The 92514-nt window shown below is 60.7% G+C and carries 84 protein-coding genes, 1 tRNA gene and 2 pseudogenes; 51 read left to right on the top strand and 36 right to left on the bottom strand.

The genetic code is table 11. From position 1 onward, the window contains the following. Nucleotides 1-121: 121 nt before the first annotated feature. Both NR164_RS25355 and NR164_RS25350 read right to left on the bottom strand, forming a co-directional pair. On the bottom strand, nt 122-928 hold the full coding sequence (locus tag NR164_RS25355; protein WP_017845844.1) for a hypothetical protein: 807 nt from the start codon (nt 926-928) through the stop codon (nt 122-124). 99 nt (nt 929-1027) lie between these two features. Further along, nucleotides 1028-1990: an alpha/beta hydrolase gene (locus tag NR164_RS25350; RefSeq protein WP_256823408.1), complete on the bottom strand. Its 963-nt coding sequence runs from the start codon at nt 1988-1990 to the stop codon at nt 1028-1030. 142 nt (nt 1991-2132) lie between these two features. Between NR164_RS25350 and aroC the strand changes: the two genes are divergently transcribed. From aroC to NR164_RS25330, 4 genes are all read left to right on the top strand, one after another. After that, entirely contained in the window at nt 2133-3224 is a 1092-nt protein-coding gene (aroC, locus tag NR164_RS25345) for a chorismate synthase (RefSeq protein WP_046382572.1), read from the top strand. Between the two features lie 52 nt (nt 3225-3276). Continuing rightward, nucleotides 3277-4440, top strand: coding sequence for an MFS transporter (locus tag NR164_RS25340; RefSeq protein WP_256823407.1), 1164 nt, complete (start codon nt 3277-3279; stop codon nt 4438-4440). Next, nucleotides 4437-4967 (top strand): acireductone dioxygenase, encoded by a 531-nt coding sequence (locus NR164_RS25335; RefSeq protein WP_017845848.1) that lies wholly within the window; start codon nt 4437-4439, stop codon nt 4965-4967. The genes NR164_RS25340 and NR164_RS25335 overlap by 4 nt, the downstream gene beginning before the upstream one ends. Nucleotides 4968-5177: 210 nt before the next feature. Further along, entirely contained in the window at nt 5178-5444 is a 267-nt protein-coding gene (locus NR164_RS25330; RefSeq protein WP_046382574.1) for a response regulator transcription factor, read from the top strand. A 55-nt stretch (nt 5445-5499) separates the two neighbouring features. Here NR164_RS25330 and NR164_RS25325 read toward each other — a convergent pair whose 3' ends face one another. Next, nucleotides 5500-5778 carry a DUF3509 domain-containing protein gene (locus NR164_RS25325; protein WP_016970113.1) on the bottom strand — a complete coding sequence of 93 codons (279 nt, stop codon included), beginning with the start codon at nt 5776-5778 and terminating at the stop codon, nt 5500-5502. A gap of 395 nt (nt 5779-6173) precedes the next feature. Here NR164_RS25325 and NR164_RS25320 point away from each other — a divergent pair, with 395 nt between their 5' ends. From NR164_RS25320 to NR164_RS25300, 5 genes are all read left to right on the top strand, one after another. Continuing rightward, nucleotides 6174-8000, top strand: a complete 1827-nt coding sequence (locus NR164_RS25320) for a long-chain-acyl-CoA synthetase (protein ID WP_256823406.1) — start codon at nt 6174-6176, stop codon at nt 7998-8000. 111 nt (nt 8001-8111) lie between these two features. Further along, nucleotides 8112-8627 (top strand): ankyrin repeat domain-containing protein, encoded by a 516-nt coding sequence (locus NR164_RS25315; RefSeq protein WP_017845853.1) that lies wholly within the window; start codon nt 8112-8114, stop codon nt 8625-8627. 41 nt (nt 8628-8668) lie between these two features. Next, on the top strand, nt 8669-9199 hold the full coding sequence (locus tag NR164_RS25310; protein WP_017845854.1) for a hypothetical protein: 531 nt from the start codon (nt 8669-8671) through the stop codon (nt 9197-9199). A 67-nt stretch (nt 9200-9266) separates the two neighbouring features. After that, complete coding sequence (locus NR164_RS25305) at nt 9267-9458, top strand: PLDc N-terminal domain-containing protein (protein ID WP_010567448.1); 192 nt, start codon at nt 9267-9269, stop codon at nt 9456-9458. Nucleotides 9459-9872: 414 nt separating this feature from the next. Beyond that, a complete protein-coding gene (locus NR164_RS25300) occupies nt 9873-11960 on the top strand; it encodes an LTA synthase family protein (RefSeq protein ID WP_046483963.1) in 2088 nt (695 codons plus the stop codon). 54 nt (nt 11961-12014) lie between these two features. Here the strand turns inward: NR164_RS25300 and NR164_RS25295 are convergent, their stop codons facing one another. Beyond that, the gene (locus NR164_RS25295) at nt 12015-12167 is read right to left on the bottom strand and encodes a DUF3309 family protein (protein ID WP_010208879.1); all 153 of its coding nucleotides are present in this window, start codon (nt 12165-12167) and stop codon (nt 12015-12017) included. A gap of 331 nt (nt 12168-12498) precedes the next feature. Between NR164_RS25295 and NR164_RS25290 the strand changes: the two genes are divergently transcribed. After that, nucleotides 12499-13314: an SDR family oxidoreductase gene (locus tag NR164_RS25290; protein WP_256823405.1), complete on the top strand. Its 816-nt coding sequence runs from the start codon at nt 12499-12501 to the stop codon at nt 13312-13314. 169 nt (nt 13315-13483) lie between these two features. Further along, nucleotides 13484-13681 carry a carbon storage regulator CsrA gene (csrA, locus tag NR164_RS25285; RefSeq protein WP_017845857.1) on the top strand — a complete coding sequence of 66 codons (198 nt, stop codon included), beginning with the start codon at nt 13484-13486 and terminating at the stop codon, nt 13679-13681. A 9-nt stretch (nt 13682-13690) separates the two neighbouring features. Here the strand turns inward: csrA and NR164_RS25280 are convergent, their stop codons facing one another. The 5 genes from NR164_RS25280 to mnmC all read right to left on the bottom strand — a co-directional run bounded on the left by NR164_RS25280 (nt 13691) and on the right by mnmC (nt 21115). Further along, nucleotides 13691-13918 (bottom strand): YheU family protein, encoded by a 228-nt coding sequence (locus NR164_RS25280; protein WP_003236706.1) that lies wholly within the window; start codon nt 13916-13918, stop codon nt 13691-13693. A 59-nt stretch (nt 13919-13977) separates the two neighbouring features. After that, entirely contained in the window at nt 13978-15162 is a 1185-nt protein-coding gene (locus tag NR164_RS25275; RefSeq protein WP_046382579.1) for an osmoprotectant NAGGN system M42 family peptidase, read from the bottom strand. A 161-nt stretch (nt 15163-15323) separates the two neighbouring features. Next, on the bottom strand, nt 15324-17069 hold the full coding sequence (ngg, locus tag NR164_RS25270; protein WP_256823404.1) for an N-acetylglutaminylglutamine synthetase: 1746 nt from the start codon (nt 17067-17069) through the stop codon (nt 15324-15326). Between the two features lie 3 nt (nt 17070-17072). Beyond that, nucleotides 17073-18845, bottom strand: coding sequence for an N-acetylglutaminylglutamine amidotransferase (locus tag NR164_RS25265; protein ID WP_046382581.1), 1773 nt, complete (start codon nt 18843-18845; stop codon nt 17073-17075). Nucleotides 18846-19129: 284 nt separating this feature from the next. Beyond that, nucleotides 19130-21115: a bifunctional tRNA (5-methylaminomethyl-2-thiouridine)(34)-methyltransferase MnmD/FAD-dependent 5-carboxymethylaminomethyl-2-thiouridine(34) oxidoreductase MnmC gene (mnmC, locus tag NR164_RS25260; protein ID WP_046382582.1), complete on the bottom strand. Its 1986-nt coding sequence runs from the start codon at nt 21113-21115 to the stop codon at nt 19130-19132. A 141-nt stretch (nt 21116-21256) separates the two neighbouring features. Between mnmC and pap the strand changes: the two genes are divergently transcribed. From pap to NR164_RS25245, 3 genes are all read left to right on the top strand, one after another. Then, a complete protein-coding gene (gene pap, locus NR164_RS25255) occupies nt 21257-22774 on the top strand; it encodes a polyphosphate:AMP phosphotransferase (protein ID WP_126589406.1) in 1518 nt (505 codons plus the stop codon). Between the two features lie 92 nt (nt 22775-22866). Continuing rightward, nucleotides 22867-24051, top strand: coding sequence for a thiolase family protein (locus NR164_RS25250; protein ID WP_046483950.1), 1185 nt, complete (start codon nt 22867-22869; stop codon nt 24049-24051). 108 nt (nt 24052-24159) lie between these two features. Beyond that, nucleotides 24160-25116 carry a DMT family transporter gene (locus NR164_RS25245; RefSeq protein WP_046382585.1) on the top strand — a complete coding sequence of 319 codons (957 nt, stop codon included), beginning with the start codon at nt 24160-24162 and terminating at the stop codon, nt 25114-25116. 505 nt (nt 25117-25621) lie between these two features. Here the strand turns inward: NR164_RS25245 and NR164_RS25240 are convergent. Further along, entirely contained in the window at nt 25622-27010 is a 1389-nt protein-coding gene (locus tag NR164_RS25240) for a class II fumarate hydratase (protein ID WP_256823403.1), read from the bottom strand. A 193-nt stretch (nt 27011-27203) separates the two neighbouring features. On the opposite strand from NR164_RS25240, the gene NR164_RS25235 reads away from it, so the two are divergent. Together NR164_RS25235 and NR164_RS25230 are read left to right on the top strand one after the other, a co-directional pair. After that, nucleotides 27204-27722 (top strand): DUF2059 domain-containing protein, encoded by a 519-nt coding sequence (locus NR164_RS25235; RefSeq protein WP_003236690.1) that lies wholly within the window; start codon nt 27204-27206, stop codon nt 27720-27722. A gap of 6 nt (nt 27723-27728) precedes the next feature. Next, nucleotides 27729-28022 carry a BolA family transcriptional regulator gene (locus NR164_RS25230; RefSeq protein WP_026139887.1) on the top strand — a complete coding sequence of 98 codons (294 nt, stop codon included), beginning with the start codon at nt 27729-27731 and terminating at the stop codon, nt 28020-28022. Between the two features lie 17 nt (nt 28023-28039). Here NR164_RS25230 and NR164_RS25225 read toward each other — a convergent pair. Beyond that, nucleotides 28040-28162, bottom strand: a pseudogene (locus NR164_RS25225) (outer membrane lipoprotein carrier protein LolA); the annotation flags it as partial. An 86-nt stretch (nt 28163-28248) separates the two neighbouring features. Between NR164_RS25225 and NR164_RS25220 the strand changes: the two are divergent. The 5 genes from NR164_RS25220 (at nt 28249) to NR164_RS25200 (ending at nt 35022) form a co-directional block, all read left to right on the top strand. Further along, complete coding sequence (locus tag NR164_RS25220) at nt 28249-29190, top strand: rhodanese-related sulfurtransferase (RefSeq protein WP_017845867.1); 942 nt, start codon at nt 28249-28251, stop codon at nt 29188-29190. 36 nt (nt 29191-29226) lie between these two features. After that, entirely contained in the window at nt 29227-29829 is a 603-nt protein-coding gene (locus NR164_RS25215) for a DsbA family protein (protein WP_169881343.1), read from the top strand. Continuing rightward, entirely contained in the window at nt 29822-31639 is a 1818-nt protein-coding gene (locus NR164_RS25210; RefSeq protein WP_046382588.1) for an ABC transporter ATP-binding protein, read from the top strand. Before NR164_RS25215 ends, NR164_RS25210 begins: the two co-directional genes overlap by 8 nt. A gap of 71 nt (nt 31640-31710) precedes the next feature. Continuing rightward, entirely contained in the window at nt 31711-34173 is a 2463-nt protein-coding gene (locus NR164_RS25205) for an EAL domain-containing protein (RefSeq protein ID WP_079444414.1), read from the top strand. A gap of 78 nt (nt 34174-34251) precedes the next feature. After that, nucleotides 34252-35022 carry a TenA family transcriptional regulator gene (locus tag NR164_RS25200; RefSeq protein WP_186352193.1) on the top strand — a complete coding sequence of 257 codons (771 nt, stop codon included), beginning with the start codon at nt 34252-34254 and terminating at the stop codon, nt 35020-35022. 21 nt (nt 35023-35043) lie between these two features. Here the strand turns inward: NR164_RS25200 and NR164_RS25195 are convergent, their stop codons facing one another. Further along, nucleotides 35044-35970, bottom strand: a complete 927-nt coding sequence (locus NR164_RS25195; RefSeq protein WP_046382591.1) for a GGDEF domain-containing protein — start codon at nt 35968-35970, stop codon at nt 35044-35046. Nucleotides 35971-36274: 304 nt separating this feature from the next. Beyond that, nucleotides 36275-37417, bottom strand: a complete 1143-nt coding sequence (lldD, locus tag NR164_RS25190; RefSeq protein ID WP_046382592.1) for an FMN-dependent L-lactate dehydrogenase LldD — start codon at nt 37415-37417, stop codon at nt 36275-36277. Between the two features lie 101 nt (nt 37418-37518). Here lldD and NR164_RS25185 point away from each other — a divergent pair, with 101 nt between their 5' ends. The 6 genes from NR164_RS25185 (at nt 37519) to NR164_RS25160 (ending at nt 42212) form a co-directional block, all read left to right on the top strand. Then, on the top strand, nt 37519-38403 hold the full coding sequence (locus NR164_RS25185) for a LysR family transcriptional regulator (protein ID WP_256823402.1): 885 nt from the start codon (nt 37519-37521) through the stop codon (nt 38401-38403). 83 nt (nt 38404-38486) lie between these two features. Next, nucleotides 38487-38562: transfer RNA gene (locus NR164_RS25180), tRNA-Asn, on the top strand. Nucleotides 38563-38724: 162 nt separating this feature from the next. Next, on the top strand, nt 38725-40047 hold the full coding sequence (locus tag NR164_RS25175; protein ID WP_169878022.1) for an integrase arm-type DNA-binding domain-containing protein: 1323 nt from the start codon (nt 38725-38727) through the stop codon (nt 40045-40047). A 346-nt stretch (nt 40048-40393) separates the two neighbouring features. After that, the gene (locus tag NR164_RS25170; protein WP_169878021.1) at nt 40394-40669 is read left to right on the top strand and encodes a hypothetical protein; all 276 of its coding nucleotides are present in this window, start codon (nt 40394-40396) and stop codon (nt 40667-40669) included. A 290-nt stretch (nt 40670-40959) separates the two neighbouring features. Continuing rightward, nucleotides 40960-41940 carry an integrase domain-containing protein gene (locus NR164_RS25165; RefSeq protein ID WP_169878020.1) on the top strand — a complete coding sequence of 327 codons (981 nt, stop codon included), beginning with the start codon at nt 40960-40962 and terminating at the stop codon, nt 41938-41940. Next, a complete protein-coding gene (locus NR164_RS25160; RefSeq protein WP_236380697.1) occupies nt 41937-42212 on the top strand; it encodes a hypothetical protein in 276 nt (91 codons plus the stop codon). Before NR164_RS25165 ends, NR164_RS25160 begins: the two co-directional genes overlap by 4 nt. 68 nt (nt 42213-42280) lie before the next feature. Here NR164_RS25160 and NR164_RS25155 read toward each other — a convergent pair whose 3' ends face one another. The 8 genes from NR164_RS25155 to NR164_RS25120 form a co-directional block, all read right to left on the bottom strand. After that, nucleotides 42281-43174 (bottom strand): LysR family transcriptional regulator, encoded by an 894-nt coding sequence (locus NR164_RS25155; protein WP_169878018.1) that lies wholly within the window; start codon nt 43172-43174, stop codon nt 42281-42283. Between the two features lie 97 nt (nt 43175-43271). Continuing rightward, complete coding sequence (locus tag NR164_RS25150) at nt 43272-44333, bottom strand: alpha/beta hydrolase (protein ID WP_169878017.1); 1062 nt, start codon at nt 44331-44333, stop codon at nt 43272-43274. A 70-nt stretch (nt 44334-44403) separates the two neighbouring features. Beyond that, complete coding sequence (locus tag NR164_RS25145) at nt 44404-45486, bottom strand: alpha/beta fold hydrolase (protein WP_256823400.1); 1083 nt, start codon at nt 45484-45486, stop codon at nt 44404-44406. 2 nt (nt 45487-45488) lie between these two features. After that, nucleotides 45489-46280 (bottom strand): carboxymuconolactone decarboxylase family protein, encoded by a 792-nt coding sequence (locus NR164_RS25140; protein ID WP_236383515.1) that lies wholly within the window; start codon nt 46278-46280, stop codon nt 45489-45491. Further along, complete coding sequence (locus tag NR164_RS25135) at nt 46277-46756, bottom strand: cupin domain-containing protein (protein WP_256823399.1); 480 nt, start codon at nt 46754-46756, stop codon at nt 46277-46279. The genes NR164_RS25140 and NR164_RS25135 overlap by 4 nt, the downstream gene beginning before the upstream one ends. A gap of 26 nt (nt 46757-46782) precedes the next feature. Next, the gene (locus tag NR164_RS25130) at nt 46783-47775 is read right to left on the bottom strand and encodes an aldo/keto reductase (protein WP_169878013.1); all 993 of its coding nucleotides are present in this window, start codon (nt 47773-47775) and stop codon (nt 46783-46785) included. Between the two features lie 58 nt (nt 47776-47833). Further along, entirely contained in the window at nt 47834-48424 is a 591-nt protein-coding gene (locus NR164_RS25125; RefSeq protein WP_236309684.1) for a flavodoxin, read from the bottom strand. 10 nt (nt 48425-48434) lie between these two features. Further along, on the bottom strand, nt 48435-49424 hold the full coding sequence (locus NR164_RS25120; protein WP_236383519.1) for an aldo/keto reductase: 990 nt from the start codon (nt 49422-49424) through the stop codon (nt 48435-48437). A 302-nt stretch (nt 49425-49726) separates the two neighbouring features. On the opposite strand from NR164_RS25120, the gene NR164_RS25115 reads away from it, so the two are divergent. Then, nucleotides 49727-50974, top strand: a complete 1248-nt coding sequence (locus NR164_RS25115; RefSeq protein ID WP_256823397.1) for a Bcr/CflA family multidrug efflux MFS transporter — start codon at nt 49727-49729, stop codon at nt 50972-50974. 582 nt (nt 50975-51556) lie between these two features. Here the strand turns inward: NR164_RS25115 and NR164_RS25110 are convergent. The 3 genes from NR164_RS25110 to NR164_RS25100 are packed head-to-tail and all read right to left on the bottom strand — an operon-like array spanning nt 51557 to nt 54171. After that, the gene (locus tag NR164_RS25110; RefSeq protein WP_046483925.1) at nt 51557-52309 is read right to left on the bottom strand and encodes an SDR family NAD(P)-dependent oxidoreductase; all 753 of its coding nucleotides are present in this window, start codon (nt 52307-52309) and stop codon (nt 51557-51559) included. A gap of 22 nt (nt 52310-52331) precedes the next feature. Next, nucleotides 52332-53117 carry a TSUP family transporter gene (locus NR164_RS25105; RefSeq protein ID WP_017845884.1) on the bottom strand — a complete coding sequence of 262 codons (786 nt, stop codon included), beginning with the start codon at nt 53115-53117 and terminating at the stop codon, nt 52332-52334. Nucleotides 53118-53145: 28 nt separating this feature from the next. Further along, nucleotides 53146-54171, bottom strand: a complete 1026-nt coding sequence (locus tag NR164_RS25100) for a TauD/TfdA family dioxygenase (protein ID WP_256823395.1) — start codon at nt 54169-54171, stop codon at nt 53146-53148. Between the two features lie 416 nt (nt 54172-54587). Between NR164_RS25100 and NR164_RS25095 the strand changes: the two genes are divergently transcribed. From NR164_RS25095 to NR164_RS25085, 3 genes are all read left to right on the top strand, one after another. Continuing rightward, nucleotides 54588-55973 carry a PLP-dependent aminotransferase family protein gene (locus tag NR164_RS25095; protein ID WP_256823394.1) on the top strand — a complete coding sequence of 462 codons (1386 nt, stop codon included), beginning with the start codon at nt 54588-54590 and terminating at the stop codon, nt 55971-55973. 296 nt (nt 55974-56269) lie between these two features. Then, complete coding sequence (locus NR164_RS25090; RefSeq protein WP_017845886.1) at nt 56270-56437, top strand: hypothetical protein; 168 nt, start codon at nt 56270-56272, stop codon at nt 56435-56437. 131 nt (nt 56438-56568) lie between these two features. Continuing rightward, nucleotides 56569-56754 (top strand): ribbon-helix-helix protein, CopG family, encoded by a 186-nt coding sequence (locus tag NR164_RS25085; RefSeq protein WP_017845887.1) that lies wholly within the window; start codon nt 56569-56571, stop codon nt 56752-56754. Nucleotides 56755-56814: 60 nt separating this feature from the next. On the opposite strand, the gene NR164_RS25080 is transcribed toward NR164_RS25085, so the two are convergent. Beyond that, on the bottom strand, nt 56815-58476 hold the full coding sequence (locus NR164_RS25080) for a SulP family inorganic anion transporter (protein ID WP_026139891.1): 1662 nt from the start codon (nt 58474-58476) through the stop codon (nt 56815-56817). A gap of 141 nt (nt 58477-58617) precedes the next feature. Between NR164_RS25080 and NR164_RS25075 the strand changes: the two genes are divergently transcribed. The 3 genes from NR164_RS25075 to NR164_RS25065 all read left to right on the top strand — a co-directional run bounded on the left by NR164_RS25075 (nt 58618) and on the right by NR164_RS25065 (nt 62141). Continuing rightward, nucleotides 58618-58848: a hypothetical protein gene (locus tag NR164_RS25075; protein WP_256823392.1), complete on the top strand. Its 231-nt coding sequence runs from the start codon at nt 58618-58620 to the stop codon at nt 58846-58848. 486 nt (nt 58849-59334) lie between these two features. Beyond that, nucleotides 59335-60579 carry a malic enzyme-like NAD(P)-binding protein gene (locus tag NR164_RS25070; protein ID WP_256823391.1) on the top strand — a complete coding sequence of 415 codons (1245 nt, stop codon included), beginning with the start codon at nt 59335-59337 and terminating at the stop codon, nt 60577-60579. A 548-nt stretch (nt 60580-61127) separates the two neighbouring features. Continuing rightward, complete coding sequence (locus tag NR164_RS25065; RefSeq protein ID WP_256823390.1) at nt 61128-62141, top strand: isocitrate dehydrogenase; 1014 nt, start codon at nt 61128-61130, stop codon at nt 62139-62141. 221 nt (nt 62142-62362) lie between these two features. Here NR164_RS25065 and NR164_RS25060 read toward each other — a convergent pair whose 3' ends face one another. Beyond that, nucleotides 62363-62593 carry a hypothetical protein gene (locus NR164_RS25060; protein ID WP_017845892.1) on the bottom strand — a complete coding sequence of 77 codons (231 nt, stop codon included), beginning with the start codon at nt 62591-62593 and terminating at the stop codon, nt 62363-62365. Between the two features lie 299 nt (nt 62594-62892). Here NR164_RS25060 and NR164_RS25055 point away from each other — a divergent pair, with 299 nt between their 5' ends. After that, nucleotides 62893-63168 carry a hypothetical protein gene (locus NR164_RS25055; protein ID WP_017845893.1) on the top strand — a complete coding sequence of 92 codons (276 nt, stop codon included), beginning with the start codon at nt 62893-62895 and terminating at the stop codon, nt 63166-63168. Between the two features lie 147 nt (nt 63169-63315). On the opposite strand, the gene arsA is transcribed toward NR164_RS25055, so the two are convergent. Beyond that, on the bottom strand, nt 63316-65076 hold the full coding sequence (gene arsA / locus NR164_RS25050; protein ID WP_108524635.1) for an arsenical pump-driving ATPase: 1761 nt from the start codon (nt 65074-65076) through the stop codon (nt 63316-63318). Between the two features lie 462 nt (nt 65077-65538). Between arsA and NR164_RS25045 the strand changes: the two genes are divergently transcribed. The 5 genes from NR164_RS25045 to NR164_RS25025 all read left to right on the top strand — a co-directional run bounded on the left by NR164_RS25045 (nt 65539) and on the right by NR164_RS25025 (nt 71443). Next, entirely contained in the window at nt 65539-66060 is a 522-nt protein-coding gene (locus NR164_RS25045; protein ID WP_017845895.1) for a fimbrial protein, read from the top strand. A 94-nt stretch (nt 66061-66154) separates the two neighbouring features. Next, nucleotides 66155-66835, top strand: a complete 681-nt coding sequence (locus NR164_RS25040) for a molecular chaperone (protein ID WP_057005953.1) — start codon at nt 66155-66157, stop codon at nt 66833-66835. A 182-nt stretch (nt 66836-67017) separates the two neighbouring features. Further along, complete coding sequence (locus NR164_RS25035; RefSeq protein ID WP_256823389.1) at nt 67018-69498, top strand: fimbria/pilus outer membrane usher protein; 2481 nt, start codon at nt 67018-67020, stop codon at nt 69496-69498. Nucleotides 69499-69511: 13 nt separating this feature from the next. Beyond that, nucleotides 69512-70477, top strand: a complete 966-nt coding sequence (locus tag NR164_RS25030) for a fimbrial protein (RefSeq protein WP_108524633.1) — start codon at nt 69512-69514, stop codon at nt 70475-70477. A 168-nt stretch (nt 70478-70645) separates the two neighbouring features. Beyond that, nucleotides 70646-71443, top strand: coding sequence for a DNA/RNA non-specific endonuclease (locus NR164_RS25025; protein ID WP_046382606.1), 798 nt, complete (start codon nt 70646-70648; stop codon nt 71441-71443). Nucleotides 71444-71467: 24 nt separating this feature from the next. Here the strand turns inward: NR164_RS25025 and dmeF are convergent, their stop codons facing one another. Together dmeF and NR164_RS25015 are read right to left on the bottom strand one after the other, a co-directional pair. Next, the gene (dmeF, locus tag NR164_RS25020; RefSeq protein ID WP_017849381.1) at nt 71468-72388 is read right to left on the bottom strand and encodes a CDF family Co(II)/Ni(II) efflux transporter DmeF; all 921 of its coding nucleotides are present in this window, start codon (nt 72386-72388) and stop codon (nt 71468-71470) included. Next, nucleotides 72385-72660: a metal/formaldehyde-sensitive transcriptional repressor gene (locus NR164_RS25015; protein ID WP_017849380.1), complete on the bottom strand. Its 276-nt coding sequence runs from the start codon at nt 72658-72660 to the stop codon at nt 72385-72387. Before NR164_RS25015 ends, dmeF begins: the two co-directional genes overlap by 4 nt. A gap of 138 nt (nt 72661-72798) precedes the next feature. Between NR164_RS25015 and NR164_RS25010 the strand changes: the two genes are divergently transcribed. Next, on the top strand, nt 72799-74010 hold the full coding sequence (locus NR164_RS25010) for a YeeE/YedE family protein (protein WP_046486823.1): 1212 nt from the start codon (nt 72799-72801) through the stop codon (nt 74008-74010). Between the two features lie 54 nt (nt 74011-74064). Here NR164_RS25010 and NR164_RS25005 read toward each other — a convergent pair whose 3' ends face one another. The 6 genes from NR164_RS25005 to NR164_RS24980 all read right to left on the bottom strand — a co-directional run bounded on the left by NR164_RS25005 (nt 74065) and on the right by NR164_RS24980 (nt 80311). Continuing rightward, on the bottom strand, nt 74065-75105 hold the full coding sequence (locus NR164_RS25005) for an alpha/beta fold hydrolase (protein ID WP_256823388.1): 1041 nt from the start codon (nt 75103-75105) through the stop codon (nt 74065-74067). Nucleotides 75106-75250: 145 nt separating this feature from the next. Then, the gene (locus tag NR164_RS25000; protein WP_057005958.1) at nt 75251-77272 is read right to left on the bottom strand and encodes an FIST N-terminal domain-containing protein; all 2022 of its coding nucleotides are present in this window, start codon (nt 77270-77272) and stop codon (nt 75251-75253) included. 341 nt (nt 77273-77613) lie between these two features. Then, a complete protein-coding gene (locus NR164_RS24995) occupies nt 77614-77970 on the bottom strand; it encodes a VOC family protein (protein WP_017849375.1) in 357 nt (118 codons plus the stop codon). Between the two features lie 75 nt (nt 77971-78045). Continuing rightward, complete coding sequence (locus NR164_RS24990; protein ID WP_104902741.1) at nt 78046-79296, bottom strand: NAD(P)/FAD-dependent oxidoreductase; 1251 nt, start codon at nt 79294-79296, stop codon at nt 78046-78048. A gap of 88 nt (nt 79297-79384) precedes the next feature. Next, entirely contained in the window at nt 79385-79834 is a 450-nt protein-coding gene (locus NR164_RS24985; protein ID WP_256823387.1) for a type II 3-dehydroquinate dehydratase, read from the bottom strand. A 54-nt stretch (nt 79835-79888) separates the two neighbouring features. After that, nucleotides 79889-80311, bottom strand: a complete 423-nt coding sequence (locus tag NR164_RS24980; protein ID WP_017849372.1) for a RidA family protein — start codon at nt 80309-80311, stop codon at nt 79889-79891. A gap of 196 nt (nt 80312-80507) precedes the next feature. Here NR164_RS24980 and NR164_RS24975 point away from each other — a divergent pair, with 196 nt between their 5' ends. The 9 genes and pseudogenes from NR164_RS24975 (at nt 80508) to NR164_RS24935 (ending at nt 90729) form a co-directional block, all read left to right on the top strand. Continuing rightward, the gene (locus tag NR164_RS24975; protein WP_256823386.1) at nt 80508-81482 is read left to right on the top strand and encodes a LysR family transcriptional regulator; all 975 of its coding nucleotides are present in this window, start codon (nt 80508-80510) and stop codon (nt 81480-81482) included. 322 nt (nt 81483-81804) lie between these two features. Next, nucleotides 81805-83322 carry an amino acid ABC transporter permease/ATP-binding protein gene (locus NR164_RS24970; RefSeq protein ID WP_256823385.1) on the top strand — a complete coding sequence of 506 codons (1518 nt, stop codon included), beginning with the start codon at nt 81805-81807 and terminating at the stop codon, nt 83320-83322. A 25-nt stretch (nt 83323-83347) separates the two neighbouring features. Next, a complete protein-coding gene (locus NR164_RS24965) occupies nt 83348-84220 on the top strand; it encodes a phytanoyl-CoA dioxygenase family protein (RefSeq protein ID WP_017849369.1) in 873 nt (290 codons plus the stop codon). 28 nt (nt 84221-84248) lie between these two features. Next, the gene (locus NR164_RS24960; RefSeq protein ID WP_079444401.1) at nt 84249-85079 is read left to right on the top strand and encodes an ABC transporter substrate-binding protein; all 831 of its coding nucleotides are present in this window, start codon (nt 84249-84251) and stop codon (nt 85077-85079) included. Nucleotides 85080-85129: 50 nt separating this feature from the next. Continuing rightward, entirely contained in the window at nt 85130-85861 is a 732-nt protein-coding gene (locus tag NR164_RS24955) for a class II aldolase and adducin N-terminal domain-containing protein (protein WP_046382614.1), read from the top strand. 9 nt (nt 85862-85870) lie between these two features. After that, the gene (locus tag NR164_RS24950) at nt 85871-86548 is read left to right on the top strand and encodes a DUF1028 domain-containing protein (RefSeq protein ID WP_057005961.1); all 678 of its coding nucleotides are present in this window, start codon (nt 85871-85873) and stop codon (nt 86546-86548) included. Continuing rightward, on the top strand, nt 86545-87696 hold the full coding sequence (argE, locus tag NR164_RS24945; protein ID WP_256823384.1) for an acetylornithine deacetylase: 1152 nt from the start codon (nt 86545-86547) through the stop codon (nt 87694-87696). Before NR164_RS24950 ends, argE begins: the two co-directional genes overlap by 4 nt. Nucleotides 87697-87734: 38 nt before the next feature. Further along, nucleotides 87735-88430 (top strand): annotated as a pseudogene (locus tag NR164_RS24940) (tRNA (adenine(22)-N(1))-methyltransferase TrmK). Nucleotides 88431-88671: 241 nt separating this feature from the next. Next, a complete protein-coding gene (locus NR164_RS24935; protein WP_232565897.1) occupies nt 88672-90729 on the top strand; it encodes a methyl-accepting chemotaxis protein in 2058 nt (685 codons plus the stop codon). Between the two features lie 24 nt (nt 90730-90753). Here the strand turns inward: NR164_RS24935 and NR164_RS24930 are convergent, their stop codons facing one another. Further along, nucleotides 90754-90900: a DUF2986 domain-containing protein gene (locus NR164_RS24930; RefSeq protein ID WP_017849362.1), complete on the bottom strand. Its 147-nt coding sequence runs from the start codon at nt 90898-90900 to the stop codon at nt 90754-90756. 134 nt (nt 90901-91034) lie between these two features. Between NR164_RS24930 and NR164_RS24925 the strand changes: the two genes are divergently transcribed. Then, complete coding sequence (locus tag NR164_RS24925; protein ID WP_256823383.1) at nt 91035-92216, top strand: PD-(D/E)XK nuclease family protein; 1182 nt, start codon at nt 91035-91037, stop codon at nt 92214-92216. The last annotated feature ends 298 nt before the right edge of the window (nt 92217-92514 follow it).

Below are 92514 nucleotides of genomic sequence, written 5' to 3'. Positions count from 1 at the left end.
TAAAGGATGTCCCCGGTCTCGTTTGTAAAGGATGTCTCCGTCTGTACACCCCGATGAGGGCGTGTCAGTCACTGAATGCATTGACTGATGCACCGCTATCGGGAGCAAGCCCGCTCCCACATCACCGATGGGTGGCAATCCAGATCAACAACCCCGCCTGAAACACGGTAAACGCCACCAGACAGGTGATGGTGAAGCGTAGCCCGCTGTCCTCACGCTTGAACTTGGTGACCTTTTCCTCTTCCTTGCGCAGCTTCACTTCCTGCTCCGTCAGGTTCTGCTCGGCCTGTTGCAGCATTTGCGCGGCTTCGAGGATTTCCACGAACTGCACTTTCTCGGTGTTCCAGCTATCGAGCACGTCGCTGACCTTGCCGGGCTGCACGTTGCCCTTCAGATGCTGCACGTCGGCGTAGGCCACATCAAAGCCCTGGATACGCAGGAAGTGATCGCGGCGCAGGCGCGTGGCTTCGTTGAGGGCGTCCTTGTTGGCCAGGTCCACCCCGTCGACGCGGTAGTGCGACCACTTCTTCTTCGCCCACGCGGCGCCCTGGGCCACCAGGAAACGGCCGATGCCACGGTTGGCCGGTTCGATTTCCAGGCTGTTGCCCGGGCCGAAATGCACACGGTGTTTAGCGTGATCGACCCAGATATCCAGGTGATTCTGCTCGCGGCGCACCCGTTGGCCCGGCAACTGGATGACCATGCGCAACAGGCTGTGATGGTGGTCGTGGCGTTCGACATAGCCAAATTGCACAAACCGCAAGGGGCGTACCCCGGTGGAGCGGTCGGTGGGCAGGGGCGCCAGGCGCAGCATTTTGAAATGTTCGGCCTGTACGTCCGCCCACGGCAGGGGCGCCGCGTCGACGACCTCGGTGTGTTCCGCCGGGGTGTCGGCGGTAGGTTCTGGTGTTGCTTCGGTGTTAGTCATGCGGCGCGATCCTGTCCTAGCCCAGCCAGTCGACAGGCTTTTTGCTGTCGACTTTCGGCTTATCGGCCGTTTTTTCCAGTACTGGAGGCAATTAGTCGGTTAACGGGGCTGAAGTCCGTCGATAAAGCCAACCAGGCGGGTTTCCAGCTCGGCGGCGAGGGGTAATCGCGGGTCGTTGTAGGACGCCAACTGTTGCTTCACCTCCTTGGGCACGATACGCATCACATGGTTCATGCCTTCGATCACCGTCAGCTCGGCATCGGGCTTGGCGTTCTTCAATTGCCGCGCATCGCCCACACCCACCTGGATATCGTTGGTGCCCTGGATGATCAGCGCGGGCATGCGCAGTCTGGCAAAGGCGGCCGACGGGTCGGCGCGAAACAGGCTGATCAGATACGGTTGCACGCTGGGTCGGAAAATCCCTTCAAGCGGGCCAGGCACATCGGTATCCACTTGGCCGGCCTTGAGGTGATCGAGGATTTCATTGCTGCGCAACTGCAGGGCCGGGGGCAGGTGACCGGCCAGTTGCTGGCGGATCACCTGGTCGACCGGGCGGGCGCTGCCCGACAGGGAAATCACCCCGGCCGGGTCGAGTTGCGGTGCCGCCAGGGCGGCCACCAGCGCGCCTTCGCTATGGCCCAGGACGATCAGCGGGCCCATGCGCTTGTCGGCCTTGAGCAGCTTGCCCCAGGCCACGGCGTCGGCCACGTAGGCGTCGAGGGTCAGGTCGCGTTCGTCGGGCGTGGCGGCCAGGCTGGCCGCCACGCCGCGCTTGTCATAGCGCACGCTGGCGATGTTATGCCGGGCCAGCACCCACGCCAGGCGCTTGAGGCTGTCGTTGCGCGCGCCGTCGGCACTGTTGCCGTTGCGGTCGGTCGGGCCGGAGCCGGCAATGATCAGCACCACCGGCACCGGTTTGTCGGACTGCGGCAGCAGCAGCGAGCCGAACAGCTCGCCGTTGCCGGTGTCGAGGCTGATGGGCCGTTGCAACACCACGGAGGACGCGGCATGCGCTACGGCAGTGAACAGGGTGAGGGTAAACAGCAAAACTCGAAGCATCATCGGGCCATTATTCAGGAGGTGCCGGTTCGACCAACGTCTACCGGTAAGGTTTCGAGGATGAACTAGTCGGTTGGCCCGCGTATACTGGTGCGCTTGGTTATCACCGCTGAGTGATTACAACTGATTTCACGGAGCGCCCTGCATGTCCGGCAATACCTTCGGCAAGCTGTTCACTGTCACCACCGCGGGCGAAAGCCATGGCCCGGCGTTGGTCGCCATTGTCGACGGCTGCCCGCCCGGCCTCGAGCTGTCCCTGGAAGACCTGCAGCGTGACCTCGACCGCCGCAAGCCCGGCACCAGCCGCCACACCACCCAGCGCCAGGAACCCGATGAAGTCGAGATCCTCTCCGGTGTGTTCGAAGGTCGCACCACCGGCTGCGCCATCGGCCTGCTGATCCGCAACACCGACCAGAAGTCCAAGGACTACTCGGCGATCAAGGACCTGTTCCGCCCGGCCCACGCCGACTACACCTACCACCACAAATACGGCGAACGCGACTACCGTGGCGGCGGCCGCAGCTCGGCCCGCGAAACCGCGATGCGCGTGGCTGCCGGTGCCATCGCCAAGAAATACCTGGCGACCCAGGGCATCGTCGTCCGTGGCTACATGAGCCAGCTGGGCCCGATCGAAATCCCGTTCAAGACTTGGGACAGCGTCGACGACAACGCCTTTTTCAGCCCGGACCCGGACAAAGTGCCGGAGCTGGAAGCCTATATGGACCAGTTGCGCCGCGACCAGGATTCGGTCGGGGCGAAAATCACCGTGGTCGCCGAGGGCGTGAAACCGGGTCTCGGCGAGCCGATCTTCGACCGTCTGGACGCTGAGCTGGCCCACGCGCTGATGAGCATCAACGCCGTCAAAGGCGTGGAAATCGGCGCCGGGTTCGCCTGCGTGTCCCAGCGCGGCACCGAGCACCGCGACGAACTGACCCCGCAGGGCTTCCTCAGCAACAATGCAGGCGGCATCCTCGGCGGTATTTCCTCCGGCCAGCCGATCGTTGCGCACCTGGCGCTCAAGGCCACGTCGAGCATCACCACCCCGGGCCGTTCGATCGATGTACACGGCAACCCGGTGGACGTGATCACCAAGGGCCGTCACGACCCGTGCGTCGGCATCCGTGCCACGCCGATCGCCGAAGCGATGATGGCGATCGTGTTGATGGACCACCTGCTGCGCAACCGTGGGCAAAACGCCGATGTGCGCGTGAGTACTCCGGTACTGGGCCAGTTGTGACGGTGTGTGGCGCGCGAGCTTGCTCGCGCCTTGCCGCAAAGCGGCCCCTTGCATGACTCCAGCACTTCCGTACTGGCGACTCTCCAGCTTCTACCTCTTCTACTTCGCCCTGCTGGGGGCCACGGCGCCGTTCCTGGCGCTGTACTTCGATCACCTGGGGTTCTCCAGCGCGCGTATCGGCGAGCTGGTGGCCATCCCCATGCTGATGCGCTGCGTGGCCCCCAATCTGTGGGGCTGGCTGGGCGACTATACCGGCCGGCGCCTGGTCATCGTGCGTGTGGGCGCACTGTGTACGCTGGTGAGTTTTGCGTTGATTTTCGTCAGCAAGACCTATGCCTGGCTGGCCCTGGTCATGGCCCTGCATGCGTTTTTCTGGCATGCGGTGCTGCCGCAGTTTGAAGTGATCACCCTGGCCCATCTGCATAAGCAGACCTCGCGCTATAGCCAGATCCGCCTGTGGGGTTCCATCGGCTTCATCCTCACGGTGGTGATCATGGGCCGCCTGTTCGACTGGCTGAGCCTGGATATCTACCCGGTGGTGGTCGTGGTGATCATGGCCGGGATCATCGGTGCCAGCCTGTGGGTGCCGAATGCGCAGCCGGCGAACCACGGCCCCCGCCTGGCGGGCGAGGGCTTCCTCAAGCAGTTGCGCAGCCCCGGCGTCCTGGCGTTTTATGCCTGCGTGGCATTGATGCAAATGAGCCATGGCCCGTATTACACCTTTCTCACCCTGCACCTGGAACACTTGGGCTACAGCCGTGGCGTGATCGGCATGCTGTGGGCCCTCGGGGTGGTGGCGGAAGTGTTGATGTTCCTGGGCATGAGCCGCATCCTCACGCGTTTCTCGGTGCGCCGGGTGCTGCTGGCGAGTTTCCTGTTGGCGGCGCTGCGCTGGTTGTTGCTGGGCGCGTTCGCGGAATTTTTCTGGGTGCTGCTGCTGGCGCAGGTGATGCACGCGGCTACCTTCGGCAGTTTTCATGCGGCGGCGATTGCCTTTGTGCAGCGCAGCTTCGGTGCGCGCCAGCAAGGTCAGGGCCAGGCGTTATACGCGGCCTTGGCCGGCACCGGCGGCGCGCTTGGCGCGCTGTACGCCGGTTACAGCTGGAACCTGTTGGGGCCGGCCCTGACCTTCAGTATCGCCAGCATCGCGGCCCTGGCCGCCGCCCTTATCATCGGTTTTCGATTGCACGAGCAGAACCAAGGAACCGTCCTATGAGTTATGTAGCCGTTTACCACGTCGCCACACCGGATACACCGAACAAAGTCCTGACCCACTTCGACGATATCGCGTCGACCCTGGCCGAGCATGGCGTGCGATTCGAGCGCTGGCAGCCCGCCGTTATTGAAAAAGGCGCAGACGACGCCACCATGATCGCGGCGTATCAGCCACGGATCGACGCCCTCGGCTACGCCTGCGTCGAGGTGCTGCATGCTCCCGGCGACCCTGCGCAGAAGGCGGCATTGCGCGATCAGTTCCTTGCCGAGCGGCGTTACAGCGAAGATGAAGCGCGCTTTTTCATCGCCGGCCAAGGCCTGTTTGCCTTGCACATTGGTGACTATGTGTACGGCGTGCGCTGTGAGAAAAATGACCTGCTGCTGATCCCGGCCGGCATGCCCCATTGGTTTGATATGGGCGAGCACCCACATTTCGTGACGCTGCGCCTGTCCCATGCGGCAGGCGGCGGGGTGCCTGAATTCAGCGGGGACGATATCGCCGCTGGTTTCCCTGGGTTGGATGACTAGGCTTAATCGACTTGAATCTTCAACCCCGACGAGTTGGAAGTTGTTGTGGGAAGAAGCTTATTTATCTGTAAGGCCTGGCTGTTTATCGCCGGCCTTACGCTTTGACGCGCTCCATTATGTAACTCTCTCCGGTCTTAATGTTTGTATCGCCTGTCAATAGGAGGAATCCGAAAGGCGATAAGCATCAGCCAACAATAAGGAGAGAAAGCGATGAGTGATCCAGAGGCGTCAGGTGCGCCGTTGAGCGTGCCCACCGATGTCAGAAAACGCTTGGCCTTGTCCGGCAAGCCCCTGACTCCGACCGAATTGGAGATCTTGCGCTGGGCCTCCGAAGGCAAGACCATCTGGGAAATCAGCCGGATTCGTGAAACGTCCCAAGCCGCAGTGAAATTCCACCTGCGTAACATCTATGGCAAGTTACAAGTCAACAATCGTGTACAAGCGATGAATGAAGCTGCCCGATTGGGCCTGTCCTGAACCCATGAAAAAGGGCCGCGACGCTGGATGGCGTCGCGGCCCTTTTTTGTGTGTCTTAGGCCGAATGGTAAGTCGGCAGGGCAAAGCGGTTCTGGCTCTGCAGCATGGAAATCTGCGGCAGTTCGCTGGCTTGTTCGGCCAGGTCGCGGCGAATGGCGCTGATCACCCAGGTGAGTTGATCGGCTGTGTGCAGTTGCTGGTAGGAGATCGAGCGCTTGACCTGCTTGCCTTCGCTGTTGCGCAGGGTCAGCAGGATACCGCCGTCCGGGCGTGGCTGAGTGGTGACGTCGTATTGGGAGAATACTGAGGCGAATTTATCTTGGATCAGGCTCATGTCTATCAGCTCCGTTGGCTCAAGTTGGCAAGCATGGAGTGATAGGTGCAGTGATTGTGCCATCTCACGTTTTTATATAAAGTCTTTAAAAATCAATAACTTGTAAAAAGTCAGGATTTTTGATTTCGTGCAAATTGCATGAATGGCCATCATGCATCCTGCATTTTGCGCTACTCGATCCGGCCGGGCGGGCGCCTCGTCACTGATAGGGACTGCCGATGTGTCGCAAAATTCCCTGTGGGTCGGTTGCGGCTTCGGGATACAAAACATTTCAAATCCCGCGTGTACAGCCGAAGAACGGCTGGCGTATTTTCCCCTGAGCATTTGGCTTCCTGCCTACAAAAAATGCCGGAGTTTCTGGCCCCGACGAAGAATAAGAAAAAGGACGTTCCTCCATGCGCCATCCGCAAAACGACATGATTACCTGGAGCATGCTGCTGCGTAAGGTGCCCGCCATCGTCCGCGCCTTGCCACGGGTGGTCCGCGGCATGCGTGCCGCGAATGTCACCGACCCCGCGCAGCCCTGTGGCCTGGGCTGGCATTTCGAGCAAGCCACCCTGCGCAACCCTGACGGCGCGGCGTTGTTGTACGGCGACAGCGTGCTCAGTTACCGCGATGCCAACCAGCGTGCGAACCGCATCGCCCACCACCTGCAGAGCCAGGGCATCCGCAAAGGCGATGTGGTGGCGCTGTTTATTGAGAATCGCCCCGAATTGCTGCTCAACGTGCTGGCCGTGGCCAAGCTGGGCGGCATCTGCGCCATGCTCAATACCTCGCAAACCCAGGCGGCGCTGGTACACAGCCTGAATCTGGTCAACCCGGTGGCGATTGTGGTGGGGGCGGAGTTGGTGGAGGCCTACACAGCGGTGCGCGATCAAGTGATGATCGCGGCCGATCGCACCTGGTTTGTCGCGGATCAACCCGGCAGCGCGGTGCCTGCCGGCTATATCGACCTGATGGCGGCCAGCGCCGAGTGCGCGCTGGACAACCCGGCCAGCTCCCGGCAGATCTTTTTCAACGACCCGTGCTTCTATATCTACACCTCCGGCACCACGGGCTTGCCCAAGGCCGGCATCATGAAACATGGCCGCTGGACCAAAACCGCGGTCAGCTTCGCCAGCATCGCCCTCGACATGGGCCCCGCCGACGTCATGTATTGCACCTTGCCGCTGTACCACGCCACCGGCCTTTGCGTGTGCTGGGGCTCGGCGATCGTCGGCGCGTCGGGGTTCGCGATTCGCCGCAAATTCAGCGCCAGCCAGTTCTGGGGCGATGTGCGCAAGTTCAACGCGACCACCCTGGGTTATGTCGGTGAGCTGTGCCGTTACCTGCTCGACCAGCCGGCCAGCGCCCAGGACCGTGACAACCGGGTGATCAAGATGGTCGGCAATGGCCTGCGGCCCGGTGTGTGGGCGCAGTTCAAGCAACGCTTTGGCGTCGAGCATATCTGTGAGCTGTATGCCGCGAGTGACGGCAATATCGGCTTCACCAATGTGTTGAATTTCGACAACACCATCGGTTTCTGCCTGCAGCGCTGGGCGCTGGTGGACTACGCCCACGACAACGGTGAGCCGCTGCGTGGCGCCGATGGTTTCATGCGCAAGGTGCAAACGGGCGGGCAGGGCCTGTTGCTGGCGAGGATCGATGAAAAGGCCCCGTTCGACGGTTACACCGACCCGGAAAAGAACCGCAAGGTGGTGCTGACCGACGTGTTCGAAAAGGGCGACCGTTACTTCAATACCGGCGATTTGCTGCGCAGCATCGGTTTCGGCCATGCGCAATTTGTCGATCGCCTGGGCGACACCTATCGCTGGAAAGGCGAAAACGTTTCCACCACCGAGGTCGAGAACATCCTGTTGCAACACCCGCAGATCGCCGAGGTGGTGGCCTACGGTGTCGAGATCGAAAACACCAATGGCCGCGCCGGCATGGTCGCCATCACCCCCAGCGAATCCCTGGCCGCCCTGGATATGCGCGAGTTGCTGCAGTTCGCTCATGGCCAGTTGCCGCACTATGCGGTGCCGCTGTTCCTGCGGATCAAGATGAAGATGGAGACAACGGGCACGTTCAAATACCAGAAAGTGCGGCTCAAGGAAGAAGCGTTCGACCCGGCCAAGGCCGGCAACGACCCGGTCTACGCCTGGCTGCCCGGTTCGGATTGTTATGTGCCGGTCACCGGGCAATTGTTGGCGCAGATCCAGGGCGGACAGTTCCGCTATTGATTCTGCCTATGGTGGCTGTTGACAAAAAAACCATGACAGTGGGGAACTCCCTCGCGACACTGGGCGCCTACTCTTCAGTACCCGAAGCCGCACCAGACAAGGAGCCCCCACATGTCAGACCATGCCAAACAAATGACCGAAGACGAAGCCGCCGAATTTGCCGAGCAGGTCTTCGACGTCGCGCGCAGAGGCGATGCCGCCTTGCTTGCCGCGCTGCTGGCCAAGGGCTTGCCAGCCAACCTGCGTAACCACAATGGCGACACCTTGCTGATGCTGGCCGCCTATCACGGCCACGCCGACGCGGTCAAAGTGCTGCTGGAGTTCAAGGCCGACCCACAGATCGCCAACGACAAGCATCAACTGCCGATCGCCGGCGCGGCGTTCAAGGGCAACTTGCCCGTGGTCAAGGCGCTGATCGAAGGCGGCGCGCCGGTTGACGCGTCGTCCTCCGACGGCCGTACGGCATTGATGATGGCCGCGATGTTTAACCGCGTTGAAATGGTCGACTACCTGCTCAGCCAGGGCGCCAACCCCAAGACTGCCGACGCCCAGGGCGCCACGGCATTGGCCGCAGCACAGACCATGGGCGCGGTGGATACGGCGGCGCAGTTGCAGAAACTGGTGTAGGCTACGCGCCCTCGAAAACCCGCCCGCCACAGGACCCCTTCATGAAAAACGCCCTCGTCGAACTCATCCGTAAAATCAGCGCCGGCGTCATGGGCGACGACGAGGTGGCGCGCATCGCCGAGGAAGCGGCGCAGGCCTACGCCGACCCGGTGGCCTTTCTGGCGGCGAACCCAGACATCAACTACGACGATACTTTCCCGATTCCGCTGGGCGAGTGGGTGGTGGTCGGCAGCCTGCCGGACACGGTGCTGTTCCAGGCCGACACCTATGGCGACCTGTTTGCGCAGATCGTCGCCTCGTTCGGCCCCGGCGTGGCGTTCAACCTCAAGCCCAAGCAACTGGCCAAGACCGAAGCCCTCACCGCGCTCAATCGCATCCAGATCCAGATGAGTGCGCTCAGCCCGCAAGACGGTGGTTATGTGTTGCTGAACTTCAGCCAGCCGCTGGATGACGAGATCCAGGCCGTGCTGGTGTACGGCAACGACCTGCCGCGCGTGCTGGAACTGTGCGCCGAAGTCGGCATCCACGGCGAACCGTCCCTAGAAGCCCTGCGGGTCGCGGTCCACGTCTGAAAAAAAACGGAACCCCAGCCAGGGCTGGCTATCCTACAAGGGCATGCCCTCACTTAGGAGCGACACCATGGGTTCCACTTTCAACGGTCTGGTCGGGCTGATCATCCTCGCGCTGGATATCTGGGCGATCATCAATGTGTTCAAAAGCGGCGCGAGCACCGGTGCCAAGGTGTTGTGGATTCTGTTGATCCTGCTGCTGCCGGTCCTGGGCCTGATCATCTGGGCGATTGCCGGGCCGCGGGGCAACGTGCGGTTCTGAGCCCCAGCTTCACTCAAGCTGAAGCGGGCACGGAAAATGTGGGAGGGGGCTTGCCCCCGATAGCGGTGTATCAGTCGTTACAACAGTGACTGAACCACCGCTATCGGGTGCAAGCCCCCTCCCACAATGGTTTCAGCAAATGCCTTGATATTGTGTGTCGAAATATTCGCTGTACGAAATTTTCACATCTCATCCAAGACAATTCGCCGGCTTTATCTCCCTGCAACGGCTCTATCTCAAGCACCGCCAGTTGCAGGATTGCGGCACGCGTTCAGTAATTAATGGCGTTGCCGGCAGTGATCGGGCACCATTTGCGCCATCGCGTTTACCGCCTACCCCAGCCAGCCTGGGCGAGGGCCGGACGCCACTGCACTCTTTTTCGCAACTTAAACCTCCAATGGGTCCTGAAACGACATGGCAAACCCGGACGCCCTGAATCAGCAGCGAGCTTCTAATCGCCTGCTGCAACCGACCGTCAAATCCCATCTGGCATACACGCTGCTTTGTGCACTGGTCATGATGGTGATGTTCTCCCTGCTGCGCCTGGCGCTGCTGGCCTACAACCGCGAGATGATCCTCGACACACCGGCCTCGACCTTCCTGGAAGCGTTCGCCAACGGCCTGCGCCTGGACATTCGCCTGGTGGTGTACCTGACGATCCCCTTGCTGCTGTCACTGTTCAGCGTGCGGGCCATGGCCGCGCGGGGGTTCTTCCGTTTCTGGCTGACCCTTGCCTCCAGCATCGCGCTGTTCCTGGGCCTGATGGAGATGGACTTCTACCGCGAATTCCACCAGCGCCTCAACGGCCTGGTCTTCCAGTACGTGAAGGAAGACCCGAAAACCGTGATGAGCATGCTCTGGTACGGTTTCCCGGTGGTGCGCTATCTGCTGGCCTGGGCCGTGGGCACGCTGATCCTGAGCGTGGCCTTCAAGGGCGCCGACCGGGCGACGCGTCCACGCGGCCCGTTCAGCGGCGGCAGCATCGGCACCCGCCAGGTGGCGCCGTGGTATTCGCGCATCGCGGTGTTTGTGGTGTGCCTGCTGGTCGCCGTGGTCGCCGCTCGCGGCACCCTGCGCCAGGGCCCGCCGCTGCGTTGGGGTGACGTCTACACCACCGACTCGAACTTCGCCAACCAATTGGGCCTCAATGGCACGTTGTCGTTGATCGCCGCGGCCAAGTCGCGCTTCTCCGAAGAACGCACCAACATCTGGAAGGCCACCCTCGAACAACCACTGGCCACCCAGACCGTGCGCGACATGCTGGTGTTGCCGCAAGAGAAGCTGGTGGATACCGACACCGCCGCCGTGCGCCGTGATTTCACGCCACCGGCCGAGAAAACCCTGCCGATCAAGAACGTCGTGGTGATCCTGATGGAGAGCTTCGCCGGTCACTCGGTGGGCGCCCTGGGGCGTCCGGGCAATATCACGCCGTACTTCGACAAACTGTCCAAAGAAGGCCTGCTGTTCGACCGCTTCTTCTCCAACGGCACCCACACCCACCAGGGTATGTTTGCCACCATGGCGTGCTTCCCGAACCTGCCGGGTTTCGAATACCTGATGCAGACCCCGGAAGGCAGCCACAAGCTGTCGGGCCTGCCGCAGTTGCTCAGTGCGCGCAAGTTTGACGACGTGTATGTCTACAACGGCGACTTCGCCTGGGACAACCAGTCGGGTTTCTTCAGCAACCAGGGCATGACCAACTTCATCGGCCGCAACGACTTTGTCGACCCGGTGTTCTCCGACCCGACCTGGGGCGTGTCCGACCAGGACATGTTCAACCGTGGCCTGGAAGAACTGAAAGCGCGTGAAGGCGGCAAGCCGTTCTACGCCCTGCTGCAAACCCTGTCCAACCACACGCCGTATGCCTTGCCGACCCCGTTGCCGGTGGAGAAAGTCACCGACCGTGGCAGCCTCAACGAGCATTTGACGGCGATGCGCTACTCCGACTGGGCCCTCGGCCAGTTCTTTGAAAAGGCCCGCAAGGAGCCGTACTTCAAGGAAACCCTGTTCGTGATCGTGGGCGACCACGGTTTCGGCAACGAGCAGCAGATCACCGAGATGGACCTGGGCCGCTTCAACGTGCCGATGCTGATGATTGCTCCGGGCATGCAAGAGAAGTTCGGCGTGCGTGACCACACCGTGGGCACCCAGATCGACATCGTGCCGACCATCATGGGCCGTCTGGGTGGCGACACCCTGCACCAGTGCTGGGGGCGTGACCTGCTCAACCTGCCGGAAGGCGACAAGGGCTTCGGCGTGATCAAGCCTTCGGGCAGCGATCAGACCGTGGCGCTGATCACCGGCGACCGCGTGCTGGTATTGCCTAAGGAAATGCCACCGAAGCTGTGGGAATACGAACTGGGCGCCGAGCCGACCGGTAAAGTGATCGCGGAATCGCCGGACGAGGCAGGGCTGAAACAGAAGCTCGAATCGTTCCTGCAGACCGCGACCAAAAGTTTGCTGGATAACACCGCCGGTGTTGTCGATGGCAAGCCGGACTGATTGACCGGCAATAAAAAAGAGGCCTTCATGAAGGCCTCTTTTTTTGCCCGGCGTTTATATCTTGCCGAGTAACAACAGCACCAGCAGCACCACCAGGACTACGCCGAGAATACCCGACGGACCATAACCCCAGCTACGGGAGTGCGGAAACACTGGCAAACCGCCGACCAACAGGAGAATCAGGATGATGATTAAAATGAGGCTCATAATTGTATTTCCTTATAGGCCTTCTGCAAGGACCGGTTGTTTAAAGTTAGGCCCGTGGGTTTAATCGCGGACGCCTTAATAACTCCGACTGTGCCGCTTCGCAGAAAATTCCGTGTTTTTTTAAAGCATTTCGAAGACCTGCTTATTTCTTTTAATGCGTCGCTGAATGCCTGCGCTTAGTTGAAAAAGATTGAACTTAGGGCGTGCTGTGGTATCCGACCCGGCCCGTGGTTTGCTCGGGGCATTCATCAATTGGATGGTGCGTGGGTGTAGGAAAAACCTTCGCTACACTGCCGATCACTTCTTCTGTGAACCACAAGGCTATTTTCCTATGCAAAATCGCATGATGATCACCGGTGCCGGGTCCGGCCTGGGTCGCGAAATCGCGCTGCGCTGGGCCCGCGAGGGTTGGCAGTTGGCCTTGTCGGATGTCAGCGAGCCAGGCTTGCAAGAGACTCTCAGGTTGGTGCGCGAGGCGGGTGGCGATGGCTTTGTCCAACGCTGCGACGTGCGCGACTACAGCCAGCTCACCGCCTTTGCCCAGGCCTGCGAGGTCAAGCTGGGCGGGATCGATGTGATCGTCAACAATGCCGGCGTGGCCTCCGGCGGGTTCTTCGCGGAACTGTCGCTGGAAGACTGGGACTGGCAGATCGCAATCAACCTGATGGGCGTGGTCAAGGGCTGCAAGGCCTTTCTGCCGCTGCTGGAAAAGAGCAAGGGCCGCATCATCAACATCGCCTCGATGGCGGCGCTGATGCAAGGGCCGGCGATGAGCAACTACAACGTGGCCAAGGCGGGCGTGGTGGCGTTGTCGGAGAGCCTGCTGGTGGAACTCAAGCAACAGGAAATCGGGGTTCACGTGGTGTGCCCGTCGTTCTTCCAGACCAACCTGTTGGACTCGTTCCGTGGGCCGACCCCGGCGATGAAGGCGCAGGTGGGCAAGCTGCTGGAAAGCTCGCCGATCTCGGCGGCGGATATCGCTGATTACATCTATCAGCGGGTGGCCGAGGGCGAGTTCATGATCCTGCCCCACGAGCAAGGGCGGATGGCTTGGGCGTTGAAGCAGAAAAACCCGCAGTTGCTGTATGACGAAATGACCGTGATGGCCGACAAAATGCGCGTCAAGGCCCAGGCGATTAAAGGCTGAGCGGGGCACTGTCGTAAATCTCGGAGCGGGGCTCGGCGCAAAAAATCATGTGGTCTGTCAGGCAAGTTACCTACCGTTGTAGGTGGTGCCTGATTTGACCGCAAGCCGTTGCTGAGCATCACCCAAGCGCGCAAGGTCGGGGTCCTGTCACTCGAAAAGGACAACCGCCATGCTGGTCTTAAGCCGCACCGTAGGCGAAATCATTTCCATCGGCGATGACATCGCCTTGCACATCCTCGAACTCAACGGTTCCCAGGTGAAGTTCGGGGTTCAAGCCCCGGCCGAGGTGTCGGTCCACCGCGCCGAGGTGTACCAGAAGATCGTCGAACGCCAGGACACCGCCAGCCATCCGCTGCCCAATCCCTGAACTGCACCTTCAGTCGAACAGGTGCTTGGGCACGTCGTGCTTGAGCATCAACTGGCATTGCTCGCTGTCGGGGTCGAAGACGATCAATGCCTGGCCCTTGGTCAGTGCCTGGCGCACGCGCAGTACGCGGGTTTCCAGGGGCGTGTCGTCGCCATTGTCGGTGCCGTCGCGGGTCACGAAGTCTTCGATGAGGCGGGTCAGGGTGTCGACTTCAAGTGCGTCGTAGGGAATCAGCATACAAGCCTCTGGGGTTAAGTCCCGGCGATGCTACTGCGCCGGGACCGTTGTTGCCAGTGTCAGGACTTCTGGCCGACCAGGCTGTCCACCGACGGCACGCGGGTATCGCTCTCCATCTGGGTCTCGTGCTCGATCTGATGACTGAACCGATCCAGTGACCCTTGCGCCGGTTGCGCGTCGCTGGCGAACACCGGCGGGCTGAGAATGTAAGCGCTCAACAACCGGCTGAGGGCCGCGAGGCTGTCGATGTGGGTGCGCTCGTAGCCGTGGGTCGCATCGCACCCGAACGCCAGTAGGGCGGTGCGGATGTCGTGGCCGGCGGTGACTGCCGAGTGTGCGTCGCTGAAGTAATAACGAAACAGATCGCGTCGCACCGGCAGGTCATTATCCGCCGCCAGGCGCAGCAGGTGGCGTGACAGGTGATAGTCATACGGCCCGCCGGAATCCTGCATCGCCACACTGACCGCGTGTTCGCTGGAGTGCTGGCCGGGGGCGACCGGGGCGATGTCGATGCCGACGAACTCACTGACGTCCCAGGGCAGGGCGGCGGCCGCGCCACTGCCGGTTTCCTCGGTGATGGTGAACAGCGGGTGACAGTCGATCAGCAAGGGTTCGCCGCTGTCGATGATCGCCTTGAGGGCGGCGAGCAGCGCGGCGACACCGGCTTTGTCGTCGAGGTGACGCGCGCTGATATGCCCGCTCTCGGTGAACTCGGGCAGCGGGTCGAACGCCACATAGTCACCGATGCCGATCCCCAGGGAATCGCAATCGGCGCGGGTGGCGCAGTACGCGTCCAGGCGCAGTTCGACATGGTCCCAGCTCACCGGCATTTCATCCACGGCGGTGTTGAACGCATGCCCGGAAGCCATCAGCGGCAACACGCTGCCACGGATCACGCCATTGTCGGTGAACAGGCTGACGCGGCTGCCCTCGGCGAAGCGGCTCGACCAGCAGCCCACCGGAGCGAGGGTCAGGCGGCCGTTGTCCTTGATCGCGCGCACGGCGGCGCCGATGGTGTCAAGGTGCGCCGACACTGCGCGGTCGGGGCTGTTTTTCTGGCCCTTGAGGGTGGCGCGGATGGTGCCGCGGCGCGTCATTTCAAAGGGGATGCCCAGTTCTTCGAGGCGTTCGGCGACATAGCGCACGATGGTGTCGGTAAACCCGGTCGGGCTGGGAATGGCGAGCATTTCCAGCAGCACTTTTTGCAGGTAGTTGAGGTCCGGTTCGGGAATGGTTCGGGTCATGGAAACTCCTGATGGGTTGAGGGCATCGATGGTTTCGATGAGGGGTTAGCGGCGGTGGCGGTGCTGGCTTCAGCGCGGGGAAGTCCGCTCCTACATTTGGAATGCGGTCACCTGTGGGAGCGGGCTTGCCCGCGATAGCGCCGCTCCAGGCAATACATCTTTCAAGCGCTCGGCTGACTGTGCGGAAACAACAAATCCACAAACCGCTCCGCTGTCGGCTGCGGTTCATGATTGGCCAGCCCGGCCCGTTCGTTGGCTTCGATAAACACGTACTCCGGTTGATCGGCGGCCGACACCATCAGGTCGAGGCCGACCATCGGGATGTCGAGGGCACGCGCGGCGCGCACGGCGGCGTCGACCAGCGTCGGATGGAGGATCCCGGTGACGTCTTCCAGGCAGCCGCCGGTGTGCAGGTTGGCGGTGCGGCGCACGGCCAATTGCGCGCCACGGGGCAGGATGCTGGAGTAGTCATGACCGGCCGCGTGCAGGGTGCGTTCGGTTTCGGCGTCCAGCGGGATTTTGCTTTCGCCGTCGGTGGCGGCCTGACGCCGGCGGCTTTGCGCCTCGATCAGGGCGCGGATGGAATGCTGGCCGTCGCCGACCACTTCGGCCGGGCGGCGGATCGCCGCGGCGACCACCTCGAAGCCGATCACCAGGATGCGCAGGTCCAGGCCTTCGTGGAAGCTTTCGAGCAAGACCCGGCTGTCGAACTGACGCGCTGCTTCAATCGCCTGTTGCACCTCTTCGATGGTCTGCAGGTCCACCGCCACGCCCTGGCCCTGTTCACCATCCAGCGGTTTGACCACGATGCGCTGGTGTTGGTCGAGGAACTCCAGGTTGTCGTCGGCGCTGCCCGCCTGCTGTTGCGCCGGCAGTTTCAACCCGGCGGCCTTGAGCACCTTGTGGGTCAGGCTTTTGTCCTGGCACAGGGTCATGCTGATGGCGCTGGTCAGGTCGCTCAACGATTCACGGCAGCGCACGCGGCGCCCGCCATGGCTGAGGGTGAACAGGCCGGCATCGGCATCGTCTACCTGCACGTCGATGCCGCGGCGATGGGCTTCTTCGACGATGATCCGCGCGTAGGGGTTGAACCCCGCCTGCGGGCCCGGGCCGAGGAACAGCGGTTGGTTGATGCCGTTCTTGCGCTTGATCGCAAAGGTGGCCAGGGCGCGAAAGCCGAGCTTGGCGTAGAGGCTCTTGGCCTGGCGGTTGTCGTGCAGCACCGACAGGTCCAGGTAGCTCAGGCCACGGCTCATGAAGTGTTCCACCAGGTGGCGCACCAGCACTTCGCCGACGCCTGGGCGCGTGCAGTGCGGGTCGACCGCCAGGCACCACAGGCTGCAACCGTGTTCCGGGTCGTGGAAGGCTTTTTGATGGTTGAGGCCCATCACGCTGCCGATCACCGCGCCGCTGTGTTCGTCCTCGGCCAGCCAATACACCGGGCCGCCCGCGTGGCGGGGCGTCAGGCGCTCGGCGTCGACCGGCAGCATGCCGCGCCCCTGGTAGAGCTGGTTGACCGCCTGCCAATCGGCCGCGGTCTGGACGCGGCGAATACGGAAGCCACGAAACACGCGGGTCGACGGACGATAGTCAGAGAACCACAGGCGCAAGGTGTCGGACGGGTCGAGGAACAGTTGCTGCGGATCGATCCCGAGGATCTGCTGGGGCGCCGCCACGTACAGTGCGATGTCGCGCTCGCCGGCCTGCTCGTTGAGCAGTTCCTCGGCCAGGCTGGCCGGGTCGGGAAACGTGTGGCCGATCAACAACCGGCCCCAGCCGCAATGCACCGCGATCGGCTCGGCGGCCAGTGGGCTGCCGTCTTCGGCCAGGCGCGCTTGCAGGCGCTCGTAGGTCGGCGCCTGGCCTTTGAGCAAGCGTTGGCTGTAAGCCGCTGCGAGAGGTTTCATCGATCAGATTCCTTGTTCGCTGAGCCACAGGTTCAGCGCCGCCAGTTGCCACAGCTTGGAGCCGCGCAGCGGGGTGAGTTGACCGTGTGGGTCGGTGAGCAAGCGGTCGAGCATGGCCGGATTGAACAGGCCGCGGTCCTGGCTCGGGTCCAGCAGCAACTCGCGGACCCAGTTCAGGGTGTCGCCTTGCAAATGCTTGAGGCCGGGCACCGGGAAGTAACCTTTCTTGCGGTCGATGACTTCACTCGGGATGACCCGACGCGCCGCCTCTTTGAGGACCTGCTTGCCGCCATCGGGCAATTTGAATTTTCCCGGTACGCGGGCCGACAGTTCCACCAGGCGGTAGTCGAGAAACGGTGTGCGCGCTTCCAGGCCCCAGGCCATGGTCATGTTGTCGACGCGCTTGACCGGGTCGTCGACCAGCATCACCGTGCTGTCCAGGCGCAGCGCCTTGTCCACGGCGGCATCGGCGCCCGGCATTGCGAAATGCTCGCGCACGAAGTCGCCGGCGGCGTCATTGGCGGTCAGCCATTTCGGCGCGACGGTGGCTGCGTAGTCGTCATGGCTGCGATCGAAAAACGCCTCGCGGTACGCCGCATACGGGTCGCTGGCGCCGTCCACTTGCGGGTACCAGTGGTAACCGGCGAACAGTTCATCGGCGCCCTGGCCGCTTTGCACCACTTTGCAGTGCTTGGCCACTTCCCGCGAGAGCAGGTAAAAGGCGATGCAGTCGTGGCTGACCATCGGCTCGCTCATGGCGCGGAACGCCGCTGGCAATTGCTCGATGATCTCGCCCTCGGCGATGCGCAGTTGGTGGTGCCGGGTGCCGTAGTGCTTGGCGATCAGGTCCGAGTACTGGAACTCGTCGCCGCGTTCGCCACCGGCGTCTTCAAAGCCGATGGAGAAGGTCGACAGGTCCTGCACACCGACCTCGCGCAGCAAGCCGACGAGCAGGCTCGAATCGACGCCGCCGGACAGCAGCACGCCGACATCCACCGCGGCGCGTTGGCGGATCGCCACGGCTGCGCGGGTGCTGTCGAGTACGCGCTCGGTCCAGTCTTCGAGGGTCAGGTGCTGCTCATCCTCACGCGGGCCGTAGGGCAGGGTCCACCAGGTTTTCTGCTCGGTGTTGCCGTGGGCGTCGATACGCATCCAGCTGGCTGGCGGCAGTTTTTCGATGCCGGCCAGCAGCGTGCGCGGCGCGGGCACCACGGCGTGGAAGTTCAGGTAGTGGTTGAGCGCTACCGGATCGAGCACCGGGTTGATATCGCCGCCCTTGAGCAGGGCTGGCAATGTCGAGGCAAAGCGCAGGCGCTGGCCGGTGCGCGACAGGTACAAAGGCTTCACGCCGAGACGGTCACGGGCGATGAATAGACGCTGGGCATCGCGCTCCCAGATCGCAAACGCAAACATGCCGTTGAGCTTGGGCAGCAGGGCTTCGCCCCAGGCGTGATAACCCTTGAGCAGCACTTCGGTGTCGCCGCCGGAATAGAAGGCGTAGCCCAGGGCTTCGAGCTCCTGGCGCAGTTCCGGGAAGTTATAGATCGCGCCGTTGAAGGCCAGGGACAAACCCAGCTGTGCATCGACCATCGGTTGGGCAGAGCCGTCCGACAGGTCCATGATTTTCAGGCGTCGATGGCCCAGGGCAATCGGCCCCTGGGCGTGGAAGCCCCAGGCGTCGGGGCCGCGTGGGGCCAAGTGATGGGTGATGCGCTCAATCGCAGCCAGGTCGGCAGGTTGGGCATCGAAACGTAGTTCTCCAGCTAATCCGCACATAAATTCCTTACCGGTTTTTCCGTTGGGGAGGGGTCAATACTCAATACGCCCAAAAGGCGCGTACCCAGAAACTGACACACGGCTATCAGTGGAGTTTTAGATCAATCTGTTATAAGGCAAACCGCCTTGACTGCTCGGGCGTGAGCCTGCGCAGCGTGTGGCGGCGGATTTGCGGGTGGTAAATAGGCTTGGTGAATATACAAGTTTTGCGCGGTTTGCCGTTGTGGACCGGCTGTTTGAAGAGGGCCAACAGTGTGTCGCTCGGGCGCTTGACCGCGCCGTTGTTATGACCCGCCGGTGCCGCGAATCAACGCGCGCACGGCGAATCGATTGGGGTGGCAGGCGTCGGCCACGCTTCTGGGCAGCGGCAGGGGTTCATCGTCCAGCCAGGCCGCCAGCAGTTCGGCGCACAGCGGTGCGGTCACCAGGCCGCGTGAGCCGTGGCCGCTGTTGATGTACACGCCGTCGAGCCACGGGCACTCGGCCTCGGGGGGCTGACGGGCGTCCTTGCGCAGCGCGGCGTAGGCCTGGTCGAAGAGGGCGCGATCGGCCAGCGGCCCGATAATCGGCAGGTAGTCCGGGCTGGTGCAGCGGAACCCGGCGCGCCCTTCGAGCTGATCGGCGGCCAGTGTGTCGGCGTTCAAGCGGTGGGCCAGGTCGACGGAGATTTCCTGCAGCATCTCCAGGTTGCCGACATGCTCGGCGACTGTCGGTGTCAGGTCGTCACTCTTGAAGTCGAAGCTGGCGCCCAGGGTGTGCTCGCCGAGACGCGCCGGAGCTACGTAGCCCTCGGCACAGACCACGGTGGCCAGCGCCTGGCTGTCTGGGGTTTGCGCCAGGCGGGTGATTTGCCCGCGAATGCGCTTGAGGGGCAGCTCGGCGCTGAACGGGAAGCGCTTGATCTCGGCCGCGCCGGCCAGCACCACCACCGTGGCGCTGGCCAGCAGGGTGTCGCCGGCCAGGGCTTGCCATTGCCCGTCGACCCGTTGCAACTCAAGGGCCTCATGATGCGTCAGCACGTTGATCAACGGGTGCCGGGCTTGCCATTCGCATAAGGCCGGCGGATGTACCCAGCCCCCTTCGGGGAAAAACAGCCCGCCGTGTTCCAGCGCCACCCCGGCGCGCGCTTGAGCCTGGGCCTGGTCCAACGGCTGCAGCAGACCGGGCGCAAACGCCGCGGCCAGCTGTGCCTGGCGCTCGGCTTCCTTGGCGTTGAACGCCAGTTGCAACACGCCGCAACCGTCCCAGTCGACGCCCCGGTGCAGGTGTTCGAGCAGGCGCCGGGTGTGGCCGAACCCGCTCAAAATCAATTGCGAAAGGGCCGTGCCGTGGGCCGACAGTTTGAGGTACAGCACCCCTTGCGGGTTGCCCGAGGCTTCCTCGGCCAGGCGGGCATGGCGTTCCAGCAGGCTGACGTTCCAGCCGCGCGCGGCGAGGCTGGCCGCCGTGGTGCAGCCGGCCAGGCCGCCGCCGATCACCAGGGCGCTGCGTTCGCCGTGCAGCGGCGCCGGGCGGGCGAACCACGGTTTACCCGCGGCAGGCAACGGCGTCTCGGCCGGCCAGCCGAGGAATTCACCGCGCAGGATTTCCCATTTATGCCCGATGCCCGGCGTGCGCTTCATCTTGAACCCGGCGGCATTGATCAGGCGCCGTACCCAGCCGGTGCTGGTGAAGGTGCTGATGGTCGACCCCGGGGCCGCCAGGCGCGCCAGTTCGGCAAACAGCTCGGCGGTCCACATGTCGGGGTTCTTCGCCGGGGCGAAACCGTCGAGAAACCACGCGTCGATTTGCGCATCCAACTGTGGCAACTGCTCCAGCGCATCGCCGATCAGCAGGGTCAAGGTCACACGGCCGTTATCCAGCACCAGGCGCTGGAAGCCTGGGTGGATGGCGATGTACTGCGCCAGCAATTGCGCGGCGAACGGCTGCAGTTCCGGCCAGAGGAGTAGGGCGCGTTGCAGGTCGGCGTGGCTCAGCGGGTATTTTTCCACGCTGACAAAATGCAGGCGCGCGCCGGCCACCGCGTGTTGTTCGAACAACTGCCAGGCGCAGAGAAAATTCAGCCCGGTGCCGAACCCGGTTTCGCCGATCACCAGGCGCCCGCCCGCCGGCAAGGCGGCAAACCGTGCCTGCAAACGGTTCTGTTCGAGGAACACATAGCGCGTTTCTTCAAGGCCCGACTGGTCGGAAAAGTACACATCGTCGAAGACCCGCGAATGCGGGCGACCTTGGTCATCCCAGTCGAGCTGGGCGTGGGTTACAGGGTTCATGGGCGACTCGGCAAAGGCAAGGTGGCCATTCTAGCCGATCAACCGGCAATGAATTGACCCACGGCAAGCGCACGTGGAATTTCCTCCCGCGTGTTGCTGCTCAATCCGCTAGTCTTGAGCGATCTTGAAACGGAGCTGCTCATGTTCGAATCCGCTGAAATCGGTCATGCCATCGACAAAGACACTTACGACACCGAAGTACCGGCCCTGCGCGAAGCCTTGCTGGAAGTGCAGTTCGAGCTGCAACAGCAGAAACGTTTCCCGGTGATCATCCTGATCAACGGCGTCGAAGGTGCCGGCAAGGGCGAGACGGTCAAACTGCTCAACGAATGGATGGACCCGCGTCTGATCGAAGTGCGTACCTTCGACCAGCAGACCGACGAAGAACTGGCCCACCCGCCTGCCTGGCGTTACTGGCGGCAGTTGCCCGCAAAAGGCCGCATGGGGGTGTTCTTCGGCAACTGGTACAGCCAGATGCTGCAGAGCCGGGTGCAGGGCGATATCAAGGACGCCCGTCTCGACCAGGGCATCGCCGGCGCCGAACGCCTGGAGAAGATGTTCTGCGACGAAGGCGCGGTGATCTTCAAGTTCTGGTTTCACCTGTCCAAGAAACAGATGAAGGCGCGGCTCAAGGCCCTGGCCGACGACCCGCTGCACAGTTGGCGGATCAGCCCGCTGGACTGGCAGCAGTCCAAGACCTACGACAAGTTCGTTCACTTCGGCGAACGTGTGCTGCGTCGCACCAGCCGCGACTACGCGCCCTGGCATGTGATCGAAGGGGTCGACAGCAATTACCGCAGCCTCACCGTCGGCAAGATTCTGCTCGAGGGCCTGCAAAACGCCCTGAGGCAACCCAAGGGCAAAGTCAGCGGCATGAACCCGGCGCCGTTGCCGGCTGCCGTGGACCAAGTGAGCCTGCTCAACAGTCTCGACATGACCCTGAGCCTGGAAAAAGAAGACTACGAAGAGCAGTTGATCACCGAGCAGGCGCGTCTTTCCGGCCTGATGCGGGATAAGCGCATGCGCAAGCACGCGTTGATCACGGTATTCGAAGGCAACGATGCGGCCGGCAAAGGGGGCGCGATCCGCCGGGTCGCCGCGGCCCTCGACCCTCGCCAGTACCGCATCGTGCCGATCGCCGCGCCCACCGAGGACGAGCGCGCCCAGCCTTACCTGTGGCGTTTCTGGCGGCAGATTCCGGCACGGGGCATGTTCACCGTGTTTGACCGCTCCTGGTACGGCCGCGTGCTGGTGGAGCGCATCGAAGGCTTCTGCACTCCGATGGACTCGATGCGCGCCTATGGCGAGATCAATGATTTCGAAGAGCAACTGCGCGATGCCGGAGTGATCGTGGTCAAGTTCTGGCTGGCCATCGACAAGCAGACCCAACTGGAGCGCTTCCAGGCCCGCGAAGCGATCCCGTTCAAACGCTTCAAGATCACCGACGACGACTGGCGCAACCGCGAGAAGTGGGACGAATACCGTGCCGCCGTGGGCGATATGGTCGACCGCACCAGCACCGAGGTCTCGCCGTGGACCCTGGTCGAAGCCAATGACAAGCGCTGGGCGCGGGTCAAGGTGTTGCGCACTATCAACCTGGCGTTGGAGGAGGCGTTCGCCCAGTCCGACAAGCACGACCAGAAAGGCAAGAAGAAGTAGGCCTATAGGCGGGGTGAATGATCATCGCGGTTGGGCGGGCCTGGATTTATTCTCGAGCGCTCTCCCAACAACGACAAGATCGAGGTAGCCCCATGCGTGAAGTAGTGATCGTCGACAGCGTGCGAACCGGCCTGGCCAAGTCCTTTCGCGGCAAGTTCAACCAGACCCGACCGGATGACATGGCGGCCCATTGCGTCAACGCGCTGCTGACACGCAACGGCATCGACCCGGCCACGGTGGAAGATTGCATCGTCGGCGCGGGCTCCAACGAGGGCGCCCAGGGCTACAACATCGGGCGCAACGTCGCGGTGCTGTCGCAACTGGGCACCGGCACGGCGGGGATGACTCTCAACCGTTTCTGTTCCTCGGGCTTGCAGGCGATTGCCATCGCGGCCAACCAGATCGCCTCGGGCTGCAGCGATATCATTGTCGCCGGCGGTGTCGAGTCCATCAGCCTGACCATGAAAAGCGTCAACACCGACAACCTGATCAACCCGTTGCTCAAAGCGCAGGTGCCGGGCCTCTATTTTCCCATGGGCCAGACCGCCGAAATCGTTGCGCGCCGCTATCACGTCAGCCGCGAGGACCAGGACCGGTATGCCCTGCAAAGCCAGCAGCGCACCGCCCAGGCCCAGGCCGATGGCTTGTTCAACGATGAAATCGTGCCGATGGCGGTCAAGTACGCTGTCGAGGACAAGAACAGCGGCGCCGTGCAGGTGCTCGACGGTGTGGTCGAGCGCGACGACTGCAACCGCCCCGACACCACCCTGGCCAGTCTCCAGGGCTTGAAGCCGGTGTTTGCCGAAGACGGCTCGGTGACCGCGGGTAACTCTTCGCAATTGTCCGACGGCGCCTCGATGACCCTGGTGATGAGCCTGGAAAAAGCCCTGGCCCTGGGGCTCAAGCCCAAGGCGTTTTTCCGTGGCTTTGCCGTGGCTGGCTGCGAGCCCGACGAGATGGGCATCGGCCCGGTGTTCTCGGTGCCCAAGTTGCTCAAGGCCAAGGGCTTGCAGGTGGCGGATATCGACCTGTGGGAACTCAACGAGGCGTTCGCCTCCCAGTGCCTGTATGCGCGCGACCGCCTGGAAATCGACAATGCCAAATACAACGTCAACGGCGGCTCGATCTCCATCGGCCACCCGTTCGGCATGACCGGCTCGCGGCAAGTCGGGCACCTGGTGCGTGAGTTGCAGCGGCGTAATCTGCGTTACGGCATCGTCACTATGTGCGTGGGCGGCGGCATGGGGGCGACCGGGCTGTTCGAAGCTGTGCGCTGAGCCCACTGTGGGGGCAGGCCGGCTCCCGCACTTGCACAGTGCCGTATCCCAATCCGCGTACTTGCCCCTAGAATGCCGGTTCCACTTCCTCTGGCTTCTGGGGCACTCATGCACATCTCTTCCGGCCGCTGGGTCTATGGCTTTTGCTTGACCCTGCTGGCCGCGCTGCTCTGGGGCATTCTTCCGGTCAAACTCAAACAAGTGTTGCAGGTGATGGACCCGATCACCGTCACCTGGTTTCGCCTGACGGTCGCCGGCAGTTGCCTGTTCGTCTACCTCGCCGCCGTCAAGCGCTTGCCCAGCCTGCGCGTGCTCGGGCCGCGTCGCGGTTGGCTGGTGGCGATGGCCGTGTGTGGGCTGGTGGGCAACTACGTGCTGTACCTGGTGGGTCTGAACATGCTCAGCCCCGGTACGGCGCAACTGGTGGTGCAGATGGGGCCGATCTTCCTGATGGTCGCCAGCGTGTTTGTGTTTAAAGAGCGCTTCAGCCTGGGCCAGGTGTTGGGCCTGGTGGTGCTGGTCATCGGCTTTGGCCTGTTCTTCAACCAGCGTCTGGTGGAGTTGCTGACGTCCCTGGGCAGCTACACCGCCGGGGTACTGACGGTCCTGCTCGCCACTACTATCTGGGTGTTCTACGCCTTGGGCCAGAAGCAATTGCTGACGGTGTGGAATTCGCTGCAGGTGATGATGGTGATCTACCTGTCGTGCGCGGTGTTGCTCACGCCTTGGGCGCATCCGCTGGAGGCCCTGCAACTGAGTCCGCTGCAAGGCTGGCTGCTGCTGGCGTGCTGCATGAACACGCTGGTGGCCTACGGCGCATTTGCCGAGGCCCTGGCCCATTGGGAAGCCTCGCGGGTGAGTGCGACCCTGGCGCTGACGCCCTTGGTGACGTTTGTGGCGGTGGCCCTGGCGGCGTGGTGGTGGCCGGATTTTGTGCAGGCTGAAGAGATCAATGCGCTGGGGTATGTGGGGGCGTTGGTGGTGGTGTTGGGGTCGGCGACCGTGGCGTTGGCGCCGTCGTTGTTTGCGGGGCTCAAGGCGCGGCGGGCGCGGTTGGTGTCTTGATTGGCCCAGGTGTTTTTATCGGGTGTACGCGGGCCTAAGTGTGGGAGGGGGGTTGCTTGCGATGGCGACCTGACAGCCGATACATATCCAACAGGTTCACCTCGTTCCAAATGTGGGAGGGGGCTTGCCCCCGATGGCGGCCTCTGGGCCGACCATGTTCTTTCGGTTGACCGGGTACATATCCGTTCCTGCGGTAATGGCCGCTATGGGTTCCGCCCTTACGGCGGCTCACTTTTGAAAAGCGCAAAAGTAAGCAAAACGCTCTTGCCCCACCACTCGGCACCTCGCTTAGGCTCGGTGTGCCCGAACGCAGGCTTGAATCCGTGGGCCGCCGTCATGGGCCATCCATGGCCCAGGACGGCTAACCCGGCGTCCTGCCGGGTTACCCACGGATTCAAGCCTGCGTTCGGCCAGCGTGGTTTTACGGGGCGCCTAAGATCAAGATCAAAAGCAGATCAAGATCAAGATCAAGATCAAGATCAAAGCAAAAGCACGCGCTATGCGCTTATTGTCCGGCCTCCAGCATGTTTTCCGGGCGTACCCATTGGTCGAACTGTTCGTCGGTGAGGTAGCCCAGGGCCAGCGCGGCTTCCCTCAGGGTCAGGCCTTCGGCGTAAGCCTTTTTGGCGATCTGCGCCGATTTGTCGTAGCCGATGTGTGGGTTGAGCGCGGTCACCAGCATCAGCCCGCGTTCCAGGTGCGCGGCCATTTGTTCGGCGTCGGGCTCGAGGCCGGTGATGCAGTGTTCCTGGAAGTTGTTGCAGCCGTCGGCCAGCAAGCGGATCGATTCCAGCAGGTTGTGGATGATCACCGGTTTGTACACGTTCAACTGCAAATGCCCCTGGCTGGCGGCAATGCCGATGGTCACGTCGTTGCCCAGGACCTGGCAGGCGAGCATCGACAGCGCTTCGCACTGGGTCGGGTTGACCTTGCCGGGCATGATCGAGCTGCCCGGTTCGTTGGCCGGCAGTTTGACTTCCGCCAGCCCGGCGCGCGGGCCGGAGCAGAGCAGGCGCAGGTCGTTGGCGATTTTCATCAGGGCCACGGCCAGGGTTTTCAGGGCGCCGTGCAGAGTTACCAGCGGTTCGTGGCCGGAGAGGGCGGCGAATTTGTTGGGTGCGGTCACGAACGGCAAACCCGACAAGGCTGCCAGCTCGGCGGCAATCGCCTCGCCAAAGCCGTGGGGCGAATTGAGCCCGGTGCCGACGGCGGTGCCGCCCTGGGCCAGCTCGCACACCTGGGGTAGGGCACTGCGGATCGCGCGTTCGGCGTAATCGAGCTGGGCGATGAACGCCGAGAGTTCCTGGCCAAAGGTGATCGGTGTGGCATCCATCATGTGGGTGCGACCGGTCTTCACCAGCTTCATATGCCGCGCCGACAATTCCGCCAGCCCGCCGGACAGGTGCGTGATCGCCGGCAGCAGTCGCTGGTTGACCGCCTGCACCGCCGCGATGTTCATCGCGGTGGGGAAGCAGTCGTTGGAACTCTGGGAGCGGTTCACATGGTCGTTCGGATGCACCGGGCTCTTGCCGCCGCGCGTCTTGCCCGACAGCTCGTTGGCACGCCCGGCGATCACTTCGTTGGCGTTCATGTTGCTCTGGGTGCCGCTGCCGGTCTGCCACACCACCAGCGGGAACTGGTCGTCATGCTGGCCGTCGAGCACTTCGTCGGCGGCCTGTTCGATCAGGCGTGCGATGTCGGCGGGCAGGTCGCCGTTGCGGCTGTTGACCCGGGCGGCGGCTTTCTTGATCAGGGCCAGGGCGTGCAAGACCGCCAGGGGCATGCGCTGCTCACCGATGGCGAAGTTCACCAGCGAGCGTTGGGTCTGCGCGCCCCAGTAAGCGTCATCCGGGACTTGGACTTCTCCCAGGCTGTCGGTTTCGATACGGCTCATCGGGCACACTCCTTCAGGTTCGTTTGCGCAGTTTAGGCCGTGATCGGCCCTGGGGGTTCCATAAAAGCCTTTTCATCGGATTCATCCACCGCAAATCCATGCCTGACAAGGGGTGGGGTTGAGCCATGGCGTTTTTTAGGCGCAGAATGGGCGCCCTTGGGGTCTTACCTCGCCTGCTAGAAAAGGAAACTCGATGACTCGTCTTCGTGCCATCTGTACCGCGGTTGCTCTGGTTTGCGCCAGCGGCCAGGTTTTTGCCGATACCGCCAGCCACAACGCCAGTGCCGAAGCCTTCCTTACCCTGGCCCACGCTGACAAGCTGGGGACCCCGGTGTACATGCAAGTGCAGCAAATGTTCGCCCAGCGTTTCGAACAGACCAAAGCGCCTGCCGCCAAGCAGTCCGTACTGGACAGCTACCAGGCCAAGGCCAACGCCGCCCTGGACCAGGCCATCGGCTGGCCAAAACTGAAACCGGACATGGTCAAGCTCTACACCACCAACTTCAGCGAATCCGAACTCAAGGATCTGGTTGCCTTCTACCAGTCGCCGCTGGGCAAGAAAGTCCTTGAAAAAATGCCGCAACTGACCCAGCAATCGGCCCAGATGACCCAGGCCAAGCTGGAAAGCGCCGTGCCGGTGGTGAACAAGCTGTTGGAAGACATGACCAACGAGCTGACACCTAAAGCCGCCGCACCGGCCAAGAAGAAGTAAGCAGGAATGACCATGCAACAGCGTATCGAAACGGCGCTTGCCGCCCTGGGCCCGGACCACCTGAGCGTGCTGGACGAAAGCCACATGCACAGCCGTGGGTTGCAGACCCACTTCAAGGCCGTGCTGGTCAGCCAGCAGTTCGAAGGGCTTAACCGCGTCAAGCGCCACCAGAAGGTCTACGCCACCCTGGGTGACCTGATGAGCGAGTTTCATGCGCTGGCGCTGCATACCTATACGCCTGAGGAATGGGCGAAAACCGACGCAGCCCCGGCCTCGCCGACCTGCGCTGGCGGCCATTGACGGGTTGATGTTGAATCTACTGTAGGAGCGAGCTTGCTCGCGAAAAAACTCAGAGCGCCGCTGGGCGTCAGGTTATCCGTGTCATCGTTCACGACCTTCGCGAGCAAGCTCGCTCCTACAGTTAACGGTTCATCCCTGATAGAATCCGCAACGCGCCGCTTAGCCGGCGCGTTTTTTTTGCATCCGGTTCACCCCTTACGAGGGTAGCCACCTGGAGAGAACACCCATGACTCAACCGATTGTCGTGGCGGCACTGTATAAGTTCGTCACCCTCGAAGATTACGTCGCCCTGCGCGAGCCCCTGCTGCAGGCGATGGTCGACAACGGCATCAAAGGCACCTTGCTGATCGCCGAAGAAGGCATCAACGGCACCGTTTCCGGCAGCCGCGAAGGCATTGATGGCTTGATGGCCTGGCTGAAGAACGACCCGCGCATGGTCGATATCGACCACAAAGAGTCGTACTGCGACGAGCAGCCGTTCTATCGCACCAAGGTCAAGCTCAAGAAAGAGATCGTGACCCTGGGCGTCGAAGGCGTCGACCCGAACAAAAAAGTCGGTACCTATGTCGAGCCGCAGGACTGGAACGCGCTGATCAGCGACCCGCAAGTGCTGTTGATCGATACGCGTAACGACTATGAAGTGTCCATCGGCACCTTTGAAGGCGCGATCGACCCGAAAACCACCAGTTTTCGCGAATTTCCCGACTACATCAAAGCCAACTTCGACCCGGCCAAGCACAAGAAAGTCGCCATGTTCTGCACCGGCGGCATTCGTTGCGAGAAGGCCTCCAGCTATATGCTCAGCGAAGGCTTCGATGAGGTTTACCACCTCAAGGGCGGCATCCTGAAGTACCTCGAAGAGGTGCCGCAGGCCGAGACCAAATGGCAGGGCGACTGCTTTGTGTTCGACAACCGCGTCACTGTGCGCCACGACTTGAGCGAAGGCGACTACGATCAATGTCATGCCTGTCGCACACCGGTTAGTGTGGAAGACCGCGCATCCGAGCACTACGTGGCGGGCATCAGTTGCCCGCATTGCTGGGATAAGCTGCCGGAGAAAACCCGTCGCAGCGCGATCGACCGGCAAAAGCAGATTGAATTGGCCAAGGCTCGCAATATGCCGCACCCGATTGGCTACAACTACAAGCAAACCCCTTCCGAGGCCTGAACCATGTCCGCGCGCCTGCTCTACATAATGGACCCGATGTGTTCCTGGTGCTGGGGCTTTGCTCCGGTGGCCGAGGCGTTGGTCGAGCAGGCCCAGGCGGCCGGCGTGGAGTTGCACCTGGTGGTGGGCGGCTTGCGCACCGGCAGCGGCGCGGCGCTGGACCCGTCGACCCGGCGCTATATCCTGGAACACTGGCAGGCGGTCACCGACGCCACCGGGCAGACGTTCAAGCATGAAGGCGCGCTGCCCGACGGTTTTGTCTACGACACTGAGCCGGCGTGCCGCGCCATCGTCACCGCGCGCAGCCTGGCGCCGGATTGCGCGTGGAAGCTGCTGGGGCTGATCCAGCATGCGTTTTATGTCGAGGGGCGCGACGTGACCCTCGCCAGTATTCTGGTGGAGCTGGCGGAAAAAGCCGGCATACCGCGTATCGAGTTCGCCGGGGCGTTTGACCGCGCTGAGCAGCACGCCGCCACCGCCGCCGATTTCACCTGGGTGCAGGATTTGGGGATCGCCGGTTTTCCGACGTTGCTGGCCGAGCGCAATGGCCAGTTGGCCTTGCTGACCAATGGCTACCAGCCGCTGTCCGAGTTGTCGCCGCTGCTCGGCCGTTGGCTGGAGCGAGCCGCCTGTGCCTGATCAGCCTGACACAGAGCCCTCCCACCGCGTCGATCGACTGACCTGGGCGGAAATCCGCCGCCTGGCTTTGCGTCACAAGAAATCCCTGTGGATCGCCAATGGTGTCGCCGTACTGGCGACCCTGTGCAGCGTGCCCATCCCCCTGTTGTTGCCCTTGCTGGTCGACGAAGTACTGCTGGGCCATGGCGATGCCGCGCTCAAGGTAATGAACCACGCGCTGCCCCTGGGCTGGCAGAAAGCCGCCGGTTATATCGGCCTGATGCTGCTGGTGACGCTGGCCCTGCGCTGTGGTGCGCTGGTGTTCAACGTGGTGCAGGCGCGCTTGTTTGCGCGGCTGGCCAAGGACATCGTCTACCGCATCCGCGTGCGCCTGATCGAGCGGCTCAAGCGTATTTCCCTCGGCGAGTACGAAAGCCTCGGCAGCGGCACCGTCACCACGCACCTGGTCACCGACCTGGACACGCTGGACAAATTCGTCGGCGAAACCCTCAGCCGTTTCCTGGTGGCCATGCTGACCCTGGTCGGCACCTCGGCGATTCTGGTGTGGATGCACTGGCAACTGGCGCTGCTGATCCTGCTGTTCAACCCGCTGGTGATCTATGCCACGGTGCAGTTGGGCAAGCGCGTCAAACACCTGAAAAAACTGGAAAACGACAGCACCTCGCGCTTCACCCAGGCGTTGACCGAAACCCTCGACGCCATCCAGGAAGTGCGTGCCGGCAATCGCCAGGGCTTTTTCCTCGGGCGCCTCGGCCAGCGCGCCCAGGAAGTGCGTGACTATGCTATCCACTCCCAATGGAAAACCGACGCCTCCAGCCGCGCCAGCGGTTTGCTGTTCCAGTTCGGCATCGATATTTTTCGCGCGGCGGCCATGCTCACCGTGCTGTTTTCCGACCTGTCCATTGGCCAGATGCTCGCCGTGTTCAGCTACCTGTGGTTCATGATCGGCCCGGTGGAGCAGTTGTTGAACCTGCAATATGCCTACTACGCGGCGGGCGGGGCGCTGACGCGGATCAACGAGCTGCTCGCCCGTGCCGATGAGCCGCAATATGTCGGCGGCGCAGACCCGTTCACTGGGCGCGAAACGGTCGGCATCGACGTGCGTGGCCTGACGTTCGGCTATGGCGAAGAGCGGGTGCTCGACCAGTTGAACCTCAGCATCGAACCTGGTGAGAAGGTCGCGATTGTCGGCGCCAGCGGCGGCGGTAAAAGTACCCTGGTGCAGCTGCTGCTGGGGCTGTACACACCGCAGGCCGGCAGTATTCGTTTCGGTGGTGCAACCCAGCAGGAAATCGGCCTGGAGACCATCCGCGAGCACGTCGCGGTGGTGCTGCAACACCCTGCGCTGTTCAACGATACCGTGCGTGCCAACCTGACCATGGGCCGCAACCGCAGTGACCAGGCGTGTTGGCAGGCCCTGGAAATCGCCCAGTTGGAGGCGACCGTCAAGGCGTTGCCCCTGGGCCTGGACAGTGTGGTGGGGCGCTCTGGCGTGCGCTTTTCCGGCGGCCAGCGCCAACGCCTGGCGATTGCGCGCATGGTCTTGGCCGAGCCGAAGGTGGTGATCCTGGATGAGGCAACCTCGGCCCTGGACGCCGCCACCGAGTACAACCTGCACCAGGCGTTGGCGCGGTTTCTCAGTGGGCGGACTACACTGATCATTGCCCATCGGCTTTCGGCGGTGAAACAAGCTGATCGGGTGCTGGTGTTCGACGGTGGGCATATCGCCGAGGACGGCGACCATCAGCAACTGATCGCGGAGGGTGGTTTGTACGCCAAACTTTACGGGCACTTGCAACAAGTGCGTTGATTTAGCCTACGCTGTGCTATTAGGAGCGGATGTTCGCGTGCGTATTCAGCTGTGCATGTGCAAGGGACTTCATGAAGCAGAAGCGGACTCTCGGAACGCCAAGGTTGTTGGGCATTGTCTGGCCCTTTATTGCCGTCGTATTGTTCCAGGCATTATTAGGCTGTGTCAGTCTGTATGTGCTTTCAGCGGTGCGCGTCTATGTGGGCGGCGAAAGCCTGTGGTCCAAGGGCCAGAAAGACGCCATCTACTATCTGACGCTGTACGCCGATAATCGCGACGAAGCCACCTACCTCAAATACCAGCAAGCCATTGCCGTGCCCCAGGGCGGGCATGAACTGCGTGTCGCCCTGGACCGTCCCGCCCCCGACCTCAAGGCGGCGCGCGAGGGGATCATCAAGGGTGGCAACCACCCGGACGACGTCTCCAGCGTGATCTGGCTGTACCTCAACTTTCGCCATTTCAGCTACCTGGAAAAAGCCATCGAACTGTGGACCGTGGGCGATGGCTACCTGGTCCAGCTGGATGATCTGGCCCGGTCGATGCACCGGGCGATCACCGCGGGTCAGGTCCATGACGACGATGTGCGGCAATGGAAGGCGCATATCTTTGCCATCAACGACGGCGTGACGCCGGCGGCCAAGGCGTTCAGCGATGCCTTGGGTGAAGGCTCGCGCGTCGTCCTGCGGCTGTTGCTGATCACCAACCTGGCCACGGCCTTGTGCCTGATCGCCCTGGCGCTGCTGCGTACCCACAAGTTGTTGGCGCAGCGGCACGCGTTCGCCGATGCCCTGCAAGTGGAGAAGGAGCGGGCACAGATCACCCTGGAGTCGATCGGCGATGGGGTGATCACCACCGATGTCGATGGCGCCATTGCCTACATGAACCCGGCCGCCGAGGCCCTGACGCGCTGGACGTCGGCCCATGCCCAGGGCCTGCCCCTGGCGGCACTGTTCAACCTGTTGGATGAAAATGCTCAGCCCGATGGTTTTGCGCTGATCGAGCACATCACCAAGGGCCGCTTGAGCGGCGGCAGCGAACACTCCAAAACCATCCAGCGCCTGGACGGCAGCACCGTTTCGGTGACCCTGGTGGGCGCGCCGATCCGCAGCGCCGGCAAAGTCAGCGGCGCGGTGCTGGTGCTGCACGACATGACCCAGGAACGTCAGTACATCGCCAACCTGTCGTGGCAAGCGACCCATGACGCGTTGACCGGCCTGGCCAACCGTCGCGAGTTCGAGTTCCGCCTGGAACAGGTGCTGCAACAGGTCGCGCGTGAGCACAGCGGGCGGCATGCCTTGATGTTCCTCGACCTGGACCAGTTCAAGCTGGTCAACGACACCTGCGGCCATGCGGCAGGCGACGAGCTGTTGCGGCATATCTGCGCACTGCTGCAATCGGATCTGCGTGAAGGTGACACCCTGGCGCGACTGGGGGGCGACGAGTTCGGCATCCTGTTGGAGAACTGCCCGGCGTCGGTGGCGGAAAAAATCGCCGAAAGCCTGCGCCACACGGTGCAGAACCTGCATTTCGTGTGGAAGGGCCGGCCGTTCATGACCACCGTCAGCATTGGCCTGGTGCATATCTCCCAGGTGCCGACCACCCTGGAAACGTCGCTGCGCGCCGCCGACATGGCCTGCTATATGGCCAAGGAAAAGGGCCGCAACCGCGTGCAGGTCTACCACGCGGACGACTCCGAGCTGTCCTTGCGCTTTGGCGAGATGGCCTGGGTGCAGCGCCTGCACATGGCCCTGGAAGAAAACCGCTTTTGCCTGTACTCCCAGGAAATCGCGCCCCTGGGGCCCACCGACGCCGACAATGGGCACATTGAAATCCTCCTGCGCCTGCATGACGAGGCCGGCCGCATCATTCTGCCCGACAGTTTCATTCCGGCCGCCGAACGTTACGGGTTGATGAGTTCCCTGGATCGCTGGGTGGTGGACAACGTGTTCAACCTGATTGCCCGTTGCATGCATGAGCGTCCGGGCCGGCCCATGGCAATGTGTGCGATTAATCTGTCAGGCATAACGATTGGTGATGACGCTTTTCTCGGTTTTTTACGCGAGAAGTTCGCGGCTTACAGTGTTCCGCCAGAAATGATTTGTTTTGAAATAACTGAGACCTGCGCTATTGCCAATTTGGGCAGTGCGATTCGCTTTATTAATGAACTCAAAGCCTTAGGTTGCCATTTCTCACTGGATGACTTCTGCGCCGGAATGTCCTCATTCGCTTATCTGAAACATTTACCTGTAGACTTCCTGAAGATCGATGGAAGTTTCGTAAAGGATATGCTGGACGACCCGATTAACCGCGCCATGGTCGAAGTGATCAACCACATCGGCCACGTCATGGGTAAGCGCACAATTGCTGAGTTTGTTGAAACGCCGCACATCGAACAGGCATTGCTTGAGATTGGTGTGGATTACGCTCAGGGCTATGTGATTGAACGCCCGCAATTGTTTACCTTTGATAGTTTGCAGTGTCGACCTGTGCGGCCGCAGCCTCTGTTATTCAAGGCGCCCGGCACATTCCGCTGAAACATTTGCTGGTCTGTACAATCACACTTAAAAAGGAGCCTTACAGTGATCGACACCTTCAACCGAACCGGCCCGCTTATGGAAGCCTCGAGTTACCCCACCTGGGCTCAGCAATTGATCCAGGACTGTAGCGAGAGCAAGCGCCGAGTTGTCGAACACGAACTGTATCAGCGCATGCGTGATAACACGCTGAGCGCCAAGACCATGCGCCAATACCTGATCGGTGGCTGGCCGGTGGTCGAACAGTTTGCCTTGTATATGGCACAGAACCTCACCAAGACCAAGTTTGCCCGTCATCCTGGCGAGGATATGGCGCGGCGTTGGCTGATGCGCAATATTCGGGTGGAATTGAACCACGCCGATTACTGGCTGCATTGGGCCCGCGCCCACGGCGTCAGCCTCGAAGACCTGCAAGCACAGAACGTACCCCCGGAATTGCATGCACTGAGCCATTGGTGCTGGCACACCAGTTCGGCCGATTCGTTGATCGTTGCGATCGCCGCCACCAACTACGCCATCGAGGGCGCGACGGGGGAGTGGTCCGCGTTGGTGTGCTCCACCGGCGTTTATGCGGCAGCCTTCCCCGAGGAAGACCGCAAGCGCGCGATGAAGTGGCTGAAGATGCATGCCCAGTACGACGATGCCCACCCTTGGGAAGCGCTGGAAATTGTCTGCACCCTGGCCGGTACGAACCCCAGCCGACAACTGCAGGCAGAGCTGCGCCAGGCCGTGTGCAAGAGCTACAACTACATGTACCTGTTCCTGGAAAACTGCATGCGCCTGGAGAAAGACAAACCGGCGGCCGCGCCTGTTCGCGAGCGCCTGGTGCGCGTCGCCAGCGAAGCGTGATGTGAAACGCGTGGCGGGGGGTTACCCCGCCATTGCCAAGCGGTTGCGACCTTCGCGCTTGGCCACATACAAGGCGCTGTCGGCCCGACGCAACAGGCTTTCGGCAGACTCGGCAGGCAACAACGTCGAGCAGCCCAGGCTCACCGTCAGATCGATGCGTATGTCATCCGCCCAATATTCCTGGGCCTGTGTCGCCTGGCGCAGGCGCTCGCCGACGACCGCCGCCGCATCCCGGCCGGTGTTGGAGAGCAGGATCAGGAATTCTTCCCCGCCAAAGCGGAACACCATGTCCACATTGCGCAACTGGCCCTTGATCGACGCAGCCACGGCGCGCAGTACCTTGTCGCCGGCCGCGTGGCCGTGAGTGTCGTTGATGCGTTTGAAGTGATCGATGTCGAGCATCAGCAGGGACAACGGGGTCGAGTGTCGCCGCGCCATGTCGATTTCCCGCTGCAGGGTCTGGTCCATGGCGATGCGGTTGCCGGTTTCGGTCAACGGGTCACGCAGGGCGCTGCGGGTCGCGGCGCGATAGAGCAGGGCGTTACGCATCGGGTAGAGCAGGGTGGCCAGCAGCGATTCGAGTTGACTCAGTTCTTCTTCCATCAAACGTTGGTTGCGACGGAATACCAGCTCGCCCAGATGTTCGCCTTCATGGCTCAAGGCGTAGCTCACCGAATGATGGCCGCGATGGCCGAATTCCAGGCGCAGGTCACTGGCCTGATGGCTGTAGTGCAGAGCGTCCAGGGGCACCAGGCGCTGGATCTCGCGAAAGAACAGACCGAGGATGCATTGCGGTTCCAGGCTGGTCTGCAGTTGCAGGCCCAGTTGTTGGCGCAGTTGAGCGACCGTGGTGGGGCGGTGCGAGAGAGGGGATGACTGACTAAAGCCCAGGCGTTGCAATTTGGCACTGTCGAAGTCAATTGCGTGGAGCTGGGGCGGGTTTTTCATAAGCAGTCGGCCTCTAAGCACTTAGCTGTCTTACAGGCTCGATGAGAGTGGCGAGTGCCAAGCGTCTTACTGTTCCTTCAGTTCCGTAAAACATTGGAAACAGTTTAAACCGCTTTGCCAGGGGTTATAACCCTTGGGCACTGCCACACGTCTTGTCATCGCTTAACCTGCTTGAAAGGGCTAGAGCGAGATTCATGCCACTTTGTTTTATTTTGAATAAAATCCTTATAAATCAAAGGCTGTTTATGGGGGCAAAAACAGCCATGGCGAAAGGATGTCAGTTATTTGGCAGGTGACGGCGGTTTTACCCGCCGTACTGAACCAGCGTGGTGGCGTCGATCTGCTCGATCGACGTCACGCCGGTCAGCGTCATGGCCACACGCATTTCCTTGGCGAAGATATCCAACAGGTTTTCCACCCCGTGCTGGCCATCGGCGGCCAACGCATAGGCGGTCGAACGTCCCAACAGGCATGCCTTGGCGCCCAGGGCGAGCATGCGTACCACGTCGAGCCCGGAGCGGATGCCGGAGTCCACCAGCACCGTCAGGTCATCGCCGACTGCCTGGGCAATGGGCGGCAGTGCCTTGGCGGTGGAGAGCACGCCGTCCAACTGGCGGCCGCCATGGTTGGAGACCACGATGCCATCGGCGCCGAAGCTCACTGCGTCCTTAGCGTCCTGCGGGTCGAGGATGCCCTTGATGATCATCGGGCCTTTCCAGAACTCGCGTATCCACTCCAAGTCTTTCCAACTGATCGACGGGTCGAAGTTGTTGGCCAGCCAACCGACGTAATCTTCGAGGGTGGTGGGCTTGCCCAGGTACTTGGAGATATTGCCCAGGTCGTGCGGGCGGCCCAGCACGCCAACATCCCAGGCCCATTGTGGCTTGGTGACGGCCTGCAGCATCCGGCGCGCCGAGGCATACGGCCCGGACATGCCCGAGTGTGCATCACGATAACGCGCGCCCGGCGTCGGCATATCGACGGTGAACACCAGCGTCGTCACCCCGGCGGCCTGCGCCCGTTCCAGCGCGTTACGCATAAAGCCGCGGTCCTTGAGCACATAGAGCTGGAACCAGATCGACTGCGCGCTTTGCGACGCCACTTCCTCGATCGAACACACCGACACCGTCGACAGACAGAAGGGAATCCCCTTGTTGGCCGCCGCCTTGGCCGCCTGCACCTCGCCGCGCCGTGCGTACATACCGGTCAAGCCAACGGGGCTGAGGATGATCGGCATGGCATGTTCCTGACCGAACAGCGTGGTCTTCAAGCTCAGGCTATCCACGTTGCGCAGAATGCGTTGGCGCAGGCTGATCTCGGCCAGGTCCGAACTGTTGGCACGCATCGTGTGTTCGGCGTAGGCGCCACCGTCGATGTAGTCGAACAGGAAGCGCGGCAGCTTGCGCTTGGCGGCGGCACGGTAATCGGATGCCGACGAAATGATCATGAGCAGTGACTCCACAGGGCAAAGGGGGGTTACGGTAAGCAAACTTCTGGCATGATAAAAACAACTTTTATCGCTAGTGCCCAGTCGCAAAAGGAATACCGATGAACCTGAGAACACTGCGTGTCTTCGTTGAGGTGGTGCGCCAGGGCGGGTTTTCCCAGGCGGCGCAGGTGGTGTCGCTGACCCAGTCGACGGTGAGCAAGGCCGTCAAGACCCTGGAGGAAGAACTGGGCGCGCCGCTGCTTAATCGTCTTGGACACAAGAACGAACTTACCGCCGCAGGCGAAATTGCCTACCGTCGCGCCCTGGTGCTGCTCGCCGAACGCAGCGATCTGGTCGCCGAGATCAACGACCTGCGCGACCTCAAGCGCGGCGTGCTGCGCATCGGCCTGCCGCCGGTGGGATGCGGCGTGTTGTTCGCGTCTATGTTCGCCACCTACCGCAACCGCTACCCGGACATCGATATCGAACTCACCGAGCACGGCAGCAAAAAACTGCATGAATGCCTGGAAGCCGGGGAGGTCGACCTGGCGGCCCTGTTGCTGCCGGTAGACGATGGCTTCGACTACCAGCCCGTGCGCAATGAGCCGCTGATGGCCGTGCTGCCCATGAGCCATGCGCTCGCGCGGCGCAAGCGCATCGACTTCACCGACCTCGCGGATTCACCGTTCATTCTGTTCGAAGCCGGTTTTGCCCTGAACGCATTAATCCTCGCCGCCTGTGAACGCAAGGGCGTGACGCCCCGCGTCACCGCCCGTAGTGGGCAGATCGACTTCATCGTCGACCTGGTGGCGGCAGGGCTGGGCGTCGCCTTCCTGCCACGCATGCTCGCGCACAAGCACCAGCACGCCGGCATCGCCCTGATCCCCTTGGACGAACCCCACACCGACTGGCACATCGCCCTGGCCTGGCGCGCCAGCGCCCACCTGCCACCTGCAGCGCGCGCCTGGCTGGACCTGGCCAAGGAAATGACCCACGCAGGGTAAAAGCCGAACGGGTTATCCGATTGCGTTCGACAATGCCAGGTAGTGCTTGACTTGTCCTTTTTAATCAGTAACATACGGTGAATTCCGCGATAGCTCAGTTGGTAGAGCAAATGACTGTTAATCATTGGGTCCCTGGTTCGAGTCCAGGTCGTGGAGCCAGACAAGGTTCCAGAGAAGGCTTCCAAAATCTCTGAACCACCCGAAAAACCCGCCTTCTGGCGGGTTTTTTCGTTTTGGCGTTCCGTCGGATTCCGGTGGGTACCAGCCGTTTTAAGGGTAGAGTTTGGGATAAAGGTCAGTTCGATAATAGGGAGTACCCTTATGTCGCGCACCACTGCTCCACTCTCCGATTCCGCTTGCCGTTCGGCCAAGCCCACAGACCGCGCCTACAAGCTTTTCGACGGCGACGGCCTTTACCTTCTCGTCCAACCCAATGGCCGCAAAGGCTGGCGTCTCAGATACGTTAAACCTGATGGCCGGGAAGGACTGACCTCATTCGGCAACTATCCCATCGTTAGCCTCGCAGATGCGCGCCGCAAGCGCTTGGAGGTCAAGCGAATGCTGGCGGATGGCATTGATCCCATAGGAGCCAAGAACCAAGCCAAGACGCAAGCCCTGATCAAAGGCCGCACCTTTGAAAGCGTTGCCCTCGGCTGGCACACGGAAATGTCAGCCAAGTGGGCACCAGACTATTCCAAGACAGTGATGAGCCGCCTCAAAACCCATCTCTTCCCGCTAATCGGCGCCCGCGCCATTGTCGACCTAGACACCCACGACCTTATGCAGCCCTTGGAAGCGATCAAGAAGCGCGGAACGATAGACATTGCTTTAAGGGTACAAAACTACCTGCAGAGCATCATGCGCGAAGCAAAGCGCCTCCGGCTTATCACCGTGAACCCTGCGTATGACCTCGTAGGCTCGATCAAAGCCTCGCGAGTCGTCCACCGCCCCGCTTTATCCTTATCGCGCTTGCCTGAATTGCAGGAACGGATCGACACCTATAAAGGCCGCGCACTTACCCGGCTGACGGTCTTACTCTCGCTGCACGTGTTTGTACGCTCCAGCGAGCTGCGCTTCGCCCGCTGGAGCGAGTTCGACCTCAAGCGTGGCGTCTGGGAAATACCCGACACGCGACCAGCGTTGGAAGGCGTACCCTTTTCCACAAGGGGTACGAAGATGGCCGGGGACATCCACCTTGTACCCTTATCACCGCAAGCGGTCGCCCTACTCGAGCAGATCCACGCAATCACAGGCAAATTTGACTTGGTGTTCGCAGGCGATACCAAGTCTTGGAAACCGATGTCCGAAAACACTGTGAACAGCGCGCTTCGGAAGATGGGTTACGACACCAAAACTGAGATCTGCGGCCATGGCTTTCGTTCGATGGCCTGCAGCGCACTGATCGAGTCGGGTTTGTGGACGGATACAGCCATCGAGCGGCAGATGAGCCACAAGGAGCGCAACAACGTCCGAGCGGCCTACATCCACAAGGCCGAGTTCATCGAGGAGCGCAGGCTGATCATGAACTGGTGGAGTCGCTACCTTGAGGCTAATCAGCAGGAGCATGTCAGCCCACGCGAATTCGCCAATCAGACGGGTGTGAACGTCACTCGACTAAAAGCAAAACATGGCGCAACCGAGTAAGCGATCGGTCTTCATATCTCGGTGATCCGCTTGTCCACGCAGGTCCATCCAAAGAGGGCTGCAAAGCCGCCCTCTTTGGATGGACCTCACTTAAAAAATCTTAAAACTCCCGCAATCGTCTTTTGGAAACCACGAACTTCCATAGACGGCTAATGTCATTTTCAGCCGCAGAGTTCTCGGAAAATCGAGCCTTGACCCTGTCTATCCGTGGGCGTAGAAAAGATCGTACAAGTGCTGTCGTTGACAGCAACCCAGGTAGCCAGAACCTTTGAGGCTACGCCACTCAGTGGTGGTTCTCCCCCAAGTGCGATTAGCGTCCGGCGGCTCGCACAGTCACAGCGATGTGATGGATGCCTACTTCTACCAGAGTGCCCACTGCGGCAACTCATACCTCTACATTCCTGCCCTGCAGCAACCTATCCGCTTGGCCATTTCACTGCGCCAACCTGCGTTCGTCTCTTACTTCCTGGAAGAGACGAACGCTCCTACCGCTGCTGCAGCCCAACTCGTACAAGGCTTTGCGGCATTCCCCCTCGTGACAATCGGCGTGACAAACACCGAAGTCACCAGCAACAGCGATGCAGATGATGGTGCCGCAGCCCACGGAATGGACTGCACCTGACTGACAGTCAGGCATGCCCCGGTCATCGCATCACTGCCTTCACCCGACTCAGGATCTCGCGGCGCTTGGTCTCGTCAGTCAGTGCAGCCTCCACCCGCCCACTTCTTCGGAAGTGCTCAGGAGGCCAGATCATGAGATGCCCATGCTCCCGGTCGTAAGGAGCCGCCAGTCCCGCGTTAGTGGACAACCCTCACAGGTCGCAGGGGCCTTGATCCCTGATAACACTCAACTTCCGTGGCGGGATGACGTGGGGAAGGTTTTAAGGGTTTGGCTTCGAGAGGAGTTTGATCATGGCATTGGTCGGTAGACGGGATGGGCGCAATTTCGGCTATGGCCGGCAGCTGAGCTATGCCGGGCCGCAGGCACTGCGTGATCTTTTTGGCGGCGGTCATTATGGCACGGTCAAAGCGCACAGTGATCGGTGGCAGGCGTTTGTACGCTGGTGTCGGTCGGAGGATGGTCCCGGGTTTAACGATGCGCGAAAAATTGATCGGCAGACCTTGCTAAACTACGCCGGACATCTGCGGCAGCAAGTTGAACAAGGGGCTATCTGCATCGCCACCGCGCAAAATCGGTTGTCCAGCGTGAACCGAACCATGGCCGCGCTTCGCGGTGATCAGTATGTGAAGGTGCCGAGTCCGAGCAAGGCCCTGGGAATGCGGCGCACCAGTGTTCGTCGTTCGGTGCCGCAAGGCCAAGACCGCGAACACGTGAAGCGGATCGTCGACGTGCTCTGCGAACACCAAATGCCGCGCGCCGCGGCCATCGCTCAGTTGGCGCGAGCAACCGGTATGCGCTTGCGCGAGACCATCTTGGCCGACCTTCCGCGCCTCAAACGTGAGGCCGAACAATACGGAAAAATCAACATCCAGAATGGCACTAAGGGTGGCCGTTCAGGTGCGTCGGCACCCCGCTGGATCACAGTAGATGATCATATTCGTGATGCGCTGAGATTTGCCGAACAGGTCTCGCCTGGCGGTAGCCACAACCTGCTTGCACAAAACGAGAGCTACCTCGATTTTCAACGGGAAATCGTCCGCCCTGCCCGGGACATCCTCCATCAGCACAACCTCAATGGCTTCCACGAATTACGGGCGGCCTATGCGTGCGAACGCTATGAGCAGATCACCCATTACCTAGCGCCCATCAACGGTGGCAGGTGCAGGCACCTCGATCCGCGCCTTGATCGAGAGGCACGTTTACAAATCAGCTATGAGCTGGGGCACGGCCGCATCGGCGTGGTATCGGCGTATATTGGTGGTCGAGCATGAGCACGGCATTCGATATGGAACTCTTCCTGGCGAGCGTCTTGACTGGGTCACATACCACACGCCAACGCCACCTGCGTCAGGCGAAGACTATCCAAACAGCAGTCGCTGAGCGCTGGCAACGCGACAATCCATGGACTTGGCAGAGAAAACACCTTGCGTGGTTTTTGACTCACCACCTAAACCAGCGCACTGAATCGACGCGCTATTACTATTTGCTGACCATGCAATTACTCACTTATCGCCTAGGAAAATCCTGGCAGTTCAACCGCTAGGCGAAGGTCATAAATCACCAAAAGCAGACATTTTCGATCTGCCGCCGATCGCTATACGAATGGAAAACTCAGCGTTCATGCCGCAGCGCATCAACCACGACGCCGAACGCTGACGACTGCTCACGCCGGTTGGGGTAGTAGAGATGGTAGCCAGGAAATGGCTGACACCAATCCTCCATCACCCGAACCAACGCTCCCTCGGCAATTTCCTTCGCTACCATGTCTTCCGGCAAAAAAGCCAAACCACAGCCAGCTACCGCCGCGCGCAAAATCGGCACGCTGCTATTGAATGTCCATTGACCTTCGACACGTGCTTTGAGCTCGTGGCCGCCCTTTTCAAAGTCCCATTGCAGCAGGCTACCGTGGGTTGGCAAGCGCAGGTTGATGCAGTTGTGTGCCGCTAAATCTGCAGGGGCTTCAGGTGGGGTGTACTTGCGGAAGTATTCGGGTGATGCCACTACCGCCATGTGCAGCCGAGGGCCGATAGGTACGGCGATCATATCCTTTGCCACTTGGTCGCCCAGTCGTACGCCAGCATCGTAGCGCTGGGCGACGATGTCGGAGAGGGCGTAGTCCACGGTGATTTCCACGTGGATATCCGGATAGCCAGGAAGCACCTTCAACAGCTTTGGCCAGAGAATGTTGTTGGCTGCATGTTCGGACGCTGAAATGCGTACGGTGCCCGACGGGGTATCGCGAAACTCGCTGACTGCCGCCAATTCCAATTCGATCTCTTCGAACCGTGGAGCCATGGACTTGTACAAGCGCAAACCTGCTTCAGTGGGCGATACACTGCGCGTTGTCCGAGTCAGCAGGCGCACACCAAGGCGCGATTCAAGGGCGCGCATGGTGTGGCTAATTGCAGATTGCGAAACGCCTAGCTGAGCAGCAGCGCGGGTAAAGCTGCCTTCGCGAGCGATGATCACGAAGGCTTGCAGATCGTTGAGATTGGCGCGGGACATTGATGAGGACCCTTCATAAAGGTGCGCTGAATTGTCCTATCTAACCATGTCTCGAGTGCTTCGAGACAGTTGCAATCCTCTCAACATGTATCAATGGTTACTTCGCGAGGGTTCTTGCGTAAAACGGCGTGAGTTTGCTCAGTGCGGCGTCGACGTATTTGGGTACCCAGTAGGTTTCGATATGGGTTGCGCCTTCAATCTTGAAGAACTCTTTGTCCTTGGTGCCAGTGGCTTTGGCGAATGCATCCTCAGTCATGTACAGGCTATCGGCCTTGGTGCCGGCGATCATCAACAATGGTTGGCCAATCAGTTCGATTTGGTTGGTAGCGTCGAAGCGCATCAGGTCGAGCAAGCTGCTGGTGGTGTACTTGAAGGTCGAGTTCGGGTGCGCGTGGGTTTTCCAGTAGTACTCGTAACCTTGGCGGTAGAGATCAAACGGCAATTTGGCAATCTGCTCATCGGTCAGGTTGGCATCGCCCGAGTAACGAACCTCGCCACCGGCAGCTTCCAGGGCGCGTGCCTCAGACGCTTGCTTGAGGCGATCCTGTATGGTGTCCAGTTGGGAGTCGACGTAGCCGTTACGGCGCACACGGCCTGAGTTGAACATGCTGATTGTGGCAATCGATTTGAAGCGCTTGTCGGTCTCGGCAGCGGCCAGGGAGTAACCGCCCCCGCCGCAGATGCCGAGCAGGCCCAGACGCTGAGCATCAACTCCGGCGTACTGGGTAATGAAGTCCGCCATGCCGTGGATATCTTCGATACGGTTGGCTGGTTTGTCGACGCTGCGCGGTTGGCCGCCGCTGCCACCTTGATAGGCCGCATCGGCGGTAATAGTGATGTAGCCCTGTTCGGCCAGGCGCTGCGCGTACAGCCCCGCGACTTGCTCTTTCACACCGCCGTTAGGGTGCGCCACCACAACGGTGGGGTAGGCCTTTTTCGGGTCGTAGCTGGCCGGGGTGTAAACGTTGGCGACGATGTCCAGGCCGTTGAGCTTGTAGGTCACCGGATGGATGTTGACCTTGCCCGGCTCATTCTTGGTAATCGCACCGTCATAGACCAGCGTGAACGGGTTCTTCTTGTAGTCAGCCGCCATGCTCTTGCCGGCCGAAATGCCGATCATCGCGGCCATAAAAGTGGCTTTGAGAACAGTGTTTCTCATACGATTTCTCCAAACGATTGAAGTGTGAAGTAGCAGGTTTTTTTCTGATTCGGCAGGCCTGCATTCCAGATCAATTCAGATGTTTCTCGGCAAGGAACTTGGCCACCAAGTCCGCGATCTGAATGTTGTTCAGGTCTGACATAGGAAAGTGCGTGTTGCCCTTGATGCCAATTTCCGGAAGATGAATTAGCTTCACGTCACCGCCATGTTTGTTAACGCTGTCGCGCCACAGCCGCGCCATCGCGAGTCGGGCCCGCCAGCTGTCTTGGGCCGGTAGGTCGATGGCGTGATCAGGAATGTTGTCACCGTAGAGGATCAGGATCGGAATCCGCGTCAATGCCATGAACTGGCTCATCGGCACCTCAGCGCCTTGCACCGTGTCGAAAGCGCTGGGTATCGGTGCCGGAACCTCTCCTGAAGGAAAGACAAAGCTGCTACCCGGCTCGAACGCGACGATGGCTTTCACCTTGTCGTTCTTGATCGCGGTGAGCCAGCCGGGGCCGCCGCCCTGGGAGTGAGTGAATAAAATGCCGGGGCCGATCCGGTTGAACGCAGCGGATACTCCATCGGAAACCACGTCCATATCGAACGGACCTGTGTTGGGGGTCATGGCGCGAAAGAACTGGTCGCGTGTTTGCTCATTGCGCGCGACCTGCACGCCATCAAAGTAGTTGGGCCACAAACCGATGCGGAACTGGTTAAACCACAGCTGTTCGTCCGGCGTGGGCTTGAGCGTTGCCTCTACCATGCTGCGACCGGCGTTACCGCGGCGGGGTTGGTCGATCAGGTACACGCTAAACTGACGGCGCAGAAAAATGTTCTGGAAGCCTTCGCGGCCATCGGCTGTGGTTTCCCAGGTTTTGGAAAACTGGCCGGCACCGTGCCACATGACGATCGGCAGTTTTCGCGCGTTGACCGGCAATTGGTAAAACACATAGGCGTGATCGCCATGGTAGGTCTGGCCATCGGGCGCCATGGGTTTGCGCGGGTCGAACGTACCCGGTGCAGTGATCAGGGTGCCGCCGGCGGCGAAGCTGCCTTGCTCCTGAATCTGCAATGGCGCGGCGGTGTTGCCAGGGCTGCTGATAGGCGCCGCACAGGCGGCAAGTAGGCACGTGATAGCGAGGGTCAGAACGTTCCTTGTGCTCTTCATGTTCAACTACCCGACGCCGCAAGGGCTTGAGTCAGCGCCGCACTCGCACGCGTGGCGACTGCTTCGTCTGCGTGTTTGGCGAGTATTTCGGTCACCTGGCGCAGTTGGCCAGCACTCAGGCCGACCCGCATGCTCGCCAGCATATGGGAGCGCAGCTGCGGCTCGGCACCCGGCGTTGCAGCCAAAGCGCCGACGGTGGCCAGTTCACGGCTTTGCCAGTCCAGGTTGTCACGCTCGAAGATGTCGCCGAACAGATGGGCCTGCAGGTACTGGTTGATGACCGGCGCAAAGTCGAACACCGGACTTTTCACCGCTCCACCGGATATGCGGGTCTGGTTAACAGTACCGACCTCAACCAATTCCTGGCCCGTTGGGGCGGGCCGACTGGGTTCGCGTCCTGTTACATCCTGAATACCTCGCGCTTTGCGCGCATCAACGACCTTCATCAGTTCGCCCAGCGCATTCAGGCTGCGTGGGAAGCCCGCGTACGCATAGAGCTGCACCAGAATTTCCTTGGCCTCACTGATGGTCAGGCCCGCATCCAATCCTTGATTCAACGCCTGGTTAAGGCGGGGAATGTCGCTGGATGCCATAAACGCAGCGATCAATGGAATGGCCTGTTGTCTGCTCGACAATGCTTCGGAGGGCGGTGCTGTATTGGCTGGGGTAGACGGTGCCACGCTTTCTTGGGCGACAACGCCGGGAACGTCCCCCAAGCCAAGGCACAATGCCAGGAAAGCGGCAATGGAGCGGGTTTCGCGATATCTCAGGGCACGCAAGATCGATGCAGTCATTTTGGCGCGCCTCCGTACTCGGCATCGGAGACCTTGTCGCCCCAGGTCACGGCGCTGCCATCCAGGGATTCTGCCAACGCGATATGGGTCATAGCTGTGGTAGCGGTAGCCCCATGCCAGTGACGCACGTTGGCCGGAATCCATACGGTGTCGCCTGGGCGAATTTCCTGGCGGGGGCCGCCTGCCTGCTGCACATAGCCCACGCCAGCGGTGACGATGAGCGTTTGGCCCAGCGGATGGGTATGCCAAGCCGTGCGTGCTCCAGGCTCGAAGGTCACTGTACCGCCGCCAATGCGTGCGGGAGCATCGCCCTTGAATAGGCCATCAACCCGCACGGTGCCGGTGAAGTTGTCAGCAGGGCCTTGAACGGAAGGCTTAGTGCCAACACGGGTGACGCGAACTTCCTTGGTGTCCTCGGCTGTGGCTTCGCCAGCCATAAGCGAAAGGGCAACCAGTGAGGCGATCAGGGGGTTCATAGCCGTAACTCCTGGCAGGGAAGGGATCAAAGCCCAGTCATCTTCAGTACGGCCTCAGGCAGGCGTTCGCCGAGGACCTGGACCTGCGAGATCTGCTCACGGATCGCACGCAGCTCATCGCGGCTCAATTCCAGCTCGATAGCGCCAAGGTTTTCATCAAGGCGATGCTGTTTCGTGGTGCCGGGGATTGGCACGATCCAAGGCTTCTGTGCCAGCAGCCAAGCCAAGGCCACTTGGGCAGGCGTGGCATTTTTGCGCTGTGCGACTGCTTTCACCACCTCGACCAACGCCAGGTTGGCCTTGCGTGCCTCTACGGAGAAGCGCGGTACGAAGTTACGGAAGTCCGATGCATCAAACTGGGTGTTCTCATCGATCTTGCCGGTGAGAAAACCGGCGCCAAGTGGGCTGAACGGCACGAAGCCGATGCCCAACTCCTCCAGCACGGGCAGCAGCTCTTGCTCAGGGCCACGCCAGAACAACGAGTACTCGCTCTGCACCGCAGACAGCGGCTGCACCGCGTGTGCGCGGCGGATAGTCTCGACACCGGCTTCAGAGAGGCCAAAGTGTTTTACCTTGCCTTCAGCGATCAGGTCTTTGATTGTGCCCGCGACCTCTTCGATGGGCACCGCAGGATCGACACGGTGCTGGTAGAACAGATCGATACGGTCGGTGCGCAGGCGCTTCAACGCGGCGTCAGCCACTGCGCGGATATGCTCCGGTCGACTGTTGAGGCCAGCCCCTCGGGCGCCGGAAATCAAGTCGATGTCGAAACCGAATTTGGTGGCGATCACCACCTGGTCGCGGATTGGCTGCAGGGCCTCGCCGAGCAGCTCTTCATTGCTGAACGGTCCGTAGGCCTCGGCGGTGTCGAACAGGTTCACGCCACGTTCGTGGGCGGTGCGGATCAGTTTGATCATGTCCTGCTTGTCGGCGGCCGGGCCGTAGACCTGAGTCATGTTCATGCAGCCAAGACCGAGTGCGGACACTTCCAGGCCATTGCCCAAAATGCGGGTTTTCATTGGTGTCTCCTAGTTGGAAATGGGGGGGCGCAGCGGGTCGATGACTTGCGTCGCACGTTTAACGTTTGAAGTTGCTGTCGCTTATCCATTCGTTCACGCACTCCATGGTTTTGCGCTCTTGCTCGCCCTCCATCACGAACCCCACCAGCACCTTGGCCTTGGGTGCGTGACGGTCGAGCACGGCACGGCTGTTGCCTAAGCCATAGCCGCCATGGGTGTTGAATGGAATGATGGTCTTGCCCGCAAGGTCATGTGCCGAAAGAAACGCGCGCACCACTGGGGGCATGGTTTCACCCCAGATGGGAAAGCCGAGAAACAGGGTGTCGTACGCGTCCAAGTTGTGGACCCTGCTTTCCAGTGCCGGCTCGAAGCCGCTATCGCGCTCCCGGCGCGCCTGTTCCACCGTTTGCAGGTAGTCCTCAGGGTAGGCGGTGGCAGGGCGAATTTCGTACAGGTCAGCACCCAGGCCGCGCTGGATAAGCCCGGCCACGACCCGCGTGTTGCCGGAACGAGAGAAGTACGCCACCAAGGTGCGAGAGCCGGAAGGTGCAGAGCGCTCGTCGCTGGCGTCCGTGCTGGCCCGCGCCAGAAACGGCGAGCTGGCCAACGCAAAAACTACCGTGCGGCGTAGCGAGTCGTGGTCGTTCATTCAGCCTCCCTTAGCGTCCGACACGCGCTTTAAGCGCCTCGGGGTAGCGGTCACCTTGAATGCTGATCTGCGATAAGGCGCAGGCGATGGCTTCCAGCTCCGCTTCGGTAAGGTTGACCGACGCACTGCCGATGTTTTCTTGAAGGCGATGCAGCTTGGTCGTCCCCGGAATCGGTACGATGCACGGCGCCTGGGCGAGCAGCCAGGCGAGGGCTATCTGCGCAGGGGTTACCCCTTTTTGCGCGGCGATCTCGCGCAGTCGGATGACCAGGTTCTGATTGGCCTGCAGCGCCTCCTGGCCAAAGCGTGGAACGACGCTGCGAAAGTCATCGCTGCCAAACGATGCGTCGGCTGAAATAGCACCGGTGAGAAAACCTTTGCCCAACGGGCTAAACGGTACGAAGCCGATGCCCAGCTCGGAGAGGGTTGGGAAAATCTCCAACTCGGGCTCTCGCCACCACATCGAATATTCACTTTGCAGCGCCGTGACCGGTTGCACGGCGTGCGCTCGGCGGATGGTCTGTGCGCCTGCTTCCGAGAGGCCGAAGTGCTTCACTTTGCCTTCGGCGATCAGGGCTTTGACGGTGCCGGCAACGTCTTCGATGGGCACATCCGGATCGACCCGATGCTGGTAAAGAAGATCGATGTAATCGGTCCTGAGCCGCCGCAGCGAGCCCTCAACGGCCTCGCGAATATGCTCCGGGCGGCTGTTGAGAATCTGCTGTTTGTTGTCCGCGCCAAAGGTGAAACCAAACTTGGTGGCGATCACCACTTGATCGCGCACGGGCGCCAAGGCCTGCCCCACCACGTCTTCGTTCAAGTAGGGGCCGTACACCTCTGCGGTGTCAAAGAAGGTAACGCCCAGGTCCACGGCGGCGCGGATCAGGGACACGGCATCCTGGGTGTCCGTGGCCGGACCATAGCCGTGGCTCAGGCCCATGCAGCCCAGGCCAAGGGCCGAGACTTCTAACGAACTGTTGCCCAAATAGCGCTTTTGCATTGCGTTCTCTCCCGGCGTAAGCAAACCCGCCTGGCCCTTGAGCCAAGGTGGGGGAGGGTTGCAGTCACTCGGCTGCAACCTCGATGGGAGGACGTTAAGTGATGACCTGCGATTGGACTACCCGGGTAAAACGGCAAGGACATATGAAGAGAACTAATCAATCCGAAGCTCCGTCGCTGCAAGCGCTGATGCACCGGGGCATTCATGAGCAGTGCTCATTTCCCCTTGCGGGATTAAGGGGTTAATCGAACATTCAGTAACACTTACGCTGGCGAGCTACTTACCGGCTATAGGCGAATTCCATGTCATCTCTTGGCCCTGCCGAGACAGAACGCAACGCTGGCAGCCCATCGGACGTGCCGCGCACAACCAACAACGTGCGGTTGATGCTTAACCTGAGTGCGTTGATGTCGTTCGCCTCGATTTCTACTGATATGTATCTGCCTGCCCTGCCCGCCATTAGTCGCGCGTTGCATACCGATTCAGCGGGCGTTGAGCTGACGTTTTCCGCCTTCCTGATCGGGTTCAGCCTTGGCCAGTTGATATGGGGGCCAATCAGCGACCGGTTTGGACGCAAGTTTCCGATCCTTATTGGGATGGTCCTTTTCATCATCGGCTCGGTTGGCTGTGCGCTGTCGACGACAGTCACTGAAATGATGGTGTGGCGGGTGGTTCAGGCACTGGGCGCCTGTGTGGGGCCGGTGCTGTCGCGGGCAATGGTGCGCGACCTGTACGGCAGGGAACAGTCGGCGAAGATGCTGTCGACGCTGATTTTGATCATGGGCGTAGCTCCGATTGCCGGCCCGCTGGTTGGCGGCCAGATCCTGTTGCTGTGGTCGTGGCCGGCAATCTTTTGGGCACTGGCTATCGTCGGGCTGGTGACGCTCTTTTCGTTCGGCAGGCTGCCAGAGAGTCTCCCTCCCAAGCACAGAACGCGTGAGCCACTGCGGCATACGTTTGCCACTTATCTGCAGCTAATCCGCGATCCTCGGCTGATCGGCTACGCGTTGTCGGGCGGATTTTTTTACGGCGGTGCCTACGCGTTTATCGTCGGAACACCGTTCGCCTACATCGACTTCTACCAGGTGTCACCTCAGGCCTACGGGTGGCTGTTCGGGGTAAATATCGTCGGCATGATGATCGCCAATTTCATCAATGGCCGATTGCTGAGCCGCATGAGTAGCGAGCAGCTTTTCTATCGCGGCGCATGGACGTTGGCTTTTTTCGGTGTGGTGCTCAGTGTTTGCGTGTTGTTTGGTTGGGGTGGGATTTGGGGCTTGGTCATCCCCATATTTTTCTACATGTCCATGAACGGGCTTATCGTCGCCAATTCCGTCGCGGGCGCGTTGGCCTTCTTTCCCCACAGAGCGGGTTCTGCTTCGTCGCTCGTCGGGGCCATGCACTACGGCAGCGGCATTTTCAGCGCAGCATTAGTCAGCTGGTTGGCGGATGGAACGCCGAAGGACATGGCGCTGGTGATGGGTGGGGCTGGCATCGGCTGCCTGGTGGCGGCGTTGTGGTCGAAGGGAGCTCGCGGAGAGAGGTCCTGACCCAATCGCCATGTCCATCGATGCTGAAACCGAGCACAAATTGAACAATTGTTCTTATCGGGGTAAATCTCAACTGTCCTTCTGGCCGATTGGTTTCCTGTCACAACTCAACAGTTCGGATTGCCGTGCTCATGGGGATCCAAAGAGTTTGTATAAAATCCGGGCTTAATTAGGATAATAGTAGGGGTAAAGATTTTGGAGATCAGCACAATTTTATTGGAAAACAGGTACTTATTTTTCTATTCGAGTCCAGGTCGTGGAGCCAGATAGAGAAAAGCCTGCAGCGATGCAGGCTTTTTTTGCCTTGGATTTCGCCAGGGCGATCAAAGCGCACAGCGTGAACAGCATGAATGCGTCTCTGATCCTTCGATTCAGAGGTAAGCCCCATGAAAGTCACTGCAGTCGTTTCGCCTGGCCACGGCCTAGGTAAAGCTGCACTTACGGGCGACTATCGGAAAGCGAGCAGGGTATTGGCGGTGTCGCGCGGTATCCATAAGACTCCTTCATGGGTAGTGGCGCGTTATAGCAACGCTTGGCCCGGCATAAATCCCTGCCCTGGTGCCAGCCACCGGCATGCCCGGGCTACAGGTTGCGGGCGATGTTCAGCGCAGCGTAACTCTGGGCTACCGGCATGATTTCCACCGAGTTGATGTTCACGTGCGGCGGCTGGCCTGCGATCCACACCACCGTGTTGGCCAGATCCTCAGGGCGGATTGCCTCCACGTCGCGGTACAGCGCGTTCACCGCGTCCTGGTCACCGGCCAGGCGTACCAGTGAAAATTCCGTGCCCGAGCACAGCCCCGGCTCGATGTTGCTGACCCGTACCCTGGTGCCTGCGAGGTCTGCGCGCAGGTTCAGGCTGAACTGTTTAACGAAGGCCTTGCTGGCGCCATATACGTTGCCGCCCGGGTAGGGATACGTGCCGGCAATGGAGCCGATGTTGATGATCAGCCCGTTGTTAGCTTCCACCATGGCCGGCAGCAGCTTGTGGGTGACCATGGCCAGGCCGGTGACGTTCGTGGCGATCATGCGTTCCCAGTTCTTGGCATCGGCGCTCTGGGCGCGGTCGATACCCAGTGCCAGGCCGGCGTTGTTCACCAGCAGGTCGATGTGCAGCGACGCGTCGCGAATCGATTCGCAAGCCGCGTCCAGCGAGGCGGCGTCTGTCACGTCCAGGGGCAGGGCAATGAAGTGCTCGCCCAGTTCGCGCTTCAGTTCCGCCAATTTATCTGCGCGGCGGGCGCCGCCGATCACGCGGTAATTGTCAGCGATCAATGCGCGGCAGATGGCTTTGCCGAAGCCAGCGGAAGCGCCGGTCACAAATGCAGTTTTCATCAGGTTCTCCTTGAGGGTTGAATCAAGCCAGGTACTTCACGCCAAGGCTGGCGAACAGGCAAAGCATCGAAAGCACCAGCACCTTGCGCACAACATCGTTGCCTTTACGGATGGCCAGGGCGCTGCCTATGTGGTTGCCCAGGATGTTGCAGGCCACTAGTGGCAGGGCCAGCAGGTACACCACCTTACCGGCCACAATGAAGGCGACCAGCGCGCCAATGTTGGAGGCGAAGTTGAAGCTTTTCGAGTTGGCCGAGCTGGACACCAGGTCCATCTTCAGCAGGTAGTGGAAGGCGATGATGAACATGCTGCCAGTGCCCGGCCCGAAAAAGCCGTCGTAGAAACCGATGACCAAGCAGGTCAGGGGCACTACGGTGAAGAGCATGCGGTTGCTGAGTGTGTGCTCTTGTACCGGCCGGTCCTTGGGCGTGAGAAAGATCAAGATGCCAAGAGGGATAAGCGCCAGGATGATCTTGCCCACGGTTTCCGGGGAAATCGACACGATCAGGTGGGCGCCCATGTAAGCGCCCAGCAGCGCGAACGGCACGCCCACCAGCGCCACTTTCCATACCATCTTGCTGTTGGCGAAGAAGTTGCGGATGGCGGCCAGAGTGCCTAGGGTGCTGACCAGCTTTTCCTGGCCCAGCGCTACCTGCGGCGGCAGCCCCACCAGCAGGAAACCAGGCACTAGGAACAGCCCGCCCCCCCCGGCAATGCTGTCTACGAAGCCGGCGACAAAAGCGATTGTGCCCAGCAGCATGATGGCCAGTATCCAGTGCTGGGCCCAGAACGATCCGAGTAATTCCATGGTGGTACCTGTTTAGTCAATGTGGCGATCAGGAAAGGACTTCGTAAAGGTGGTCGGCGCGGCTGTGGCGCACACGGGTCAGGTCGTTGACCGCGAACAGACGGATCAGCCAGCGATCAGCGCCGTCGTTCTGCGGCTCGAAACCGTCGCGGGCGTGCAGCACGCGCTGGTTCTTGAAGATCATGAAGTCGCCGGGCAGCAGCAGATGTGGCTCATCGAACTGGCGAGAGTCGAGCAGTGCTTTGAGTGTGTTCAGCGCGCACTCGCCTTTGAGGCTAATTGCGTGGGTGTTTTCGCAGTCCATGCGGCACAGCCATTCGCCGCTCAAGCCGCGCACCAGCACGGGTAGCTCGGCGGTCTTGCGACGGTTGCTGGTGAAGGAGTCGGGGCGATGAATCACGAACTGTGGCGCGGTCAGTTCACTAACCGTGCTGGCAGGCAGTGCAGCCACCAGCTCGTCGACATTGACCAGCGTCGTGTTGATGCGTGGGTCACAGCGCATGCCGAAGAACGACAGGTATTCGGGGCAGCAGGAGAGCGTGTCGACGTTTTCCGAAGATAGCGGGAGGTCTGGATTGTCGACGTGGTAGGAGAAGCGCAGGCGCGACCCGTGGGAGCTTTTCTGGCTCGAAGCGTTGCGCGACGGGATCACGTGGCGGAACAGACGGCCGTCATTCTCGCCTTCGTATACCACCGGGTTAATGCCTAGCAAGCTGTGAATCGATAGGCTGACCAGGCAGGCGATGGGTGTGCTGCGCGGGCTCAAGACCCCGGAGTAGGGCGTTGGCGGTGTGTCCCGATCACGAGGGCAGTTGCGGATGGTCAGCGCGGTCAACTGCGGGTTATCGACAAAGGAGCGAATCTGCTCGGTCAGCGTCGTGCCCAGCACGTCCTGCGCCTGCTCTTTGAGTTGGAAGTAGATGTCCCGGTTGTGTTCGAACTCAAGTGGCGTCTGATTCAGCACCGCTTGCCAGGCGCTGGCTATGACCCAAGGCAGTCGGATTTCCAGGGCTGTGGCAGCGTCGACTGCGGTCTTGAGGTTTGCGCTTTCCATTTCAGGTGAAGTTCCATATTTTGATGTGGATGGGTAAAAAATATTGAATCGATGCAATCATTCTAATTCCTTGAAATAAATCGACTCAATATGTTTTTGATACCTAAATTGACATTGTTTTGCTTGACTGATCATAACCTAATGATTTTATTGATTTTAATTTGCAATAAAATCTGCAGCAGCTGCTGCCGGACTGCACTTTCCCTCCGCGATGGCGCAGATGCTCCGTGCAAAATTCGGTCGCGTTGCCTTGCGGTGACGGCTAAAGTCTTGTGTTTCGGTAGAAAATCAATGACATGCATTTGATCGGTGTAATGTTTTGAATCGACTAATATTGAGTCGGTTGTTGTGCGATTACGCTTATGAAAAATTTCATGGTAGGATTTCGCGCTTCAGTTGTTTCTGGTGTCGTTCCTATGTGGGTTCCTGAATACAGCGGCCATGGCCAGCCGGTTTACTTGATGATCGCCGACGCACTGGCGCGTGACATCGCTTCCGGGCGCCTGGCCGCGGGCGAGCGCCTGCCTACCCTCAAGGAACTGGCTGAGGCGTTGAAAGTGACGCCGGGCACCATCGGCCGCTCCTACGACGAGGCGGCCAAGCGCGGCCTGGTGATCGGGGAAGTGGGACGAGGCACATTCGTGCTGCCGACCCGCGGTGTCTTGGCGCCGGTGGCCAGACTCGGCGTTGCCTCCAAGGTAGATACCGGGCAGATAGACCTGTCGATCATCAAGCCCTGCGACGCCGGTATGAGCGACTGGCTGCGAGGAGCAATCGAGGAGTTGGCGCAGGCGCCCGAGTTGGGATCGATCCTGGATTACGTCACCGACGGCGGCCATTCCGTGCATAAGGAAGCCGGGGCGTTGTGGGTGCAGCGCTGCCTGCCGGACGCCAACGCCCAACAGATCGTGTTGACCGCCGGTGCCCAACACGGCTTGCTGGTGGCCATCGGCGGCCTGTCCAGCGTCGGCGATATGATTTTGTGTGAGGAATATTGCTATCCAGGGATCATCTCCCTGGCCCACAGCCTAGGCCGTCGCCTGCAAGGGGTGCAGGTCGATGAGTACGGCCTGGTGCCGGCGGCGCTGCGGGCCGCGTGCATCGAGCACCGGCCCACGCTGCTGGTGACGGTGGCCACGCACCAGAACCCCACCAACTCGATCATGCCCGAATCGCGTCGCCTGGAAATCGCCGAGATCGCCCGCGAGTTTGATCTGTACATCATCGATGATGATATCTACGGCTTTCTTGAGACACGCCCCGCGCACAAGCCGTTGTCGGCCTATGCCCCGGAGCGCTCGGTATACCTGACCAGCCTGTCCAAGAGCTTGCTACCGGCCCTGCGCATCGGTTACCTGTACGCGCCGCCGCAAACCCTATCGCGGCTGTCGTCTATGGTGCGCAGCAGTGTGTGGATGCCGTCGCCGTTGATGGCTCAATTGGCCAGCAACCTGATCACCAGTGGCCGTGGGGCGCAATTGGTGCGGGTGCAACAGGAGGAAGCTGCGGAGCGCCAGCGCCTGGCGCGGCAGCTACTGGGCTCGTACGACATTCGCACCCAACCCAACAGCTTCCATGTGTGGCTCGAATTGCCCGAGCCCTGGACCAGCGACGAGTTCGCCAACCTCGCGCGCGCCAACGGCGTGATCGTGGTCAGTGGCAGCCAGTTCCTGGCCCAGCGCAGCGCCAGCACCCGTGGGGTACGCATCGCCCTGATGGGCCCTAGCCGTGCGGAGTTGGGGTTTGCGTTGACCAAGTTGGTCAGCCTGCTGGCTGCGCCAGAGCCGCGGTTGTTTTATTGATTGTTGTGGGGCGGTCGATGGGAGGCCTGAAGGCGATTGTCTTGAGGTCTTTTGCGCTCTCAAGATTGAGCGCCGCTCGTGCGACGTTCCTCGGCTCACCTTCTCGGCCGCGAGAGTTGGCAAACCGGATGTCAGCCTAGTCCTTTCATGATACGACTCGCCCAAAACCTTGCGCGGCCAGTCACCCATTCGGCCTCGCGGTTTTTTAGCGTTCGTGTGATCTGGCTGCCCATCGTCGGATGGCTTTCTTTGCCGTTGGCGTTTTTTTTTTAGCCATATGGCGGAGGGGGGAGGGCATGATTCCGGCGAGCAAAACCCTACAAGCAACAGCATACGATCCGGCCAGGCCTTTACCGCTGCTGTTTGGTGAAGGCACGAAACTCAAGACCACCAGCGCATTTGAGCTTCATTCGATGATGGAGAAAGGATTTCCGTCGGAGTTGGTAATCGCCCCCGCTACGTGACCACCATGTGTTTTCGAAGGTGCTCGGGCTTTCGGATCGAACAGTGCAGCGGCGAACCTAAGCGGTGACAAATGAATGCCCTGCTATTATAATTTGATTATCATTGATCGATTTAGGCGACAGGCAATTCCATGGAAAACAAGACTGCACGACTGACTGTGCTCATTGATCCCGTCAAGAAAAAAGCCCTTGAGGAGCTTTGCGCGTCTCAGGACCTGACACCTTCTCAGGTCGTTCGTCAGCTGATTCGGGACTACCTCGAGACGCATGGCGTGTCCTACGCGACCAAAAGCAAAATTGCGGCCAATGCCAAGTAATTCATCCCTGTCTGAGCGGGCACGACAAGTGCCTGCTCATCGCGCGTCATTCACTGTCTCCTACGTCTCGCCCTGACTCTCGTTGATCTGGGTATGACTGACCAGTGCGCCATTGAAGTCGGCATGATAATGCTGTGAACCGAGCACCTGAAGAATCCCGGCCCGGTCGAGCTTGCCAAGCACTTTCTCATTGGCTTCACACAGCTTTACGACAATGCCGCGCTTGTGCAGTTGCTCAATGACTTCGAGCAGCGTTTGCAAGCCCGTGATGTCCATGAACGGCACGCGCTTCAGGCGAATAATCAACGTCCTGGGATCGGTGTGCGTTTGCGCCAAAACACGTTCAAAGGTTTCTGCGGCGCCAAAGAACAGAGGCCCCTCGATGGTGTAGACCAAAACACCGGGAGGAAGATGTGCATGTCCATTTGTACGCAACTCTGCCTCCAGCTCATCTTCGACCATTAGCTGTACCTCGACAGAGGACGCCATGCGACGCATGAATTGCAGCATGGCAAGAATCACCCCAATGTTCACGGCGATCGTCAGGTCACTGAATACGGTCAGGCCGAAGGTGATTAGCAGGATGGCAACGTCGGCTTTGGGCGCGCGTTTGACCATGCGCTTGAAGTGCTTCAGTTCGCTCATGTTGTAAGCGACCACGAACAAGATCGCCGCCAATGCGCAAAGCGGGATATCCGAAGCCAGCGGCGCCAGAAAGAAGATCAGCAAAATCAACGTGAGGGAGTGGGCAATGCCCGCGATTGGGCTATTGCCGCCATTGCGGATGTTGGTGGCCGTTCGAGCGATCGCCCCTGTCGCAGCGAAGCCACCGAACAGAGGGGTGACCAGATTGGCGATGCCTTGTCCGATCAGTTCCTGATTGGAGTCATGTTTGGTGCCGGCCATCCCGTCGGCGACAATCGCCGACAACAGTGACTCGATAGCCCCAAGCATCGCGATTGCAAACGCAGGGCCAATCAACTCAATGACCTGGGGCAGCGTTATTGCTGGAAGGCCGATTTGGGGAAGGCCTTGAGGAATGCCCCCAAATGCACTGCCGATCGTGGCCACGCCGTCGAACTGAAAATAGGCATGTAATGCCGTGACCACGACCATCGCGATCAGCGGGCCGGGAACACGCTTTAAACCCGGCAGTTTAGGCGCGAGGATCACTAGCGCCAGGCTCAGCAGGGCTAACAGTGTCGTGGGTACATGAAGGTTGGGGAATGCCTGGATGAGGTGCCACAGCCGCTGGTGGAAGTGCTCGCCACTGATTTTCGGCAAGCCCAGAAAGTCTTTCCATTGCCCGACCCAAATGATCACCCCGATGCCGGCGGTGAATCCCACAATCACCGGGTCAGGGATGAACTTGATGAGTGCGCCAAGTTTGGTGATGCCGAGCAGCAACAAAATTGCCCCGGCCATCATTGTCGCGACCTGCAAGCCATCAACGCCGTACTTGGCTGTCACGCTGGCCAGAATGACGATGAATGCGCCTGTGGGGCCCGCAATCTGCAGCCGGCTTCCGCCGAACAGCGAAACCAGCAAACCACCCACAATGGCCGTGTAGATCCCCTGTTCCGGCTTGACGCCGGAGGCGATCGCAAATGCCATGGCCAAGGGCAGCGCCACGACGCCGACGATGATCCCTGAGACGATATTTCCAAGCCAATGCTCGCGCCCTAACAAGCCCGCTTTCCAAGCTTCTCGTATCGCAATCATGACTAGCCTCGTTCTGGTGGCATGTGCATACTATTCACACGTTATGATAATAGCAAAGCAATTGGCCTAGCCTCGGTACAACACCGGCGACGCTCTAGATTCAGTGCTCAGAGAGCTGAGCCCTATGCTCGGAGACCGCGCATGAAACGCGAAGATGTCAAAACCAAACACGGGGAAGGCATGCACTTCGACACGCATGTGATAGCCAACCCGGCCAACACGCACGAGTGGATCATTCTTTTCAAAAAGGATGCCGGGAGAAGCTATTTTCTGGTCAATGACAACGAGGAAGTGGAGTCATTTGGACGCCTCGATGATCTGATCCGTGAGCTTCGCGAGCTGGGTATCAAATCTGCCGAAGTGCATTTCTGACAGCCACCCTCAGAAAGGTTGAGCAGGTCAGTAAAGATTGAGTTCTGTTAAAGAAAGAATCGACGCCCCCCATCCTTTTCCGCGATCGCCTGACACGGATCAACGCTGATCCGGCCCCATGAGCCGCGTCGACGCCCTTACGCGATTGTCGAAGTGCGTAGGGCGGCTCCAAGACGCGATAAGCAAACCCCCGAGTCCTAGTGTGTCGTGCTTGGTGCATGGCGCGCCGGGCTCTCGAGCGCGCAAAAAAAAGGCCACGCAAGGTGGCCTAAACGGGTTCAAGCATAGGAGGGCTCTATTGGCCAAAAAATACAGGCCCGCCCTGAAGTCTTAGGGCCAATAGCGTTGGTCTGCTGGCTGACAAACCCCTTCGTCAGCAGCATTCAAGCCGGCAACTCGATCCTGGTCTGTGGCTCAGGACCTCGTTGCCTTGTATTATAATAGTGTTAACATAATATTGTAATCAACGTCTAATTAGGGGCTCGCATGACTACCGACTTCAAGAAGGCTGCACTGGATTACCATGAATTCCCGACCCCAGGAAAAATCGGCATTGCGCTGACCAAGCCTGCCGATACCGCCGCCCAACTCGCACTGGCGTACAGCCCTGGCGTAGCCGAGCCCGTTCGCGAAATCGCGAAGGACCCGGAGAACGTCTATCGCTTTACCGGAAAAGGCAATCTGGTGGCCGTGATCACAAACGGTACGGCCATTTTGGGCCTCGGCGATCTGGGCCCCTTGGCCAGTAAGCCGGTGATGGAAGGCAAAGCGTTGCTGTTCAAGCGTTTTGCCGGTATCGACTCGATCGATATCGAAGTCAATGCCGAGAGTTCCCAGGCTTTTATCGACACCGTCGTGCGTATCGCCGACACCTTCGGTGGGATCAATCTGGAAGACATCAAAGCCCCTGAGTGCTTTGAAATCGAGGACGCACTGATCGAACAGTGCAACATCCCGGTCTTCCATGACGACCAGCACGGCACCGCCATCGTCACCGCGGCCGGCATGCTCAATGCGCTGGAGATTCAGGGCAAAACGCTGGAGAACGCGAGAATCGTCTGCCTCGGCGCCGGTGCCGCAGCCACGGCGTGCATGCGCCTGCTGCTCAGCCTTGGCGCGCAAAAAAGCAATCTGTACATGGTCGATCGTACCGGGGTCATCCACTCGGCGCGCAAAGACCTCAACCAATACAAAGCACAATTCGTTAACGACGGTGGCCCGCGCACGTTGATGGAAGCCATGAACGGTGCCGATGTGTTCGTGGGGTTGTCTGGCGCCAATCTGCTTCCGGCTGAAGCGTTGGCGGCGATGGCTCCCAAGCCGATCGTGTTTGCCTGCTCGAACCCCGATCCTGAAATCAGCTACGAATTGGCCATGGCCACGCGTGATGACTTGATCATGGCGACCGGTCGCTCCGACTACCCGAACCAGGTCAATAACGTTCTGGGCTTTCCGTTCATCTTCCGCGGCACCCTGGATGTTCGGGCAACCCGGATCAACGAAGCGATGAAAATTGCGGCAGTGGAAGCACTGCGCCAATTGGCCAAAGAGCCAACCCCTGTGGAAGTGCTGCGAGCGTTCAACGTCGACAAGCTTGAGTTTGGGCGCGATTACATTCTCCCCAAAGCGCTCGATGCTCGCCTGCTCGGGACAATCGCCGGCGCAGTGGCCAAGGCCGCTATCGACACCGGTGTTGCGAAGCTGCATTACCCGGCGCACTACCCGCTGTAAGCGGAGGTCAATCAGGCTGATGTGCGGCAGTTGCACGACCTTTTGCACGGTTGGCAGCTGTCGCACTCGGCGGACATCCGGCCGCCGCAGCTCCTGAACATCGACAGCCCGCCATTTGCAAGATCATCCGTTCTTGAATGATCCGAGCCACAACCCGTCTTCCTTTTATGCCTGCCTAAAAGCGATCTCACCCTGTCACGCACAGGCGTTCTAAGACCTTGGTATCATCCGGAAAACGCTGCTTTCTACCACGTGGAATTAGCATTGTATGTTAATGTTATGCGCGTCATCGATGGAGCAAATGACTGCACGCTTGATCCGGGCGCTCACCTGTAACCGCCGCATCCATAGCGAGAGCTGACACCCGTTCAGGTCGCTCGTCAATTGATCCGCAATGACCTGCGCGGTCACGGCGCGGAGGATGAAACATAGCACTCTGCCGCGGTGAAAGCCGTCAGACAGTCAATGCCTATCAGCAGACTCGTGACACCAGTCTCAGTGACCCCATCAATACAGCAGGCTGACACAGCGCTGTTAAGGAAGAGACCATGAGCAAAACCATCGCAATCATCAAGGGTGACGGCATCGGCCCTGAGATCATGCAAGCGACGCTACGCGTACTCGATGCCCTTGACTGCAATCTTCAGTACGACTTCGTTGAGGCCGGCTTGGAGGCCTTGCAGCAGCATGGGCAGCTGATGCCGCCCGCGTCCATCGATACGATCGCCAAACACGGCGTCGCACTCAAAGGCCCTCTGACCACGCCGATTGGCCGCGGCTTCTCCTCGATCAACGTCCACCTTCGCCGCCACTTCGATCTCTACGCCAACGTCCGACCGGCGATCAGTTTCCCCGGCACTCGTTCGCGCTTTGAAGGTATCGATATCATCACGGTGCGTGAAAATACCGAAGGGGCGTACCTGCCAGAAGGGCAAAGTATTTCGGAAGACGGCGAAATCGCTCTGGCAAGCATTCGCGTAACACGCACAGCCTCTGAACGCATCGTGCGCTACGCGTTCGAGCTGGCTCGTAGCAAAGGCCGCAAAAAAGTGACCGCGGTACACAAGGCCAACATCATCAAGTCGTGCTCCGGGCTGTTCCTTGACGTGGCGCGTGAGGTCGCCGAGGATTATCCGGAAATCGAATTCCACGAGATGATCGTCGACAATGCCTGTATGCAGTTGGTGATGAATCCCCATCAATTCGATGTCATCGTCACCACCAACCTGTTTGGCGACATCCTTTCAGACCTGTGCGCAGGCCTGGTCGGTGGGTTGGGCTTGGCGCCGGGGTCCAACATCGGTGCCGATGCAGCCATCTTCGAAGCGGTCCACGGTTCGGCACCGGACATCGCCGGCAAGAACATCGCGAACCCGTGTGCATTGTTATTGGCCGCCGCAGACATGCTTGATTACCTGGGCATGGTGGACAAGGGCACGCGCATTCGTACTGCTATCCGCGTTGTTCTGGAAAACTCCCGTGATCAAGTGACACCCGATATGGGCGGGGCCGGTACCACTGAGTCCTTCGCCGATGCCTTGGTGGCCTACTTGCATGCCTGAGTAGAGCGTCAGGAAACGCGCGCCAGCTCACTGCGAGCTGGCGACTTTCTACGTGTGCTCCACGCGGACCTGCCCGTAGGGCCGCTGGCTGGAAAACCTTCCGATACTCGAGTCCTCCAGCAGTCTTTTGTTGCCGTAACGTTGGCGTTAATAGACGTTAATCCAACATCATTATTTGCTGCGATCGCACTTGTAGATGCGCGAGGTGCCAAGGAAACAATTCAGAAATGAATTTCAGCTACCTTGATACCGATTTCGCGCAGCTCATGAATCAAATCATCAAGGTACCGAAAAGGTTCGATTTCTTCGTTGTCATTGACTAGGAAGAAGCTTCTTCCGGCATCCTTTTTAAAGAAGACGATCCACTCCTGGGTGTTGGCCGGGTTGGCAATCAAATGGGTATCAAACTGAATGCCTTCAGCGTATTTGGTTTTTACGTCTTCACGTTTCATACGGGTCTCCAAGCGCTCACGTAGTGCTGCTTTCATGCATGTCTCTGCCTCCTGGCAATCAATCAAAAGACCTCGTCCGGGCCTGAGGCCAGGGCGACGTCGATTGCCTTTCTATTATCACTGCATGATAATATTATGCACATATGATCCAGTGGAGGATAGTCGTGTGCAGAGCTGTCGAAGCGCCTGAGCCACGCGGGTCCGCGCGATGCCCTGGCGTTCAAGGCACACCGCCATGCGGCTGGCTTTGCTTTTGATTCAATGCATAAGGTTTCTGAATTTTAAGGACGACAGTCATCATGCGCAAAACAGCAATTGAGAAACGCCTTGCGCTGAATGCTCCGCCCCTGGAGCCAGGGCAGCGACTGTTGGTTGGCCTTGAGCAATGCGTCGTCGTTCGGCAGCGAGAAACAGGAATCTATCAAGTTGTATTCGACTGCAAAGCCCCCAAGACTGCTCGGGTTTTTTGGGCGGAATATGAGTGGATGTTCATCGGCCGGATTAAGCGGCACGCTGAGCAAGATCCTTCATTGGAACGCTTTGTCTCGGTGCTGAGAGCAGGGTCTGAAGACTGACAGGCAGTCACGGCTCTGATCGACAGTACGCTTGGCTGAGCGCAGCCAGGTCGTGCCAGATAGAGAAAAGCCTGCAGCCATGCAGGCTTTTTTGCTGGTGTCGTTCCAGTCATCCAGGCGCACGGTGTGAGTAAGCCGAGCGACACTTCAATCCAGCAAGCGCTTCAACCCGGCGACGCCAACCGGCGGCTCCACTGTCCACGGCACTACGATGACAGCATGGTTGGTTTCTTCGGCCACTCTCGCCATTTGTTTGCGCTCGCTATCCAGGCGCGCTCGTAGCAGCGGGTCTGTCGTATCGGTGGCCAGCAACGACTTATTGACCACCCAGGCAAACGGTTCGATGTCGGCCCTGCGCAAGTCATCCTGCAGCGCTGCCGCCTGCGACACCGGGGTGGCTTCGGGCAGCGTGACGAGGATGATCTTGGTGTAGTCCGCATCTTGCAGGCGCATCAACGGCGTGACGATGTGGTCCGAGGCTTTGCCTTTGAATTCGCGAACCATCTGGCGGTGATAGGCGCCTGTGGCGTCCATCAGGAGCAGGGAGTGACCTGTGGGGGCCGTGTCGAGTACCACGAATGCGCTTCTGGCTTGCGCAACCACACGGGAGAATGCGTGGAACACCGCGACCTCTTCGGTACACGGGGATTGCAGATCCTCGATGAGCAAGGCGGTTTCGTCTTCCGTCAGGCTTGGCGCGCGGGAGGCGACGATCTTGTCCACGTACTTTTGGGTCTCGACCTTAGGGTCGATGCGGCCGACGCTGAGTCCCTGCACGTCGGCATTGAGGGTTACCGCCAGATGCGCCGCAGGATCTGTCGTACTCAGGTGTACGGACTTGCCATGCTGTACCAGTCCCAGGGCGATGGCGGCGGCAATGGTGGTTTTGCCCACGCCGCCTTTGCCCATGACCATGATCAGGCCGCGCTGGTCGTGGGCTAACTCGGCGACCAATTCCGCGAGTGCGTGATATTCCAGGCGCGACGGTACTGGGCTTGTAATGCTGGCTGGGACAGCAAGCTCGGGTGTCAGCAGTGCGCGAAGCGCGGGCAAGCCAACCGAATCCACGGCCTTGAGTGGGATGTAGTCGGCTGAAAGCTGACGCAGTGACGCGGGCATCTCGTCGAGCGCCTGCTGGCCCATAGCTTCGATCGCGGCGGCGATCGGGTCATTCAAGTCGCTGCGTTTAAATACAGCATTGACCACCAGGCGCTGGTGGTTCAAGCCCAGTTCACGGAGTTCGTCGCTGGAGCGTGCAGCCTCGCTGAGGGCGCCTTTATCAGGGCGCGTCACCAGAACAACGGTGGTCAGGGCTGGATCATTGAGCGCCACCAATGCCTGATTGAACAACTGCTCCTGCATTTTCAAGCCCGAGTGCGGCCCCAGGCATGATGCGCCACGATCGTTGCCTTTTAGAAAGCCGCTCCACGCTTTTGGCAGGCTCAACAATCTGAGCGTGTGCCCCGTGGGCGCGGTATCGAACACGATGTGGTCATACGCCGCGCTGCCCTGCGACAGCAGGTGGGAGAACTCGTCGAAGGTTGCGATTTCGGTCGTGCATGCCCCGGAGAGTTGCTCACGCACCAAGGCGATGTCTTCATCGCGGGCCTGGTCGCCCATTTGCTCGATCACCCGGGCCCGATAGTCAATTGCTGCGGTCCCTGGGTCGATATTGAGCACGAACATTCCAGGCACGTGCGGCACCGCGACAGGCTGATTGCTCAGCTCGACGCCGAGCATCTCGTCAAGGTTCGAGGCGGCGTCCGTGCTGACCAGCAGTACCTTCTTGCCGGCCTCGGCCAGGGCGAGTGATACCGCGGTTGAGACCGACGTTTTGCCGACACCGCCCTTGCCGGTGAAGAACATATATCGGGTGGGTTGATCGAGCAATTTGAGGGTGGGCTGCATGGCACGCTGACTCCCTTGCGGAGCATGACTGGGTTTTGCAGTTTAGACCGATGTTCAGAATCGCCAATGGGGTCATATCAATCAAACGGTAATTTTTACCGTCCTGATAGAGGAGTGTTCTGTCGGAAGAGGGCGGTAATCCACAGCCCAAGTGAACAGCCTGTTTGGCTGGTTTTTGCCCTGCGGATCACATAGTCGAGCGTGCTGCAATTCAAATAATTGGAAAACAGAGAAAAGCCCCACAGCACACGCCGATTTTTCGACGTAGGTATTTCTTTAAAAAGCCTTGATCATCGACGCCGCTCTCTCACAACAAGAGGGCAAATCTGAAAAGCAAAGACGAGCTGGCTGACAGTCATCCGCCTGTGGAGCTGTTTGCTCTAGAAAAAGGTTGGCATTGAGACTTGCTCCCCAGTAGTTAGTTGAATGCCTGCATAACTTGACGTGATAAGGAATAGTCGTGTGAATAAAAAATTAATCGTATGCACATTGTTGGCGTGCTCTGCATTTTCGGCGCTCAGCCATGCGGCGGACGGCACTATTAACTTCACCGGTACGATCACCGATGCCGCGTGTACTGTTACACCCGGCACTGCCAATCAGACGGTGACAATGGGGACGGTCAGTTCAACGGCATTGGCCAATGTCGGCGATACCGCGGCCCCGACCCGGTTCGATATCGTCCTGACTAACTGCCCGGCCACGGCCACCAGCGCGGTCGTAAAGTTTGATGGCCCGACCGACGGGAATAACAGCAGTTTGATTGCCCTGACGAGTGGGGCTGGAACCGCCGAGGGTGTGGCGATCGGTGTGTATGAGGGGGATGCCGCTACGTTGATTCCCGTGGGCTCCCCGTCCGTCAGCAAGCCTCTTTCTCCGGTAGCCGACACCACCTTCAACTTCTTCGCCAAATATGTGGCAACCGCTCCAGTGGTGGCCGGTTCCGGCAACGCCGTCAGTGATTTCACAGTTATTTATAACTGATCACTAAGACAGGCCGGGCACGCTGCTCGGCCTTCTCAACAAGTGGGTTTGCTCACGTGCAGGCTTGAGCAAAGCGTCGGTAGGAGATACGTCGATGGGGTGGCTGAAATACATGTTAACCGCCGGCCTGCTGGTCGGTACGGTGCATACGGCTATTGCGGGTGTGGTGGTGGGGGGCACGCGGGTGGTGTACGACGGCTCAAGGAAAGAAGCCTCGATTTCGGTGAAAAACACCGAGAAGACCAAGCCGTATCTGATTCAGTCATGGGTCGATGACGGGGCGCAGACTGCACTTGGCAAGGCGCCGTTTATCATGACGCCGCCGCTGTTTCGGCTGGATGCCGAGCAGGAGAATGTGCTGCGCATCATTCGCACCGGAGGGGATTTTCCGCAGGACAGAGAGTCGGTGTTCTGGGTGAATATCAAGTCGATTCCCGCCTCGGAAAAAACCGAAGAAAACCAACTGCTGATTTCTGTGAAGAGTCGGATAAAACTCTTCTATCGCCCGCCGGGAATGCCAGGAGAGTCGCTGAATGCTTATAAGGCACTGGTCTTTACGCGGGTAGGTAAAGCGTTGCAGGTCAACAACCCTACGGCGTATCACGTATCTTTTTTTCGCGTGAGCGTGGGTGACCAGGTTATTAACGATGCCGGTATGGTTGCTCCCAAAAGTACATTGGCCTGGCCGATGCCGGAAGGTGCAAGTGGAGCCGTCAGTTGGCAAGCCATCAATGATTATGGCGGTATTACGCCGCAGGCCAGTGCGCCACTCTAATTAATAAGGGCTGTTAGTTTTAACGGCTACCTGTTTCGTTAATGCGTTGGATCAACCGCCCTTTGGTGTTGGGGTGGCGGGCACTGTGTTGCCCGGATTGCGGGGCTTCTTATATGAACGCTATAAATAATGGAATGCTACGCCTGAAACTAAAGGTGCTGGCCGCGCATGCACTCAAATGCATGATAGGCATTACGCTGTGTGCGTCCAATGCGCTGGCGCGCGAGTATTTCAATGCCAGTGCCTTGGAGATCGACAATGCAGAACAAACGTGGGTCGACCTCGACGCATTCTCCAATCAGGGCGGGCAGTTGCCTGGAAGTTATTCAGTGGACCTCTACTTGAACGACCGACGAATAGCCAGTCGCGATATTAACTTCGTTGCGCTGGACGGTCTGTTGCAACCTGAACTTACCCCACGACAATTACAGGAGATGGGCGTCAAGTTGCAGGCGTTTCCTGCGTTGCGCGAACTGCCCCAGGAAACCCCCATCAGCAACCTGCAGGCATACATTCCAGATGCGGGCAGCGTGTTCAACTTTCATCAGCGCCGTCTGGACATCAGCATTCCCCAAGCGGCGCTCACCCGTGAAGCACGCGGGCAGATTGATCCTGAACAGTGGGACCAAGGCCTGCCGGCCGCGCTGCTCAATTACAGTTTCAGCGGTGCGAACACCCGGCGCGAAGGGCGTTCCGGCAGCGATGACAATTACTACCTGAACCTGCGCAGCGGGTTGAACCTGGGCGCCTGGCGGCTACGTAACTACTCGACTTACACCCAGGGTGACCGCCGAGCCCAATGGGCCAGCCTCAATACGTACCTTCAGCGTGATGTGCATTCGTTGAAGAGCCAGTTGGTCGTGGGGGACAGCTTCACGCCGGGGGAGTTGTTCAACAGCGTGCAGTATCAGGGCATTCAATTGGCCTCGGACGACAACATGTACCCCGACAGCCTGCGTGGGTTCGCCCCGGTGGTGAGAGGCATCGCCCGCAGCAACGCCCAGGTGACGGTGCGCCAGAACGGCTACATCATCTATCAGACTTATGTGCCCGCCGGCGCATTCGAAATCACGGATTTGTACCCCACGTCTTCCAGCGGCGATATGGAAGTCACCATCACCGAGGCCGATGGCAGCGTGCGCAGCTCGATTCAGCCTTTTTCGGCGGTGCCGGTGATGGTCCGGGAAGGGCGCTTCAAGTATTCGCTGGTCGCGGGCGAATACCGTTCGACGGCGAGCAAGAGCAGCACCCCCGCATTTGCCCAGGGTACGCTGATTTACGGGTTGCCCGGCGACACCACCGTGTACGCGGGTGTCCTTGCCTCGGCGAAGTATTCGGCGACGTCCTTGGGTGTCGGCCACGGGTTTGGCGAATGGGGCTCGCTTTCCATGGATGTGAGCCAGGCCCGCACCGAGTTGCGCCAGGGTTCCCGGCACGATGGCCAGTCGGTACGCTTTCAATATGCGAAGGATGTCGCGGCCACCAACACCACGTTCACCCTGGCCGGTTACCGTTATTCCACCAGCGGTTATTACGATTTCCAGGAAGCCAATGAGATCGACCCCGGCAACTTCAATGACTGGCGACGCCTGTATAACCGGCGCAGCCGTGCGCAACTCAATATCAACCAGTCCCTGGGCGAATACGGCAACTTTTATATCAATGGTTATCAGCAGGACTTCTGGCGACAAACCGGTTACGAACGGAGCCTGAGTGCCGGTTATAACCTGAGCCGGGGCGGCGTGACCTACGGTTTGAGTTATGCCTACACGCAGACCCCCGCGTATAACGGGCGCAAGCGCAATGACCAGCAACTGGCATTCAATATCCAGTTGCCGTTGGGGAGTGCTCTGCGTAATAGCTGGGTGAATTACAACCTGAATACCGATGCACAGGGAAAGACCGCCCACGAACTGGGGCTCAGTGGCGCGACGCTGCCGGACGATAATCTGATCTACAGCGTCAGCCAGGGTTATGCCAGCCCAGGGCAAGGCAACAGCGGCAATGCTCACGCGACGTATAAAGGCGCTTACGCGGAAACCAAGCTCGGTTACAACTACGAGCGACACTCCCGACAACTCAACTATGGCGCGCAGGGTGGCGTCGTTGCGCACCCGTTCGGCATTACTTTCTCCCAACCTCAGGGCGAAACCATGGCGCTGGTGCGCGCGCCTGGCGCTGCCGGGGTCAAAGTGCAAAACAACACCGGGGTCAATACCGATTGGCGCGGTTATGCGCTGGTTCCTCATGTCAGCACCTATCGTCGCAACCGCATTGCGTTGAGCACCGAAACACTGGCCGATGACATCGACATCGAGGCCAATACCCAATCGGTCATCCCGACCCGTGGCGCCTTGGTGCTCGCGGATTTCCAGACCCGCGTCGGCAGCCGGGTACTGATGGCCCTCACATATCAGGGAAAACCCGTCACGTTCGGCGCCAGCGCAACGCTGGTGCAAGAGTCGACGACGTTTGCCAGCAGCGGCATTGTCGGCCTGGAAGGGGAGGTTTATCTAAGCGGCATGCCGGAACAGGGTGAAGTGAAGGTTCAGTGGGGCGAGCAAGCGGACCAACAATGCACGGCAGCTTTTGTTTTACCGATATCCATTGAAGGGTCGCAGCCGTTTTCAATCATCAGGACGTTATCGGTGTCATGCAATTAATGGAGGGCTTTTTATGCTGGGTGTACAACGGACGCTGATTAGGTTGTTCTGTTTTGGCAGTGCGGCATGGGTTTTAACGGTGTTATCGAATAACGCATTGGCATCGTGCCGTTTTTACAATGGCGTGTCGTCGGCGTTGACGCGAACGGTAAATTTTGGAACGTTGATTGTCCAGCGTGATACTCCCATCGGCACGGTTTTGGCAACCGCCAATACCGGCGCCTACAATGGTGGCCGGTATTTTTACGGCTGCAGTGTGAATTATGTGCATCGCTTTGCAATGGAACAGTTCAGAGTCATCAGTGCATATGGGAATAACGTATACAACACCAATATAGCGGGTGTGGGGATTCGTGTATTATTCTTCGGCGGCGCTATGCCTTACGATGTCAACTTCAACGGGCCCAGCACTGTTGCGCTGCCTGAACCCGGAATTACCGTGCAGTTGGTAAAAACCACTTCGGGGGCAGTTGGGGCCGGTGTTCTGACGAATGGAAGACTCGCCTCAGGCAGTATCGTTAATTATTTTTATGCTGCTTACGCCAGCCTGTCCGGCAGCAATACCATCATTCCCGTCGCTTGTTCGGTCTCCAATACGTCCATCCCTGTGCCCATGGGCAATGTGCCGCGAAGCCAGTTCACCGGCCCGGGAAGCGCGGGAGATGAAATCAACTTTTCCATCCCGCTCGATTGCGATGCCAATACACGGGTCAAAGTTGCCCTGGATGGCAACGCCCACAGCTCCGGGATTGCTGGGGTGCTGGCACTGAATGCGTCTCCTACCGCCGCAACCGGGGTTGGCGTAAGGCTCTACTACAACAATACCCCCGTCACGCTTAGAACGCCGATTGCCGCGGGCACTACGGTCAGCGACGGCCCCTATGCAATCCCGTTGGTGGCACGTTACTACCAGACCGATGCCAACGTTACCGCCGGCCAGGCCAACAGCACCGCGACGTTTACCATGACCTACAACTGACCAAACCCGGAGGTCGGACGTAGCGCTGCGGGGTGTGGGAATTTTCTGCTGTAATGCCGGGGCTAGAGCAGGCGCAGCCCTGCGGCACTAACCTGGTTTTTCACGGTCAACAGCCCCCGCACCATCGTTGATGGTTGTCGGTTTATCCTCAGCCAAAAGATCTAGAACATGTACCTACGCAACATTGCAGTCGGGCTGTCGGCCCTTGTTTTACTCTCGACCGCGGCCCATGCCCGCAGTCTGCCTGACCTCTACACGGCCACCGAACAACGTGCCTCCTTTGATGGCTGTGCCGATCTTTTCCCCGCCGCCAAACCCATCAACACTGCCACCGTACCCGCCAGCATGCGGCCCCTGGCCCTGTGTTCGGACAATTTTGCGGTGCTCTATTCGCAGACCAGCAAGACGCCGCTGGTGGTGGTCGAGCGCCTGAACGCCGAGCAATTGCAGGATGCCAAAGGCGAGGAGCGCACCAACCTGTTCTACCCCGACCCGCGCATCCCCAAGGATGGCCGTGCAGAGTTGAGTGACTACCACAGCCAGCATCCGGCCGTCGACCGTGGCCACCAGTCGCCGGCCGCCGACGCACCGAACGCCCATGCCATGGCGCAGTCGTTTGCACTGTCGAACATGGTGCCGCAAGACCCTACCAACAACCGTAAGATCTGGAGCAAGGTCGAGGCGGATGTGCGCAAGTTCGCCAAGCGCGCTGGCGGTGATGTGTTTGTGTTCACCGGCCCGTTGTTTGACCCCGGCTACGGCACCATCGGCGACAACCAGGTCTGGGTGCCGACGCGCCTGTTCAAGCTGGTGTACGACGCTTCGTCGAAACGCGCCTGGGCTTACGTGCTGCCCAACGCGCAGACGCGCATCCAGCGGCCAATGGACTATGACGCGTTCGTGAAGAGTACCGGGCTGAAGTTGCTCGGTAATCTTCCGGTCTCCGGGTCAGTAGGGCGCACGTAAGAGGGGGAGTCACCCAGCGTCGCGCTACGCCACATCGAGCGTGCGAAACTCGACGGTGAGGTGACTCACTTCATGCACCGGTTTGAGGCGCTCGCGAATGCTGTCGGCATCCGCTGTGGAGCGGCCGACAACGCTCACGATTGCCGCATGCACACCGGGCCCTACCTGCCAGACGTGCAAGTCGGTAATCGTCGCGTCGCCCGGTTGTTCCACCAGCTCCCGGATCTCCGCAGCAACATGCTCATGGGTCTGATCGAGTAGTACGCCGGCAGTCACGCCCATCAAGCTCCAGGCCCAGCGTGCGATCACGATGGCGCCGACGATACCCATCAACGGGTCGAGCCAGACCCAACCCAGGTACCGCCCCGCGAGCAGCGCAGCGATTGCCAGCACCGAGGTCAGTGCATCGGCGAGCACATGCACATAGGCGGATCTCAGGTTGTTATCGTGGCCATGGTGGCCGTGGGCATGTTCGTGTTCGTGGTCATGCCCGTGGCTATGACCGTGGCCGAGCAACAGCGCACTGACGATATTGACCACCAGCCCCACCACGGCAATCAACGTCGCGGTGCCGAACTGCACGTCGGTCGGTTGCAACAGGCGCATGACCGACTCGATGCCAATGCCCAGGGACACCAGCGCCAGGATCAGCGCCGAGGCAAAGCCGCCCAGATCACCGACCTTGCCGGTGCCGAAGCTGAAACGCGGGCTCGACGCATGGCGTCGGGCATAGGCGTAGGCCGCGGCGGCGATGCCCAACGCACCCGCGTGGGTGGCCATATGAAAACCGTCGGCCAGCAGGGCCATCGAACCGGTGAGGGCGCCGGCGGCGATTTCCGCGACCATCATCACCACCGTCAACATCACCACCCATAAGGTGCGCTTGGCGTTTTCTTCGTGGGCCGAGCCGAGGAAGACATGCTCGTGGGTATGATCAAGGCTCATTTGGAGTACCGCCGAATGGCTTCAAGCAACTCTTCGACGCCCTGGTTGCGTTCTTCCTCGCTGAGGGATGGGTCCGCCACATGCGCCCGGGCATGTTCTTCGATGATTTCTTCCATCAAGCCGTTGATGGCGCCGCGTGTGGCGGCGACCAGGTGCAGGGTCTTGGCGCAATCGCTGTCCGATTCCAACGCTCTTTCCACCGCTTGAATCTGACCGGCAATGCGCTTGACGCGCTTGATCAGACTGTCTTTATTGGCCGCTATATGGCTCAAAATATACCCCCCTACCTATGAGGCGCGGAGCATGGCATACCCCGCCCCCCTATGCAATCTTCCGCCGAGAGACAGACCCTCTCGGTTTATACTCGACGGTCTGGTCATCAACCCCCTTCAAATGAATTGAGATACCTCATGAGCACCTCTCTTTCCACAACCTCTGCGCGCAAGCCTGTCGCGCCCCTGGTGGCCTTTGTGCTCCTGGTGCTGGGCGCCGTGTTCCTGCACAACCTTGTCGGCATGCGCCAGGTGCTGTTGCTGGTCGTCGGCGCGGCGCTGGGCTTGACCCTGTACCACGCCGCCTTCGGTTTCACCTCGGCCTGGCGCGTGTTTATCAATGACCGGCGCGGCGCCGGTTTGCGTGCGCAAATGGTGATGCTGGCGATAGCGGTATTGCTGTTCTTCCCGGCGCTGGGGGCGGGCACGTTGTTCGGCCAGCCGGTGGTCGGGCTGGTAGCGCCGGCCGGGGTATCGGTGGTGTTCGGTGCGTTCATTTTCGGCATCGGCATGCAGTTGGGCGGCGGCTGTGCGTCGGGCACCCTGTTCACCGTGGGCGGCGGTAATGCGCGCATGTTGGTGACGCTGTTCTTCTTTATCTGTGGTTCGTTGATCGCCACGCACCATGTGGGCTGGTGGTTTGCACTGCCGGCGTTCCCGGCGACGTCCATCGTCAAAAGTGTCGGCGTCATGCCGGCGCTGCTTCTGAACCTGGCGGTGTTCGGCCTTATCGCAGCCGTCAGCGTGCGCCTGGAAAAGGCCCGTCATGGTCAACTGGAAGCCGGCGTGACCAGCGAGCATCAAGGCTTGCGCCGCTTCCTGCGTGGCCCCTGGCCCTTGGTGTGGGGCGCGATTGGCCTGGCCCTGCTCAATTACGCAACCCTGGCCCTGGCCGGACGGCCGTGGGGCATCACCTCGGCGTTCGCGCTGTGGGGCGCCAAGGTGGCGAGCGGCCTGGGTGTGGAGGTGGGCAGTTGGGCGTTCTGGCAAATGCCGGGCAACGCCAAGGCCCTGGCCGCGCCGGTGTGGGAAGACATCACCAGCGTGATGGACATTGGCATCGTCCTCGGTGCGCTCCTGGCCGCCGGCCTGGCCGGGCGTTTCGCCCCCAACCTGAACATTCCTGCGCGCTCGCTGATGGCGGCGGTGATCGGTGGCCTGCTGCTCGGTTACGGCTCGCGCCTGGCCTACGGTTGCAACATCGGCGCGTACTTCAGCGGCATCGCCTCCGGCAGCCTGCATGGCTGGGTGTGGCTGGTGGCGGCGTTCATCGGCAACAGCGTCGGCGTGCGGTTGCGCCCGTTCTTCTTTGCCGGCGAGCGGCCGCAGGTGGCGTTGAGCGGGTGCTGAGAATGCCCGCACACGTGCTGCCCCGATGCGCTTTGTCTTGAGCCGCCCTTTGTTTTAATTGTGGGGTGTCGGCTGCAGAAACTGTGTGATCAGCGCGACGACCTGCTGCTGGATCACCTGCCGTGGCCGCGCGCCGTCGCGGTCCCGGCAGATCACGCCATCGCCTGGCGAATCTTCCTCAATCAACGCCACCGCGCCGGGCTTGCAGATCGACATAAAGCTGAAGTGGGTGGCGTCGCTGATCGCTACGTAGCGCGTCGAGGCTGTTGGCAGGCGCCTGGCCAAGTCGGCGGACTCCAACTCGGCGGGCATATCCTCCGAGGGCACCGCTCCCGCGATCACCAGCGTCGGCACTGACAATGCGGCCAGACTGGCGTCGGTCATACCGCGTGACAGGCCCAGGTCCAATGACACCACGGCGCTGACGCGCTTGTCGCGCAGGTCAGCGGCCAGTTGGGCCTTTGCGGCTGGCGTGTTGGCGGGGTTGATCTGGTGGTAGACGATGCAACCGCCCAACTTCGGGTGTGCGTCGCAGTCCTGGGCGAAAAGGTCGGGGTCGAACCGTGCCCCGGCGAGTTCCATCACGGTCCAGCCACCGAGGGAATGGCCTGCCGCAGCGATCCGGTTTTTGGCGACCGCGCCAAATTGCTTCGGCTGCGCCAGCACCGCATCGATGGCCCGGCTCACGTCTTTGGGCCGTTGCCATAACTGCGCGGCGGCTTGCGGGCTGCGATCCCTGGTGGTGGTGCCCGGGTGATTGACCGCTGCGACGATGTAACCCCGGTGCGCCAATGCACTGGCCAGCCACGCCTGATTGCCCCAATTACCGCCGTAACCGTGGGAGAGCACGACCAGGGGATGCTCGCCGCTCGCCGGCGGCGCGTTGGGCACCGCGAGGGCGCCGATAAAAGCCACGCTGTCGGCGATCGGTTCGGCGGTTGCGGTGGTGGCGGCGGGGTACCAGACGACCATCTCCAGCGGACGCTCATGGTGAGCATCGGCCAGCGTAGCGGTTTGGAAGCCGATGGCGTTGTCGACCGCGAGCGCGGGCGTGGTCAGGCAGATCAGGAGCAGAGCGGTGAGGGCGGTTTTCACGGTTTCTATCGTCCTTGATGTGAGCGCCGCATCATAGCCTGAAAGGCTGCCCAGCCAGATACTCGCGAGCAGCCCAACACGCGCGACCTCTGGCTGAACACGCTGTTCCCGCTACTCGAACATCCGACATCGACCCCTTGGGGGCCTACGCATGCGTAAGCCCAGTCAGCGTATCCGCAATCGTCTTGGTCCGTTGCGCGGTCCCCTCGGTGGCGCGGCTTGACGCCTCCAGCGCATCGAGCATTTCGCGCAAGGCGCCGACGCCGCTGGACTGGTCTTCAATCTGCTGGGCAACACGCTGGATTTCGCCGGACAGCAGGTCGATATCCACACCGATTTCCGCCGCATTCTTGCGGGTGATTTCCGCCAGCTTGCGCACCTCATCCGCCACTACCGCAAAACCGCGGCCCAGGTCGCCTGCGCGCGCGGCTTCGATGGCGGCGTTGAGCGCCAGCAGGTTGGTCTGGCCGGCGATTTGCTGAATCACCTGCACAATCGACTGGATACGCAAACTCGAACCGGCCAGGGTCCGCGCGCCGACCACGGCATCATCCGCCTGGCTGGACAAGCCCTCGACCGTCGCCCCGGCCTTTGCAGACACGCTGTTCTGCTGGTCGATGGTGCCCACCAGTTCGTCCATCGAGGCGTGCAGTTCGCCGGAGTAATGCTTGATCTGCGAGGCGATTTCCGCCTGTTGACGTTCGGCCTGGGCCAGCACTTGGCCGAGGTCTGCCAGGCCCTCGAATACCGGCAGGATATTGCTGTCCAGCCCGCGGGTATTCAGGGCGCCGCTGAAGTCATTGTTTTTGAACGCGGCAATCTGCTTGACCACCACATGGTTCAATCCGGCCAGTTTATTTACCTGGCGGCGTAGGAAGAAGGCTTTGAACTCGCCGTAGTGCGCAATGAAGTTGTCCAGGTATTCGTCGCTGTAGCTGGCGCCCTTGGCCACTCGAAAGAAGAAAATCGCGGTCAGGGTCTGGTTCAGGTTCAGGCCAAGGATTTCACCGAAGGTCGACAGCCCCGCCAGCGGCACATCGCCAAACGTCCCGGCCATGCTGCCCAATTCGCTGGGGTTGTTCAGCCTGCGCAAAATGCAGTCATTGAGAATGCCCGCCACCGGCTGGCCGCCCTTGCCGCGCAGGAACTGCGCGTAGTCGGTGCGGGTGGCCTCACGCAACGGCGTGCGCCGCACCATCACCAGCTCCTCGCCGGGGGCCACGTCGCAATACAGCTGGACGATCTGCTGTTCATAGTCGATCCGTGCGATGGAGCGCACGAACAATTCATTGCCCACGCGGATGGCAAACGAGAAATCCGCCAACTTCGCTTCCAGCGCCTGGGGCGCGCAACTGAACGCGTCACACAGCGCCTGCACCATGCTCTTGATATTGCCCGCGCTGTCGATCACCTGGTCAATCGTGCGGTCCTCTTCGGAGGCGGTCAGCACGCTGAAGGTCAAGTCAGCCGGTTTGAAATTCTGGCTTTTAAATACGCCAAAACGCACATTCGCGGCGGTTTTCAGGAACACGATCTGTGCGTGGTTCTGATAACTGCGCTGGCCGTCATGGATCAGGGTTTTCTGGAAATCCAACTTACCCCCGGCCGAACCGCCGACAAACAGGCAGGGGAAGCGCCCCGACTCATACAGCGCCTCCATGAAAAACGACTCCGACGCGGACAGCCCATCGAACACCACATAGGCCAGGGTGTCGCGATGGTCGATCGGCGTGTGTGCCTGTACCCGCTTGATATTGCTCGTCAGCTTGGCAATCCGCTCCTTCATCCCCATGCGCTTGCCGCCGCTGCGGATGTCCTCACACTCCAGCGGCACCATCACCACCTCGGCCGAGGCGATCAGACTGTCGTCGAACAACTGCAGGACAATCCGGTCCCAGCGCTCGCCGGTGGTGCAATACAGCGAATTCGCCGCGTTGCACAACTCGCCAGCGGTGGTACACAGGCTGATGCTGGTGTGGGGAAAGCGACGCTTGAGCTTGGCGGCAATCTGGTCGATGTCCAGGTGCGGAGAGATGAAACCGGTGATCAGCACGGGCGTGATGCGCAGGTTGGCCAATGAGGATTCCAGTTCATTGGCGGTGCAGGTGAGGGTGGCGGTGCCTTGTCGATCGGCCCGGGCTTTTTTTAGAAGGTTGAGTGGGTTCATGGCGGCGGGCTCGATCCAGTGAGGGGCGCATGCGTTGGGCTTGCGGTTAATCAAGTTATCGGCCGATATGGCGGGGGCTGGAGCCGTAACAGAGGGGGTGCGACAAAGTGAACAGGACAATTTATTGCCGCCATTTAACTGGCGAATAAGTGTGCCCCCTTTATCGCGGATCAGTGTAGGCGTTGACTGAAAACTTCACCGGTCTTGACACCTTCCAGCCAGATTTCCCATTGATTGAGGCCAATATACTTTGCGCGCGCAATTGTCTTTTGGTCGCGGGCGCCATTGAACTCAAGGTCGGCAAACATAAAGTGTCGAAGCCGCCGGTATTCCAACTGGATCTACGGTTGCGCGGTCCACACGGCCAGTTCATAGCCGTCGGGATCAATGAAGTGGAACCTGCTTCCACCGGGGAACGCAAAGGTTTCGCGGGAGATCACCGCGCCCAGAGCCTTGAGCCGCTGTTGCGCGTCTGCCAGATTGTCCGAATACAAGATGATTAAAGGGCCGCCCGGTCGAACCGGCTCCCCGGTGGTGAAACCACCGGTCAGCCGGCCATCGCTGAATTCGGTATAGGTCGGACCGTAGTCGACGAACGTCCAGCCGAAGGCGTTGCCGTAGAAGGCTTTGCTGCGGGCAATGTCGCTGACATTGAATTCAATATTGTCGATCTGTCGATCTTGACCACGAACGCTCATGGTTGCCTCCTTGGCGAATGTCCAAAGCGGCGATTGTAACGGTTCGAGCGTTGAAATGTCGCTGGGAACAAGGCGCTAAGCCTTACCATACGCCATGTACTCGTTCTGCAACACGATGTGATCCGCCACGTACTTCGCATCATGCCAAACCCCATAGATAAACGACGACGCCCGGTTTACCAGGTTTGGCAGGCCCAGGAAATAGATCCCGCTCTGCGCCGAAATCCCGCGTTTGTGGAACGGTTCGCCGTTCTCGTCGAACGCATCCACCTTCAACCAACTGAAGTCGAACTTGAAGCCGGTGGCCCATAGAATCGTGGTCACGCCGGCTTCGGCCAGGTCCAGGCTGAGAGTCGGGTTCAGCAGGCATTGCGGGTCGGGCAGCAGTTCCCAGGCTTGCGGTTCTTCGGGGAACGGCAAGCCGTTTGCCTCGATGTACGCATCGGCGTCGCGCAGTACGTCGAAGTACGCCCGATCGCCCTGCGCCACGTTGGCGGCCAGGCCTGGGGCGAAGGTCATGACGCCTGCGTTCCACTGTTCGGTGACGCCCACCAGGTTGATCCCTTGATGCGCGAGGCGGCGGAAGTCGACGGTCTTGCCGCCTTCGTAGCCGCTGACGGCAAAGGCCACGTGTTTTTTCTTCGGCTGGATTTTGACTTCGTCCCACAGGCCCAGGGCGCCGAGCCACCAGCAGTAGTCGCGGCCGCGGTAGGCGCGGGGAGGGCGGTAGTGTTCGCCGACCGAGAGGTACACGGTTTTGCCGGCCTTTTGCAGTTCTTCGGCGATTTGCGCGCCGGAGGCCCCGGCGCCGACCACCAGCACGGCGCCTTCGGGCAGTTGGCCGGGGTTCTTGTAGGCGCAGGAATGCAACTGATGCAGCGGCGCGGTGGCGGGGACGATGTCCGGGATCGAGGGGCGTTGGAACGGGCCGGTGGCGGCCACCACGTTAGCGGCCTCGATCACGCCCGCCGAGGTGGTTACCTTGAAGCCGGGGCGCCCGACATGGCGCTCCACTTGCTGCACTTCGACGCCGGTACGCACCGGGGCGTTGAGCATTTCGACATAGGCTTGGAAGTAGTCGGCCATGCGCTCCTTGGGCGGGAAGGCTTCGGGGGAGATGCCCTCGAATTTCAGGCCGGGGAAACGGTCGTGCCAGGCCGGGCCGTTGGCGACCAGCGAGTCCCAGCGCTCCGAACGCCAGCGCTCGGCGATGCGGCTGCGCTCCAGCACGATATGCGGCACGCCCATCAGGGACAGGTGTTCGCTCATGGCGACGCCGGCCTGGCCAGCGCCGACTACCAGGGTGTTGATGGTTTCTACTGACATAGGAAAGGCCTGAATAGTAAGAAGTCTGTCTGAAAAGAACGGGCGCGGTCGCGGTGGACCGCCAATGTGGACGCGTGGGTGATACCGTTCACTGCGGCGGCTCTGCGAGCAGTTCGGCCACCGCCGTGAGTGCCAGTTGGTAACCCAGCGCGCCCAGCCCGGCGACCACGCCGGTGGCGGCTTTGGACACGTAGGAGTGATGCCGGAAGCTTTCGCGCTTCCAGATATTGCTCATGTGCGCTTCGATGATCGGGCCGTCGAACGCCAGCAGTGCATCGAGGATCGGCACCGAGCTGTAGCTCAGCCCGGCGGCGTTGATCACGATGGCGTCGGCGTTCAGGCGGGCCTCTTGAATCCAGTCCACCAGCACGCCTTCATGGTTGCTCTGGCGAAAGTCCAGGGTCAGGCCCAACTTCGCGGCGTGGCCCTGGCAACGCGCTTCGATGCTGGCGAAGCTGGCACTGCCGTAGGTGCCGTCCTTGCCCAGCCCATAGAGGTTGGCGTTGGGGCCATTGAGGAAGTACACGGTGTGGGGCATGAGGTTCTCCGGCTTATTCGGCGAGGTGCAGCACGAGGTGGGCGTCGGCCGCCTTCATACGCTCCAGTCGTCCGGCACCACGGCGATCACATCGATCTCCATCAACCACTCCGGTTGGCCGAGGCCGGAAATCACCAGCCCGGTGGAAATCGGGAACACGCCCTTGAGCCATTTGCCGACCTCCTGGTACACCGGCTCGCGGTAGCGCGGGTCGATCAGATAGGTGGTGGTCTTGACGATATGGGACAGGTCGGAACCCGCCTCCTCAAGCAGTTGCTTGACGTTTTTCATGGCCTGTTCGGCCTGGGCACGCGGGTCGCCGAGGCCGACCAGGTTGCCGTCGAAATCGGTGCCGATCTGGCCGCGCACATAGATGGTGTTGCCGGCGCGCACGGCCTGGCACAGGTCGTTGTCCAACGCCTGGTTGGGATAGGTCTGTTTGGTATTGAACATGCGGATACGGGTATGAGTGGGCATGGCGAGCGACTCGTCGGCAGCGGGATGCAATCAGCTTCACATCGCCGGTCGCCGGACGAAACCAGCATTTGTGCGGGGTAGTGCTTAGGAAAAACCGAAGCCCGTGCAGGTCATCGCCCTGCGCAGGGCCCGCGCCTATCCCGGCATGAACCCTGCAACGCGCTGGGCATACAGTCATTACCGAGGTACAGGCCTGATGCTCAGTCGTATCACTCAGCGCCAACTGGAATATTTCGTCGCGTCGGGCGAGGCCGGCAGCATCAGTGCCGCGGCTGAACGCATCCATGTTTCGTCGCCGTCGATCTCGGCGGCGATCACTCACATGGAGGCCGAGCTGGGCATCCAGCTGTTTATCCGGCATCACGCCCAAGGCATTTCGCTGACGGCCGTGGGGCGCCTGGTGATGCAAGAAGCCAAACAGATCCTGGAGCAGGTGAGCAACCTCTACACCATCGCCTCGGAGTCGTTGAACACCGTGCGCGGGCCGCTGCGCGTGGGTTGCCTGGAGTCGCTGGCGCCGATGATCACCCCCGAGCTGGTGTTTGGTTTCGGTCGTGCGTTTCCCGGCGTGCGCCTGACCCAGGCCGAAGGCAACCACGAGGAACTGCTGGAAAAACTGCGCAGCGGCGAGCTGGACATCGCCCTGACCTACGACCTGGTGACCAGCCCCGACATCGATTTCCAACCCCTGGCGCACCTGCCGCCGTATGTGATGGTCGGCGAGTACCACCCGCTGGCGAGTCTGTCGGCGGTCAGCATGCAGGACCTGGAGGCGTACCCGGTGGTGCTGCTCGACACGCCCTGGAGCCGCGACTATTTCCTCAGCCTGTTTATGCAGGCAGGCACCACGCCGAACATCATCGTGCGCTCCACCAACCTCGAAACGGTGCGCGCCATGGTCGGCAACGGGATCGGTTATTCCTTCGCGAATGCGCGGCCCAAATCGAACCTGTCCCAGGACGGCAAACGCGTGATCCGCCTGCGCCTGGCGGGCGCGCACCGGCCGATGAAGCTGGGCTACGCCACGGCGAGCAACACCCAGCTGTCGCGTGTGGTGTCGGCGTTTGCCGAGCGCTGCCGCATGTTTGTGTCCGACCAGTACATCCCCGGCATGGCCCCGCCGAGCTTTTTTGACCCGCATGCGGTGCGCTCGCTCAGCAGTGTGAGCTGAATTTGCACCAAAAGGTGGCGTGTTCGGCGCGGTGAGTTCAGGCGCGCACCCTTTCGGTCAGGGCCTACAGCCTATCCAATGTGGGAGGGGGCTTGCCCCCGATTGCAGTGGGTCAGCTTGCTGATGTGTTGCTGATGCGCCGCTATCGGGGGCAAGCCCCCTCCCACATTGATTTTTGGTGGTTTCGAGGGTGGCGGGGGGCTGCGTAGGTTCTGCCTACCCAGTGGACCGGGTTTTACGAATTGACCCCAAGTGCCTCCCGCCACGACTCTGAATTCATTGACGCAGATCAACTTCTTTTTTGGGGCAGGGCAGCGCGACGATGACATTCGACTGGAATTATATGTTGGGTCTGCTGGGTGACGCCGAGTTCTGGCGCGCAACGTGGACGGTGATCAAGCTCAGCACCCTGACCTGGGTCTTGAGTATCGGTCTGGGCTTTCTGCTGGCGCTGGCCAAGCAATCCAGGCATGGGCTGCTCAGCGTTCCTGCGCGTGGCTATATCTGGCTGTTCCGCAGCCTGCCGTTGTTGGTGCTGTTGATCTTTATCTACAACCTGCCGCAAGCGCTGCCCGGCACGTCGGCGATTCTGGCCGACCCGTTCTGGTCCGGCCTGTTGGCCCTGGTGATCTGCGAAACGGCGTATGTGGCCGAGATCCATCGCGGCGGTCTGCTCTCGATCCCCAAAGGCCAGGGCGAGGCAGCGCGGGCGTTGGGCTTGAAGTTTTTCGGCACCCAATGGCGCGTGGTGATCCCCCAGGCTGTGCGGGTGGCGCTGCCGTCCCTGGCCAACGAATACATCTCCATCGTCAAGCTCACCTCGCTGGTGTCGGTGATCTCGCTGACGGAAATCCTGATGGTCGGCCAGCGCCTGTATTCGCAGAACTTCCTGGTGATCGAAACCATGGCGGCGGTGGCGTTTTTCTACGTGTTTATCGTCACCGTGTTCGACTTCCTGCTCAAACGCCTGGAGCGCTTTCTCGACGTCAACCAACGCAATGTGTCGCGGGTTCCCGATGCGGCGGTGCTGGCGCTGGCCACGCAACAACGGGTTGCGCTGCAACGTCCGGCAACCACCGGGGCCCCGGCGCTGCAAGCCACGCGGCTGCACAAGGCCTACAGCGACATCGAGGTGCTGGGCTCGGTCAGCCTGCAGGTCCAGCCCGGTGAAGTGGTGTCGGTGATCGGGCCGTCGGGGTCGGGCAAAACCACCTTGATTCGCCTGCTCAACGGCCTGGAGCAACTGGACAACGGCGAGATCAGGATCAACGGCCAGCCGTTCATCCACCTGAACAAAACCGGCGCGCAGAAACCGCAGTACGTCGAACACGCCGAGCATCGCCTGAACATCGGCATGGTGTTCCAGAGCTTCAACCTGTTCCCGCATTTGAGCGTGCTCGACAACCTGCTGATGGCGCCGAAATACCACGGCCTGGGGCGTACCGACGCGCTCAAGCAACAGGCCTACGCGCTGCTGCACAAGGTTGGCATGCTCGACCACGCCTGGAAGTACCCGCACCAACTCTCCGGCGGCCAGCAGCAACGCGTGGCGATCGCCCGCGCGTTGATGATGCGCCCGCAGATCATGCTGTTCGACGAGCCCACCTCGGCGCTCGACCCGGAGAAAGTCAACGAAGTGCTGCAAGTCATCGAAGCCTTGGCCGAGGAGGGCATCACCATGGTGATCGTCACCCACGAGATGAATTTCGCGTTCAAGGTCTCCGATCGGATCGTGTTCATGGAGAAGGGGCGTGTGGTCTGCGACGACACGCCTGCGGTATTGCGCAGCGGCCAGAACCCACGCGTGGAGGCGTTCCTCAAGGACGTCTCGCTGGCGTGACCCTCTAACGTTCAGGAAAAACAAAATGATCGAGCAACATCAAATCGAGCAGTTCCAGCGCGACGGCTACCTGGTGGTGGAAGGCGTGCTGTCGATGGACGAAGTGGCCGCGCTGCAGCACGACTTCGACCAATGGGTAGAAGAAAGTCGCCGCCATGACCAGGGCTGGGGCACCACCGTGGATGGCCGCGCACGCTTCGATCTGGAGGGCGACCATCGCGCCGATCACCCGTCGCTGCGGCGGGTCAGTTCGCCCACCGAGATTTCCCCGGTGTATGAGCGCGTGGCGTTGCATTCACGCATGGCGGCGATTTCCGCGCAGTTGATCGGCGCCAGTGGCACGCGCTTTCACCACAGCAAGATCAACTCGAAGCTGCCCCGCACCGCGACCCAGGTGAAGTGGCACCAGGACTTTTTATTCACGCCCCACAGCAACGACGACATCATCACCGCCTTGCTGATGGTCAGCGAAGTGACCCCGCAAAACGGCCCGCTGAATGTGATCCCCGGCAGCCATAAAGGCCCGTTGTGGTCGCACTGGCAGAACCAGCGTTTCACCGGCGCGGTGGACGATGCCGTGGTCGCGCAACACTGTCGGCAACCGGTCGCCTGCTACGGCCCGGCCGGTTCCGTGTGCTTCATGCACACCCGGCTTTTGCATGCCTCCAGCCCTAACGAGACCGAACTGCCGCGCACCCTGTTCATCAGCGTCTACGCCGCTGAAGACGCGCTGCCATTCGGCGAAAACCCTCTGCCCAGCGCACATGCCGGCCTGCTGGTGGCCGGTGAAGAAAGTGGCTTGATACGTTCCACGGACAACCAACTGCGCTTGCCGCAGAAACCCCGTGGCGCGTCTTTCTTCGTGCAACAGGCCGGACAAGATTCTGCCACTGCCTAACCTCCCAACCCCCTTGCAGGTATTGACCATGACAGCGTTTCGTAAAAGTGTTCGTCCCCTTGCCGTGTGCCTGCTGGGCGCAGCGGTTGCGATGACCTCGTTGGCGGCTTCGGCGTTCCAGCAGGACGGCAAGATCATCGCCGGTTCCGATGTGACGTTCTTCCCCTATGAGTACATGGATAACAACAAGCCAGCGGGCTTCGATATCGAGTTCATGGACGGCCTGGGCAAGGTCATGGGGCGCAAGGTCGAGACCCTCGACACGCGTTTCCCCAACCTGATCACCGGCCTGCAGGCCGGGCGTTTCGATGTGACCAACTCGTCGATGTACATCACCGCCGAGCGGGTCAAGGTCATCGACATGATCCCGTACCTGAAAAGCGGTGAGTCGATCCTGACCCTCAAGGACAGCACCTTCCAACCCAAGACCCCCGAGGAGTTCTGCGGCCACAAGATCGGTTCCATGGGCGCTACGTCCTGGCTCGCGCAGATGAACAAACTGTCGGCCGAGTACTGCGTGGCCAAGGGCTTGAAGCCGATCCAGATCAGCGAGTACAGCACCGACCCGCAAACCACCCAGGCGTTGCTGGCCCATGCGGTCGAAGCGCAGATCACCGACGCGGCCGTGGCCCGTGGCGTGATCGACAAGCTGGGCAGCCGCGTGGTGATTTCCTCCGACGCCTTGATCTACCCGGTGCTGAACGGCTTCGGCGTGAAGAAGGGCAATGACACGGTGAAAAAAGCCCTGCTCGACGGCCTGGAGAAGTACCGCGCCACGCCGGAATACGCGGCCTTGCTCAAGAAGTACAACTTCGAGGCCCCCACCGATGCCGACCTTGCGGCGCTGATGCCCAAGTAAGCCTATTGCGCGGCCGCTGTCTTGCGGTCGCGCCCTGCGGAGACCGATCCATGGCGTTATCCCTCGAAGAACAGACGCGCATCGACCTGGCAGCGACCTTTCGCATCGTCGCCCACCTGGGTATGCACGAAGCGGTGGCCAACCACTTCAGCGCTGCCGTGTCGGCCGATGGCAAACAGTTTTTGCTCAACCCGAGGTGGAAGCACTTCTCGCGCATTCGCGCCAGCGACCTGCTGCTATTGAACGCCGATGACCCCAGCTGTGCCGACCACCCGAACGTGGACGCCACCGCCTGGTCGATCCACGGGCAGATCCACCGACTGCTGCCGCACACCCGCGCCGTGCTGCACCTGCACCCGGTCTACACCACGGCGGTGGCGTGCCTGGCCAAGCCGCACATCCCGGCGATCGACCAGAACACCGCGCGCTATTTCAACCGCGTGGCGGTGGACGAGCTCTACGGCGGCATGGCCGATACCGAAGCCGAAGGCGCGCGCCTGGTCGGCCTGCTCGACGGCAAGAGCCGCCTGTTGATGGGCAACCACGGCGTGATGGTGACCGCTTCGTCCATCGGTGAAGCGTTCGACGATATCTGGACCCTGGAGCGCGCCTGCCAGATCCTCGTCACGGCGTGGTCCACCGGGCAGCCGCTGCGGGTGTTGTCCGATGAAGTGGCGGAAAAAACCGCGCGGGGCTGGGAAGGCATTACTGATTTCTCGCGCCAGCATTTTGAAGAAATGAAGCAAATGATGATCGATGCCGATGCGTCGGTGCTCGACTGAGGAAGCGCTATGACCTTTTCCGTTGTTGCCCGCTGTGCCGAGACGGGCCAGTTGGGGATCGCCATCAGTTCGTCGAGCATCGCCGTGGGCGCGCGTTGCCCGTGGCTGCGCCCCGGTGTGGGCGCGGTGGCGTCGCAGAACATCACTTTGCCGAGCCTGGGCCCGCAGATTCTCGACCTGCTGGAGCAGGGCATGACGCCGAGTGAAGCCGTGGCGGCAGTGTTCGCCGGGCAGGACCACCGCGACTATCGGCAGGTGACGGTGATCGATCGGCTGGGCCGCACCGCGCACTTCAGCGGCGCGCAGACTCTCGGCCTGCATGCCGCGCAGAGCGGCGAGCAATGCGTCGCGGCCGGGAACATGCTGGCCAATCCCGGTGTGATCGCCGCGATGGTCGGCGCGTTCGAAAACGCCTCGGGGCATCTGGCTGACCGGCTGCTCGCCGCGATGCACGCAGGCCAGGCCCTCGGCGGCGAAGCGGGGCCGGTGCATTCGGCGGCCCTGATGGTGGTCGACGATCTGCTCTGGCCCATCGTCAATCTGCGCGTGGACTGGGCCGATGCCGAGCCGATCGGCGCCCTCGATCAGTTGTGGCAGGCCTATCGCGGGCAACTGCAAGACTACCTCGACCGCGCCCTCCACCCGCACATCGCGCCGGGCTATGCGGTGCCGGGAGATGACCGATGAGCCACAGCCGTGACCTGCTGGCGCAACTGGTGCGCTTTGACACCACCAGCCGCGAATCCAACCTCGCGTTGATCGACTTCGTGCGTACTTATTTGCAGGGCCACGGCGTCACCTGTGAACTGGTGTTCAACGAACACAAGAACAAGGCCAACCTGCTGGCGACCATCGGCCCGGCGGAAGTGCCCGGCATCGTGTTGTCCGGGCATACCGATGGGGTGCCGGTGGACGGCCAGCGCTGGAGCGTGGCGCCGTTCGACCTCACCGAACAAGACGGCAAGTTGTACGGGCGTGGCACCGCCGACATGAAGGGCTATATCGCCTGTGTGTTGGCCTGTGTGCCGGCGCTGGTGCGGGCGTCGTTGCGCATGCCGGTGCATATCGCGCTGTCCTATGACGAGGAGGTGGGTTGCCTGGGCGTGCGTTCATTGATCGAACGGTTTCGCGCGCAGCCGGTCAAGCCGCTGTTGTGCGTGATCGGCGAGCCCACCGAGCTCAAGCCGGTGCTGGGGCACAAAGGCAAATTGGCCATGCGTTGCGATGTGCATGGCGCGGCGTGTCATTCGGCCTATGCGCCGTCGGGCGTCAACGCCATCGAATACGCGGCCTGCTTGATCCGGGAGCTGGTGCGGCTCGGTGAAGAACTCAAGGCGCCGCAACACCTGAACGCGGCGTTCGATCCGCCGTTTTCCACGGTGCAAACCGGGGTGATGAGCGGCGGCAAGGCGCTGAATATCGTGCCGCAGCAGTGCAGCTTCGATTTCGAAGTACGCTCGCTGCCGGCCCAGGACCCGTGGCAGGTGGCGCACCAGTTACGGTTGTATGCCGAGCACACCCTGCTACCGGCGATGCAGGCGGTGAGTGCGCAGTGCGCGATCGGTTTCAGTGAGTTGTCCAGCTATCCGGGGTTGGCGACTTCGTCGCAAAGCCAGGCCGCTGAGTGGGTCGCGCAGTTTTGCGGTTCGCGGGACTTCGGTACCGTCGCCTTCGGCAGCGAAGGCGGGTTGTTCGATCAGGCGGGGATTCCCACCGTGGTGTGCGGGCCGGGCAGCATGGAGCAGGGGCACAAGGCGGATGAATTCATCAGCCTGCAACAACTGGATGCCTGTGATCGAATGCTGGAGCGGGTGGTGGAGTTTGTGCGTCAATAGCCCTCGCACTGACACTCGTGGTGAAGAAGGGGCCCCAGTTGAACGAACACACATTGTCCATGCGCCTGGAACGCGTGGCGGCGCATGTGCCGGCCGGGGCGCGGTTGGCGGATATCGGCTCCGACCATGGCTACCTGCCGGTGGCGTTGCTGCGCCGCGGCCTGATCGCGGCGGCGGTGGCGGGGGAGGTGGCCGCGACGCCATTCCAGGCCGCCGAACGCACCGTGCGTGAAAATGGCCTGGAGCGACATGTCAGCGTGCGCCTGGCCGATGGCCTGGCAGCCATCGAACCCGGCGACGCGATCAGTGCGATCAGCGTCTGCGGCATGGGCGGCGAGACCATCCGCGACATCCTCGACAGCGGCAAGGCCTGCCTCACCGGCCAGGAGCGCCTGATCCTGCAACCCAACGGCGGTGAACAACCGTTGCGCCAATGGCTGATGGACAACGGTTAGCGCATCCTGGTCGAAGAGTTGTTGCGGGAAAACCGCTTCTACTACGAGATCATCGTCGCCGAGCGCGCCGAACCGCGGGTGTACAGTGCCGAGGAGTTGTACTTCGGCCCGCTGCACCTGCAGGCCCGCAGCCCGGACTTCCTGGCCAAGTGGCAACGCCTGCTGCGGCAAAAGCAGAAAACCCTGGCCGGTTTCGAACAGGCCCGCCAGGCGTTACCGCCGGCCAAGGTGCAAGAGGTCGCCCAGCAAGTGCAGTGGATCACCGCGTTGCTGGCGTGAGCGCAGCGGGTTGATCGAACCCACTCGCTACGCGGTCGTTCCCGACGCTGAGTGCTTTCGCCCCATCTTCGCGCACGGCACACGATTTTTCGGGTGTCGCACCGCCTGTTCAGGGGGCCGCTCTCTGCGGCCCGTATCTTGCTTGAGCCTTCCCAATCAATGACATGGCACTTTGCTGTTAGTCATTTCAAGGCGTCACCCATCGTTGCCGCGTGTGGGTGGTTTTAGGGAGTAGTCGGCCATGCACAGTCTTTTGTCACCCGGTATCCGCCTGCTCGGACGTTTCGGCTTCGCACGCAAATTCCAGATTCTGTTCATTCTGTTCATTCTGCCCTTGGCCGGGAGCCTCTGGATGATCGGGCTGGACTATCGCGACAAACTCGCGGTGATTTCCAGCGAAAAGTCCGGCGTTTCTCAACTGCTGACCCTGGACGCGCTAGATGGCCAATTAACGGCCCAACGCAACCTGGCGTCGCGCTGGAAAGCGCTGGACCTGCTGCGTGAACCGACTCCCGCAGCCAAGGCGGCGATGGACCAGGTGGATGCGAACAACCCGCTCATCCTGCAAAGCCTGCAAGCCCTGGGCGACGCGCTCAAGAAACAGGGCGCGAGCGGCGATACCCTGGCCCGCTTCGATGCGTTGCAGGCAGCGGTCAAGGGGATGGATGTGCAATCCCTGCGCACCGTCGGCTGGTGGCCAGACGGCTACGACCGCTTCACCTCGGCGCTGAGCGCCATGCAAACCCTGCGTGAACAGATCACCCTCGACGCCGGCCTGATCCTCGACCCCTGGCTGGAGACTTACCTGCTGATGCAGATTTCCAGCCAGCACACGCCGGACCTGATCGAGCGTATCGGGCGCATGGCCAGTATTGGTCAGTCGTCCATTGCCTCGGGCCAGTTCACCTTGCAAAGCCGCTTGCAGATGCGCGACCTGCGCGGCCGTATCGGCGATGCGCGGGACCAGTTGATCAAGGCTGCGGCATCGCTCAAGGCCAAGCCATACGCCGGCCTGGAACCCTGGACCGCGCAGTACGACAACAGCCTGCAACAACTGGACAGCGAGCTCAAAGTGCTCGACGACGGCGTGTTTGGCGGCACCATCAAGCTCGACCCTGCCGGTTTCGAGCGCAGTGTCGACACCATGCTCGGCAGCCTGGGCGCGTTGCGCAAGCAATCGCTCGGCTCGCTGGATGCGCGCCTGACCCATTACCACGACCGCTCCTTGCAGCAATTCATCCCCGTAGCGGCCATTTTCAGCCTGCTGGCCCTGGCGGCGCTGTACCTGTTCATGTGCCTGCAAGCGTCGATCCGCCGCAGTGCCAGCGGTATCACCACGCTGGCTGAGTCGTTGCGCGACGGCAACCTGTGTGTGGAAGTGGCTGTGGACGGTCGCGATGAGCTGGCGGCGATCAGCGCGGCGCTCAACGTGGCGGTGGTGCAACTGCGTACCAGCCTGCTGGGGGTCAATCACGAGACTCAGCAACTCGGGTCGGCGGTGCTTACGCTCAATTCGCAGTCGGGCAGTACCCTCAGCGACGTCGAAGACCAGCAACACCAGATCAGCCAGATCGCTGCGGCGGCGACGCAATTGGCCGCCACCTCCATGGGCGTCGCCAAAAGTTGTGAGCAAGCCTCCGGCAGTGCCCAACACACCCGCCGCATCGCTGAAGACAGCAGCCGCGACAGCCAGCGCACTACGGCGAGCATCCAGCAACTCAACCAGCGCCTGACCGACACCGCCAACGCCCTGGAGCAAGTGAGTCAACAGGGCCAGCAGATTCAGTCGGTGGTCGACACCATTCGAGGCATCGCCGAGCAAACCAATCTGTTGGCACTCAACGCCGCCATCGAAGCCGCGCGAGCCGGCGAACAGGGCAGGGGGTTTGCCGTGGTCGCCGATGAAGTGCGCAGCCTGTCGCAACGCACCCAGGCCTCCACCGCGCAAATCGCCGGCACCGTCGACAGCCTGCGCGCCACGGTCAGCCAGGCCGTCACACTGATGAGCGTTGCCTGTGCCCAGGCGCTGACCGACGCCGAATCCGTTACCGGGCTGGGCGCGCGGCTGGGCGAGATCGCCGGAGCCGTGCAGAACGTCACCGACACCCTGGCGCATATCGCGGCGGCGGTGGAAGAACAAGCGACGACGGCGGACGAGGTGAGCGGCAATATCCAGCAAGTGGATCAGGCGGCAGGGCGCTTGCTCGATGGCGCGCGGGCGGTGAATCAGGCAGCGGATACGTTGAGCAAGGGCAGTCGTGCGCTGAGTGACAACACCGCACGTTTCCGCCTGAGCTGAATAGGCCGCCGGGTGTAACCCGGTCTAGTTTGTGTCCTGACTGGACTCTACCTCGAGTTTCAATCGGTCAGCCTTGCTGATGTACTTGTCCTTGGTTTTCGGCGCCAATTTGGCACTGGCCTTTTTCGCGTTGGCCTTTAATAGCTGATTGATCTTTTTACGACGGTTCATGTTGGTCTCACCCACCTGGTCAATTCTCGAATGATATCAGCTAAAAACAATGGGCCCGATTTTGACGGTGCGGCGTCATAAAATAGTGGCACAATGCCTCATTCTCAGGCATCGCAAGCACAAGGAGATGAGCCTTGCACCTATTGATCACTCGCGCCGCCTCACTCAGGGCCACGCTTCATCGCCCTGAACCCTTCAACCTGTTCACGCTGTTGCGCAGTGCTTCGGACGAGGTCCGCCTGCACTCTCGCTACCTGGCTTTTTTGCTCAACCCCAAGGGCGCACACGCCGCGGGCGGGAAACTGCTGGAGCTGTGGCTCGCGGCGTTGAATATAGAAGGCTTCGATTGTCGCGCTGTCACGGTGGATGTCGAGTACCGCAATGTCGACATCCTGATCCGCAACGGCAAGCGCCAGGCGATCATCATTGAGAACAAGCTCAACGCCGAGGACCAGGACGCCCAGTTGCACCGTTACCTGGAAGCGCTCCAGGGCGAGGGCTACCAGACGTTCCCGCCGTTGTACCTCACCCTGGACGGGCGCGATGCCGACACGCGCAGTTGCCTGGGCATCGACTACCAACGCATCAGCTACGCCGCCGACATCCTGCCTTGGCTTGCGCAATGCCAACCTTGGGTGATCCGCGAAGCGGGCGTGCGAGAAAGCCTGCTGCAGTACATCGACCTCATCGCAAAACTGACTTTCCAGAACCAAGGACACGCCTACATGGACGCGCTCAAGCAGACGTTACGCCAGGACAACAACCTGCTCGTGGTCAAGGACCTGCAGAGAGCCTTCACCGAGACGCTCAAAGACCTGCAACTGGAACTCTGGCAAGCCGTTGCCAAGTGCGTCGAAGATAAATACCCCGCGCTGCCCAAGCCCTCTGAAGCGCCCACTGCGGCGGTTATCGACCGTTACTACAGCGCGGCCAAGAATAACCGTTATTACGGCCTTCACTACGAGCTGGGCTTTATGGCGGGCTCGGTCTACATCGAGCTTAATCATCGCTTCTATTGTGGCTATTGCTGCGATGCCGAATCCCATCCTCGCGATTTCGGGCAACTGGAAATGTTGACGCTGTTGTTGGAGAACGATGGCGTCAGCGAAAATGGCTTGCTCTGGCGCTTCACCACCGAACTCAATATGAAACACCCCAGCGACGAGCACCTGATGACACTGCTTGCATCGGGGACGCGAGCGCAAGCGGCAGAGCGCATGGCAGACGACCTTTATGACCTCTGGTACAAGGCGCATGAACTCTACGGCGCAGCAGCGTCGGGCGCGGGCCGCATGGCGGTCGATCAGCCAGGCTAGGCTTGGGGCCGCGCCGCTGGACAGCTACTTGCCCTACTCAGACTCCTGAGCCTGAGTAGGGAAAAGAATTTTCAGGCGGGGGTTGACCACGTAATTTAATCCTGTATTATTTGCCTCCCGCTAACGAGCAGTTCGCTGCTGGTCTGGCTTAAGTAATTGATTTTGTTGATAAAATTAAAAACTTTTAGGGTTGCTACTTCGAAGAGTGTGCTGTAGAGTGCGCTCCTCGGTTGAGACGAAAGGTCTTAACCAACCGCTCTTTAACAACTGAATCAAGCAATTCGTGTGGGTGCTTGTG

Origin of the sequence: Pseudomonas sp. Pse79 (assembly GCF_024519615.1) — a bacterium.
In the GTDB taxonomy this organism is placed as follows: domain Bacteria; phylum Pseudomonadota; class Gammaproteobacteria; order Pseudomonadales; family Pseudomonadaceae; genus Aquipseudomonas; species Aquipseudomonas veronii.
Note: the sequence above shows the minus strand (reverse complement) of the source record. Positions and strands in the feature narration are given on the sequence as shown.

Excerpts from the sequence above, each read along its gene's own strand:
- NR164_RS25065 (WP_256823390.1), top strand. The coding sequence starts at position 61,128 with ATGAGCAAAACCATCGCAATCATCAAGGGTGACGGCATCGGCCCTGAG.
- NR164_RS24965 (WP_017849369.1), top strand. The coding sequence starts at position 83,348 with ATGATCGAGCAACATCAAATCGAGCAGTTCCAGCGCGACGGCTACCTG.
- NR164_RS24995 (WP_017849375.1), bottom strand. The coding sequence starts at position 77,970 with ATGAGCGTTCGTGGTCAAGATCGACAGATCGACAATATTGAATTCAAT.
- NR164_RS24955 (WP_046382614.1), top strand. The coding sequence starts at position 85,130 with ATGGCGTTATCCCTCGAAGAACAGACGCGCATCGACCTGGCAGCGACC.
- argE (WP_256823384.1), top strand. The coding sequence starts at position 86,545 with ATGAGCCACAGCCGTGACCTGCTGGCGCAACTGGTGCGCTTTGACACC.
- NR164_RS25265 (WP_046382581.1), bottom strand. The coding sequence starts at position 18,845 with ATGTGCGGATTAGCTGGAGAACTACGTTTCGATGCCCAACCTGCCGAC.
- NR164_RS25040 (WP_057005953.1), top strand. The coding sequence starts at position 66,155 with ATGGGGTGGCTGAAATACATGTTAACCGCCGGCCTGCTGGTCGGTACG.
- NR164_RS25155 (WP_169878018.1), bottom strand. The coding sequence starts at position 43,174 with ATGTCCCGCGCCAATCTCAACGATCTGCAAGCCTTCGTGATCATCGCT.
- NR164_RS25025 (WP_046382606.1), top strand. The coding sequence starts at position 70,646 with ATGTACCTACGCAACATTGCAGTCGGGCTGTCGGCCCTTGTTTTACTC.
- NR164_RS25290 (WP_256823405.1), top strand. The coding sequence starts at position 12,499 with ATGCAAAATCGCATGATGATCACCGGTGCCGGGTCCGGCCTGGGTCGC.
- NR164_RS25335 (WP_017845848.1), top strand. The coding sequence starts at position 4,437 with ATGAGTTATGTAGCCGTTTACCACGTCGCCACACCGGATACACCGAAC.
- NR164_RS25165 (WP_169878020.1), top strand. The coding sequence starts at position 40,960 with ATGGCATTGGTCGGTAGACGGGATGGGCGCAATTTCGGCTATGGCCGG.
- NR164_RS25205 (WP_079444414.1), top strand. The coding sequence starts at position 31,711 with ATGAAGCAGAAGCGGACTCTCGGAACGCCAAGGTTGTTGGGCATTGTC.
- ngg (WP_256823404.1), bottom strand. The coding sequence starts at position 17,069 with ATGAAACCTCTCGCAGCGGCTTACAGCCAACGCTTGCTCAAAGGCCAG.
- NR164_RS25145 (WP_256823400.1), bottom strand. The coding sequence starts at position 45,486 with ATGAAGAGCACAAGGAACGTTCTGACCCTCGCTATCACGTGCCTACTT.
- NR164_RS25035 (WP_256823389.1), top strand. The coding sequence starts at position 67,018 with ATGATAGGCATTACGCTGTGTGCGTCCAATGCGCTGGCGCGCGAGTAT.
- NR164_RS24990 (WP_104902741.1), bottom strand. The coding sequence starts at position 79,296 with ATGTCAGTAGAAACCATCAACACCCTGGTAGTCGGCGCTGGCCAGGCC.
- mnmC (WP_046382582.1), bottom strand. The coding sequence starts at position 21,115 with ATGAACCCTGTAACCCACGCCCAGCTCGACTGGGATGACCAAGGTCGC.
- NR164_RS25340 (WP_256823407.1), top strand. The coding sequence starts at position 3,277 with ATGACTCCAGCACTTCCGTACTGGCGACTCTCCAGCTTCTACCTCTTC.
- NR164_RS25295 (WP_010208879.1), bottom strand. The coding sequence starts at position 12,167 with ATGAGCCTCATTTTAATCATCATCCTGATTCTCCTGTTGGTCGGCGGT.
- NR164_RS25100 (WP_256823395.1), bottom strand. The coding sequence starts at position 54,171 with ATGGAAAGCGCAAACCTCAAGACCGCAGTCGACGCTGCCACAGCCCTG.
- NR164_RS25060 (WP_017845892.1), bottom strand. The coding sequence starts at position 62,593 with ATGAAACGTGAAGACGTAAAAACCAAATACGCTGAAGGCATTCAGTTT.
- NR164_RS25245 (WP_046382585.1), top strand. The coding sequence starts at position 24,160 with ATGCACATCTCTTCCGGCCGCTGGGTCTATGGCTTTTGCTTGACCCTG.
- arsA (WP_108524635.1), bottom strand. The coding sequence starts at position 65,076 with ATGCAGCCCACCCTCAAATTGCTCGATCAACCCACCCGATATATGTTC.
- NR164_RS25275 (WP_046382579.1), bottom strand. The coding sequence starts at position 15,162 with ATGACCCGAACCATTCCCGAACCGGACCTCAACTACCTGCAAAAAGTG.
- NR164_RS25160 (WP_236380697.1), top strand. The coding sequence starts at position 41,937 with ATGAGCACGGCATTCGATATGGAACTCTTCCTGGCGAGCGTCTTGACT.
- NR164_RS25305 (WP_010567448.1), top strand. The coding sequence starts at position 9,267 with ATGGGTTCCACTTTCAACGGTCTGGTCGGGCTGATCATCCTCGCGCTG.
- NR164_RS25090 (WP_017845886.1), top strand. The coding sequence starts at position 56,270 with ATGATTCCGGCGAGCAAAACCCTACAAGCAACAGCATACGATCCGGCC.
- NR164_RS25010 (WP_046486823.1), top strand. The coding sequence starts at position 72,799 with ATGAGCACCTCTCTTTCCACAACCTCTGCGCGCAAGCCTGTCGCGCCC.
- NR164_RS25195 (WP_046382591.1), bottom strand. The coding sequence starts at position 35,970 with ATGAAAAACCCGCCCCAGCTCCACGCAATTGACTTCGACAGTGCCAAA.
- NR164_RS25230 (WP_026139887.1), top strand. The coding sequence starts at position 27,729 with ATGACCATGCAACAGCGTATCGAAACGGCGCTTGCCGCCCTGGGCCCG.
- NR164_RS25175 (WP_169878022.1), top strand. The coding sequence starts at position 38,725 with ATGTCGCGCACCACTGCTCCACTCTCCGATTCCGCTTGCCGTTCGGCC.
- NR164_RS25135 (WP_256823399.1), bottom strand. The coding sequence starts at position 46,756 with ATGAACCCCCTGATCGCCTCACTGGTTGCCCTTTCGCTTATGGCTGGC.
- NR164_RS25085 (WP_017845887.1), top strand. The coding sequence starts at position 56,569 with ATGGAAAACAAGACTGCACGACTGACTGTGCTCATTGATCCCGTCAAG.
- NR164_RS25200 (WP_186352193.1), top strand. The coding sequence starts at position 34,252 with ATGGAAGCCTCGAGTTACCCCACCTGGGCTCAGCAATTGATCCAGGAC.
- NR164_RS25310 (WP_017845854.1), top strand. The coding sequence starts at position 8,669 with ATGAAAAACGCCCTCGTCGAACTCATCCGTAAAATCAGCGCCGGCGTC.
- NR164_RS25070 (WP_256823391.1), top strand. The coding sequence starts at position 59,335 with ATGACTACCGACTTCAAGAAGGCTGCACTGGATTACCATGAATTCCCG.
- NR164_RS25215 (WP_169881343.1), top strand. The coding sequence starts at position 29,227 with ATGTGTTCCTGGTGCTGGGGCTTTGCTCCGGTGGCCGAGGCGTTGGTC.
- NR164_RS25110 (WP_046483925.1), bottom strand. The coding sequence starts at position 52,309 with ATGAAAACTGCATTTGTGACCGGCGCTTCCGCTGGCTTCGGCAAAGCC.
- NR164_RS25315 (WP_017845853.1), top strand. The coding sequence starts at position 8,112 with ATGTCAGACCATGCCAAACAAATGACCGAAGACGAAGCCGCCGAATTT.
- NR164_RS25095 (WP_256823394.1), top strand. The coding sequence starts at position 54,588 with ATGTGGGTTCCTGAATACAGCGGCCATGGCCAGCCGGTTTACTTGATG.
- NR164_RS24960 (WP_079444401.1), top strand. The coding sequence starts at position 84,249 with ATGACAGCGTTTCGTAAAAGTGTTCGTCCCCTTGCCGTGTGCCTGCTG.
- NR164_RS25055 (WP_017845893.1), top strand. The coding sequence starts at position 62,893 with ATGCGCAAAACAGCAATTGAGAAACGCCTTGCGCTGAATGCTCCGCCC.
- lldD (WP_046382592.1), bottom strand. The coding sequence starts at position 37,417 with ATGATCATTTCGTCGGCATCCGATTACCGTGCCGCCGCCAAGCGCAAG.
- NR164_RS25150 (WP_169878017.1), bottom strand. The coding sequence starts at position 44,333 with ATGAGAAACACTGTTCTCAAAGCCACTTTTATGGCCGCGATGATCGGC.
- NR164_RS25300 (WP_046483963.1), top strand. The coding sequence starts at position 9,873 with ATGGCAAACCCGGACGCCCTGAATCAGCAGCGAGCTTCTAATCGCCTG.
- NR164_RS24935 (WP_232565897.1), top strand. The coding sequence starts at position 88,672 with ATGCACAGTCTTTTGTCACCCGGTATCCGCCTGCTCGGACGTTTCGGC.
- NR164_RS24985 (WP_256823387.1), bottom strand. The coding sequence starts at position 79,834 with ATGCCCCACACCGTGTACTTCCTCAATGGCCCCAACGCCAACCTCTAT.
- NR164_RS25325 (WP_016970113.1), bottom strand. The coding sequence starts at position 5,778 with ATGAGCCTGATCCAAGATAAATTCGCCTCAGTATTCTCCCAATACGAC.
- NR164_RS25115 (WP_256823397.1), top strand. The coding sequence starts at position 49,727 with ATGTCATCTCTTGGCCCTGCCGAGACAGAACGCAACGCTGGCAGCCCA.
- NR164_RS25140 (WP_236383515.1), bottom strand. The coding sequence starts at position 46,280 with ATGACTGCATCGATCTTGCGTGCCCTGAGATATCGCGAAACCCGCTCC.
- NR164_RS25130 (WP_169878013.1), bottom strand. The coding sequence starts at position 47,775 with ATGAAAACCCGCATTTTGGGCAATGGCCTGGAAGTGTCCGCACTCGGT.
- NR164_RS25250 (WP_046483950.1), top strand. The coding sequence starts at position 22,867 with ATGCGTGAAGTAGTGATCGTCGACAGCGTGCGAACCGGCCTGGCCAAG.
- NR164_RS25220 (WP_017845867.1), top strand. The coding sequence starts at position 28,249 with ATGACTCAACCGATTGTCGTGGCGGCACTGTATAAGTTCGTCACCCTC.
- NR164_RS25240 (WP_256823403.1), bottom strand. The coding sequence starts at position 27,010 with ATGAGCCGTATCGAAACCGACAGCCTGGGAGAAGTCCAAGTCCCGGAT.
- NR164_RS25235 (WP_003236690.1), top strand. The coding sequence starts at position 27,204 with ATGACTCGTCTTCGTGCCATCTGTACCGCGGTTGCTCTGGTTTGCGCC.
- NR164_RS24980 (WP_017849372.1), bottom strand. The coding sequence starts at position 80,311 with ATGCCCACTCATACCCGTATCCGCATGTTCAATACCAAACAGACCTAT.
- NR164_RS25320 (WP_256823406.1), top strand. The coding sequence starts at position 6,174 with ATGCGCCATCCGCAAAACGACATGATTACCTGGAGCATGCTGCTGCGT.
- NR164_RS25350 (WP_256823408.1), bottom strand. The coding sequence starts at position 1,990 with ATGATGCTTCGAGTTTTGCTGTTTACCCTCACCCTGTTCACTGCCGTA.
- NR164_RS25105 (WP_017845884.1), bottom strand. The coding sequence starts at position 53,117 with ATGGAATTACTCGGATCGTTCTGGGCCCAGCACTGGATACTGGCCATC.
- pap (WP_126589406.1), top strand. The coding sequence starts at position 21,257 with ATGTTCGAATCCGCTGAAATCGGTCATGCCATCGACAAAGACACTTAC.
- aroC (WP_046382572.1), top strand. The coding sequence starts at position 2,133 with ATGTCCGGCAATACCTTCGGCAAGCTGTTCACTGTCACCACCGCGGGC.
- NR164_RS24930 (WP_017849362.1), bottom strand. The coding sequence starts at position 90,900 with ATGAACCGTCGTAAAAAGATCAATCAGCTATTAAAGGCCAACGCGAAA.
- NR164_RS24975 (WP_256823386.1), top strand. The coding sequence starts at position 80,508 with ATGCTCAGTCGTATCACTCAGCGCCAACTGGAATATTTCGTCGCGTCG.
- NR164_RS25280 (WP_003236706.1), bottom strand. The coding sequence starts at position 13,918 with ATGCTGATTCCCTACGACGCACTTGAAGTCGACACCCTGACCCGCCTC.
- NR164_RS24970 (WP_256823385.1), top strand. The coding sequence starts at position 81,805 with ATGACATTCGACTGGAATTATATGTTGGGTCTGCTGGGTGACGCCGAG.
- NR164_RS25080 (WP_026139891.1), bottom strand. The coding sequence starts at position 58,476 with ATGATTGCGATACGAGAAGCTTGGAAAGCGGGCTTGTTAGGGCGCGAG.
- NR164_RS24950 (WP_057005961.1), top strand. The coding sequence starts at position 85,871 with ATGACCTTTTCCGTTGTTGCCCGCTGTGCCGAGACGGGCCAGTTGGGG.
- NR164_RS25075 (WP_256823392.1), top strand. The coding sequence starts at position 58,618 with ATGAAACGCGAAGATGTCAAAACCAAACACGGGGAAGGCATGCACTTC.
- NR164_RS25125 (WP_236309684.1), bottom strand. The coding sequence starts at position 48,424 with ATGAACGACCACGACTCGCTACGCCGCACGGTAGTTTTTGCGTTGGCC.
- NR164_RS25170 (WP_169878021.1), top strand. The coding sequence starts at position 40,394 with ATGGATGCCTACTTCTACCAGAGTGCCCACTGCGGCAACTCATACCTC.
- NR164_RS25000 (WP_057005958.1), bottom strand. The coding sequence starts at position 77,272 with ATGAACCCACTCAACCTTCTAAAAAAAGCCCGGGCCGATCGACAAGGC.
- NR164_RS25355 (WP_017845844.1), bottom strand. The coding sequence starts at position 928 with ATGACTAACACCGAAGCAACACCAGAACCTACCGCCGACACCCCGGCG.
- NR164_RS25330 (WP_046382574.1), top strand. The coding sequence starts at position 5,178 with ATGAGTGATCCAGAGGCGTCAGGTGCGCCGTTGAGCGTGCCCACCGAT.
- NR164_RS25120 (WP_236383519.1), bottom strand. The coding sequence starts at position 49,424 with ATGCAAAAGCGCTATTTGGGCAACAGTTCGTTAGAAGTCTCGGCCCTT.
- dmeF (WP_017849381.1), bottom strand. The coding sequence starts at position 72,388 with ATGAGCCTTGATCATACCCACGAGCATGTCTTCCTCGGCTCGGCCCAC.
- csrA (WP_017845857.1), top strand. The coding sequence starts at position 13,484 with ATGCTGGTCTTAAGCCGCACCGTAGGCGAAATCATTTCCATCGGCGAT.
- NR164_RS25030 (WP_108524633.1), top strand. The coding sequence starts at position 69,512 with ATGCTGGGTGTACAACGGACGCTGATTAGGTTGTTCTGTTTTGGCAGT.
- NR164_RS25185 (WP_256823402.1), top strand. The coding sequence starts at position 37,519 with ATGAACCTGAGAACACTGCGTGTCTTCGTTGAGGTGGTGCGCCAGGGC.